This is a genomic window from Atopomonas hussainii (assembly GCF_900109735.1).
Lineage (GTDB): Bacteria > Pseudomonadota > Gammaproteobacteria > Pseudomonadales > Pseudomonadaceae > Atopomonas > Atopomonas hussainii.
This window is the reverse complement of the sequence record NZ_FOAS01000010.1, coordinates 1-115,343: the sequence shown is the minus strand read 5'-3', so window position 1 is coordinate 115,343 and position 115,343 is coordinate 1. Positions and strand designations below refer to the sequence as shown.

The 115,343-nt window shown below is 59.2% G+C and carries 102 protein-coding genes and 2 tRNA genes (1 of these 104 running past the window's edge); 37 read left to right on the top strand and 67 right to left on the bottom strand.

Translation table 11 applies throughout. From position 1 onward, the window contains the following. From BMX80_RS11285 to BMX80_RS11180, 22 genes are all read right to left on the bottom strand, one after another. Positions 1–583: the 5' portion of a glycosyltransferase family 4 protein gene (locus BMX80_RS11285; protein ID WP_074868484.1), read on the bottom strand. 614 nt of this gene lie to the left of the window's left edge; 583 of the gene's 1,197 nt are visible here — the first part of the coding sequence; it begins with the start codon at positions 581–583; the stop codon falls past the left edge of the window. A 48-nt stretch (positions 584–631) separates the two neighbouring features. Further along, the gene (locus tag BMX80_RS11280; RefSeq protein ID WP_074868481.1) at positions 632–1,753 is read right to left on the bottom strand and encodes an N-acetyl sugar amidotransferase; all 1,122 of its coding nucleotides are present in this window, start codon (positions 1,751–1,753) and stop codon (positions 632–634) included. Then, positions 1,743–2,516 (bottom strand): AglZ/HisF2 family acetamidino modification protein, encoded by a 774-nt coding sequence (locus BMX80_RS11275; RefSeq protein WP_074868478.1) that lies wholly within the window; start codon positions 2,514–2,516, stop codon positions 1,743–1,745. The genes BMX80_RS11280 and BMX80_RS11275 overlap by 11 nt, the downstream gene beginning before the upstream one ends. A 1-nt stretch (position 2,517) precedes the next feature. Further along, positions 2,518–3,138, bottom strand: a complete 621-nt coding sequence (hisH, locus tag BMX80_RS11270) for an imidazole glycerol phosphate synthase subunit HisH (protein ID WP_235821637.1) — start codon at positions 3,136–3,138, stop codon at positions 2,518–2,520. 111 nt (positions 3,139–3,249) lie between these two features. After that, positions 3,250–4,683 carry a hypothetical protein gene (locus BMX80_RS11265; RefSeq protein WP_074868475.1) on the bottom strand — a complete coding sequence of 478 codons (1,434 nt, stop codon included), beginning with the start codon at positions 4,681–4,683 and terminating at the stop codon, positions 3,250–3,252. After that, the gene (gene pseI, locus BMX80_RS11260) at positions 4,683–5,735 is read right to left on the bottom strand and encodes a pseudaminic acid synthase (RefSeq protein WP_074868472.1); all 1,053 of its coding nucleotides are present in this window, start codon (positions 5,733–5,735) and stop codon (positions 4,683–4,685) included. The genes BMX80_RS11265 and pseI overlap by 1 nt, the downstream gene beginning before the upstream one ends. After that, positions 5,732–7,246: a UDP-2,4-diacetamido-2,4,6-trideoxy-beta-L-altropyranose hydrolase gene (gene pseG, locus BMX80_RS11255; protein ID WP_074868469.1), complete on the bottom strand. Its 1,515-nt coding sequence runs from the start codon at positions 7,244–7,246 to the stop codon at positions 5,732–5,734. Before pseG ends, pseI begins: the two co-directional genes overlap by 4 nt. Next, positions 7,243–8,025 carry an imidazole glycerol phosphate synthase subunit HisF gene (gene hisF, locus BMX80_RS11250; RefSeq protein ID WP_074868466.1) on the bottom strand — a complete coding sequence of 261 codons (783 nt, stop codon included), beginning with the start codon at positions 8,023–8,025 and terminating at the stop codon, positions 7,243–7,245. The genes pseG and hisF overlap by 4 nt, the downstream gene beginning before the upstream one ends. Further along, positions 8,019–8,642, bottom strand: a complete 624-nt coding sequence (gene hisH, locus BMX80_RS11245) for an imidazole glycerol phosphate synthase subunit HisH (RefSeq protein ID WP_074868464.1) — start codon at positions 8,640–8,642, stop codon at positions 8,019–8,021. Before hisH (BMX80_RS11245) ends, hisF begins: the two co-directional genes overlap by 7 nt. After that, positions 8,639–9,787, bottom strand: coding sequence for an N-acetyl sugar amidotransferase (locus tag BMX80_RS11240; RefSeq protein ID WP_074868461.1), 1,149 nt, complete (start codon positions 9,785–9,787; stop codon positions 8,639–8,641). Before BMX80_RS11240 ends, hisH (BMX80_RS11245) begins: the two co-directional genes overlap by 4 nt. Before the next feature lies 1 nt (position 9,788). Then, positions 9,789–10,421 (bottom strand): pseudaminic acid biosynthesis-associated methylase, encoded by a 633-nt coding sequence (locus tag BMX80_RS11235; protein ID WP_074868458.1) that lies wholly within the window; start codon positions 10,419–10,421, stop codon positions 9,789–9,791. Next, complete coding sequence (gene pseF, locus BMX80_RS11230; protein ID WP_074868457.1) at positions 10,418–11,116, bottom strand: pseudaminic acid cytidylyltransferase; 699 nt, start codon at positions 11,114–11,116, stop codon at positions 10,418–10,420. The genes BMX80_RS11235 and pseF overlap by 4 nt, the downstream gene beginning before the upstream one ends. Continuing rightward, on the bottom strand, positions 11,113–12,252 hold the full coding sequence (gene pseC, locus BMX80_RS11225; RefSeq protein ID WP_074868454.1) for a UDP-4-amino-4,6-dideoxy-N-acetyl-beta-L-altrosamine transaminase: 1,140 nt from the start codon (positions 12,250–12,252) through the stop codon (positions 11,113–11,115). Before pseC ends, pseF begins: the two co-directional genes overlap by 4 nt. 34 nt (positions 12,253–12,286) lie before the next feature. Continuing rightward, the gene (locus BMX80_RS11220; RefSeq protein WP_083394310.1) at positions 12,287–12,802 is read right to left on the bottom strand and encodes an acyltransferase; all 516 of its coding nucleotides are present in this window, start codon (positions 12,800–12,802) and stop codon (positions 12,287–12,289) included. After that, positions 12,792–14,072, bottom strand: coding sequence for a lipopolysaccharide biosynthesis protein (locus BMX80_RS11215; RefSeq protein WP_074868452.1), 1,281 nt, complete (start codon positions 14,070–14,072; stop codon positions 12,792–12,794). The genes BMX80_RS11220 and BMX80_RS11215 overlap by 11 nt, the downstream gene beginning before the upstream one ends. Continuing rightward, positions 14,069–15,166 carry a DegT/DnrJ/EryC1/StrS family aminotransferase gene (locus tag BMX80_RS11210; protein WP_074868448.1) on the bottom strand — a complete coding sequence of 366 codons (1,098 nt, stop codon included), beginning with the start codon at positions 15,164–15,166 and terminating at the stop codon, positions 14,069–14,071. The genes BMX80_RS11215 and BMX80_RS11210 overlap by 4 nt, the downstream gene beginning before the upstream one ends. Beyond that, positions 15,163–15,747 (bottom strand): UDP-2-acetamido-3-amino-2,3-dideoxy-D-glucuronate N-acetyltransferase, encoded by a 585-nt coding sequence (gene wbpD, locus BMX80_RS11205; protein WP_074868445.1) that lies wholly within the window; start codon positions 15,745–15,747, stop codon positions 15,163–15,165. Before wbpD ends, BMX80_RS11210 begins: the two co-directional genes overlap by 4 nt. A 3-nt stretch (positions 15,748–15,750) precedes the next feature. Continuing rightward, on the bottom strand, positions 15,751–16,701 hold the full coding sequence (locus BMX80_RS11200; protein ID WP_074868442.1) for a Gfo/Idh/MocA family protein: 951 nt from the start codon (positions 16,699–16,701) through the stop codon (positions 15,751–15,753). A 57-nt stretch (positions 16,702–16,758) separates the two neighbouring features. After that, entirely contained in the window at positions 16,759–18,060 is a 1,302-nt protein-coding gene (gene wbpA, locus BMX80_RS11195) for a UDP-N-acetyl-D-glucosamine 6-dehydrogenase (protein WP_074868440.1), read from the bottom strand. 217 nt (positions 18,061–18,277) lie between these two features. Then, positions 18,278–18,353: transfer RNA gene (locus BMX80_RS11190), tRNA-Phe, on the bottom strand. 107 nt (positions 18,354–18,460) lie between these two features. Continuing rightward, complete coding sequence (locus BMX80_RS11185; RefSeq protein WP_175474906.1) at positions 18,461–19,213, bottom strand: substrate-binding periplasmic protein; 753 nt, start codon at positions 19,211–19,213, stop codon at positions 18,461–18,463. A gap of 100 nt (positions 19,214–19,313) precedes the next feature. Further along, positions 19,314–19,796, bottom strand: a complete 483-nt coding sequence (locus BMX80_RS11180) for a MarR family winged helix-turn-helix transcriptional regulator (protein ID WP_139214098.1) — start codon at positions 19,794–19,796, stop codon at positions 19,314–19,316. Positions 19,797–19,999: 203 nt separating this feature from the next. On the opposite strand from BMX80_RS11180, the gene BMX80_RS11175 reads away from it, so the two are divergent. Genes BMX80_RS11175 through BMX80_RS11165 form a run of 3 tightly spaced genes read left to right on the top strand, consistent with a single transcriptional unit; the run spans position 20,000 to position 24,713 of the window. Continuing rightward, a complete protein-coding gene (locus BMX80_RS11175; RefSeq protein WP_074868430.1) occupies positions 20,000–21,769 on the top strand; it encodes an N-acetylglutaminylglutamine amidotransferase in 1,770 nt (589 codons plus the stop codon). Positions 21,770–21,771: 2 nt separating this feature from the next. Next, positions 21,772–23,523 (top strand): N-acetylglutaminylglutamine synthetase, encoded by a 1,752-nt coding sequence (gene ngg, locus BMX80_RS11170; protein ID WP_074868426.1) that lies wholly within the window; start codon positions 21,772–21,774, stop codon positions 23,521–23,523. Positions 23,524–23,525: 2 nt separating this feature from the next. Continuing rightward, positions 23,526–24,713 (top strand): osmoprotectant NAGGN system M42 family peptidase, encoded by a 1,188-nt coding sequence (locus BMX80_RS11165; protein WP_074868423.1) that lies wholly within the window; start codon positions 23,526–23,528, stop codon positions 24,711–24,713. A 27-nt stretch (positions 24,714–24,740) separates the two neighbouring features. On the opposite strand, the gene BMX80_RS11160 is transcribed toward BMX80_RS11165, so the two are convergent. Continuing rightward, positions 24,741–26,291 (bottom strand): sigma-54-dependent transcriptional regulator, encoded by a 1,551-nt coding sequence (locus BMX80_RS11160; protein ID WP_074868420.1) that lies wholly within the window; start codon positions 26,289–26,291, stop codon positions 24,741–24,743. Positions 26,292–26,519: 228 nt separating this feature from the next. Here BMX80_RS11160 and phhA point away from each other — a divergent pair, with 228 nt between their 5' ends. Continuing rightward, positions 26,520–27,302, top strand: a complete 783-nt coding sequence (gene phhA / locus BMX80_RS11155; RefSeq protein WP_074868416.1) for a phenylalanine 4-monooxygenase — start codon at positions 26,520–26,522, stop codon at positions 27,300–27,302. Positions 27,303–27,349: 47 nt separating this feature from the next. Next, positions 27,350–27,688, top strand: a complete 339-nt coding sequence (locus BMX80_RS11150) for a 4a-hydroxytetrahydrobiopterin dehydratase (protein ID WP_074868413.1) — start codon at positions 27,350–27,352, stop codon at positions 27,686–27,688. A 19-nt stretch (positions 27,689–27,707) separates the two neighbouring features. On the opposite strand, the gene hppD is transcribed toward BMX80_RS11150, so the two are convergent. After that, positions 27,708–28,808 carry a 4-hydroxyphenylpyruvate dioxygenase gene (gene hppD, locus BMX80_RS11145; protein ID WP_074868410.1) on the bottom strand — a complete coding sequence of 367 codons (1,101 nt, stop codon included), beginning with the start codon at positions 28,806–28,808 and terminating at the stop codon, positions 27,708–27,710. A gap of 505 nt (positions 28,809–29,313) precedes the next feature. Between hppD and BMX80_RS11140 the strand changes: the two genes are divergently transcribed. The 5 genes from BMX80_RS11140 (at position 29,314) to BMX80_RS11120 (ending at position 33,568) form a co-directional block, all read left to right on the top strand. Beyond that, positions 29,314–30,081, top strand: coding sequence for an ABC transporter ATP-binding protein (locus BMX80_RS11140; protein ID WP_235821636.1), 768 nt, complete (start codon positions 29,314–29,316; stop codon positions 30,079–30,081). A gap of 13 nt (positions 30,082–30,094) precedes the next feature. Further along, entirely contained in the window at positions 30,095–30,850 is a 756-nt protein-coding gene (locus BMX80_RS11135; RefSeq protein ID WP_074868408.1) for an ABC transporter substrate-binding protein, read from the top strand. Between the two features lie 49 nt (positions 30,851–30,899). Beyond that, on the top strand, positions 30,900–31,592 hold the full coding sequence (locus BMX80_RS11130; RefSeq protein ID WP_074868405.1) for an ABC transporter permease: 693 nt from the start codon (positions 30,900–30,902) through the stop codon (positions 31,590–31,592). Beyond that, entirely contained in the window at positions 31,589–32,281 is a 693-nt protein-coding gene (locus tag BMX80_RS11125; RefSeq protein ID WP_074868401.1) for an ABC transporter permease, read from the top strand. The genes BMX80_RS11130 and BMX80_RS11125 overlap by 4 nt, the downstream gene beginning before the upstream one ends. A gap of 78 nt (positions 32,282–32,359) precedes the next feature. Further along, a complete protein-coding gene (locus BMX80_RS11120; protein ID WP_235821635.1) occupies positions 32,360–33,568 on the top strand; it encodes a methyltransferase in 1,209 nt (402 codons plus the stop codon). 52 nt (positions 33,569–33,620) lie between these two features. Here the strand turns inward: BMX80_RS11120 and BMX80_RS11115 are convergent, their stop codons facing one another. From BMX80_RS11115 to BMX80_RS11085, 6 genes are all read right to left on the bottom strand, one after another. Continuing rightward, entirely contained in the window at positions 33,621–36,806 is a 3,186-nt protein-coding gene (locus BMX80_RS11115; protein WP_074868396.1) for a type I restriction endonuclease subunit R, read from the bottom strand. After that, positions 36,807–38,144: a restriction endonuclease subunit S gene (locus BMX80_RS11110; protein WP_074868394.1), complete on the bottom strand. Its 1,338-nt coding sequence runs from the start codon at positions 38,142–38,144 to the stop codon at positions 36,807–36,809. It lies immediately after the preceding gene. Next, on the bottom strand, positions 38,141–39,121 hold the full coding sequence (locus BMX80_RS11105; RefSeq protein ID WP_074868392.1) for an Abi family protein: 981 nt from the start codon (positions 39,119–39,121) through the stop codon (positions 38,141–38,143). The genes BMX80_RS11110 and BMX80_RS11105 overlap by 4 nt, the downstream gene beginning before the upstream one ends. 199 nt (positions 39,122–39,320) lie before the next feature. Beyond that, the gene (locus tag BMX80_RS11095; RefSeq protein ID WP_074868387.1) at positions 39,321–41,312 is read right to left on the bottom strand and encodes a type I restriction-modification system subunit M; all 1,992 of its coding nucleotides are present in this window, start codon (positions 41,310–41,312) and stop codon (positions 39,321–39,323) included. 174 nt (positions 41,313–41,486) lie between these two features. Further along, positions 41,487–41,562 (bottom strand) — tRNA-Thr (locus tag BMX80_RS11090). A gap of 23 nt (positions 41,563–41,585) precedes the next feature. Next, positions 41,586–42,485 carry a LysR family transcriptional regulator gene (locus BMX80_RS11085; protein ID WP_074868384.1) on the bottom strand — a complete coding sequence of 300 codons (900 nt, stop codon included), beginning with the start codon at positions 42,483–42,485 and terminating at the stop codon, positions 41,586–41,588. 119 nt (positions 42,486–42,604) lie between these two features. Between BMX80_RS11085 and trpB the strand changes: the two genes are divergently transcribed. Next, positions 42,605–43,819 (top strand): tryptophan synthase subunit beta, encoded by a 1,215-nt coding sequence (gene trpB / locus BMX80_RS11080; protein WP_074868381.1) that lies wholly within the window; start codon positions 42,605–42,607, stop codon positions 43,817–43,819. Then, positions 43,819–44,628, top strand: a complete 810-nt coding sequence (gene trpA, locus BMX80_RS11075; RefSeq protein WP_074868377.1) for a tryptophan synthase subunit alpha — start codon at positions 43,819–43,821, stop codon at positions 44,626–44,628. Before trpB ends, trpA begins: the two co-directional genes overlap by 1 nt. A gap of 66 nt (positions 44,629–44,694) precedes the next feature. Here trpA and BMX80_RS11070 read toward each other — a convergent pair whose 3' ends face one another. The 5 genes from BMX80_RS11070 to ilvA form a co-directional block, all read right to left on the bottom strand. Beyond that, positions 44,695–46,680 (bottom strand): polysaccharide biosynthesis protein, encoded by a 1,986-nt coding sequence (locus BMX80_RS11070; RefSeq protein WP_074868374.1) that lies wholly within the window; start codon positions 46,678–46,680, stop codon positions 44,695–44,697. Next, positions 46,673–47,701: an MraY family glycosyltransferase gene (locus BMX80_RS11065; protein WP_074868372.1), complete on the bottom strand. Its 1,029-nt coding sequence runs from the start codon at positions 47,699–47,701 to the stop codon at positions 46,673–46,675. Before BMX80_RS11065 ends, BMX80_RS11070 begins: the two co-directional genes overlap by 8 nt. After that, on the bottom strand, positions 47,701–48,663 hold the full coding sequence (locus BMX80_RS11060; protein WP_074868369.1) for a UDP-glucose 4-epimerase family protein: 963 nt from the start codon (positions 48,661–48,663) through the stop codon (positions 47,701–47,703). The genes BMX80_RS11065 and BMX80_RS11060 overlap by 1 nt, the downstream gene beginning before the upstream one ends. A 140-nt stretch (positions 48,664–48,803) precedes the next feature. Then, the gene (locus BMX80_RS11055; protein WP_074868367.1) at positions 48,804–49,385 is read right to left on the bottom strand and encodes a GNAT family N-acetyltransferase; all 582 of its coding nucleotides are present in this window, start codon (positions 49,383–49,385) and stop codon (positions 48,804–48,806) included. 15 nt (positions 49,386–49,400) lie between these two features. Beyond that, positions 49,401–50,918: a threonine ammonia-lyase, biosynthetic gene (gene ilvA / locus BMX80_RS11050; protein ID WP_071871032.1), complete on the bottom strand. Its 1,518-nt coding sequence runs from the start codon at positions 50,916–50,918 to the stop codon at positions 49,401–49,403. Positions 50,919–51,038: 120 nt separating this feature from the next. On the opposite strand from ilvA, the gene rpiA reads away from it, so the two are divergent. The 4 genes from rpiA to BMX80_RS11030 all read left to right on the top strand — a co-directional run bounded on the left by rpiA (position 51,039) and on the right by BMX80_RS11030 (position 52,957). Further along, on the top strand, positions 51,039–51,710 hold the full coding sequence (rpiA, locus tag BMX80_RS11045) for a ribose-5-phosphate isomerase RpiA (protein WP_074868364.1): 672 nt from the start codon (positions 51,039–51,041) through the stop codon (positions 51,708–51,710). A gap of 126 nt (positions 51,711–51,836) precedes the next feature. Continuing rightward, entirely contained in the window at positions 51,837–52,169 is a 333-nt protein-coding gene (locus BMX80_RS11040) for a YegP family protein (RefSeq protein ID WP_071871034.1), read from the top strand. Positions 52,170–52,224: 55 nt separating this feature from the next. Beyond that, positions 52,225–52,590 (top strand): VOC family protein, encoded by a 366-nt coding sequence (locus BMX80_RS11035; protein WP_074868360.1) that lies wholly within the window; start codon positions 52,225–52,227, stop codon positions 52,588–52,590. Positions 52,591–52,624: 34 nt separating this feature from the next. Then, the gene (locus BMX80_RS11030) at positions 52,625–52,957 is read left to right on the top strand and encodes an isochorismate lyase (RefSeq protein ID WP_074868357.1); all 333 of its coding nucleotides are present in this window, start codon (positions 52,625–52,627) and stop codon (positions 52,955–52,957) included. Here the strand turns inward: BMX80_RS11030 and BMX80_RS11025 are convergent. After that, entirely contained in the window at positions 52,924–53,838 is a 915-nt protein-coding gene (locus BMX80_RS11025; protein WP_074868355.1) for an SdiA-regulated domain-containing protein, read from the bottom strand. The genes BMX80_RS11030 and BMX80_RS11025 overlap by 34 nt on opposite strands. Positions 53,839–53,878: 40 nt before the next feature. Beyond that, positions 53,879–54,154, bottom strand: a complete 276-nt coding sequence (locus tag BMX80_RS11020; protein ID WP_071871038.1) for a polyhydroxyalkanoic acid system family protein — start codon at positions 54,152–54,154, stop codon at positions 53,879–53,881. A gap of 155 nt (positions 54,155–54,309) precedes the next feature. Between BMX80_RS11020 and ubiE the strand changes: the two genes are divergently transcribed. From ubiE to BMX80_RS10975, 9 genes are read left to right on the top strand one after another with little or no spacing between them, the layout of a single operon-like run. Then, on the top strand, positions 54,310–55,083 hold the full coding sequence (gene ubiE, locus BMX80_RS11015) for a bifunctional demethylmenaquinone methyltransferase/2-methoxy-6-polyprenyl-1,4-benzoquinol methylase UbiE (RefSeq protein WP_071871039.1): 774 nt from the start codon (positions 54,310–54,312) through the stop codon (positions 55,081–55,083). Beyond that, positions 55,083–55,706 carry a ubiquinone biosynthesis accessory factor UbiJ gene (locus BMX80_RS11010; protein WP_074868353.1) on the top strand — a complete coding sequence of 208 codons (624 nt, stop codon included), beginning with the start codon at positions 55,083–55,085 and terminating at the stop codon, positions 55,704–55,706. The genes ubiE and BMX80_RS11010 overlap by 1 nt, the downstream gene beginning before the upstream one ends. Then, on the top strand, positions 55,703–57,292 hold the full coding sequence (gene ubiB / locus BMX80_RS11005) for a ubiquinone biosynthesis regulatory protein kinase UbiB (protein ID WP_074868350.1): 1,590 nt from the start codon (positions 55,703–55,705) through the stop codon (positions 57,290–57,292). The genes BMX80_RS11010 and ubiB overlap by 4 nt, the downstream gene beginning before the upstream one ends. A gap of 10 nt (positions 57,293–57,302) precedes the next feature. Then, the gene (gene hisI, locus BMX80_RS11000) at positions 57,303–57,701 is read left to right on the top strand and encodes a phosphoribosyl-AMP cyclohydrolase (RefSeq protein ID WP_074868347.1); all 399 of its coding nucleotides are present in this window, start codon (positions 57,303–57,305) and stop codon (positions 57,699–57,701) included. Continuing rightward, positions 57,694–58,023, top strand: coding sequence for a phosphoribosyl-ATP diphosphatase (locus BMX80_RS10995; RefSeq protein ID WP_074868346.1), 330 nt, complete (start codon positions 57,694–57,696; stop codon positions 58,021–58,023). Before hisI ends, BMX80_RS10995 begins: the two co-directional genes overlap by 8 nt. Positions 58,024–58,053: 30 nt before the next feature. Further along, positions 58,054–58,293 carry a twin-arginine translocase TatA/TatE family subunit gene (gene tatA / locus BMX80_RS10990; RefSeq protein ID WP_071871044.1) on the top strand — a complete coding sequence of 80 codons (240 nt, stop codon included), beginning with the start codon at positions 58,054–58,056 and terminating at the stop codon, positions 58,291–58,293. 12 nt (positions 58,294–58,305) lie between these two features. Continuing rightward, positions 58,306–58,674, top strand: a complete 369-nt coding sequence (tatB, locus tag BMX80_RS10985) for a Sec-independent protein translocase protein TatB (RefSeq protein ID WP_074868343.1) — start codon at positions 58,306–58,308, stop codon at positions 58,672–58,674. After that, positions 58,671–59,459, top strand: coding sequence for a twin-arginine translocase subunit TatC (gene tatC, locus BMX80_RS10980; RefSeq protein WP_074868340.1), 789 nt, complete (start codon positions 58,671–58,673; stop codon positions 59,457–59,459). Before tatB ends, tatC begins: the two co-directional genes overlap by 4 nt. Further along, positions 59,456–60,163, top strand: coding sequence for a 16S rRNA (uracil(1498)-N(3))-methyltransferase (locus BMX80_RS10975; RefSeq protein WP_074868337.1), 708 nt, complete (start codon positions 59,456–59,458; stop codon positions 60,161–60,163). The genes tatC and BMX80_RS10975 overlap by 4 nt, the downstream gene beginning before the upstream one ends. On the opposite strand, the gene BMX80_RS10970 is transcribed toward BMX80_RS10975, so the two are convergent. Beyond that, positions 60,143–61,075 carry a LysR family transcriptional regulator gene (locus tag BMX80_RS10970; RefSeq protein WP_074868335.1) on the bottom strand — a complete coding sequence of 311 codons (933 nt, stop codon included), beginning with the start codon at positions 61,073–61,075 and terminating at the stop codon, positions 60,143–60,145. The two genes, BMX80_RS10975 and BMX80_RS10970, sit on opposite strands and share 21 nt — an antisense overlap. A 146-nt stretch (positions 61,076–61,221) precedes the next feature. On the opposite strand from BMX80_RS10970, the gene BMX80_RS10965 reads away from it, so the two are divergent. Both BMX80_RS10965 and BMX80_RS10960 read left to right on the top strand, forming a co-directional pair. Next, the gene (locus BMX80_RS10965) at positions 61,222–62,424 is read left to right on the top strand and encodes a tetratricopeptide repeat protein (protein ID WP_074868333.1); all 1,203 of its coding nucleotides are present in this window, start codon (positions 61,222–61,224) and stop codon (positions 62,422–62,424) included. 16 nt (positions 62,425–62,440) lie between these two features. Then, positions 62,441–63,403, top strand: coding sequence for a DMT family transporter (locus tag BMX80_RS10960; RefSeq protein ID WP_074868330.1), 963 nt, complete (start codon positions 62,441–62,443; stop codon positions 63,401–63,403). 85 nt (positions 63,404–63,488) lie between these two features. Here BMX80_RS10960 and dctM read toward each other — a convergent pair whose 3' ends face one another. From dctM to BMX80_RS10935, 5 genes are all read right to left on the bottom strand, one after another. After that, the gene (dctM, locus tag BMX80_RS10955; protein WP_071871051.1) at positions 63,489–64,772 is read right to left on the bottom strand and encodes a C4-dicarboxylate TRAP transporter large permease protein DctM; all 1,284 of its coding nucleotides are present in this window, start codon (positions 64,770–64,772) and stop codon (positions 63,489–63,491) included. Continuing rightward, on the bottom strand, positions 64,769–65,398 hold the full coding sequence (locus tag BMX80_RS10950; RefSeq protein WP_074868328.1) for a TRAP transporter small permease: 630 nt from the start codon (positions 65,396–65,398) through the stop codon (positions 64,769–64,771). The genes dctM and BMX80_RS10950 overlap by 4 nt, the downstream gene beginning before the upstream one ends. Before the next feature lie 77 nt (positions 65,399–65,475). Next, positions 65,476–66,465: a C4-dicarboxylate TRAP substrate-binding protein DctP gene (gene dctP / locus BMX80_RS10945; protein WP_074868326.1), complete on the bottom strand. Its 990-nt coding sequence runs from the start codon at positions 66,463–66,465 to the stop codon at positions 65,476–65,478. Between the two features lie 261 nt (positions 66,466–66,726). After that, a complete protein-coding gene (locus tag BMX80_RS10940) occupies positions 66,727–68,076 on the bottom strand; it encodes a sigma-54-dependent transcriptional regulator (protein ID WP_074868322.1) in 1,350 nt (449 codons plus the stop codon). Then, positions 68,073–69,881 (bottom strand): ATP-binding protein, encoded by a 1,809-nt coding sequence (locus BMX80_RS10935; RefSeq protein ID WP_407922793.1) that lies wholly within the window; start codon positions 69,879–69,881, stop codon positions 68,073–68,075. Before BMX80_RS10935 ends, BMX80_RS10940 begins: the two co-directional genes overlap by 4 nt. A gap of 108 nt (positions 69,882–69,989) precedes the next feature. Between BMX80_RS10935 and BMX80_RS10930 the strand changes: the two genes are divergently transcribed. The 3 genes from BMX80_RS10930 (at position 69,990) to BMX80_RS17855 (ending at position 72,906) form a co-directional block, all read left to right on the top strand. Then, positions 69,990–70,703: an endonuclease gene (locus tag BMX80_RS10930; RefSeq protein WP_074868319.1), complete on the top strand. Its 714-nt coding sequence runs from the start codon at positions 69,990–69,992 to the stop codon at positions 70,701–70,703. 88 nt (positions 70,704–70,791) lie between these two features. Further along, positions 70,792–72,375 (top strand): DNA recombination protein RmuC, encoded by a 1,584-nt coding sequence (rmuC, locus tag BMX80_RS10925; RefSeq protein ID WP_074868316.1) that lies wholly within the window; start codon positions 70,792–70,794, stop codon positions 72,373–72,375. 3 nt (positions 72,376–72,378) lie between these two features. Beyond that, entirely contained in the window at positions 72,379–72,906 is a 528-nt protein-coding gene (locus tag BMX80_RS17855) for a hypothetical protein (RefSeq protein WP_074868313.1), read from the top strand. A 114-nt stretch (positions 72,907–73,020) separates the two neighbouring features. Here the strand turns inward: BMX80_RS17855 and BMX80_RS10915 are convergent, their stop codons facing one another. The 24 genes from BMX80_RS10915 to tssA form a co-directional block, all read right to left on the bottom strand. Next, positions 73,021–73,554, bottom strand: coding sequence for a hypothetical protein (locus BMX80_RS10915; protein ID WP_074868310.1), 534 nt, complete (start codon positions 73,552–73,554; stop codon positions 73,021–73,023). Further along, positions 73,536–76,856 carry a hypothetical protein gene (locus BMX80_RS10910; RefSeq protein ID WP_074868307.1) on the bottom strand — a complete coding sequence of 1,107 codons (3,321 nt, stop codon included), beginning with the start codon at positions 76,854–76,856 and terminating at the stop codon, positions 73,536–73,538. Before BMX80_RS10910 ends, BMX80_RS10915 begins: the two co-directional genes overlap by 19 nt. 3 nt (positions 76,857–76,859) lie before the next feature. Next, complete coding sequence (locus tag BMX80_RS10905) at positions 76,860–77,867, bottom strand: hypothetical protein (protein WP_074868304.1); 1,008 nt, start codon at positions 77,865–77,867, stop codon at positions 76,860–76,862. An 11-nt stretch (positions 77,868–77,878) separates the two neighbouring features. Continuing rightward, positions 77,879–79,975 (bottom strand): type VI secretion system Vgr family protein, encoded by a 2,097-nt coding sequence (gene tssI / locus BMX80_RS10900; protein ID WP_074868302.1) that lies wholly within the window; start codon positions 79,973–79,975, stop codon positions 77,879–77,881. A 39-nt stretch (positions 79,976–80,014) separates the two neighbouring features. Next, a complete protein-coding gene (locus BMX80_RS10895; RefSeq protein WP_074868299.1) occupies positions 80,015–81,019 on the bottom strand; it encodes a serine/threonine-protein kinase in 1,005 nt (334 codons plus the stop codon). Beyond that, on the bottom strand, positions 81,016–81,768 hold the full coding sequence (locus BMX80_RS10890) for a PP2C family protein-serine/threonine phosphatase (RefSeq protein ID WP_139214102.1): 753 nt from the start codon (positions 81,766–81,768) through the stop codon (positions 81,016–81,018). Before BMX80_RS10890 ends, BMX80_RS10895 begins: the two co-directional genes overlap by 4 nt. 5 nt (positions 81,769–81,773) lie before the next feature. Further along, entirely contained in the window at positions 81,774–85,286 is a 3,513-nt protein-coding gene (gene tssM, locus BMX80_RS10885; RefSeq protein WP_074868294.1) for a type VI secretion system membrane subunit TssM, read from the bottom strand. 15 nt (positions 85,287–85,301) lie between these two features. Continuing rightward, positions 85,302–86,168, bottom strand: coding sequence for a type IVB secretion system protein IcmH/DotU (gene icmH, locus BMX80_RS10880; RefSeq protein ID WP_074868292.1), 867 nt, complete (start codon positions 86,166–86,168; stop codon positions 85,302–85,304). A gap of 2 nt (positions 86,169–86,170) precedes the next feature. Beyond that, positions 86,171–87,502, bottom strand: coding sequence for a type VI secretion system baseplate subunit TssK (gene tssK / locus BMX80_RS10875; protein ID WP_071871067.1), 1,332 nt, complete (start codon positions 87,500–87,502; stop codon positions 86,171–86,173). A 10-nt stretch (positions 87,503–87,512) separates the two neighbouring features. After that, positions 87,513–87,995, bottom strand: a complete 483-nt coding sequence (gene tssJ / locus BMX80_RS10870) for a type VI secretion system lipoprotein TssJ (RefSeq protein WP_407922792.1) — start codon at positions 87,993–87,995, stop codon at positions 87,513–87,515. 19 nt (positions 87,996–88,014) lie between these two features. After that, on the bottom strand, positions 88,015–89,202 hold the full coding sequence (tagH, locus tag BMX80_RS10865; protein WP_074868287.1) for a type VI secretion system-associated FHA domain protein TagH: 1,188 nt from the start codon (positions 89,200–89,202) through the stop codon (positions 88,015–88,017). A gap of 14 nt (positions 89,203–89,216) precedes the next feature. After that, positions 89,217–89,351 (bottom strand): type VI secretion protein, encoded by a 135-nt coding sequence (locus tag BMX80_RS10860; protein WP_074868284.1) that lies wholly within the window; start codon positions 89,349–89,351, stop codon positions 89,217–89,219. A 98-nt stretch (positions 89,352–89,449) separates the two neighbouring features. After that, on the bottom strand, positions 89,450–90,091 hold the full coding sequence (locus tag BMX80_RS10855) for a DUF2931 family protein (RefSeq protein WP_074868283.1): 642 nt from the start codon (positions 90,089–90,091) through the stop codon (positions 89,450–89,452). A gap of 41 nt (positions 90,092–90,132) precedes the next feature. Beyond that, positions 90,133–90,765: a DUF2931 family protein gene (locus tag BMX80_RS10850; RefSeq protein WP_074868280.1), complete on the bottom strand. Its 633-nt coding sequence runs from the start codon at positions 90,763–90,765 to the stop codon at positions 90,133–90,135. A 42-nt stretch (positions 90,766–90,807) separates the two neighbouring features. Beyond that, on the bottom strand, positions 90,808–91,440 hold the full coding sequence (locus BMX80_RS10845) for a DUF2931 family protein (protein WP_074868277.1): 633 nt from the start codon (positions 91,438–91,440) through the stop codon (positions 90,808–90,810). Further along, positions 91,433–95,002, bottom strand: coding sequence for a type VI secretion system tip protein TssI/VgrG (gene tssI / locus BMX80_RS10840; protein WP_074868272.1), 3,570 nt, complete (start codon positions 95,000–95,002; stop codon positions 91,433–91,435). The genes BMX80_RS10845 and tssI (BMX80_RS10840) overlap by 8 nt, the downstream gene beginning before the upstream one ends. Positions 95,003–95,022: 20 nt before the next feature. Further along, positions 95,023–96,537, bottom strand: a complete 1,515-nt coding sequence (locus tag BMX80_RS10835) for a sigma 54-interacting transcriptional regulator (RefSeq protein WP_074868270.1) — start codon at positions 96,535–96,537, stop codon at positions 95,023–95,025. A gap of 10 nt (positions 96,538–96,547) precedes the next feature. Then, positions 96,548–99,178 carry a type VI secretion system ATPase TssH gene (gene tssH / locus BMX80_RS10830; RefSeq protein WP_074868267.1) on the bottom strand — a complete coding sequence of 877 codons (2,631 nt, stop codon included), beginning with the start codon at positions 99,176–99,178 and terminating at the stop codon, positions 96,548–96,550. A 26-nt stretch (positions 99,179–99,204) separates the two neighbouring features. Next, on the bottom strand, positions 99,205–100,227 hold the full coding sequence (gene tssG, locus BMX80_RS10825; RefSeq protein WP_074868264.1) for a type VI secretion system baseplate subunit TssG: 1,023 nt from the start codon (positions 100,225–100,227) through the stop codon (positions 99,205–99,207). Next, a complete protein-coding gene (gene tssF, locus BMX80_RS10820) occupies positions 100,191–101,960 on the bottom strand; it encodes a type VI secretion system baseplate subunit TssF (RefSeq protein ID WP_074868262.1) in 1,770 nt (589 codons plus the stop codon). Before tssF ends, tssG begins: the two co-directional genes overlap by 37 nt. Beyond that, positions 101,961–102,377, bottom strand: a complete 417-nt coding sequence (gene tssE, locus BMX80_RS10815; RefSeq protein ID WP_074868259.1) for a type VI secretion system baseplate subunit TssE — start codon at positions 102,375–102,377, stop codon at positions 101,961–101,963. It abuts the gene before it with no gap. A 3-nt stretch (positions 102,378–102,380) separates the two neighbouring features. Next, positions 102,381–103,856, bottom strand: a complete 1,476-nt coding sequence (gene tssC, locus BMX80_RS10810; RefSeq protein WP_074868255.1) for a type VI secretion system contractile sheath large subunit — start codon at positions 103,854–103,856, stop codon at positions 102,381–102,383. A 17-nt stretch (positions 103,857–103,873) separates the two neighbouring features. Next, positions 103,874–104,380: a type VI secretion system contractile sheath small subunit gene (tssB, locus tag BMX80_RS10805; protein WP_074868252.1), complete on the bottom strand. Its 507-nt coding sequence runs from the start codon at positions 104,378–104,380 to the stop codon at positions 103,874–103,876. A gap of 18 nt (positions 104,381–104,398) precedes the next feature. Then, the gene (gene tssA / locus BMX80_RS10800; protein ID WP_074868249.1) at positions 104,399–105,961 is read right to left on the bottom strand and encodes a type VI secretion system protein TssA; all 1,563 of its coding nucleotides are present in this window, start codon (positions 105,959–105,961) and stop codon (positions 104,399–104,401) included. A gap of 586 nt (positions 105,962–106,547) precedes the next feature. Here tssA and BMX80_RS10795 point away from each other — a divergent pair. The 7 genes from BMX80_RS10795 to BMX80_RS17895 form a co-directional block, all read left to right on the top strand. After that, positions 106,548–107,066, top strand: coding sequence for an Hcp family type VI secretion system effector (locus tag BMX80_RS10795; RefSeq protein ID WP_071871082.1), 519 nt, complete (start codon positions 106,548–106,550; stop codon positions 107,064–107,066). An 11-nt stretch (positions 107,067–107,077) separates the two neighbouring features. Then, on the top strand, positions 107,078–107,365 hold the full coding sequence (locus tag BMX80_RS10790; RefSeq protein ID WP_074868246.1) for a PAAR domain-containing protein: 288 nt from the start codon (positions 107,078–107,080) through the stop codon (positions 107,363–107,365). Between the two features lie 54 nt (positions 107,366–107,419). Then, on the top strand, positions 107,420–109,585 hold the full coding sequence (gene tssI / locus BMX80_RS10785; protein ID WP_074868245.1) for a type VI secretion system Vgr family protein: 2,166 nt from the start codon (positions 107,420–107,422) through the stop codon (positions 109,583–109,585). Next, positions 109,575–110,471 carry a DUF4123 domain-containing protein gene (locus BMX80_RS10780; RefSeq protein ID WP_074868242.1) on the top strand — a complete coding sequence of 299 codons (897 nt, stop codon included), beginning with the start codon at positions 109,575–109,577 and terminating at the stop codon, positions 110,469–110,471. The genes tssI (BMX80_RS10785) and BMX80_RS10780 overlap by 11 nt, the downstream gene beginning before the upstream one ends. Next, positions 110,461–113,886, top strand: coding sequence for a toxin VasX (locus BMX80_RS10775; RefSeq protein ID WP_074868239.1), 3,426 nt, complete (start codon positions 110,461–110,463; stop codon positions 113,884–113,886). Before BMX80_RS10780 ends, BMX80_RS10775 begins: the two co-directional genes overlap by 11 nt. A 361-nt stretch (positions 113,887–114,247) precedes the next feature. Continuing rightward, a complete protein-coding gene (locus BMX80_RS10770) occupies positions 114,248–114,937 on the top strand; it encodes a hypothetical protein (protein WP_074868615.1) in 690 nt (229 codons plus the stop codon). Positions 114,938–115,072: 135 nt separating this feature from the next. Further along, positions 115,073–115,343 (top strand): hypothetical protein (locus tag BMX80_RS17895; RefSeq protein WP_217641978.1); only part of this gene is annotated, 271 nt, incomplete at its 3' end.

Sequence of the window (115,343 nt, the reverse complement as noted above, 5' to 3'; positions counted from 1 at the left end):
CTCCGTCACCAGGGAGCTTCTCGACTGGCTGACTGGCTACCTCGAGGCCATTGTGGACGATGCTCAACGGAAGCTCCTGCTCCAGCGTGGCAGCGACAGTGTGATCTATCGCCACCACCGCATCGGCGTATCGACGCAGCAGCCCGTTAAGCCAACGGGTTCGCAGGCCGGAGCCCGGCTTACGCTGCAGCGAGCGAACATGCACCACCATCGGAACGCGCAGCAGCCATTTGGCGACGACACCCAACGGCAGCAGGGTGATCTCGTTGATATGGATCAGGTCGAAGGGTTCGCGCCGCAGCCGCCACAGCCCCGCCAGCGCAAACGGCAGCAGGAGTAACTCGCGTAACAAGATCAACCAGCGAACCTTGCGATAGTAGCCATAACGAGTATTGTCGAACTGACTAAGCCCCTTTACCGGATGAGTCCGCATGCCGGCTCTTTCGAAGGATTGGCAAACGGCTCCGGCAGGAGTGAGAACCGTCCCTCGGACCCCGCTGCCTTGTAACAGCCTGTAGAGCTCGATCAGGCTTTTGGATGCACCACCGAAAGCCGCAGCAGGATGCAGAAACAGAACATTCAAGTGAAAAACCCTTAACGGAAACGAGCTTGCAGGCCCTTGCGAACGGACTCAGGAAGCGCGCCGCATCTGATAGATCTTGCGAATGAAGTCCCAGGCGAAGCGCTCACTGGGATAAGCATCATGCGGCTTGCCTGGCCGCCGCAGATATTCCCCCAACTGGCCTTCAGACCAGCCCATCTTCTTGAGGAAATACTTGCGGTCCCTGTCGAGCTCCTCAGGCGAGGCGTAGGGAGAACCCTGGAGATGGGCGAGCGCCTGATCGCGAGTCATCTGGCCGCTCATAACCAGCGTCGAGAGATGCAACTTGCGCTTATCCACATCGAATTTTTCGGGGAGGATGTAGCCCTGATAGAAGCGCGTAAAGACCGATTCATAGTGCTTGTAGGGGTAGCGCTTGTAAGCGTACTTCTGCTCAAGCAGATCCAGCGCTGCTTCCTTCTGGTAGTCGTAGAGATCAAGAAATGACGCCCACTGAATTCCCTTCACGACGCGGTTATACACGTAACCGAGCGTGCCCATGATCGGGAAGGTGCGAATCCGCACCGAGTTGCGCCGGGCGATCGCCTTGATATTGCGCTTGTCCCACTTGCGCCAGTTCCAGCCCTCCGGCATCGGCATGCCTTCGGTCGCGGAGTTGCTTCCCGACAGTATGTATTTGATGCCGTAGCGCCGCGCCTGCTCGTAGTTCACCGCCAACATCGCGTTGTCGTAAAGCAGCTCCACGTCGATGACATCGGCGTCGAAGAATGCCTGCATCAGGCCCTTGTACTCAGGCCAGTCGATGACGTGAGTGTACAGATCGACGCCGAGACGGGTAACCAGATTCTTGATGTTGTTGACCGCGAGCTCGGAGTTCCAGTTGTTGTCCATGTGCACGGCGAGCGGCCGCAAACCCTCGCTGAGAGCGAGGTGCAGCACATAGGAGCTATCTACTCCTCCGGACAGACCGATGATGCAATCGTATGGCTTGCCCTTGCCCGCCTTTTTCACCTTCTCCACGAAAGCCCTGCGCTGCTCTGAGCGCTCTTGTTCGGGGGCAAATACCACACTGTTGACGCGCTGCTGGAAATAGGTGCAGTAATTGCAAACACCCGCGTCGTCGAAAGTGATTTTGGATGCGCTGTCGTCCATAACGCATCGCGAACAGATCCTGTGTTCTTTATGAAACATCCTTACCTCTGAAAAGCGACTCAAGCTCTGAATAGTTGGGATAGCTGATCAGTACCGCACGATGCGGCCCCTGCAGCACAAACAAACTGCCCGCTGCGACGGCGGAAGCGCCTGCCTCGATCGCCTCGACGAAATGCTCCAGCTTTGCTGCGCCACCCAAGGCTATCAACGGCACATCTACCGCATCAACGGCAGCCTTGATTAGACGCAGATCATATCCCTCCTGCATTCCGTCACGGTCCACGGAGTTAAGCAGTACCTCGCCAGCCCCGGCGGATACGATCGAACGGAGCGCTTGAAGCCAGTCCGCGGACAGGGTCCGACGGGAAGACGAGGACCATAGACGATAACGCCCCAGCCAGTCACGCTTGATATCAAGGGAAACAACCACGCTCTGGCTGCCGAAGCGCTGGGCGATCTCTGTGACCAGAGCCGGATTTTGCAGCGCCGACGTCTGCAGCACGACTTTCTCCACACCGGAAGAGAAGATTCGTCGCGCCTGCTCGATCGTGGATATCCCACCACCGTATCCCAGCGGCATGAAGCACTCGGCTGCAATGCTCTCGATCAGTGCATAGTCCGGCTCACGATCCTGCCGGCTGGCGTCGATGTCGAGCAGCACCAGTTCGTCCACTTCCTTCTCATTGAAGATGCGGATGGCATTGATCGGATCGCCGATGTACTTGTGCTTGCCGAACTTCTGGGTTTTTACCAAGCCGCCGTCGCGTAACAGCAGGGCCGGTATCACACGTTGCTTGAGCACCTCATACCTCCAGGAAGCGGCGGAAGAGTTCCATACCGAATCGATGGCTCTTCTCCGGATGAAACTGGAAGCCCCAAATATTGGCATGGCGAAAGGCAGCCACGAATGTTTCTCCGTATTCGCATTCCAGCAACACATCAGCAGGATCAGCGCATTCAACCCTGTAGGCATGCACGAAGTAGAAACGCCGCGGACTGGCCGAAGCCGGTAACAGCTCATCCGCGCGCACCTGCCGCACCTCGTTCCAGCCCATGTGCGGTACCTTCAGCCGCGGGCCGCTGGGACGAAAGCGCCTTGCCTGCGCGTCGATCCAGCCGAGCCCCGGCTCCTGGCCTTCTTCGCTGCCGCGAGTCAGCAACTGCATGCCCAGACAGATACCCATCAGCGGCACCTTGCGCTGATGCACGGCCTGCTCAAAAGGCGTGATCCAGCCCCCCTGACGCAAGCTGCCAATGCCGTGATCAAACGCGCCAACGCCCGGCAAAACGAGCTTGGTCGCACTGTCCAGCTCATCTGGCGTGCGGATGATGCGCGCCTCGCCACCCACGTGCTGGATCATATTGACGACCGAAGCCAGATTGCCGCAGCCATAGTCGATCACTGAAATTGTCTGTACGGCCAAGATTCACTACCGATCAAAGTGACTTCACGGATTTCCGGCCCACGGCCGGCCCGCATAATTTAAGGGCTCAAGGATACGTTGTTTGCACATCCTTGGCCGCCCGACGTTGCTTCAGCCAGTCGCTCCTAGGGCATGGGCCAGATACTTCCGATAATTGCCGGCCCAGTCAGGCGCCCAAATCTCCTCCGAGAGCGCCTCTGTTTGCCCAGCCTGAGGCGCCTGCAGCGACTCCACCAGCTCCCGGGCATCAACGAAGCCACAGAATGGATGCTGCGGATAACTGAAACGCGCCTTGGCAGTCTCCCAAAGCAGTACGCGGCCCGCTATTCCCTGCGCCTCGAACAGGCCCGTGGAAACCTCTCCGACCACCGCATGAGCCGTGGCAAACGAACTGTAGATATCCCGATTGGGATCGATCAGCACATCGCCAGCGCGTCCTTCGGGAAAACGCAACTGGACCTCGGCACGTTCCAACGGGTGCGGCCGCAGCACGATGCGGTAACGCCCGCGCAGCAACTGCGCCAGCTCCTGAGCCAAGGCCAGGTACAGCGAGAATTCGATGCCGTCACCCAACAGCAGGATGTCGGTTTGCTCCGTCTCGGCAAACGCCATGCTCCGACGCTGCTCACTATAGTGCGGGTTGCCGATCACCCACTTGTGCACCGGCACGTTGATCTGGCTGTTCCACCAGGCACCGTAACCCAGGAAGTCATGCGGCAGGCAGGCACGATACGCCTCGCTTTCGCGCAACACCGGTGCATAGCAATAGGCGTCGTGACCGCCGGAGACCATGCCGTGCTGGGGCTCCGCCACGCGGACACCCATCTCACGCGCGACCTGATTGAAGGGTGCAAAATCCCCGTAGCAGGCCTGCTCCAGTAGTACCAGGCGCGGCTGTACCCGTTCCAGCAGACGGCGATAGGCAAATTGCATCACGGGCAGGCGCGCCAGCTTGCGCGCCTGCATGCCGACCAGCATGTCCATGTTCGAATCGGCGATGGTCAGCCCCAGCAACTGCGAGGCCCGCTGCCTGGCGTATTCGAGCAGTTCTCGCGCGACTGCCAGATGGTGTTCACGCGTCAGCAGGCGACCCGCCACCGTGATTGCGCCCTGCCAGGGCAGCCAGTAGGCGACTCGCTGGTTCCAGCGCGGGTGCGGTAGGTGCCAGTCCACAACGCCTTCGACCATCACCGTGTCCGCGGGAGCCTCCTGCGCCAGATAATCGGTGATGCGGTTGAACCAGCGACCCTCGCGCTGAAAATGCCCGGCACCGGTGCCGACCACCAACACCTCACCGCGCATCCGACCCTGCTGCAGATTGTGACCCAGTACCCGGCCAAGTGCCCCCAATGCCTGTCGACGCGGCACTGCCGGCACGGCCTCGACCAGCGGCGCCTGCTGGTAGTAAAGGTCGGAGATCAGCTGACGCAGGAACTGATTACGCACCAGCGGCCAGAGCAGCACACCGCTGCGCGGGCAACGAAACTCAAGAAACGTCGGATCGTTTTCAATCTCGATCAGTTGGGCAAGACTGGGCCGCGGCACTAGATGAGATCCCAGCTGATGGGGGTGCCTCGCCTGATCGCCTGCGTGGCCCGTTTGCCGATGACCTGTTCGAAATATTTCGGCGGCAGGCCCAGGCCCGGGCGAATGATGCGGACATTGCAGGGTGACAGCAGCTCACCGGCGGCGATGTCTTCGCTGGCGTAGATCGAACGGCGGAACACCCGGCTCTTCTCCTCGGCAGCGGTAGCGCCATAGCTGACGCAGCCCAGCGACTGCCAGGCCCGCTCGGTCTCGACGACCAATTGCGCCATCTCCTGCGGTTCCATGGAAAAGGCGCTGTCGACCCCTCCCTCGGCACGGCTCAGCGTGAAGTGTTTTTCCACCACGCTTGCGCCCAACGCGACGGCCGCTACGGACACGCCGACGCCCATGGTGTGATCGGAAAGACCGGCTTCGCAGCCGAACAGCTCGCGCAGGTGTGGAATAGTCAGGATGTTGGTGTTCTCCGGCGACGCCGGGTAAGTGCTGGTGCACTTGAGCAGGATCAGGTCCTTGCAGCCCGCCTGCCGCGCGGCACGGACCGTCTCGTCCAACTCGGCGACCGTGGCCATGCCGGTGGAAATGATCATCGGCTTGCCGGTCGCAGCCACACGGCGGATCAACGGCAGGTCGGTGTTCTCGAAGGACGCGATCTTGTAGCAGGACACGTCTAGCGACTCGAGAAACTCCACGGCCTTGTCATCGAAGGGCGTGCTGAAGGCAATCATACCCAGCTCGCGCGCCCGGTCGAAGATCGGCTTGTGCCATTCCCAGGGGGTGAATGCCTCGCCATACAGCTTGTACAGGGAGGTGCCGGCCCAGAGGCTATTGGGATCACTGATATGGAACTCGCCTTCATCCAGATCCAGCGTCATCGAATCCGCCGTGTAGGTCTGGATCTTCAGCGCATGGGCACCCGTGCGGGCCGCTGCCTCCACGATCTGCAGTGCACGCTCCAGAGACTGATTGTGGTTGCCGGACATCTCGGCAATGACGAAAGGCGCGTGACCACGGCCAATGCAACGGTTTTCGATCTTGATTGATTCAGTCATAGCTCATGCAGCTTCTTTGAAAACAGCGTGTTGTCGACGTCATAGCCTGCGGCCATGAACAACCCTTTGGAGACCGTGTTGCCACCCAAGACCTGCGCATGCAGCTGCCGCACCTCGCGGCAATGCTCCATGAGCCAATCCTCGGCACTTTGCAACAGATCGCCCCCGCGACAGCGAACCGGTGCTTCGGGGACGAGATAGATAGAGACTTCGGCGCCTTCGCCTTCCACGTCGAAGCGCACGACCCCCACGGGGGCTTCGCCCTGATAGGCAATCAGCAGTTTGCGTCGAGGATCAGCGAGCACACCGGAGAGCCAACGGCAGTGGTCCTCCCAGGCGATCTCGTTCTGGTTGCGTGAAACGGCACGAATCCTAGGGTGATTGCGCCAACAGTACAGATGCTTGGAATCCTCCGCGCGCGCCTCGCGCAGGCTCAACCCGCTGCAGCCCATGCGCGTGGCCAGGCGCTGAGCACCCAGGCCATCCACGGCAGCCGTGCCTGAGCGTGAGATCAACTGCCGCAAGGCAGCGTTATGCAGCAACGCCGGCAAGTGCATGGCAAGGGTCGCCTGCATGTCCGCACCTAGCTCGGGTGCATAGACCAGACCCTCCGCAGCCGCATCGGCCAACTGCCGCGTCTGGTTATCCGCAGTGCTCAGCGCCAGGGTCGGCAATCCCAGACTGCAACGCTCCCAGGTCGCAGTACCGCCCGCCCCGATGGCGAGATCGGCACCCGCCATCAGTTCGGCCATCCGCGAAGTCTGCACATGGCAACGAAAACCCTCGGCCTGACACAACAACTCGATCGCCGCGCGCTGCGGGTGCTGCGCGCCAAGCACCACATCCACTTCGAAGTTGGCCGAACCAACGTCCGCCAGCGCCGTCAGTGCCTGCCCGGTGAAATTGCGAGCGTCGACACCGCCGAAGAACACCAGCACGCGCCTGACCTGAGCCCGCGGGCCGGCCAGGGTCTCACGCAATTGCCGGAACTCCTCGCGCAGCAAGGCGAACCTGGGGCCCAATAACAGACGGCAGGCTTGCGGGACCTTGTCGGCGTAGCGTGTCTGCATGTCCTGATACAGGTTCTGATCGAGCAGCAGGTCGCAATCATGCCGTCGATCGGCAAGGTCATCGATGACCAGGATTCGTCCGGCGACCTGGCGCAGCTGAGTTTCCCAGCGGGAATCCAGAGCATAGTGGTCGACGATCAGCCAGTCATGCAGCTGCCCTTGCAGTGCCGCCAGGCAGTCGGCAGCATCGCTGACCTGATCGGTACCCAGCCAGTCCGAATGCGCCAGATCACCCACGCAGGTGCCCGCCTCGTGGACAGGCAGATGCCGCAGGGTATGGCCCTGACGCTGCACCAATTGCTGCAGATGCGCAGGCAAGTCACGGCTGAGAAAAACGCATTGCGCGCCACGCTTGAGCAGAGTGTCGGCCAGCGTCAGGCAACGCATGAAGTGCCCAGTACCGATCCTCTCGCTGGCATCGACGCGCAGAACCACCTTCACGGATTGGCCTCACCGACGAAGTTGCGCCGCACCGGAATGCCCGCAGCCTGCATCGCCGCCTTGGCCCCGGCCGGCGTCAGCTCGGTGAAATGGAAGATGCTCGCGGCGGCAACCGCCGAGGCGCCTGCCTGCTGTACCACATCGATCATGTGCTGGTAGCTCCCCGCACCGCCGGAGGCGATCACCGGGATATCCACGGCACGCGCGACGCGCTCCACCAGCGCCAGGTCATAGCCGGTCATGCTGCCGTCGCGCTCGATGGAGGTCAGCAGTATCTCGCCGGCACCACGGTCAGCCAGCTCGCGCGCCCAGGCCAGCACTTCACGGCCGGTATCCTGGGTGCCGGCGTGACTGAAGCAGCGGTAGTCACCCTCATCCAGGCGGCGCACGTCGATGCTGGCCACCACGCATTGCGCGCCAAAGCGCGACGCGGCTGCATCGATCAACCCCGGCTCGGCATAGGCCGCACTGTTGACGGCGATCTTGTCGGCACCGCTGTGCAGCAGCGCCAGCACCTGTTCCAGACTGCTGATGCCACCGCCCACGGTCAGCGGCACCGCGCATTCCTCGGAGAAATCGTTTACCGAGTCATGATCCGGCAGCTCGCTTTCCAGGGTGGCGTTGATATCCACCAGGATCAACTCGTCGACATCACGCGCGTTGTAGACCTTGACCGCCGGCAGTACCGGCCCGACCCGACGCCAGCTATCGAAGCCGACACCTTTCACCAGGCCCAGCCCCTTCCAGAGTAGGGTCGGAATGACACGAACCTTCAGCATGGCGAATAACTCAGGAAGTTGCGCAACAGGCGACGCCCGGCCTTCGAGCTTTTTTCTGGGTGGAACTGACAGCCGAATACATGATCACGGCGCACCGCCGCTGTCAGGCCGACGCCATAAGGCACGCTCGCGAGCAAGTGCTCGCGTTGCTCGGGAACGAAGGCGTAGCTGTGTACGAAATAAAAATCTGCGGCGGACGGAATGCCCTCGAAGAGAACGTCTTGCTCCGCGTGACACACCTCGTTCCAACCCACATGCGGAATACGCAGCGCGCAGCCCAAGGTGTCAAGGCGACGTACCTGCCCGGGAATCAAGCCGAGACCAGGCGTGACACCACCTTCGTGCCCCTCCCCGGCTAGCATCTGCATACCCAGACAGATTCCCAGCAGAGGTTTGCCCTGCTCGCCCACCAGCTCGCGCAACGCATCGCTCCAGCCGCCCTGGTCCAGGTGCGCCATGCCCTCGGCAAAGGCACCTACGCCAGGCAGGACGATGCGATTGACGTCGTAAAGTGCAGACGGGTGATTGGCGATCAGCGGCTCGGCGCCCAGCTCCTCGAAGGCCCGGCGAACCGAGCCTAGGTTGCCCATCCCATAGTTAACGATGGCGATCTTCATGGATTGTCGTGATTCAGCTTCTCGAGGTTGCCATGCCGATCCTTCACCAACGTACCCGAGGCATCACGCTTGAAGATCTTCTTGTTGGTGAAGCGGTCACAGATCTTGATGAACTCGTCGGTGGTCATTTCCAGTGGCTCGAGAATTTCGGCCAGCGGCTTGCCCAGGTAGCTCCAGGGGAACTTGCCGTCGCGCGCCTTGACGATCTCGATGGCGTCCTGACGCGTGATACGACCCCGCCGCACGTGCAGGCAGGCGATGTCGGTCGCGCGGGAAAAGCCGAACTTCAGATACTTGAAGTAGTCGTGGATGCCGGTCTGGTGGTTGTCGAGGTTCTCGTAATTCACCATCGAGCCTTCGACAGGCTCGTCGTAAGTAACAAAGCCGTTGGCCTGGGCGATCAGTGCATTCGACAAGCCATCCCAGGGCAGGTAATGGCCGAGGAACAGGCCGGTCACGCCGACGCGCTGCAGCTCCTCGTCGGATGGGTACTGATACGGCAACAGATGGCGCTGCTCGATGCCGTAGGTCTCGGACAAATCTGACACGCGCAAGCCGAGCAGGCCGCCGAACTCTTCCAGCCAGCGCCGGGTCAAGGTGTTGTTCTCGGTCGCCGCCGCCGGGCCTCCGTACTCGTTCTGCGAGTTCTCACCCCAGACGATCAGAGGCACGTTGTACTGCACCGCTGCACGCACCGGAATGGTGAAGATGCCGACGTGCTCCGGCCAGGAGATATCACCCACCTCGGTCAGACCGATGCGATTGAGCTTGGCGCGCACCAGAGGATTGGGCGTGAAAGCCACATGGTCGACGCCCAGGCGTTGCAGGTTCTCGATATTGCGCCGGCCGATTTCGCTCAGGTCGCAGGTTGTCGAGGTCACGCACAGCGGATTGAGGCCCAGCTGCAACATGCGAATCACCTGGTAGGTGCTGTCCTTACCGCCGCTCACCGGAACGATGCAGTCCCAATTGCTGCCATGCTTGCGGTATTTCTCAAGCAGCGTCAGCAGCTCGCTCTTGCGCTGGTCCCAATCGACTTCCTTGCGCTTCTCGTACGAGCGGCAGGCGTTGCAGACGCCCTCTTCGTCAATATGCAGATCCGGCTTGGTGTGCGGCATCACGCAACGAACACAGTACTTGAGCATCTCAGGCCCCCTTTTCCATCAGGAACCAGGTGATGTCGTCCTGCGGGAACGCAGGATCGCGGCGATAGGCGAAGCCGTAATCGACCAGCTTCAGATCCAGATACTTGTCCATCATCTCGCCGGCAAAATCGCGCTTGAACAGCCGGTCGGCATGACCGCGGTAGGAGATCGCCACGGGCGACGGATTGTAGTACTCACATACCAGCACAAAGCGACGGGACGCGGTGTAGAGCTTCTCGTAGACCACCGGCAGCATGTCCGGATTAATGTGGATGAGCACACCCTTGATCAGCGAAAGGTCCACCTGCTGCTCAACCGGGTAGTTGAAAATCGAACCTTCGTAGACGTTGTCCTGGCCGATGTGCGAGCGCAGCTGGGCTGCCGCATCGGGGTTGATCTCCACGCCGTGCAGAGCCACATCCGGATAGAGCAACTGCAAGGCACGCAGGTTCATCCCGATGTTGGCGCCAAACTCGATTGCCGAGCCGACCCGACCCGCCTGCTTGAGCGCCTTGGTGAAGAAATTCAGGTTGGAAGCCAGCAGCTGCTGGCTGTCGTTACGGCCGATGTACTCGGAGCCGAACTCGCCCGCCCAGAAGCCTTCCTGCGGCGTCACATAATCCGATGCACTCATTGTGTCTTGTCACTCGTCATTTGTTTGAAGATCATTTCAGCGCGAATCCAATCGTCCATGTCATCGATGTCCTGCACTCTCCAGCGCGGAATGGCGACGGGCATCGAGTGGCGATCGAAAATTCTCAGCCCCTGCGTCCAGGCGTCGGGGCGGCCCCAATAGAACTGCGCGGCATCGTGCAGAGCCACGGGCAAATCCTGGGAACGTGTCGAGAAGTACCCTGAAAACAGCATGGCGAGTCCACCTTCGGGCAACGCCTGGAAGGCGCGATAGACCGACGGCGAGAACTCGGCAACCGAGAAAGCATATGCCCAATCGCCCGATTGCAAAACCTCAAGACCGCGTTTCAGGTCTTGTGCCTGTATCAGCGGCGCAGTGGCATAGATGCAGCAGACCGTAGCCACAACCGGGCCCTGGGCCTCGAGCCAGCGGGTGGCATGGGCAATCACCTCGGTGGTGCCGGCATAGTCGTCGGATAGCTCCGGCGGGCGGACGAACGGTGTTTCCGCGCCCCACTCCCGCGCCACCTCGGCGATCTCTTCATCGTCCGTGGAGACAATGATGCGTTCGAACAGGCCGCTTTGCTGCGCCGCCAGGATCGACCAGGCGATCATCGGCCGGCCGCAGAAGGTCTTGATGTTCTTGCGCGGAATGCGCTTGCTACCGCCTCGCGCCGGAATGACCGCTACGTTCAAGACAACGCCTCGCGCAGCAGATCGACGACGCACCGCTGCTCTGCATCGGTCAGGTCATAGAACAGCGGCAGGCTGAAGGCTTCGGCGAAATAACGCTCCGCCTCCGGGAAGTCACCCGGCTTGAAACCCAAATTGCGGTAATAGGGCTGGGTATGCACGGGGATGTAGTGCACCTGCACCCAGACGTCCGCGGCACGCAAACGGGAAAACACCTCAAGCCGACGTTCCGCCGGAACACGAATCGGGTACAGATGCCAGGCCGACTCTTCACTGGGTTGCGGCAAGACGATGGGCAGGTCGACCAGCAGTTCATGGTACTGGCGCACCAGTTCCCGCCGTCTGGCGATGAACTGCGGCAGACGGGCCAACTGGCTCTGCCCCAGCGCAGCCTGCAGATTGGTCATGCGGTAATTTAAGCCCAGCTCGATCTGCTGGTACTCCCAGGGGCCCTGAGGAACACTCACCAGCTCGTCGCTGCCCTGGGCGATGCCATGGGTACGCAGGCGCACCAGACGCTTCGCCAGCGCGGTGTCGTTGCTCAGCAGCATGCCGCCCTCACCCGTGGTGATGATCTTTACCGGATGAAAGCTGAACACGGTGACGTCGCTGTACTGACAGGCCCCCACCGGTACACCGTCATGGCTCGCCCCCACGGCATGCGAAGCATCTTCGATCACGCGAAAGCCATACTCCCGGGCCAACTGCCCGATGGCGCGCATATCGCAACTGCGCCCGGAAAAGTGCACCGGGATCACCACCTTCGGCAGGCGCCCGGCCAAACGCGCAGCTGCCAGCTTCTCGGCCAGGCGCTCCACGCTGATGTTGAGCGTTTGCGGATCGATGTCGACGAAGTCCACATCCGCGCCGCAGTAGCGCGCGCAATTGGCACTGGCAACGAAGGTGTTCGGACTGGTCCAGACCAGGTCCCCCGGGCCGACATCCAACGCCAGACAGGCAATGTGCAGAGCCGCAGTGGCGTTGCTTACCGCCACCGCGTGCTGCGCCTGACAGGCCGCGGCAACGGCCTGCTCGAAGCTGGCGATACCCGGACCCTGGGTCAGCCATTCAGAACGCAGGACATCCACCACTGCGGCGATATCGTCATCACTAATATTTTGTCGACCGTAAGGAATCATAAGTTCCACATCACATATTTAACCGAAATCACAACTATTCATGCAGTTGGAAGGATTTTTTTCTAATCAACTTCGCCGGAACACCGCCCCATATCTCATTGGGCGGAATATCCTTGACCACTACACTGTTCGCACCAACAACACTGTTCTCACCTATCCGAACGCCCGGATTTACAAGCACATTAGCGCCAATCCAACACGCATCACCAATCAGCACGTCCCCGCTCTTTGATGGAACTGGCTTTATGCGAAGATCACTGTCTGCACGCATTGACTCGGTAAATATCCGAACATTCGAGGAAATATGACAACCCCACCCAATTACGACACTGCAACCTAACGATGCCTGCACTGTCGAGTTACCCCCAATATAACTGCATTCGCCCAACACAATTCGCCCATCACCATAGAGCAGAATATTCTTTCCGTTAAAGCGAAAGCCAGGAGACACCTCATACCGCCTGCGAAAATCCAAATAAATGGCGCGCCAGTAGACAGCCGCCATCAGCAGTAAAAACCTTACAAAGTATCGATTAAGACTAACCAGCATTTAAATGCCCTCTCTTGCTAAACAGAGAGCCCCATGGAAGAGGAAAAACACGCTGCGCCAGGTACCAAGCACCTAGGAAAAACAGCAACTGAACCAAAACATACGCCAAAGCCGCCCCACTCACACCCATGCTGCCAACCAATGCATAGGTAAGAAAGATACTTATCACGCCAACAACCAATGTAAGTTTCGCCAGCAGCCTGGTCCGTTCAAAAAAGAACAGAAAACCCGCCACCACGTAATACATCCCCATGAAAGCATTACCGAAACCTATCAACTGCGCTATTGGCAAAGAAGCACCGTATTGCTCTCCAACAATAAGCGGATAGAGATATGGCAGTGATGCGACATAGCCGAGCGCCAGCACCATGAACCCCAGAAAAACGGCAGCGCACTGCCTCACGATGCGCACGCCTGAGGCAGGGTCTTGATTCTTGAGCTCAGAGAAAAGATGGGGACCGAAGGCTTTGACAAATGCATCAGCCAACAAACCGACCACCATACCCATCTGCACCCCCACCGCGTACGCACCTGTCACCCCAATCCCCAGCAGGTGAGTAATGATGAAACGGTCACTCATGGCGATCATCATGGCCCCCACGGCATGAGGGATCAACGGGACACCAAAGTTCAAGGCAGCCCGTATGTACTCGCGATCAATGCTCCAACGCACCAACGCCCGCCGCTGCAAACCATAGAGCGCCAGACCAGCGAACAGGAATACCGCAACGCAGATCCCCAGAACCCGCCCTTCCCAGCCCAGCCCAAGCAACAGAATCAACCCCAGTGACAGCCCGAGATTCAAGGCCGTCTGCAGAATCTGGAACAGGCCATAACTCCAAACCTCGTTCCTGACCTGCCAAACCACCAGACGTACCTGCACCACAGCTTGCGCAGCTGACGCCAAGACAGCCACAAGCAGCCATCCTTCTGGGATCTCGACCCAACGGGAAAGCGGTCCTGCCATCAACCACACACTCAGCAGAACCAGACTTGTGCTGACGGCTAAGAGCCCAAGACAGGTTCCTACGAAACGCGGATGATCCGTGTCTGCATCGAAATGCCGTACACTCACAGCGCCATGGATACTGAGACCGGTAAAGGCCGTCAGTACGCTTACGACAGTAGCGAACATGGTCACTACGCCGTATTCAGCGGGCGCCAGAACCCGAGTCAGTACTGGCAGCAACAGAAACGGGATCGCGCTGTTGATGACATTCGCCAGCGCGTAGGTAGCGGTGGAGTTCACCAGCCGTTTCAATACAGTCATGCGCTTCGCAGCAACGCTTTCTGTAGAGCGTCAATGACCGCAGCCTGCTGCGCCACGCCAAGATACGGATGCATCGGCAGGCTCATCACCCGCTCGGCAATGGCATCGCCCACCGGCAGGCGCGCAGCGTCGTCCTTCACTGCCGGCTGGCGGTTGAGCGGGACCGGGTAATGCACAGCGGTCGGAATGCCGGCGACCTTGAGGCGCTCCTGCACCCGGTCGCGGTCGCTGACCTGCACGGTGTACTGGGCCCAGGCACTGAAGTTGTGCGCTTCGACGAAGGGCGCAGCGATGCCGGCCTCGCCGAGCAGGCGGGCATAGCCCTGAGCAGCCTTCTCCCTAAGCTCAAGTTCGCGCGGAAATATCTCCAGCTTGAGCAGCAGGATCGCTGCCTGCAGGGTGTCCAGACGACTGTTCACACCAACGCGGATATGGTGATAGCGACGGTCCTGGCCGTGCCGGGCGATCTGCCGCAGCACCTTGGCCAGCTCGTCGTCACTGGTGAAGATCGCCCCGCCGTCGCCGTAGCAGCCCAGCGGCTTGCTGGGGAAGAAGCTGGTGCAGGCGATGGTCGTCAGGTTGCAGGAGCGCTGGCCTTCATAGGTGGCGCCGAAGCTCTGCGCAGCGTCCTCGATGACCGGGATGCCATGCTTTGCGGCAATGGCGTTGATGGCATCGAAATCAGCGCACTGGCCATACAGAGAGACCGGGATGATCGCCTTGGTACGCGGAGTGATGGCGGCTTCGAGCAACTGCGGATCGAGGTTGTAGGTGCGCGGGCAGACGTCCACGTATACCGGCTTGGCGCCTAGCAGTGCGACGGTCTCGGCCGTGGCGATATAGGTGAAACCCGGGGTGATGACCTCGTCGCCCGGACCTATGCCCAGCGCCATCTGGGCGATCTGCAGGGCATCGGTGCCATTGGCCACACTGATGCAGTATTTCGCGCCGACGAAAGCCGCGAGCTTTTCTTCCAGCTCGTTGACCTCCGGTCCAAGGATGTACTGGCCATGCGCGAGCACGCGCTGGATGCCAGCGTCGATTTTTTCCTTGATCAGCGCCTGCTGGGCCTTGAGGTCGATGAACTCAATCACGCCACGCTCTCCTTGCTCAATACACTGCCACGCAGAATATACCGCGCACTAGTGTGGATGCATGGCGCGCTGCCCTCACCTTCCAGCGGCAGTTCCAGCTGTTCACCAAACTCGCTCATCCAGCCAATCTGCCGTGCTGGCACGCCGACCATCAGGGCGTAGGCAGGCACATTTTTGTTGATCACAGCGCCGGCGCCAACGAAGGCAAACTCGCCGATGGTCACGCCACAGACGATGGTGCAGTTGGCACCAAGCGTGGCGCCCCGCCTGACCAAGGTGTCACGGTATTCACTCTTGCGCTCAATCAGCGAACGCGGGTTGTAGACATTGGTGAAGACCATGCTCGGCCCGCAGAACACGCCGTCCTCCAAAGTCACGCCGTCGTAAACCGAGACATTGTTCTGGATCTTACAGTGATCTCCGATGACTACTTGGTTACCGATGAAGACGTTCTGGCCGAGCGAGACGCCCTGACCAATGCGGGCCCCACCACAAACATGCACAAAGTGCCAGATACGCGACCCTTCGCCAATCTGCGCTCCATCGTCAACAATCGCGCTAGGATGCTGGTAATGACTCATGGCTCAACCCAGCAGGCGGACGAGGAACGGATGGCCTTCGTTGTCGCGGGCAGACACAGGCCTGAGGGTGCGAATGCGCTCGACCGTTTCCACGCAGTGGCGTGCGTCCTCGATGCCGTAGCCCTTGCCATCCAGGATGGCCTGGTAGCTGACGGTATGTAAGTCAGTGAAACCTTCGGAGAATTCGATTTCGCTACCGTCGCAGGTGATCGAGCGATAGGTCGGCTTCTTGCCCTTAACCGAATCTGGCAGATCGTTGGCATCTATAGAAAGAAACCAACGTACTCGCGCCCGCTCATACTCCAGATAACCAGCCGCCTTGTGCTCATTGGCGAAGTGCACGACATTGCGCTGCAACTTGCCGAAGATGAAGTGCAACATATCGAAGAAGTGCACGCCGATATTGGTAGCGACACCAAAGGACTTCCGCAGATCGCCCTTCCAGCTCTCCATGTACCACTTGCCGCGACTGGTGATGTAAGTCAGCTCGACCTCGTGCTTATGCTCTTGTCGCCCGGCCTCGACCCGCTGCTTCAGATCGATAATCGCCTGGTGATGACGTAACTGCAGGATGTTATACAAGCGCTTGCCGGTTTCACGTTCAACCAGAGCCAAATCGTCCAGAAGCGCACTATTCGGCACCAGCGGCTTTTCGCAGATGACGTCGCAACCCAGACGCAGCCCGGCAGTGATATGCGAGTGATGCAGGTAGTTGGGCGAGCAGACCGAGACGATATCCAGCGCAGTTGCGGGATCACGCTTCAGGCGCCAGGCGTAGTCGTAAAAACGTTCAAATTCGGTGAAGAATTCACTCTGCGGCGAGAGGCTGTCGATAATACCGACCGAGTCATTGATGTCGTAGGCGCAGGCCAGCTCGTTGCCGGTATCCTTGATGGCACGCATGTGGCGAGGGGCTATATAGCCGGCGGCGCCGATTAAAGCGAAGCGTTTCATTGTGCGAGTTCCGAAAGCGGTTGCAAGCAGCGAGGCCGACGATGTCGGCCCCAACGATCAGGCCTTGATAACGTTGGCAGCGGGCGCGCGGTATTTTCCGCGGCTATCCACAACCAGCCGCGCATGACGCAGAATCAGGTCGTAATCGAAGCGATCATGATCGGTGGCCAACACCACGGCATCAAAGGAAGCCAGATTCTCGGCAGTCAACACCTCACTGGACAGCTCGAAGTGATGCTCACGCATCTTCGGGAATACCGGGACATGCGGGTCGCTGTAGGCAACTTTTCCACCCTTAGCCTCGATTAGCTCCATGATTTCCACCGATGGTGATTCGCGCATGTCGTCTACATTTTTCTTGTAGGCGATACCTAGCACCAAAACGCGGCTCCCCTTGAGCGCCAACCCCTGATCGTTCAGGCCATCCATCAACTTGCCCAGCACATACTCAGGCATTGCCTTATTAACCTCACCGGAAAGCTCGATGAAGCGAGTATGCAGGCCATACTCGCGGGCCTTCCAAGTTAAATAGAAAGGGTCGATCGGGATGCAGTGACCGCCCAGGCCAGGCCCCGGGTAGTAAGGGGTAAAACCAAACGGCTTGGTCCCGGCGGCATCCACTACTTCGAAGATATCAATCCCCATACGGTCGGCGACAATCTTCATCTCATTCACCAGACCGATGTTGACCGCACGATGGATATTCTCCAGCAACTTGGTCATTTCCGCTGCTTTGGTTGAGCTTACCGGCACCACCTCATCAATAGCCTGCTCATACAGAGCAATCCCTACCTGCAAGCACTGCGGAGTGTGGCCACCGACCACCTTGGGAATGGAGCGCGTTTCAAAGTTAGGATTGCCTGGATCCTCACGCTCTGGGGAGTAGACGAGAAAGATATCCTCACCCACCTTGAGCCCGCCCTCCTGCACACGTGGCAGTAACTCTTCCTCAGTAGTACCTGGGTACGTTGTGCTTTCTAGTGAGACCACCTGTCCAGCGCGCAGGTGAGGCTTGATGGCATCTGTAGTGTTAATCACGAAGCTCATATCGGGCTCGCGATACTTATTGAGCGGCGTTGGCACGCAAAGGATCAGCGCATCACACTCCGCAACTCGGGAAAAATCCGTTGTTGCCTCAAAGCCATTGGCGCGCGCCTGAGCCACCTGCTCACTTGGAATGTGCTCAATATAAGTTCGCCCAGCGTTGAGCTTCTCTACCTTGCCACTATCAATATCCAGCCCCAAAACCCGATACCCAATGGCGCTGTAGCGCAGCATGAGTGGAAGGCCGACGTAGCCAAGGCCGACAATGCCAACACAGGCCTCTTTGGACTTAAGGCGAGAAATAATTTTATCCATCTAACCAAGAACTCCCAACACAACACAGCTCCCTTAACCATCCATTTAGGAGCACCACCCAAAACCCTCCATACCCTACCATTGCTAAGAGGGGAATGACCCAGCAAATTCTCGCACACCTAAGACATCAAGCCGCAAGCGCTTTAAGACAGGCCAACTTATTTGCGCACGAGAAACGAAAAACCCCGATGCCTTTAGACATCGGGGTTTTAAATTATGGTGCCCAGAGACGGAATCGAACCGCCGACACGGGGATTTTCAATCCCCTGCTCTACCGACTGAGCTATCTGGGCAACGGCGCGTATTAAACGTTCGCAGCGCTTTTGTGTCAACCCACGAATGCGAAAAAATTCAGCAATTACCGATATTTACGTGCCGAACCAGTCACGGCGCGGGTTTCTCAGGGGGTGCTGTTTGGGTTTTCTTCTTGGGCGCCGCGTGGCTCAGGGAGGTATTTGCCTTGGCGCAGGTCGTGGAAGTAGCGGTCGTAGCGGCCTGACTCGCGGTACATGGCCAAGCGCTTGTTGAAGCGCTTGAGCAGTTCATGGCTGTCGGGACGCGAGCGTGGCACCAGCAGGAAGCTCAGGTTATTCAGCAGCGGCTTGGGGTGGTGGGTGATGCGCGCCACGTCATCGGCAACAAAATGGGTGAGCAGCGCGGTGTAGCCGACGTTGACCTCTTGCGGGTACAGGTCGATGCGCCCGCGCAGCAGTTTGCTGAAGTTTTGCTCATCGGTGTGCACGCGCTCCATATACAGGCGGCCGGTGCTGAGATAGGCATCCATCTCCGGGCCGTAGCTGTACTCAAGCCCACCGCCGAGCTTTTTGCCGAGCAAGTCGGACAGCTTGCTCCAAGTGAACTTGTCTTGCTGCAGATGAAAGAAGACAAACTGCTCGTTAAGCACTGGGTCGCTGTAGAGAAAATCCGCTTCGCGCTCTTTCTTGCGCATCCACACGGCGGTGCCGGCGTACTTGCCTGCTGCCGCATCGGCGTAGGCGCGCGTCCAGGGCAGAAAGCGAAAGCGCACGTCGTAGCCTTCATCTTTGAGCACGTCGCTGATCAGGTGGGCCACCACGCCTTGGTGCTTGAAGTCTTTAGACAGGTACGGTGGCCAATCGCCCACCGACAACACCAAGGACTGGGCCGACGCCACGCCCGCGCCCCCCAATAGCCATATCAATGCAATGCATAGTCGCCGCATGCTCGCCCCTCACTCGCTTCAAACCAAGATTAGACCGTTCCCGGCTATGCGGCTATGGCGTGTCGCAAAACGCCGCCAAACGTAACAAAGCGGCGGTCACAGCGTGGCGCTCCCAGCTTGGCAGTGCGGCCAGCCCGGCGAGTAAACCCGGTGGCAACAGCGGCGGCGCATCGCTGAGCAGCGCCTGCCCTGCGGGGCTGATGCACAGCCAATGGCGGCGTTTGTCCAGCTCATCGCGCTCGCGGGTGAGCCAGCCTTGCTCGCTCATGCGCTCCAACATGCCCGACAGCGTTGCCGCACTTAAGCTGACCCGCTGGCTCAACTGACTGGCGGTCAGGCGCCCCTCCACATGGAGCATTTGCAGAATCATCTGCTTGGTCGGGGTTAAACCACCCGGCAGGCCACCGCGTTTGGCGTGCACCTCGCAGGCATGCTGCAACTTGCGCAAGGCGCCGAACAAGGTGGAGTCCAGCTCGCCAAGCTCACTGTCGGCAGCTGTCATATTTATTTCATCTCGAACTTTTAAATCATCCATATACCAACCAATAAAACGAGAAATTACTTTGACATGAAAGCAATTTTTTGTTTCGCTGTATAGGGCCCGTGGACGTAAGACGGCTAACAACAGCAATCGCAGACAGGCGCAATAAGCCCTGCTCAGCGCCCCACTGGCGCACCGCACGCTGTTAATTGCCGCCGTGACATGGGCTTTTTCGTTAGCTACCAGTCAAGGAATTTATGTGCGGATTAGCCGGAGAGTTTCGCTTTGATGGCCGCGCGGCCGACCTCGCCGCGGTTGAACGTATTACCCATCACCTCACCCCGCGTGGGCCCGACGCCCATGGCAGTTTCAGCCAGGGGCCTGTCGCGCTAGGTCACCGCCGTTTAAAGGTGATGGATTTGGCCGATGCCAGCGGCCAGCCGATGGTCGATAACCACCTGGGCCTGACCCTAGTGTTTAACGGCGCCATTTATAACTACCCAGAGCTGCGCGAAGAACTGCGCCAGCTGGGCTATCAGTTTTTCAGCGAGGGCGATACGGAAGTCCTGCTCAAGGCCTATCACGCTTGGGGCGAGGCCATGCTGCCCAAGCTCAACGGCATGTTCGCCCTGGCGATTTGGGAGCGCGACAGCAGGCGCCTGTTCATGGCCCGCGACCGCCTCGGCATCAAGCCGCTGTACTACAGCCACAACGCCCAGCGGTTGCGCTTTGCCTCTAGCCTGCCGGCGTTGCTGCAAGGCGGCGATATCGCCAAAACCATCGACCCCGTAGCGCTCAACCACTACATGAGCTTTCACGCTGTGGTGCCTGCGCCGCGCACCTTGCTCAGCGATGTGCGCAAGTTGCCTGCCGGGCACTGGCGCCGCATCGAGGCCAACGGTGAAGTGGAAGAAAAGCAGTGGTGGCAGCTGGACTTCGGCCCGCGCCGCGACGAAGTGCCGTTTGCGCTAGAAGACTGGCGCGATGCGCTGCTCGACACCCTGCGCAACTCCGTCAGCCTGCGCCACCGCGCCGCGCTGGATGTCGGCGTGCTGCTCTCCGGCGGGGTGGATTCCAGCTTGCTGGTCGGTCTGCTCAGTGAGGCCGGTGCCAAGCCCCTGTCGACCTTCTCGATTGGCTTTGAAGATGCCGGCGGCGAGCGCGGTGACGAGTTCCAATACTCCGACCTGATCGCCCAGCATTACGGCACCGAGCATCATCAGCTGCGCATTGGCGAGGCGGAGATTCTCGAACAGCTGCCCGGCGCCTTCGCGGCGATGAGCGAGCCTATGGTCAGCCACGACTGCATCGCTTTCTATTTGCTCTCGCGCGAAGTGTCCAAGCACTGCACCGTAGTGCAGAGCGGCCAAGGCGCCGACGAGCTGTTTGCCGGCTACCACTGGTACCCGAAGATCGACGGCGCCAGCGATGCCCTCGGCGCTTATCGCGAAGCCTTCTTCGACCGCGATCACAGCGAATACCTAAGCAGCGTGCAAAGTGCCTGGCATGGCGCGGATTGGGCTGGCGAGTTTGTTCGCGAGCATTTCCAAGCGCCCGGCGCCAGCAATGCGCTGGACAAGGCCCTGCGCTTAGACAGCACGGTGATGCTGGTCGATGACCCGGTCAAACGCGTCGACAACATGACCATGGCCTGGGGCCTGGAGGCGCGCACACCGTTTTTGGATCACCACGTTGCCGAACTCGCCGCTCGCATTCCCGGTCGTTTCAAGCTGCCGCAAGGCGGTAAGCACGTGCTGAAAGAAGCCTCGCGCTTGGTGATTCCGCACGCGGTGATCGACCGCCCGAAAGGCTACTTCCCGGTGCCGGGGCTGAAGCACATCGAAGGCGCGACGCTGGATTGGGTGCGCAACCTGCTGCTCGACCCCAGCCAAGATCGCGGCCTGTTCGAGATCGGCGCGCTGGATCGCCTGCTCGGCAACCCCAAGGCGCAACTCACCCCGCTGCGTGGCAACAAGCTCTGGCAGATGGCCGCGCTCAACCTTTGGCTCGACCAACACGGACTGTGATCATGAAAGCCCATCGTCTGGAACAGCGCCTGCGGCGCCATCACCCACCCAGCTACAAGCGCCTCAAGCAGCGCCTAGCGCGTGGCGCTCGCGGCAGCACGCCCAGCCCGCAAGCCATCCACTGTGGCTGGGGGCGCCTGCTCTTGGGCCAGACCTACCCGGACGCGCAAACCCTCGCCCAAGCACTGCTCGAAGAAGACCGCGGCGAGCGCGACATCGCCCTGTATGTGGCCGCGCCGCAGCAGGTGCTGGCCTACGCGCCGCAGCAGCTGTTTCTCGACCCCTCCGACACCTTGCGGGTCAACTTCAGCGATTACCGCCAAGCCAAGCGCGCGTTTCGTGGTTTTCGCATTCGCCGCGCCAGCAGCAGCGCCGACTGGCAGGGCCTAAATGCCCTCTACAGTCAGCACAAGATGCTCAGCGTCGACCCCGAGCGCCTCACCCCTGCCGAAGATGGCGGCCCCACCTACTGGCTAGCCGAAGACAGCCACAGCGGGGCGATCATTGGTGGTGTGATGGGCTTGGATCACCACAAAGCCTTCGCCGACCCCGAGCAAGGCTGCAGCCTGTGGTGCTTGGCGGTGGATGCCGACTGCCGCCGCCCCGGCGTGGGCGAAAGCCTGGTGCGGCACCTGATTGAGCATTACCAAAGCCGTGGCCGGCATCACTTGGATTTATCCGTGCTGCACACCAACAGCTTGGCCAAGCGCCTGTACGACAAGCTGGGCTTTCGTGAGCTGCCGACCTTTGCCCTAAAACGCAAAAACGGCTTTAACGAACCGCTGTTTGTTGGCCCCGGCGATTACGACGCGCTCAACCCCTATGCGCGCATCATCGTCGACGAAGCGCTGCGCCGCGGGATTGCCGTGGATGTCGCCGATGCGCAAAGCGGCTTGTTCACCCTCACCCACGGTGGCCGGCAGGTGCGCTGCCGCGAGTCGTTAAGCGACTTAACCAGCGCGGTGAGCATGACCTTGTGCCAAGACAAAACCCTCACCCACCGCTGCCTAGCGCGGGCCGGGCTCAAGCAACCGGCGCAACGTTTAGCCAGCGACACGGTGCGCAACCACACCTTTTTAGCCGAGCACGGCGCCGTGGTGGTTAAGCCGGCCAACGGCGAGCAAGGCCAAGGCGTGGCGGTGGACATCCGCACCACGGCCGCCTTGCAGCAGGCCATCGACAACGCCCGTCAGTTCGACAGCAACGTGGTGCTGGAGAGCTACCACGCCGGCTACGACTTGCGCGTTTTGGTGATTGGCTACGAAGTGGTCGCCGCCGCCGTACGCCACCCGGCGCAGATCATTGGCGATGGCCAGCACAGCATCGAAGCGCTGATCGAAACCCAGAGCCGCCGCCGTCAAGCGGCGACCGGTGGCGAGAGCCGTATTCCGCTGGATGATGAAACCGAGCGCACCCTAGGCGCCGCTGGCTATCGGTTGGACAGCATTCTGCCCGCCGGCCAGCACCTCACGGTGCGCAAAACCGCCAACCTGCACACCGGCGGCCACCTAGAAGACGTCACCGCCAGCTTGCACCCAGCGCTCGCCGAGGCCGCCGTGCAAGCCGCCCGCGCCTTGCAGATTCCGATGGTCGGCATCGACCTGCTGGTGCCCGACGCGCAAGGCCCCGACTACGTGATCATCGAGGCCAACGAACGCGCCGGGCTGGCCAACCACGCCCCGCAACCCACCGCCGAACGGTTTATCGACTTGTTATTCCCGCACTCGGCCGACACCCTGCCCAGCAAGGAGTAAACATGCCTGCGCAGCCCATGCCTGCTGTCGATCTCGATTACCTGCAACGCGTGCTGCTGGAGACGCTCGCCATCCCCAGCCCCACCGGCTTTACCGACACCTTAGTGCGCTACGTGGCCGAGCGTTTAGACGAACTCGGCGTGCCCTACGAACTGACCCGCCGTGGCACCCTGCGCGCCACCCTCAAGGGCCGCCAAGCCAGCCCTGACCGGGCGATTGCCGTGCACCTCGACACCATCGGCGCCTGCGTGCGCGAGATCAAAGCCAACGGCCGTCTGAGCCTAGCGCCGGTGGGCTGCTGGTCGAGCCGCTTTGCCGAAGGCAGCCGGGTGAGCCTGTTCACCGATCACACCGTGCTGCGCGGCAGTGTGCTGCCGCTGTTGGCCTCCGGCCATGCGTTCAACACCCAAGTGGATGAACTGCCGGTGAGCTGGGATAACGTCGAATTGCGTCTGGATGCCAACATCGACAACGCCGCCGATGCCGCCGCGCTGGGCATTGCCGTGGGCGATGTGGTGGCCTTCGACCCGCTGCCCGAATTCAGCGACAGCGGCCATATCAGCTCGCGCCATTTGGACGACAAAGCCGGCGTAGCGGCACTGCTGGCGGCGATCAAGATGCATCAGGAAAGCGGCTTGGCGCTGCCGATTGACTGCCACCCGCTGTTCACCGTCACCGAAGAAATCGGCTCCGGCGCCGCCGGCGCGCTGCCGTGGGATGTCAGCGAGTTTGTTGGCATCGACATCGCCCCGGTGGCCGAAGGGCAGAACTCGGCCGAGCGGCAGGTGAGCATCGCCATGCAAGACTCCGGCGGCCCTTACGACTATCACCTCTCGCGCCACCTGCTGCGCTTGGCCGAACGCAGCGGCCTTAATGTACGCCGCGATGTGTTCCGCTATTACCACAGCGACGCGCAATCGGCGGTGACCGCCGGGCACGACATCCGCACCGCGCTACTGGCCTTTGGCTGCGACGCCACGCATGGCTACGAGCGCACGCATATCGACAGCCTGCGTGACTTAAGCCAGCTGCTGTTTGCCTACTTACACAGCGACCCGGTGTTCGCCAGCGATGCCGCGCCCGCCGAGGCGAGCCTGGCGACCTTCGCCCAGCAGCTAGAGGGCGACGCGCAAATGGCCAACGACACGCAAGTGCCGCCACTCACCGAAGTGCTCGGCAAGCAGCGCTGATGAATTGCCTGGCAAAATCCAGCCAGCTCACTCGTTGCGCGGCAAACCGTGCGCGCGCAGCTTGTTGGCAATAGTGGTGTGCGACACGCCCAGCCGCTGGCCTAGCTGGCGGCTGCTGGGGTGCTCTCTATACAGACGCTCCAGCACCACTTTCTCGAAGCGGCCGACGATCTCGTCCAGCGTGCCGTCTAAGGTGAAGTCGCCCAGCGCATGCCCGGCACCGTAGTCCGGCAGACGAATGTGCTGCGCGCAGATCTGCCCGCCCTCGCACAGCGACACCGCCTGATACAGCACGTTTTCCAGCTGCCGCACATTGCCCGGCCAGTGATAGCTGCGCAGGCTGGCGAGCGCCGCTTCGCCGAGGGTGGGCAGCGCGCAACCGATTTGCCGACTGGCTTGATCAAGAAAGTGCGCAGCCAGCGGCGCTAAGCCGTCGAGGCATTCGCGCAGCGGGGGAATATGCAGGCTCAGCACATTTAAGCGGTGATACAGGTCTTGGCGAAACGCGCCGCGCGCGCACAGCTCGGACAAATCGCGCTGACTGGCGCAGATCACCCGCACATCGAGGCGAATCTCCTCATCGCTGCCCACCCGGCGAAAGCTGCCGTCTTGCAGAAAGCGCAGCAGCTTAGCCTGCAAGCGCGGGCTCATCTCCGCCACACTGTCTAAAAATAAAGTGCCGCCAGCGGTGAGTTCTAACAGGCCGAGCTTGCCCTCTTCACGCGCACCGGCAAAAGCACCGGGGGCGTAACCGAATAGCTCGGTCTCGGCCATCGACTCCGGTAGCGCCGCGCAGTTCAGCGCCATAAACGCTGCTTGCCCGCGCGGACTGGCTAAGTGACAAGCACGCGCCAGCAGCTCTTTGCCGGTGCCGGTTTCGCCTTCAATCAATAGCGGCGCATCCAACGGCGCCATGCGCCGCGCCTCACGCACCACGGCCGCCATGGCCTTAGAGCTTTGAAAGATACTGTCGAAGCCACGCAGCTCTTGTTTGCGCAGCTGATAAATGCGCTCGCCCAATTGCGCCGGGCGATGCAGCGACAACACCGCGCCAGCCAACGCCTCGCCGGCGTGCTCGGGGGTGAGTGGAGCGATATCGGCGAGCAGCTCTTGCTCGGCAATGCGCACCCGCAAGCCATTGATACGCGCTTGATTGCCACGCACCAAAGCCGGCACATCCAGCGCGCAGTAATGCGCCAAGGCCAAACCCGGCACCTCATCCACGCGCACGCCCAGCAGCTGCGCGGCGGCACGATTGGCGGCGACAATCGCGCCGTGCATATCCACCGACAGCACGGGAAACTCCAGCGCGCCGAGCAGCGCGTTAAGCTCCAGATGCTGCCGCTCGCTGGGCATCAGGCTCACCCGGCGCACCTCAAACACCCCGGGGATGGCGGTTAAGCGCGGCTCCAGCGCTTGCAGCTGCAACTTCATCAGGTTGGGGCAGTGCAGATAGATGGCATTGCCGCGCTCGCCACCCACTTCGCCGCGCTGGATATTCACCCCGTAGGCGACCAGCTCGTCGAGGATGTCGCGCAGAATGCCGAGACGGTTCTGACAGTGCAGGCGTAAGCGCATAGAGGCCCTCGCTAGATAGAAACCTGTGCCGCAGCACAATTCCCCGTAAAGATTATGTGACGATCCAGCCCCTCGCCACTCAGCAACGCCGTACATTCATGCGCCTCGTAAAGATTGCTTTACGCCAAGCACCACGGTTGAAGCGTCGCCGCGCAGCGCGTCATTCACCACCGCGCGCCGAGCCGCCTAAGCTCAAGGCATGTCTGTGCGATTGCAGGAGCGCCGTGCATGTCGACCCGCTACGTGGCCCGCGAACCCGATGCCGCTGGCGTCATCCACTACCCCGAGGATGACCACGCCGTGTGGCACACGCTGATCGAGCGCCAGCTAAAACTGGTGCAAGGACGCGCTTGCCAAGCCTACCTAGACGGCATCGAGCGCCTGCAACTGCCGCACGAGCACATCCCGCAGCTGGCGGACATCAACCGCGTGCTGCACGCCAGCACCGGCTGGCAAGTGGCGGCCGTGCCGGCACTGATTCCCTTCGATACCTTCTTCCGTCTGCTGGCCGACAAGCGCTTTCCGGTGGCTACCTTTATTCGCCACCGCGACGAGCTGGATTACCTGCAAGAGCCGGACATCTTCCACGAGATTTTTGGCCACTGCCCCATGCTGACCCAGCCGTGGTTTGCCGAGTTCACCCACACCTACGGCAAGCTGGGCCTAACCGCGACGAAAGAGCAGCGCGTGTATCTGGCTCGGCTCTATTGGCTGACGGTGGAATTTGGCTTGCTCGATACGCCCGAGGGCCTGCGCATTTACGGCGGCGGCATCTTGTCGTCGCCCAAGGAAACCTTGCACTGCTTATCGGATGTGCCCGAGCGTCAGCCCTTCGACCCCGTGGAGGCCATGCGCACGCCGTACCGCATCGACATTCTGCAGCCGCTATATTTTGTCTTGAACGACCTAGAGCGCCTGCGCCAATTAGCCCGCGAAGACATCATGGCCTTGCAACAACAGGCCCAAGCTTTGGGGCTGCATGCGCCTAAATTTCCACCCAAAGCCGCTTAGCCAGCGCTGACCCAGTCGCTACCCAACGTCATAAAAAGGAGACCCGCATGAGCGCTTTGCACCAGAAAACCTGCACCGCCTGCGACGGTTCAGCCCCCGCCATGCGCGCCCAAGAAGCCGACGAACTGATCCGCGAGGTGCCGGACTGGACCATCGCCGAACGCAACGGCGTATTGCAGTTAGAGCGCGTGTTTCGCTTTAAAAACTTCCGCCACGCGCTAGCCTTTACCCAGCAAGTGGGCGAGTTGGCCGAGGAAGCCAATCACCACCCGGCGATTCTCACCGAGTGGGGACAAGTGACCGTCACTTGGTGGACGCACAGCATCTGCGGCCTGCACCGCAACGACTTCATCATGGCGGCGAAGACCAGCAAGTTGGCGTCTTAACGTCTGAACAGGCGCTGATTCAATCGGCGCCTTTAATGACGCCCCGGCGCAGCTGATCCTCTTCAATCGACTCAAACAGGGCTTGGAAATTACCCTCGCCAAAGCCCTGATTACCCTTGCGCTGGATGATCTCGAAGAAGATCGGGCCAATCACGGTTTGGGTAAAAATCTGCAGCAAGATGCCGTCATCTTGCGGCGCGCCGTCGATCAAGATGCTCAAGTCGTGCAGCCGCGCCAGCGGCTCGCCGTGACCGGGAATGCGGCTATCGACCTTCTCGTAATAGGTATCCGGCGTGCTCATAAACTGCACGCCGTTGGCGCGCAGCGCCTCGACGGTGGCGTAGATATCCTCGGTCGACAGGGCAATGTGCTGAATACCTTCGCCGTGGTAATCGCGAATAAATTCTTCAATCTGCGACTGCTCATCGCGCGACTCGTTAATCGGGATGCGAATTTTGCCGCACGGCGCGGTCATCGCCCGCGACACCAATCCGGTGAGCTTGCCTTCGATATCGAAATAGCGAATCTCGCGAAAGCCGGCGATGCGCGCATAGAAGTCGGCCCATACATCCATCTGCCCACGGCGCACGTTGTGGGTGAGATGGTCGATGCTTTTAAGCCCCACGCTGCGGGCGTTTTTATCCGCGCCCGGCAGCGGCACAAAGTCCACGTCGTAGATGCTTTGCTCGCCGTGCCTGTCCACTAAATACAGCAACGAGCCGCCGATGCCGTGCACACAAGGGATATTCAGCTCGCCAAAGTTGGCGTGACTGCCCTCCAGCGTGGCGCCTTGCGCTTGCACATAAGCCGCCGCTTGCTGCGCATTTTGCACGCGAAAGGCCATGGCACAGGCGCTGGGGCCGTGCTCGCGGCCAAAGTCCTGCACCGCGCCTTGCGGGTTACCGTTGAGCACAAAGTTGATATCGCCCTGCTGAAACAACCACACGTCTTTGGAGCGATGCCGCGCGGTTTCGCTAAAGCCCATGGCCGTAAACAAGCCGCGCAGCTGTTCTAGCCCTTCGGCAGTCGGTGCGGTGAACTCGACAAACTCAAAGCCATCCGTGCCCAGCGGGTTGTGCGGGCTGATCGGGGCTATCTTGGCGGCAGGTGCGGCGGGCATAGGGGCTCCGTGATTTTTATAATCCTGCCTTCATCACAGCCAGCGCTTCGGCAACACGCAAGTTGTGTCCATCGCTTAGCGCGCATCAACTCCAGCGCTAGTGGCAACTATTCTTTACAGGCCAATAAAAGCCCCACCAAACAGACTGCAAAGCATCCTTCTCGGCGGTTATTCGGCAAGAAATCGTTACAGGCGATCGCCCTGCGCAGCGCGCTAAAACAACCCTGCGACTTCCCAGTCATAGCCTACGCAGGCACACTTAGGCCCAGTCACAGCGCTAACAAGGCCTTGCAAAACAGGCAGTTAGCTCAAACGTGCGTTTTATCGAATGCAAGCCCTGCACATCGCCATTTATTCACCCCTGGCGAAACAAACGTGCAACAGCGCGACAGTCACGCGCCTCGCTGCGCTGCCTGCTTGGCGCTCAAAAAGGGCTATGCTAGCTTGAGGCCTCGCCAGGATGGCCCAAGCCCCTATAAACAGAACAACAGGAGTACGGAGCCTCGTGACCCAACCCGCTCTGGAAATCCGCAATCTGCACAAAAGCTACGGCGACCTCGAAGTGCTCAAGGGCATCTCCCTGACTGCACGCGACGGCGACGTTATCTCGATTCTCGGCTCGTCGGGCTCCGGCAAGTCGACCTTTCTGCGTTGCCTCAACCTGCTGGAAAACCCCAACGACGGGGAAATCCACTTTGCCGGCGAGCAACTTAAGCTCAAGCGCGGCAAAGGTGGCGCTTTAGTCGCTGCCGATAGCAAGCAGATCAATCGCTTCCGCAGCGAAATGGGCTTCGTGTTCCAAAACTTTAATCTTTGGCCGCACATGAGCGTGCTCGATAACATCATCGAAGCACCGCGCCGCGTACTCGGCCAAAGCAAGGCAGAAGCCACCGAAGTGGCCGAAGCGCTGCTGGCTAAAGTAGGCATTGCCGATAAGCGCCATGCGTTTCCTAATCAGCTGTCCGGCGGTCAGCAGCAGCGCGCGGCCATTGCCCGCACGCTGGCCATGCAGCCGAAAGTCATCCTGTTCGACGAGCCCACCTCTGCCCTCGACCCCGAGATGGTGCAAGAGGTGCTCAACGTGATTCGCGCCCTCGCCGACGAGGGACGAACTATGCTGCTTGTGACCCACGAAATGAGTTTTGCACGCCAGGTTTCCTCGGAGATTGTTTTCCTCCATCAGGGCCGGGTCGAAGAACAAGGGACACCGGATCAAGTCTTTGACAATCCCACGTCCGAACGTTGCAAGCAGTTCATGTCCAGCCACCGTTAAGGAGCGACACCCCATGCGTCACTATAAGAAGATCCTGTTGGCCGCTGCGGCCACACTCGCATTTGGTACTCAGGCCATCGCCGCCGACAAAATCAAGCTGGGCACCGAAGGCGCCTACCCTCCCTTCAACCTGATCGACGCCAGCGGCGCTGTGGTCGGTTTCGACCTTGAGATCGGCCAAGCCCTGTGCGCCAAGATGGGCAGCGAGTGCGAAGTGGTCACCTCCGACTGGGACGGCATCATTCCAGCCCTGAACGCCAAGAAGTTCGACATGATCATTGCTTCTATGTCGATTACCGACGAGCGCAAGCAAGCGGTGGACTTCACCGAGCCCTACTACACCAACAAGCTGCAGTTCATCGCGCCGAAGTCTTCTGATTTCGACACCGAAGAAGCCAGCCTGAAAGGCAAGATCATCGGTGCCCAGCGCGCCACCATCGCCGGCCAGTGGCTGGAAGACAATCTGGCCGACACCGTGACCATCAAACTGTATGACACCCAAGAAAACGCCTATCTGGACCTGTCCAGCGGCCGTCTGGATGGCGTACTGGGCGACAAGTTCGTTAACTGGGAATGGCTGAAGAGCGAAGCCGGTAAAGACTTCGAATTCAAAGGCGACCCTGTGTTTGAAAACGACAAGATCGGCATCGCCGTGCGTAAAGGCGAAGACGACCTGCGCAACAAGCTGAACCAAGCCATCAAAGACATCGTCGCTGACGGCACCTACAAGAAGATCAACGACAAGTACTTCCCGTTCAGCATCTATTGATGCGCTTAGCGGCGCCGCCTCGTGCGGCGCCCGCTGCTAGGTTCTCTGCATGATTGACTTACAAGGTTTCGGTCCGTCCCTGCTGGCGGGGACGTGGATGACCGTCAAGCTGTCGCTGGCCTCCGTGGCCTTAGGCCTGCTGTTTGGCCTGTTAGGCGCCGCCGGCAAGACTTCCAGCAATGCATTCGCGCGCTTTTTAGGTGGCAGTTACACCACCATAGTGCGTGGCGTACCGGAAACCCTGTGGGTGTTGATGGCCTACTACAGTACGGTTACCGCGCTGAATTACCTTGGCAGTTTCTTTGGCAATCCTGAGCTGGCTTTAAACCCATTCGCGGCGGGCACGCTGGCTTTAGCGCTGTGTTTTGGGGCCTATTCCAGCGAGGTCTTTCGCGGCGCGCTACTGTCTATCCCCAAAGGCCATCGCGAAGCGGGTTTAGCCGTGGGGCTTTCTAGCCTGCGGATCTTCTGGCGCATCACCCTACCCCAAGTGTGGCGCATCGCCTTACCGGGCTTGGGCAATCTGTATCTGATTCTGCTCAAAGACACCGCCCTAGTGTCACTTATCTCGCTTACCGAAATCATGCGTGCAGCAGAAATCGCGAAGAACGGCACAAAGCTCCCATTCACCTTCTACCTCATAGCAGCTCTGATTTACCTAAGCCTTACCATACTTGTGATGATTGCGATGCATTTCTTTGAAAAACGAGCGGCCCAAGGTTTTACGAGGAATGAAGTATGAATTGGGAAACATTCTTCGATAAATGGCTACCGAAGATGCTAGATGGTGCCGGCCTTACATTGGAGCTGGTCACTATCGCAGTCATTGCGGGCCTAATTCTGGCCATCCCAATGGGCATCGCGCGCGCATCGAGCAAGCCGTGGGTGCGGTCTATTCCCTACGCCTACATCTTCTTCTTCCGTGGCACGCCGCTGCTACTGCAATTGTTTATGGTCTATTACGGCCTGTCACAGTTTGAAGCAGTCCGTCAGAGCTGGGCGTGGACCTACCTTCGCGACCCATATTGGTGTGCTCTTCTAACGATGACACTGCATACCACTGCCTACATTGCCGAAATTCTTCGTGGCGCTATTCAGTCCGTGCCTAGCGGCGAAGTAGAAGCTGCCCGCGCACTGGGCATGTCACGCGTGCAATCCATGCTGTACATCGTGCTGCCTCGTGCCGCGCGCATTGGCCTCCCGGCCTATAGCAACGAGGTGATCCTCATGCTCAAAGCCAGCGCCGTGGTCTATACAGTCACTCTCTTGGACATCATGGGACAGGCAAAAACTATCAGTGCTCGGACCTATGAGAATGAATTCTTCTATATCGTGGCCGCACTACTTTACCTAGCCATCACCATTGGCCTTACGCGTATTTTCCGCTTCATCGAGCACAAACTACGCGTCGATATGCTGCAAGGCCGCTAGTCCTCTAGCCATGCAGAATCACCACGGCGCCGCTACAATCGGCGCCGTTTTTCTTTGTAGAACATTCCTGAGCCTACTGTGCTAACCGGCCCCGCCCTGCGCGAACGCTTCGCCGCCCTCGACCACTGGCTCTGCCAGCATCGCCCGCTGTGGCAAGAAGCGCCGTTTACCCATGCGCAACTGAGTTGGGAAAGCGCTTACCCCGAGCTTGCTCAGTGGCTACGCGAACAAACCCTCGAGCATGCCGAGCGCTATCAAGGCCAGCCGCATTTACTGCGCAGCGCCCCCACGCCATTTAGCGCCTTGGCCGCCGAATCTGTGCAACTCGGCCAGCTCGACGCCCTGCCGACGCACAGCCAAAACACTGTAGCGGCGCGCTACGCGGTGGATATTCCCGGACGCAAATGGCAACAAATCGACGCCTTCGCCAGCATCTTGCCGCAAGCGAGCAACAACACCCACTGGTTGGACTGGTGCAGCGGCAAAAGCCACCTTGGCCGCCATCTGCTGCACCGCCTAGGCGGCGAGCTGACCAGCTTGGAATGGGACGCCGCGCTAGTTGATGAAGCGCGTCGTTTAACCAACGAACACAACCTCTGCGCCAGCCATCATGTGCAAGACGTACTCGCCGCCGACTGCGCCGCGCAACTACAAGCCGAGCACAGCCCCGTGGCCCTGCACGCTTGCGGCGAGCTGCACCTGCAGCTGCTGCGCTTAGCCAGTCAAGCGAACTGCACCCAGCTGGCTGTCGCGCCCTGCTGCTACAACCGCATCGACGGGCCCGATTACCAGCCGCTGTCCCACGCTGCGCAACAGGCGCAGCTGCAGCTCAGCCGTGCCGACTTACGTTTAACCCTGCGTGAAAGCGTCAATGCGGGACAGCGCGCGCGCCGCCTGCGCGACCAATCCATGGCCCGCCGCCTAGCCTTCGGCCAACTCTGCCAGCAACGCTTAGGCACCAGCGCGCAACAAGCCACCCCGTCAATCGCCAGCAAATGGCTGGGCTTGCCGTTTCATCAGTGGGCAGAAAAAGTCGCCGAGTATCGTGAGCTAGAACTGCCGCTCAGCCCCAGCGACGACGCGCTGGAGGCCCAAGGCTGGGCGCGCTTAGCGCAAATCCGCAATCTTGAGCTGCTCGGCAACCTGTTCCGCCGCCCGCTGGAGCTGTGGCTACTGCTCGACCGCGCGCTGTTTCTTGAGGAACAAGGCTACCGCGTGCAACTGGGCACCTTTTGCCCCAGCAGCCTGACGCCGCGTAATGCTTTGCTGCTGGCCTGCAAACGCTAACCTACTTACGCTCTCCCGATGACAGTGCTGGCCTGACTCAATGGCAGCCTATTCACTCAATGAGAGTATTGCTGCGCTCCAACTTTTCCGCCCCCATCAGCATCTTCAAAATCACCAGCGCAAAAGCGCGGCTCTTGGTTTCGTTATCCAGCACTTCCAGCGAGAGTTTCTCGTGGTCGGTCATGGCGTCCAGCACTGTGTCCAGTACGCGCTTGGGAAACAGCCCATGCATCACCTGTTCAACGGAGTGGTTGTTCACCTGAGCCATCACATCGTCTTGGCGGCTGATGCGATTGGCGATGCCGGTGAGAAACTGCAACTGGTCTTCATCGCTCACTTCCGCACCGAAGATATCGTTTAGCGCCTCGATGATTTCAGAGAGCCGCTTTTTCTCTGGATCATGCGCCTTGCCGCTGCCCACTGCTGTGGCAGGGTCTAAGCCATATTCTCCGTGCTCATCGTTTAAGCGCAGTTGATGCTCAGCACGTTTGCTTAGGCGGTAATGCGTCAAGTGCAGTTCGCCTAAATCCACATCTTCCTGATCTAAGCGGTCTAGGCGTAGCAGAGGGTATAGATGCTTGGCATACACGCACAGCTGCTCTAACTCGACATCCTCATACGGGATGATCTGCGCCAAAAACTCATAGAGGCGAACAAAGCTCTGTAAGTTCTTTCTGAACAAATCGAGTTGATCCACATGCTCGCCAGCCTCTTTTAATGCGGCCTCGGCGTGCTTTAAGCCGACGGCGTTACCGTCTCTTTCTGCTGTGCGCTTAAAGTCCAGCGCCTGCTGACGTGACTCCTGAGCCAACTTGTAGCGTTTGGCAAAGCGCTCCTTGGCCGGCGCGCAGTAGTAGCTGAGCTTGCTGGCAGCAGCCTTGAGGTCGAAGAAGGCCAGCGCAAACGCCGTCACCTCTTCCCAATGGTAGATACCTTCCGCATCGAGTTTCTTTTGCAGGTCATAGATGATCTGCGGGTCAGTGACGTTAGTCAGCTCGGCCTTGGTGTAGTAAGGCAGGAAGGCATCGAGAATGTCCTGAGCATCGTTAAAGAAGTCGATAACAAAAGTTGGTTTGCTGTCGCCAAAGGTGCGGTTCAGGCGCGACAAGGTTTGTACGCAGTCCACGCCTTGCAGTTTTTTGTCCACATACATGGCGCACAGCTTGGGCTGATCGAAGCCTGTCTGGTACTTGTTGGCGGCGATCATCACGTTGAAGTCCTGGGTGTCGAAGGCTTCAGCAAGGTCACGGCCATTTAAGCCAGGGTTAAGCAGCTTGCTGCTTTCGGTAACTTCCTCAGGGATAACGTCATCCGGCAGCACACTGCCAGAGAAGGCCACCAGAGGGTGCACATCGCCGTAGCCCATCTGCTTTACATACGTTTGCACCGCCAACTGGTAGCGCACCGCCTCCTGGCGGCTGCTGGTGACCACCATGGCCTTGGCCTGACCGCCCAGCAGGTGGCGGATGTTGGCGCGGAAGTGCTCGACGATCACCTCCACCTTCTGGCTGATGTTGTACGGATGCAGGCGCACCCAGCGCGCTAGCTTCATGCGCGCTTTCTTCGAGTCCACTTCCTCGTCGTCGCCGTCCGGATGGGCGATTTTCCAAGCGGTGCTGTAGGTGGTGTAGTTCTGCAATACATCGAGGATGAAACCCTCCTCGATGGCCTGGCGCATGGAGTAAAGGTGGAACGCCTCGGGCTTGTTGTTGGCGCTGGGCGGCAAGCTCGGGTCGGGTACGCGACCGAACAGCTCTAGGGTCTTGGCCTTGGGCGTGGCGGTGAAGGCGTAATAGCTGATTCGCTCGTTGGGCGCGCGTGCGGCCACGGCGGCATCCAGCAGCTCTTCCGCGCTGATTTCCTCAGTCTCCGGCGCATCGCTGCCAAGAATCTGCTTGAGCTTGCTAGCCGACGAGCCGGTCTGTGAGGAATGCGCCTCGTCGGCGATCACCGCATAGCGCCCACTGGCCAGCTTGGGGTACTTGTCCAAAGCATCGAACAACGCCGGGAAGGTCTGGATGGTGACGATGATGATGCGCGTCTGCTCAGCCAGCGCCTCGGCCAGCTGCTCGGACTTGCTCTGATTGCCGATATCACGGGTGATGCACTTGACCACGCCCTGGGCGTGCTCGAACTGGTAGATGGTGTCCTGCAGCTGCTTGTCCAGCACGGTGCGGTCGGTAATCACGATCACCGAGTTGAACAGGCGCTGGCCCTCGGCATCGTAGAGCGAGGCCAGCTGATGCGCCGTCCAGGCAATCGAGTTGGACTTGCCGGAACCGGCGCTATGCTGGATCAGGTAACGCTTGCCCGGCCCTTCGGTGCGGGTGGTTTCGATCAACGTGTTGACCACTTCCCACTGGTGGTAACGCGGGAAGATCAGGGTTTCTTTGCTGATGCGTTGGCCTTCGGGGCTTTCTTTGACGGTTTTTTGCAGGTGCAAAAAGCGGCCCAGCACCTTGAGCCAGGCATCCGGCTGGAACAGGCGCTGCCATAGGTAGCCGGTGGCGTACTGGCTGTCGTCCGGCGCGGGCGGATTGCCGGCACCGCCGTCGAGGCTGCCGAGGTTGAACGGCAGGAAGAAGGTGTCCTTGCCGGCCAGTTTGGTGGTCATCGCCACTTCATCCTGGCTCACGGCAAAGTGCACCAGCGCGCCGCGTTTAAAAGTCAGCAGCGGCTCGGGTTTGCGCGTCAGCGGGTCTTTTACTGGGCGGTCGTAGCGGTACTGGCGCTTGGCGTTCTCGACGCTCTGTTTGAACTCGCTTTTCAACTCCAGTGTGGCGACGGGGATGCCGTTGACGAACAGCACCAGATCCAGGCGTGGGTTGTATTCCCCTTCCCTGAAGTGTGGCGAATAGGACACCTCCGGCACCACGCGCAGGCGGTTGCACTGGTAGCGCGTGAGGGTGTCCGGGTTCATGCCGTGGTCGGGCTTGAAGCTGCACACCTCGATCTTCACCCCCGGTAGCTTGAAGCCGTGGCGCAGCACATCCAGGGTGCCGTCCTGCTCCAGCTCGCGTACCAGTTTTTGTACCAGCACGGCTTCCGGGTTGTTCGGGTTGGCCTTAGCGAACTTGTCCCAACGCTCTGACCAGGCCTCTTTGAAGTAGCCGAGAAAGTCCTCGGTATACAGCGCCGTGCGACGGTCGTAGCCACTGGCAGGGCCGGTCAGCCAGCCCTGGGCGACCATGGCACTGATGATGTCCTGCTGGAACTGGGCTTCCTTGCTGTCCGCCATTTATACGGCCTCTGCTACTTCAAATTTTGGGGCTTGAGTACTGACCGGGGGCTGCCAGTCGCGTACATCGATCTTGCCGGTGACGGCGGCGGAGATAAGGGCGGAGCGACGCTCTTGGAGTAGTCCCATGGCATCCGTTGACTCGTTGATCAAGCTATCCAAATCTCGGAGCGTCTTGTTCAAATAGTTGGAAATGCGAGTCTGCTCCTCCTTCGGAGGAATCATCATTTGATAATTGATAATGGTTGAGATATTCACATGAGGTGATGTGGCTCCAACCGTATCGACTTCGCCCTGCCTATAAACGGCAATAGAGTTGAGCTGAAACATGAAGTACTCAGGGCAAACATGGGCGCTCACTCTAAACTGCATCATCCTCTGCCCGAGTGCATATAGATCAGACTCTGGAATCAAGGCGGCATGCCCCCATCTTTCGCCTTCTCGTCCATAAACGATGTCACTCTTCTCTAAAGACGCTCGGCGAGTGCGATGCACATACTCATTCCGATCTAAACGATACATTTGCTCGGGCTTCAGAGTTCCTTGATCAATATCCGCCGTCCGAATAACAAGGTAATTCCCATCCGGATCGTAATTCGGAGTTTCATGAGGACAGTCAACAACGCGATCCGTCATGAACTTCAACTTTGATACCACCCAATGCGCCGGCACTTCGCCCAGCCACTCCACACCGGAGTCTTTCATCGACACCGTCGGGTCGAGGCCTTTGGTGACGGCGTGGGAGATCACGGCCTGGCGCTTTTCCTTGAGCAGCTCGATCAGGCGCTGCTGCTCTTCGATCAGCGCGTCGATGCGGGCGGTTTCGTGGTCGAGGAAGCGGGCGATTTGGGTTTGTTCCGCCTCAGAAGGAACGCCCAGCACAATATTCTTCATGTCAGAAAAATTCGTGCTCCAAAGGTCAGCAACTATCCCCTTACCCCAACGGTAATATTCCTCTTGAAACAGCTCGCTTCTGAATAAGTGATGGATGTATGGGCCGTGTAATCCAGTCGGGATTAATACGGTACATATCAACGAAACCGAGCCATCGAGTGGTGATAGCCCGGATGAGCCCTTTCGATCAGAGCGGCTATTGATAACAAAATCGCCCGCCAGCACCTTCTTCCGATTGTCGCCGTCCTGTGTTTTTGCTGCGCTTTCAAGCCGGGGAACAATTCCATGCTTGGTGACTGACAAAGGCTCGAACTCAGTATCACTGGCCCTTTCGCGGCGCTCATCGAAGAAATGGCCAAGGCGCTTAAGTGCCCAATGCTCCGGCACCTCCCCCAGCCACTGAACCCCTGAATCCTTGTACACCGGATACTTCGGAAAACTCATGCTTTTATTCCTTCTCGCGCACTGTTCACTGCCGCCTGCCAAAACGGCTCGGTAGCCCAGCGCCCCGGAAAGCCCATGTGAGGGAGAGACACTTGTGGGTATTGATCCAGCAGGGCCACGAGGCGCTCGGCCCATTGACTGGCGGGTGACACGACCCGCATCAGGGTTTCGATCACGACCAGTTGCAAGTAGAGCCGGCGACGGGGGTCAAGGCGTTGCCCGGGATGCGCCTGCGCGCCGGTTTCGATGCCCTCGGGTATGTTCGGCCAGCCTGCCGGGGCTTTGCGGGGTAGTTCCGGGCGGCTGCCAAATTCACGGTTCCAGACCCGGCCATGATGGGCGCAAACATTGCGCAGGTCTGACAGGCTGCGGAACCAAGAGCGCAACACCGGCATCTTCACGCCGAAGTGACGCTCTATCCGTTGGGTATCCGTCGGCAGGCGCAGGTTGGCGAGCAGGGTAGATACTTCCTTGAAGGTCAGCAGCTCCAGAGCCATCCAGATCGGCGGCTGGCTAGGGGCATTGGTGTATTTACGCCGGTAGTGCGTCAGAAACGACTCGACCTCACGGCCTTTGGCTGCCTGCTCCAGTTTGCCTAGCAGCCAAGCATGGTTGTAGCGCGTATCGAAAATATCCGCGTTGAGATAACCATGCGGTTGGTGGTGTTCGGCCAGGGTATTGCCCAGTTGGGCACGCAGGGCAATTTCAAGCCGTTCGATGGCATCCAGCAGCAGTAGCCGCAGTTCCCGGTCAAACACATACAGGCGCAGCACGTCTGCAAAGTGGGTGTTGTGCAGAAACTGGTGCTCTGCTGAACCCGGCTGATAGAGCGGCCGTGTGTAGGCCGACAGGCGGAAATAACTGATGTTGGCGAGGTAGTGACGGGTGCTGGCTTCGTCATCAATGACTAGGCCGCGGCTGCGCAGCGTGGCGATCTGCTCGTCGATGCTGTGGGCTGGCTTGTGGAAGCGGCTCATGCTCGCGCCCCAGAAACAAAAAACCCGCCAAAGTGTGCTTCCGAGAGAGGCATGGCGGGTGTGTTGGGTGCAAGTATACCCAGCGATGCCTGATAGGCAAGTTGCAAATTTGTTCCCGCACTTGTACTCGGGCAATCCATGCCCTCGCCCTTCGGGCCAACGGCTATGCCGTTGTTCAAATTTGTTCCCGACAAATTTGTCATGCCGAGAGGCCCTCGATCATTTGTTTGATGCGGTCGGTGCAGGCTTTCAGGTCGCGGTCGATTTCTTCGAGCGGGCGCGGCGGCTGGAACACGTAGAAGTGCCGGTTAAAGGGAATCTCGAAGCCGACCACGCCGACTTCGCCGTCTTGCGCATCCGTTTTGCTCTCGTCGATCCAGGCATCCGGCACATGAGGTTTCACTTCGCGCTCGAAATAGTCGTACACCGACTCGCCCAGAGGCACGTTCTCGTAGTCGCGCAGGCCGGTGTCGGGTTCAGGCTGGCCTTTGCTGCGGCAAATCTCGGCTTCGGGGTCACGTGCGCCGAAGGCGTTTAGCAAGGCTTTAAGCTCTGGCGTGCTGGGGAAGAAGTCATGGTTGCCGAGGGTCTTTTTCAACAGTTTGCTGAACGCATCGCGGCTTAGGTGCACGGCGCTGGCATCCATGCTGTTAAGAGCATTGAGCAAGCGCTGAAGGGCGGCGGGTTCGAGCTTTTGAATGGCTTTTTCTTCTTGCACCTTGGCGATGCGTTCGGCGGTGACCTGAAAGCTCAGGCGCAGCGGACGCTCGACGGTGATGCGCCGGTAGCCGAAAGCCTCGACGGGGAAGATTTTGCTCTGCGCGGTTTGCTCGAAACGGCCATACAGGCGCACCAGCTCGTCGATTTGCTCGTCGGTGATGTACTGGCGTTTGCTGCCGAGCGACTTGCGCATCTTGGCGAAGTGCTGGCTGCCATCGATCAACTGCACCTTGCCCTGGCGCGCGGCGGCTTTGTGGTTGCTCAGCACCCACACATAGGTGGCGATGCCGGTGTTGTAAAACATGTCGGTGGGCAGGGCGATGATGGCCTCGACCAGATCGTTCTGCAGCAGGTAGCGGCGAATCTCCGACTCGCCCGAACCGGCGCCACCGGTAAACAGCGGCGAGCCGTTGAGGATGATGCCGATGCGCGAGCCACCCTTGTTGCTACCGTCGGCACGCGGATCACGCATCTTGCTGACCAGGTGCAAGAGGAACAGCAGCGAGCCATCGGACACGCGCGGCAGGCCCGGCCCGAAGCGGCCGTTAAAGCCCTTCTCGCTGTGCTCATCAAGGATCTGCTTTTGTACCTTCTTCCACTCCACGCCGAACGGTGGATTGCTGAGCATGAAGTCGAAGTGGTTACCTGCCAGCTGATCGTCCGACAAGGTGTTGCCCAGCTTGATGTTGGAGACGTCCTGCCCCTTGATCAGCATGTCGGCCTTACAAATAGCGAAAGACTCGGGGTTGAGCTCCTGCCCATGCAGCGACACGGTGACTTGCTGGCTGATGGACTGGATGTACTCGTCGCCCTCGGAGAGAAAGCCGCCGGTGCCGGCAGTCGGGTCGTAGATGGTGACGATGCTGTTGGGCTTGAGCTTGTCGTCCTGCCCGGTGATCACCAGCGAGGTGGTCAGATGCACGATATCGCGCGGGGTGAAGTGCTCCCCGGCGGTTTCGTTGGAGCTTTCCGCGAACTTGCGGATCAGCTCTTCGAAGATGATGCCCATGCCAAAGTTGCTGATGCGCTCAGGGCTGAGGTCGGTGGCGGCAAAGCGCTGCACCACCTGATAGAGCAGGTTGGCGGCGGCGAGCTGCTGTACGAAGTCTTCGAAGTGGAAGTGCTCGAAGATCTCGCGGGCGTCCTTGCTGAAGGACTGCACATAGCTCATCAGGTCGGCGGCGGTCTGGGTGTCGGACAGCGTGCCGAGGCTCAGCTTGGAGGCATTGAAAAACTGCTGCCCAGCCGCACGGAGCAACAGCCGCTCGCGCACCAGATCAGGCCGCCCAACTTGCGCATAGGATTCGCTAATAACGGCGTCTTTCGTAGGGGCGAGCACACACTCCATTCGACGCAGCAAAGTAAACGGCAGGATGATTCGACCGTACTGCGACTGCTTAAAGTCGCCGCGCAACAGGTCGGCAATCGACCAGAGAAACGCGGCGGTTTGGGAGTGATTTTCCGTGTTCACGCTACTGCTCCTTGAAAGGCGTGCAAAGGCAGCAGTCTAACTGAAAAGCCCGCACCACCAAGCGCCTTACCCGCCGCCAATGGCAGCAGGTAAGCCAGCAACCACGGCCGACCAAGACCTGCTAAAGGCGCATCGCGCCTATGAAAGAGCATGTCTGCACGCCGCTTGAATAACTGGTGCCGTTGAAGTGAATCGAACACTCGACCTACTGATTACGAATCAGTTGCTCTACCAACTGAGCTACAACGGCGCTCTTTAAACCTAGCAGGCGCGTTAACTGGCCGCCGTTTCGCTCAGCTCGCTTTTCAACCACTGCGCGAGGCGCTGGGCGCGGTTGTCGGCGTTGCTTTTCGGCACCCAAAGGGCCAGCTGAGCTTGGGTTTGCACAAAGCCCCACGGTGCTAATAAGCGACCGGCGCGTACATCCTCGGCTACTAACAGCTGCGGCGCGATGGCCACCCCTAAGCCCGCAGCGGCAGCCTCCAGCAGGTAATACAAGTGCTCAAAGCCTTGGCCCAACTGCAGCTGCTCGGCCTTTAACCCCTGCGCCGCTGCCCAGTCACCCCACGCTTGCCGGCGCGAAGTGGTGTGCAATAACGGTTGCGCCAGCAGTGCGCTAAGGTCTGCCGTTTGCAAACGGGCCGCCTGCGCACAACGCGGGCTAAATACCGGACCTATCCATTCACTGTGCAGGGGGTAGACCTGCATATCCGCAGGCCACGGCGGCGCGGCAAAGCATAAGGTGGCGGTGACGCCTTCGCGACGCGGGTTAAGCTCGCCTTCGCTGGCCGATAGCTGCAGGTGCAAATCCGGCAGTTCGCGCTGTAAGCGGTCTAAGCGCGGGATAAACCAACGCGCCAGCAGACTGCCGGGGCAAGCCAATACAAAGGGCGCATCGCGCCGCGCTTGTGTTAGTTCTGCACACACATCACGCAAGCGCGTGAACGCCTCGCCGCTGGCATCGCGCAAACGCATGCCGGCATTGGTCAGCTTTACGCCGCGCCCGTCTTTACTGAACAGCGCGAGGCCAAGGGCGTCCTCGAGTTGCTTGATCTGTCGGCTTACCGCCCCGTGGGTCACGTGCAGCTCAGCGGCAGCGCCGGTGATGCTCTCTAAGCGCGCGGCGGCCTCGAAGGCACGCAGCGCATTAAGCGGCGGAAGACCATGCTGCATTGGTGAGTTTTCCTAACGTATTTGCGCCATCTTATCGCTTTTCATCACAGCACCACAGCGCTAAGGTGTCGCCATTCGCTGCCGCCGTCGCGGTAGCCCGGTTAAACGGGAGATACCCCATGAACACTTCTTTGCGCGCAGGCCCCGACGCACGCGGCTTGTTTGGCAGCTTCGGCGGTCAGTATGTGGCCGAAACCCTGATGCCGCTGATTCACGACTTGGCCGCCGAATATGAAAAAGCCAAAGACGACCCGGCGTTTATCGAAGAGCTGGCCTACTTCCAACGCGACTACGTGGGCCGCCCCAGCCCGTTGTACTTTGCCGAGCGCCTGACCGAGCAGTGTGGCGGCGCGAAGATTTACTTCAAGCGCGAAGAGCTGAACCACACCGGCGCGCACAAGATTAACAACTGCATCGGGCAGATTCTGCTCGCCAAGCGCATGGGCAAGAAGCGCATCATCGCCGAAACCGGCGCTGGCATGCACGGCGTGGCCACCGCCACCGTGGCGGCGCGTTTTGGTATGGAGTGCGTGGTGTACATGGGCACCACCGACATCGACCGCCAGCAAGCCAACGTGTTCCGCATGAAACTACTCGGCGCTACGGTGATTCCGGTGACCGCCGGCACCGGCACATTGAAGGACGCGATGAACGAAGCCCTGCGCGACTGGGTAACCAACGTCGAAACCACCTTCTACCTGATCGGCACCGTCGCAGGCCCGCACCCGTACCCCGCCATGGTGCGCGACTTCCAAGCCGTGATCGGCAAAGAAACCCGCGCGCAGCTGCATGAGAAAGAAGGCCGCTTGCCCGATTCGCTGGTCGCCTGCATCGGCGGCGGCTCCAACGCGATGGGCCTGTTCCATCCGTTTTTGGATGACCAGAGCGTGCAGATCATCGGCGTCGAAGCGGCCGGTTATGGCATCGAGACCGGCAAGCACGCTGCCAGCCTGAACGGCGGGATTCCCGGCGTGTTGCACGGCAATCGCACCTTTTTACTGCAAGATGACGACGGCCAGATCATCGACGCGCACTCGATTTCTGCCGGCCTAGATTACCCCGGCATCGGCCCCGAGCACGCGTGGCTGCACGACATCGGCCGCGTGCAATACACCTCAATCACCGACCACGAGGCGCTGGAAGCCTTCCACACTTGCTGCCGCCTTGAGGGCATCATTCCTGCGCTGGAGAGCTCGCACGCACTGGCCGAAGCCTTTAAGCGCGCGCCCACTCTGCCGAAAGATCACCTGATGGTGATCAACCTGTCGGGCCGTGGCGATAAAGACATGCAAACCGTGATGCACCACATGCAACAGACTGCGGAGAAGCACTGATGAGCCGCCTGCAACAACGCTTCAGCGCCCTAAAACAAGCCAACCGCGCCGCACTGGTGACCTTCGTCACCGGCGGCGACCCAGACTACGCCACCTCGCTGGCCATCTTGAAAGGCCTGCCGGAAGCCGGTGCCGATGTGATCGAACTGGGCATGCCGTTCACCGACCCAATGGCCGACGGCCCGGCGATTCAGCTGGCCAATATCCGCGCGCTGAACAACAAGCAAACCCTGGCGAAAACCCTGCAAATGGTGCGCGAGTTCCGCGAGGGCAATACGGACACCCCGCTGGTGCTGATGGGTTACTTCAACCCCATCCACCACTACGGCGTCGATAAATTCATTAGCGAAGCTAAAGCTGCTGGCGTAGACGGCCTGATCGTCGTCGACCTACCACCGGAGCATAACGACGATCTGTGCGCACCCGCACAAGCCGCCGGCATCGACTTTATTCGCCTGACCACGCCGACCACCGACGACAAGCGCCTGCCGACCGTACTGAACGGTAGCTCCGGGTTTGTCTATTACGTCTCGGTCGCCGGGGTGACCGGTGCCGGTGCCGCCACGCTGGAACATGTCGAAGAAGCCCACGCGCGTCTGCGCCGCCACACCGACCTGCCGGTGTGCATCGGCTTCGGCATCCGCACCCCAGAACACGCCGCACAAATCGCCAAACGCGCCGAAGGTGTGGTGGTGGGTTCAGCGCTGGTCGACCAAATCGCCAATGCCGAGAGCCCCACGCAAGCCATCGACGGCGTGCTGGGCCTGTGCCAGCAACTGGCGGAAGGTGTGCGCAACGCGCGCCTGTAAACACAGCCAAGAAAAAACGCCGAGCAACATGCTCGGCGTTTTTTTATCGCGCGCTCATCCGCAGGGCTAATCCTTGCTTTGCACGCCGTGCTGGTAGAGCCAATCGACGATGGCGCTTTCCGGCTGATAGCCCTTCACGCCCTGACGTAACAACTGCCGCACATGCGGGATATCCTGCTGCTGCAAGGCGTTATTTAGCTCATCCAGCAAATGCCGCAGTGCCGGCCAAGGCATGAGCTCTTCTTCGGCGCGCATGATTTTCGGGTGTTCGGTGGGCGCCACATTGTCGCCAATCAGCAACTCTTCATAGAGCTTCTCGCCGGGGCGCAAACCGGTGAACTCGATGGCGATATCGCCGTCGGGCTGCTCGTCATCACGCACCGTCAGGCCACTGAGCATGATCATGCGCTTGGCCAAGTCGACAATTTCTACCGGCTCACCCATGTCGAGCACGAACACATCGCCGCCTTGTCCCATGGAGCCGGCTTGAATCACCAACTGCGCGGCCTCAGGGATGGTCATGAAATAACGGGTGATTTTCGGGTGCGTCACCGTGACTGGGCCGCCTTTGCGGATCTGCTCGCGGAACAGCGGAATCACCGAGCCGGAGGAGCCCAACACATTACCGAAACGCACCATGGTAAAGCGGGTGCGATTGAGTACCGTGAGCTTGTTATCGAGCAGCGAGGCAACCCGCGATTCACGGCTCAGCGCTTGCAGCACCATCTCGGCCAGGCGCTTGGTGCTGCCCATCACATTGGTCGGGCGCACAGCTTTGTCGGTGCTGATCAAGACAAAATTCGCCACGCCGGCCTCAATGGCAGCGCAGGCCACATTCAAAGTGCCGGTGACATTGTTCAGCACGCCTTCGGCGACGTTGTGCTCGACCATCGGCACGTGCTTATAGGCGGCCGCGTGATACACAGTATTCACCTGCCAGCTTTTCAGCACCTTAAGCACATGCTGCACATCGCGCACTGAGCCCAAGATAGGAACCAGCGCCACCGTGAGCCCTTGGCGGCTGATCTGCGCCTGCAATTCGGCGTGAATGGCATACAGGTTAAATTCACTGTGTTCAAACAGAATCAGGGTACGTGGGCCAACAGCCAAAATCTGCCGGCATAATTCAGAGCCAATCGAGCCGCCTGCCCCGGTGACCATCACCGCCTGCTGCTCAATGCAGCGATGCAGCAAGGTGTGCTCTGCCGCCACGGCGTCGCGCCCCAGCAAGTCAACGATATCCACCTCTTGCAGGTCGGCGACATCCACGCGGCCCGAGGCAATATCGACAATGCCTGGCACGGTGCGCACGTGCACGGGTAAGTCTTCTAGCGACTCGATCACCTCTCTGCGCCGCGCGCGGCTGGCCGAGGGCATGGCGAGCAGAATCTCTTGCACGCCGAGCTCGGCAAACATTTTGATGGCTTGCTGACGCGAGTACACCCGCAGCCCGGCGATGACCCGCTTATGCAGGGTTGGGTCGTCATCAATAAACGCCACCGGCAACAGAGACTTTTGCTGGCGCAGCGCAGCCAATAACTGATTGCCCGAAGAGCCGGCGCCATAAATAGCCACGCGCGGCAAACTGCCGGGGGCTTTGTGGGTAGTCTGGGAGAAAAACCAATCGCCCAAAAAGAACTGCCGCAGCAAGAGTCGGATGCCGCCCAAAAACACCAGGCACAGCCACCAGTAGCTAAAAATCACCGAGCGGGGAATAAGAAACTGCTGACTGTACGCAAACAGCACCAACGCAAAGGCCAGCACACCTAAACTGATCGCCTTGAACATGGCGCTTAAGGCTTCATTACCGATATAACGTAGCACCGCGCGGTACAGGCCAAAGCGAATCAAAAACGGCACAGCGGTGAGTGGGGCAAAAACGAACAGCCACAAGAAGCCGCTATCCCAGGCGGGCAAATCATCCCAGCCTAAACGCAGCAAAAAAGCCATCAGCAAGGCGAGCCAGAGCAATACCACATCGGCCAGCACTTGCAGCACGCGCTTTTGCCTGCGCGAGAGCTTCAACAGCGTTACACGTACCACCTCAAGCATTTCCCTGCTCCTCTAACGCCCCGGCGCGAAAATACACGGCCAGCGCCACCAATGGCAGATACGCCAATAACACACCCAGCACGCCATCCAGCCCGCCAGCCGCCACCCACCACGCCAGCGGCCACAACCACACAAGATTGATCACCCATACTGCCAGCGTGACTGGTAAATGCCGACCGAACTGACGAGTAGCGTATTGATAGGCATGACTGCGGTGCGCTTGATACACCTTGTCACCGCGCGCCAAACGGCGCAGCAGGGTGAGCGTGGCGTCGACAATAAACACGCCGAGCAAAATCAACCAACACCACAGCAGCTGCGGCGCCAGCCAGGCCGCCTGCAGCGATAAAGTGCCCAGTGCGATGCCTAAAAAGCCACTGCCGGCATCGCCCATAAAGATTTTTGCCGGGGGAAAGTTCCAGCATAAAAAGCCCGCCACCGCCGCCGCCAACAGCAACGGCAGCAGCGCATACACCGGCTGCTCAAGGTAGACGTACAGCAAGGCCCCGCCCACGCACACCGACAGTGCCTCAACACTGGCGATGCCGTCGATACCGTCCATAAAGTTATAAAGATTCAGCACCCACACTAGGTACACGCTGGCCAGAGCAGTGCCAAGCCAGCCCAACTCTAGCGTCCAGCCCAGCAGGGAGAGCGGCGGCAAACCACCGAGCCAATACAGCACCCACGCTGCCGCAGCAAAATGGCCGAGCAAGCGCCAGCGCGCGGCAATATGCCCGTGATCATCGAGAAAACCCAGCACAGCAATGGCCAGACCAGCGCCCAGCAGAGCGAGAAAAACCGGCAGCGTCACGCCCCAATCCAAGCCATACAGCACACACAAGCCGGCCACAAAACTGATCACAATGGCCACACCGCCGCCGCGCGGCGTAGGGGCCACATGCGAGCTGCGCGCATTGGGCACATCCAACAAGCTACGCGCCAGCGCATAACGACGCAGCAGAGCGGTCAGCCCATAGGCCAACACGACAATCACTAGCAACAACAAGGTTTTCATCATCACGACTGTAAAAAATCTTCTGCGGTACGGGCCAAGGCTTGCTCTGTGCTCAGCGGTGGCGACCACTGCAGACGTTGGCGGGTTTTCTCAATATCGACCTGCAAGGAGCCGCATAACCGCTGGGCAATCGACGCCGCGCCCAACAGTGCGGCCACGGCTGCCAGCCAACGGCTGGGCACCGGCACTAAACGCGACGGCGCACCCAAGCTATGCGCCAGCTTGCGCAGTAACTCAGCGGTAGAAAGATCGGCACCGTCAGACACCATAAAGCGCTGATTCGCCGCTTGCGGATGCTGTAGGCAATGCACCAGCAGATCGGCCAAGTTGGCCACAGCCACTAAGCTGCGCCGGTTATTGATCGCCCCTAACGGCAACGGCACACCACGGCGCAGCCAGCGCATCATGCTGAGAAAATTCGCCTTCACGCCCGGCCCGTACACCAAAGGGGGGCGCACGATCACCACTTCCAGACCCGTCTGCTGCGCTAGCGCTAAGAGCGCTTGTTCGGCTTCAAGCTTGGAGATGCCATAAGGGTCGCTCGGTTGTGGCGAGTCATCGGCGCTAAACGCCTGGCCCGGCGCTGTTTGCTCGCCATTGACCTTCACCGAGCTGACAAACACAAAGCGCTTCACCCCGGCCTGCGCGGCTTGTTGGGCCAACCGCAACGTGCCCTGTACATTCACGCGGCGAAATTCTGCCAAGGGGTCGGCCGCTTGCTCGTGCATCACATGCACACGCGCCGCGCAATGGATCACACCGTCTACCCCAGCCAACAAGGGCTGCCAGTCGGCATCGGCCGACAAATCCGGGCACTGCTGTGCTTCTATATCGGCATCGGCTGGCCAGCCCACCGCCGGCAACTGCCGCAGCGCACAGCGCACCTGATACTGCGCATCCGTCTGCAAACGCGCCAGCACCGCTCGCCCTACAAAACCGCTCGCCCCGGTGAGCAAAATCCGCATGTCGTGTTCCTGTAATTTCTAACGCACCAAATGGGGCTGTCAGCACCGCAAAACAAAGGGCGCAGGATACCACCTTGCTGGTTGGTCGATGCCAGCCAAACGCCGCAAACGAACGTCCATCGACAACACCACCATTTCACCTAACCCCTCAAGAACCCTACCTGAGTCACTTCCGCCGTTTTGCAGCTCGCCCACGACACAAACCCCTGCCGCTGATAAAACGCTGCCGCTCGAGGATTACCAGTCATCAGCTGCAGGCCATTCGGTGTGTTCTGTTGCACGACCTTGAGCAGCTGCTGCCCCAGCCCCTGACCTTGCGCAGCTGGGCTGACGGCAATGAACTCCAAACAGCTGTAGTCATTCGCATGCGGCGCTTGCTCAGCAAAGGCAAACAGCTGCGCCAAGCGCGGCAATACATCGCCACCGCAGCGCTCGGCAATCTCTGCACCAAGGGCTTGCCATGCCTGCGGCTCTGGCTGATAACCAGCTGGCGTGACCCAAGCAGCGGCGAGTAAGTCTTCGCCAGAGAACAACGCTAAGGTCGGCAGGCCAGCGCTTTGGTGATACGTCAGATAGGCGTGCAGATAAGCGTTTAAGCGCTGCGCGTAGCCGGGCCGCTCGGCCTGCAACAGCCAACGGTGCGTAGGGTCGGCGGCGAAGGCGCTCGCAAGTAACGCCTTCGCCGCTGGCAGATTAGCTGGGGTTAAGGGGCGAAGATCCATTTCGCGAGTGTCGGATTAGTTGCCTAAGAACAACTGATACGCCGGATTATCGCCCTCGAACCAATAGGGGTAGCCGATCCCTTCGAGCACTTCAGCCACTTGGTCGCGTTCGGCCGGCGGCACTTGCAGGCCGACCATCACGCGGCCGTAGGCGGCGCCGTGGTTGCGATAATGGAACATGCTGATGTTCCAGCGTGCGCCGAGTTTATTGAGGAAGTTGAGCAGCGCACCAGGACGCTCGGGGAACTCGAAGCGGTACACCACCTCATCGGTGGCTTGTGCGCTGTGGCCGCCGACCATATGGCGAATATGCAGCTTGGCCAGTTCGTTGTCGGTTAAATCCACCACCGGCAGTTTTTTGCTGTGCAGCTGTTTGAGCAGCGCATCGCGCGGATCGGTTTCTGGGTGGGTTTGCACACCGACGAAAATCTGCGCCTGCTGCGCGTCGTGATAGCGGTAGTTGAACTCGGTGATCGCCCGCTTACCCAGCGCCTGACAGAAGGCTTTGAAGCTGCCGGGGCGTTCGGGGATGGTTACGGCGATCAGCGCTTCGCGTTTTTCACCCAATTCGGCACGCTCGGCCACGTGGCGCAGGCGGTCGAAGTTGATGTTGGCGCCAGAATCGATCGCCACCAAGGTTTTGCCGCTCACGCCTTCGCGCTCAACATACTTTTTGATCCCCGCCACGCCCAGCGCACCGGCGGGCTCGGTGATCGAGCGGGTATCGTCGTAAATGTCTTTGATCGCCGCGCAGATTTCGTCGGTGCTCACGGTAATCACTTCATCCACATAACGGCGCGCCACTTCAAAGGTGTGCTCGCCGATTTGCGTTACCGCCACGCCATCGGCAAACAGCCCTACGCTGGGCAGCACCACGCGTTCGCCAGCGGCCATGGCCGCTTGCAGGCAGTTGGAGTCTTCCGGCTCGACGCCGATCACCTTGATCTCCGGCTTTAGGTACTTCACGTACGCAGCAATGCCCGCCACTAAGCCGCCGCCACCGACCGGCACGAAGATGGCGTCGATGCTGCCCTTGTGCTGACGGAGGATTTCCATCGCCACGGTGCCTTGCCCGGCGATGGTGTCCGGGTCGTCGTAGGGGTGGATGTAGGTGAAGCCTTTTTCTTCGACCAATTTCTGCGAATAGGCCAGCGCCTCGGGGAAGGCATCGCCGTGCAGCACCACTTTGGCGCCCCAGGCTTTCACCGCGCGGACTTTAATTTCTGGCGTGGTTTTCGGCATCACGATGGTGGCTTTGACACCCATCTCGCGTGAGGCCAAGGCCAAGCCTTGGGCATGGTTGCCGGCCGAGGCCGCCACCACGCCGCACGCGCGCTCGGCATCGGTGAGCTGGGCCAGCTTGTTGTAGGCGCCACGAATCTTGAAGGAGAACACCGGCTGCAGGTCTTCACGCTTGAGCAAAATCTGGTTGCCCAGCCGCTCGGTTAAAAAGCGTGCGTGTTGCAGGGGGGTTTCCACCGCCACGTCGTACACCGGCGCGGTGAGAATCTTCTTCATGTACTGTTCGAGCATGGCGACAATTCGTTACGTTTTTTACCCAAAGAGCGGCGAGTCTACCGCAGCCACTGCCGCCTGCGCAGCGCGAGATGGCTATAATGCGCGGCAATTTTCCCGCGTTTTCACGGAGTTGCCATGAATCAGGCGCAAATGAAACAAGCCGTTGGCCAAGCGGCTGTCGAGCTGATCCGCCCACAGTTGGACAGCGACAGCATCGTCGGCGTCGGCACTGGCTCCACGGCGAACTGTTTTATCGACGCGTTAGCGCAGATCAAAACCGAGTTCGACGGCGCCGTGGCTAGCTCCGAGGCCACCGCCGCGCGGCTGAAAAGCCACGGCATTCCGGTCTACGACTTAAACACCGTGAGCAACCTCGACGTGTATGTGGATGGTGCCGATGAGAGCGACCATCACCTGCACCTGATCAAAGGCGGCGGCGCGGCACTAACGCGCGAGAAGATTGTCGCCGCCGTGGCGAAAACCTTCGTCTGCATTGCCGACCAGAGCAAGCTGGTGGATGTGCTCGGCGCCTTCCCGCTGCCGGTGGAGGTGATCCCCATGGCGCGCAGCCACGTGGCCCGCGAACTGGTCAAACTCGGCGGTGACCCGGTGTACCGCGAAGGCTGCGTGACCGACAACGGCAATATCATTCTCGACGTGCACAACCTGAGCATCGTCGACCCTGCTCAGCTTGAGCGCGACATCAACGCCATCGTCGGCGTAGTGACCAACGGCCTGTTTGCCGCCCGCCCAGCCGATGTGCTGCTTCTGGGCACGCCCGACGGAGTTAAGACGCTCAAGCCCTAATAAATAGCCGCACCGCGCCATCGCAGCGTGCACAGCGCTGTGATGGCCCCCCCTGCTTTAGTTCACCTTTCTCACCGCTCAATCTGGTCTATGGTTAAACCTCCATCGATTAGGAGTGCTTAAACCATGTCCGGCAAATTTCGCCTGAAAAAAGCCAAAGACGGCCAGTTTCACTTCAACCTAGAAGCCAGCAACGGCCAAGTGATCGCCACCAGCGAGCTGTATAAAGCCAAAGACTCGGCGTTAAACGGCATTGAGTCGGTGCGTAAAAACAGCCAGCGCGCAGGCGCCTTTGAAAGCCGCGAGGCGAGTAACGGCAAGCCGTACTTCGTACTTAAAGCCACCAACGGACAGATCGTCGCGCAAAGCCAGCAATACAGCAGCAAAGCCAGCTGTGAAGCAGGTGTTGCTTCGGTGCAGAACCATGCGCCAGAAGCCACACTGGTCGATGAAAGCTAAGCCATTCGCCTAGGGCAGCCCCGTGCTGCCCTGATTGCCACGCAAGGACTGCCGCATGCCCCAGCATCATCAAATCAATTACGTCGAACTGCCCTGCCGTGACTTAGCCGCCAACAAGGCCTTCTTCAGCGCCGTATTTGGCTGGCAATTCATCGACTACGGCCCCGACTACTGCGCCTTTGCCGATGCCGGGCTGGATGGCGGCTTTTATCGCGCCGAGCAAACCAGCGACGCCAGCCAAGGCGCCGCCTTAGTGGTGCTGTATAGCCACGACTTAGAGGCCAGCTTGCAGGCCGTGCAGCAACACGGCGGGCAGATCAACAAAGCCATTTTCAGCTTTCCCGGCGGGCGGCGTTTTCACTTTACCGACCCATGCGGTAATGAGTGGGCGGTGTGGTCGGCGGTGGCTGAAGCCGAGTAAGCTGCACGCTGATTCCCCCGCACGGACGCACAGCATGACTACCCTCTTAGCCCCAGAAGCCTGCCAATCGATGGCGGATATTCGTCACGCCATCGACAGCCTCGACGAACAGATCATCACCCTACTCGGTCAGCGTTATCGCTATGTGCTGGCCGCGGCACCGCTTAAGACCTCAGTGCAGAGCGTGCGTGCCGAAGAGCGCCTACGCCAAGTGCTCGCGCAACGGCGCGAATGGGCCCAAACGCACGGGCTTAACCCCGACGCCATCGAGCGCCTGTATAGCGATTTGATTGAGCACTTTATTGCCGAGGAACTACGCCACTGGCAGGCCGCTCAGTCCTCCGCGCCCTGCGGCACAAAGCGATAAAACAAGTTCGGCTCGCTGACCAAATACAGCACGCCTTGCTCATCCATGGTCATGCCTTCGGCCTGCGGCACGCCGCGCTTGAGGCCGTGCTGGCCGGGCAGTAGCGACAGACTGCCGAGCAGCGTGCCGTCGAGGTCGATCTCCAGCACCAGCCGCGACTCATCCGACACGGCCAGCAAGTGCTGAGTGCGGCTATCAAAGTGCAGGCTGGATAGATCGCGCACCACCAGCGCCTGATTCAGCTCGGTCATCTCGCGAATGCTTAACTGCGCCACGCCACTGTCGGGCGGCGGAAAACCCTGCACGGCATACACGCGCATCGGGTCGCGCTCTTTGGCGACAAACAATTTCTGCCGCGCGGGGTCGTAGGCCAGCCCTTCAAAGCCCTTATTGCCATTTAAGCCAATGCCGAGAGCTAAACGAGGCGCATCGCGCACATCCAGCGCTTGCGTGCTGGCATCAATGCGCACTTTCACCAGTGTTTGGCTGCGCTCGTCAGAAATAATAAAGCGCCCGGGGCTTAGGTATTCGATGGCTTCGGGGTCGCTAATGCCGGTCAGCGGAATCTGCCGCAATAAGGCGCCATAACGCGATAGCTCCAGCACCGCCGCCGGCTTGTTGGTGACGGCGAGCAGAATGCGCCGTTCGGCATCCCAGGTTAGCGCCGAGACATCGGCCACGCCTTCGATTGGCCGCGCCTGTTGCACGACGCGATAGCCCGGCAGCCATAAGCTGTCTTGCTGGCGCGCCTCGGCGTGCTGCCAAGCGGCCCAGTGCAAGCCAAGACGGGTAAACAGCTGGAAATACCAAACCGCCGCCAGCAGCACGAGCACACTGGTGGCAGCGAGTAGATAAACGGTGGGTTTGATTAAACGGCGCATGGAATGCTCAGAAAGCAGCCAGCGCCGAAGGTTCCGCGCGTTACTCTTCTAGCCACTGATCGAGGGTCTTCTCGATCTCGCCACGAATGGTGCCGGCCAAGGGCGCCAGCATCAGACCAAGGCTCATAAACAGCGCGATGCGGTGCTCGGCCACGTCGATCTTGCCGTCCACCCCAGAGCGCTTAAATTGCAGGGTGTTGCCTTCCCAGCGGTAGCGCACATCAAATTTCTGCGCCAACTTGGCGGCCAGCTGTTCGGCACGGTTGCGCGCCTCATCCAGCCCTAAGGCGTGGTCACGTTCAATGCGGATTGCCATGGTTAAACTCCAACAGGCATTACCCAGCTGCACCGGCGTGCAGCACCTCTGCGCCAACTATAGCAGCCACGCCAAGGCCGCCGCGAACTGCCTTGCGTCAAGACAAAGCGGCTTTGGCTGGCTAGAATGAGCGCTCATTTTTTCAGGGTGCAACCATGAGCGATTCGCGCAAACCCTCCGACGGTGGCCAAACCACCACGCACTTCGGCTACCAAACCGTAGCGGAGCACGAAAAAGCGCAAAAAGTGGCCGAGGTATTTCACTCGGTCGCCGCCAAATATGACCTGATGAACGACGTGCTGTCCGGCGGCATGCATCGCCTGTGGAAGCGCTTTACTATCGAGCTTTCCGGCGTGCGTCCCGGTAATCGCGTGTTGGATATCGCCGGCGGCACCGGCGACCTCACCCGCCAGTTCTCGCGCTTAGTCGGACAAAGCGGCGAAGTGGTGCTGGCCGACATCAACGATTCGATGCTCAAAGTCGGCCGCGACCGTCTGCTGGATAAAGGCGTGACCGGCAATGTGCGCTTTGTGCAAGCCGATGCCGAGAAGCTGCCCTTCCCCGATAACCATTTCGACGTGGTCACCATCGCCTTTGGCCTGCGTAACGTCACCCATAAAGAAGACGCCCTGCGCAGCATGTTGCGCGTGCTCAAGCCCGGTGGTCGCTTGCTGGTGCTGGAGTTCTCTAAGCCGGCCAACCCGCTGCTGGCCAAGGCCTACGACACCTACTCGTTCAACTTTATGCCGCTGGCCGGCAAGCTGATCACCAACGATGCCGACAGCTACCGCTATCTGGCCGAGTCGATCCGCATGCACCCCGATCAAGAAACCCTCAAGGGCATGATGGCCGACGCCGGTTTCGAGCGCGTGACCTACCACAACATGACCGGCGGCATCGTCGCCCTGCATCGGGGAATCAAGCCCTAATGCTCACTATGGCGCTGTTGGCGGCGGCGGAAACCGGCATCAACCAAGTGCTGCGCTTAGACAGCGTGGCCTTGCCGCGTTTAGCGCAGCTCACCGGTCGCGTGCTGCACGTGAAGGTCGTCAGCCCGGCGCTGGATGTCTACGTGCTGCCCGCTGGCGACGGCCTGCATTTGGCCAGTCAGTACGAAGGCCCGGTGGATTGCAGCCTCAGCGCCCCGCTGCCGCGCCTTGCTGAGCTCGCCAGCAGCAACGACAAAAGCCGCGTGCTGCACGCCGACGATGTGGAACTCAGCGGTGACTCCGCGCCGTTACTCACGCTGGCGGAAATCCTCGCTGACCTACAGCTGGACTGGGAAGACCGTTTAAGCGACTGGTTTGGCCCGCTCGCGGCTGGACTGATCGGCCAAGGCGTGCGGCAATCGGTGCGCTGGAGCAGCCAAACCCTGCACAGCCTGGAACAGAATGTCGCCGACTACCTCACCGAGGAAGCGCGCAGCTTAGTGGGCCGCCGCGAGGCCGAAGCGCGCTTTAGCGAACTCGACCGCCTGCGCCTGCAGCTGGACCGCCTCGACGCCCGCCTGCAACGCGTGGCCCGCCACACCGCGGCTAAGGACACCCCATGAAGCTGCTGGCTGCCCGCCGCCTGTTCACCATTGTGCGGGTGATTGCCCGTTACCGGCTCGACGACCAACTGCTTGCTCTGCCATTGCCGTGGTGGGTGCGTTTGTTGATAGCCCTGCTGCCGTGGCGCTGGCTGCCGCGCGGTAAAAACCCGCACAGCCGGGGCGCGGCGCTGCGTTTAGCGCTGGAAGACTTAGGGCCGATCTTTATCAAGTTCGGCCAGCTGCTCTCCACCCGCCGCGACCTATTACCGCCGGACATGGCCGACGAGTTAGCCAAGCTGCAAGACCAAGTGCCGCCCTTCCCCGCCGCCGAAGCCCGCGCACGCATTGAGCGCTTTTTAGGCGCGCCGGTGAGTGAAATCTTCGCTGCCTTTGAGGCCGAGCCCATGGCCTCGGCGTCTATCGCGCAAGTGCATGCGGCCAAGTTGCACAGCGGTGAAGATGTGGTGGTGAAGGTGATTCGCCCCGGCCTGCGCCCAGTGATTCGGCAAGACTTAGCCTGGTTGTTCTTGCTCGCCGGGCTACTGGAGCGCGCCAGCCGCGAAGCGCGCCGCCTGCGCCCGCGCGAAGTGGTCAGCGACTACCAGCAAACCATCTTCGATGAGCTGGATTTAATGCGCGAAGCGGCCAACGCCAGCCAACTACGCCGCAACTTCGACGGCTCGCCGCTGATCTACGTGCCGCAAATCCATTGGGATTACTGCCGCGAAAAAGTGTTGGTGATGGAACGCATCTACGGCATTCCGGTCACCGATTTAAAAGCGCTGGCCGATCAAGGCACGGATATGAAGAAGCTCGCCGAACGTGGCGTGGAGATCTTCTTCACCCAAGTGTTCCGCGACAGTTTCTTCCACGCCGACATGCATCCGGGCAACATTTTCGTTAGCCGCGAAGCGCCGTGGAACCCGCAGTACATCGCCATCGACTGCGGCATTATCGGCAGCCTAACGCCGGAAGATCAGGACTATCTCGCCCGCAACCTGTTGGCCTTCTTCAAGCGCGACTACCGCAAAGTGGCCCAGCTGCACATTGATTCCGGCTGGGTGCCGCCGCACACGCGGGTCAATGAGTTCGAGGCGGCGATTCGCAGCGTCTGCGAGCCAATTTTCGAAAAGCCGCTGAAAGACATCTCCTTCGGCCAACTGCTGCTGCGCTTGTTCCAAACCGCGCGGCGCTTCGATATGCAGGTGCAGCCGCAGCTGGTGCTGCTGCAAAAAACCTTGCTGAATATCGAAGGCTTAGGCCGTCAGCTGTACCCCGATCTCGACCTGTGGAACACCGCGCAGCCATTCTTAGAGCGCTGGATGCGCGAGCGCGTCAGCCCCGTACAGCTGCTGCGCAACCTGCAGGCGCAGGCCGAACAAGTCCCGCATCTATCGCACATGGCGCGCGAAACGCTGGAGCGCCTAAGCCAGCACAACAACGCCGTCGCCCCCGCGCAACCGGCCAGCAGCTGGCCTGCCAAGCTGCTCGGCGTGGGCCTAGTAGTCGGCGCCAGCCAACATGGCTTGCTGCTGGTGCCTGCCGCGTGGCCGGCATGGTTAATGCTCGCCGCCGGCGCGTTTCTAGTCTTGCGCCGCCAATAACGAGGTTTGTATGAGCAACTGGCTTGATGAGATTCACTGGACCGCCGACGGCTTGCTACCCGCCATCGCGCAGGACCATCGCACCGGCCGCGTGCTGATGATGGCGTGGATGAACCGCGAATCGCTGCAGCTATCAGTAGCCGAAGGCCGCGCCATCTATTGGTCACGTTCGCGTGGCAAACTGTGGCGCAAGGGCGAGGAGTCCGGCCATGTGCAGAAGCTGCACGAGATTCGTCTGGACTGCGACGCCGATGTGCTCATTCTGCAAGTCGAGCAGCTGGGCGGCATTGCCTGCCACACCGGCCGCGAAAGTTGCTTCTACCGCGTGCTCAAAGACGGCCAGTGGCATACTGTGGATGCGGTGATTAAAGACCCCAACGCGATTTACGAGGGCCACAGCCATGAGTGACACCCTGAGCCAATTGGCGGAAGTGCTGGAAGCGCGCAAAAACGCCGCACCGGACTCGTCCTACGTGGCCAGCCTGTATCACAAGGGCCTGAACAAGATTCTGGAAAAGGTCGGTGAAGAAGCGGTGGAAACCATCCTCGCCGCCAAAGATGCCGCCGTTAGCGGCAAGCACGACGAACTGATCTACGAAACCGCCGATTTGTGGTTTCACTCGCTGGTGATGCTGGCCGCCCTCGGCCAACACCCGCAAGCCGTTTTAGACGAACTTGAGCGCCGCTTTGGCCTATCCGGCCACGACGAAAAAGCCGCGCGTAGCAAATAACACAGCCGAAAGGCCGATAAGGAGATAACCATGGGTATTGGCGGTATTAGCGTTTGGCAGCTTCTGATCATCCTGTTGATCGTGGTCATGCTGTTTGGCACCAAGCGCCTGAAAAACTTGGGCGGTGACTTGGGCGATGCCATCAAAGGTTTCCGTAAGTCGATGAACAACGAAGAAAACGCCGAAGCCGACAAGCCGAAAGTGCCCGACCAAGGGCAGACCATTCAAGGCGAAGCGCGCAAGGTTGAAGAGCCGAGCAAGAAAGACTAACGAGACACCGCCATGTTTGACGTTGGCTTTAGCGAGCTGGTGCTGATTGCCGTGCTCGCTTTGATTGTGCTCGGCCCTGAGCGCCTGCCGGTGGCAGCGCGCATGCTGGGCTTATGGGTGGGCCGCCTGAAGCGCAGCTTTAACTCGGTGAAAGCCGAGGTGGAGCGCGAAATTGGCGCCGATGAAATCCGCCGCCAACTGCATAACGAGCGCATCCTCGATATGGAGCGCGAGCTCAAAGCCAAGATGGGCTTGGAAGACAAACCGGCCTCTAGCGAAGCACCGCCAGCGGCGAGCACTGAGGCACCCGCCAGTGCCGAGCCATCTGCCAGCGCCAGCCCTACGAACAGCAGCGAACCTGCCAATAAGCCAAGCCCATGAGCCAGTCTTCTACCGACAGCGAAATGCCGCTGATCGCGCACCTAACCGAGCTGCGCAACCGCTTGCTGCACATTGTGGTGGCCGTGCTGCTGATCTTTGGCGGGCTGTTCTACTTCTCGCAAGACATCTACGCGCTGGCCTCAGCGCCGCTAAGGGCGATTCTGCCCGAGCACGCCAGCATGATCGCCACCGGAGTGATCTCGCCGTTCCTCACCCCGTTCAAGCTGACCTTAGTGCTGTCGCTGTTTTTGGCCATGCCCTATGTGCTGTACCAAATCTGGAGCTTTATCGCCCCCGGCTTGTATCAGCACGAAAAGCGCATCGCCATTCCGCTACTGATCTCCAGCGTGCTGCTGTTCTACGGCGGCATGGCGTTCGCCTACTTTGTGGTGTTCCCGCTGGTGTTTGGCTTTATTGCCGGCATCACCCCCGAGGGCGTTACTCAAGCCACCGATATCAGCCAGTATCTGGATTTTATCCTCACCATGTTTTTCGCCTTTGGCGTGGCGTTTGAGGTGCCGGTAGCCACTGTACTGCTGATCTGGATCGGCATTGTTGAGGTAGACACCCTGCGCAAAAGCCGCCCCTACGTGGTGGTCGGCTGCTTTGTGATTGGCATGTTCCTCACCCCGCCGGACATCATCTCGCAAACCCTGCTGGCGGTGCCCATGTGGCTGTTGTTTGAAGCGGGGCTGTTCTTCGGCGGCATGATTACCCCACGCGAGCCGCAAGAGCCGGAGCTGCCGGAAGACACCACACCGGACTACCCGCGCGAGTCGCGATGAACCTGCTACTGCTCGAACCCGATGACCTGATCAGTGAAGACCGCGCCGTGTTGCGCGGTCGTCGTTTACGCCACCTGCACGAAGTGCACCGCGCCGAAGACGGCGACACCCTGCGCGTCGGCCTGCTCGGCGGCGGCATGGGCCAAGGCCAGCTGCTTAGTTTGGACGAGCAACAAGCCGAGCTGAGCTTTAGCCTCACCAGTGCCCCGCCGGCCAAGTTGCCGCTGACCCTGATCCTCGCCCTGCCACGGCCGAAAATGCTTCGCCGTGTGCTGCAAACCGTAGCCGCCATGGGCGTGCCGCGCATTGTGCTGGTCAACAGCGTGCGGGTGGAAAAAAGCTTCTGGCAGACGCCGTTTCTTACCCCCGAAGCGATCCGCGAACAGCTGATCTTAGGCCTCGAGCAAGCCCGCGATACCGTACTGCCGGACGTCAGCCTAGAAAAACGCTTTAAACCCTTCGTGGAAGATCGCCTGCCGGCCATGGCCGCTGGCACCTTAGGCCTCACCGGCCACCCCGGCGACTACCCCGCATGCCCCCGCGCACTCAGCGAGCCCGTCACGCTGGCCATCGGCCCCGAAGGCGGCTGGATTCCCTACGAAGTAGAAAAACTCGCCGAAGCAGGCCTAAATCCCGTGCAACTGGGCGAGCGTATTTTGCGGGTGGAAGTGGCCGTGGCGGCGCTATTGGCGCGACTTTTCTAAGCCAACTTGCAGGCCATCAGGCAACTCATCACGCAGCCCGCCACGTTCGCGCAATTGCTTCGCCACCCGCACAAACGCCAATGCCGCCGGCGAGGCTTGCCGTTCATCCAGCATGGCCAACGCTACATCACGTGTTACTGGGGGCAGCAAGGGCTTAGCCACATAATCGCCGGTTGGCACAGCAGGCAGCGCTAACTCAGCCACTAACGACACGCCATCGCCACGCGCCACAGCAGCCAAGGTGCTCATCAGCTGCGCACAGCGATAACGCACCACTGGGGTTTGCTGCGCGCCGACGAATAAGCGCTGCACCAACTCGGCAGAGCCTGCTTCGGTGAGCACAAAGGGGTCGTGGCACAACTCGGCCAAACGCACCGCCTCGGCCTGCGCCAAGGGGTGGCTGGCGGGTAGCAGTGCGACCATCTGATCACGCAGCAGCAGATAGGTATCGAAGCGCTCCTGCGGCAGCACCACAAAACCGATGTCGATGCGCTGGCTCTCTAGCCAATGCAGCACATCGCGGTCGGGGCCTTCGTCGATGTGGATATCGATATCCGGGTACTCCGCGCGATAGGCGGCCAAAATCTTCGGTAGCAAGCGCATCGAGGCCGTGGGGCCAAACGAGCCAATGCGCAGCGTGCCGCGCTTCATGCCGCGTGCGGCGGCGGCCTCTTGGCGCATGGTTTCTTCCAGCGCCAGCAAAGTGCGCGCGCGTAGCAGCAGCGTTTGGCCAATATCCGTAGGCACGCTAACGCCACCGCTGCGGCGCAGTAGCTCGACGCCAAGCTCAGACTCCAACGCTTTCAGCGCATGCGAAACGGCCGACTGGCTTATCCCTATGCGGCTGGCCACAGCGGTGAAGCTGCCTAGCTCGGCAATCAAGGAAAAAATCTGCAACTGGCTGAAGGTCATCCGCTCACAGGCCCCGGCATGAGTTTTTGCTCATTTTACTATTAGCACACATGAGCCCAAGAATGCCCTCGCTTGGCGTTGCCGACAAGCTCCCCCCGGGGCGCGCAACGACAGCCTCGTATGGACCCTTAAACAAGGACGTTGCCATGAACTTGATCTCTTTCTCTGCAGACTATGGTTTAAGCGCCGTGTGTCCGCAGTTGACCGAGTGCTTTCTTGCCATGCAGCCGCTACCGGCGCAGCACCAGCTCGGTAGCTATGAGGTTCGCCAATACCACGCCGCGCTGAGCGCTGTGGAGTTGCTCACGCTAAACGAATACAAAAGCAATCTGGCCGCCCTACGCGAGTTAGATAGCGTGTTCAGCAGCGCCCAAGCACCCGGCCTATATCGCTGGGTGTTACCGGCACTCAAGCACTGGTGCAAACTGGATTTAGCCCAAGCGTGCCGCCTGTTTACCGAACACCTGAGTGAATACCCCGCCGACACTGCCGTGCTGTTTATGCTGCACCAGTGCCAGTTCTTCGCCGGACGTACCCACGAGTTGCCTAAGAGCATCACGCCGGCGTGTAACCAACCTCCTACAACCTCACCGTTTTTAAGTCACCACTTGGCGATTCAGGCCTTTGCTTGGGTAGAGGCGCGCCGCTATATCGATGCCCGTGAGTTGGCCGAAAATGCCTTGGCCATTGACCCGCGCAATGTCTACGCCATCCATGCCATGGCGCATGCTCTGCACGAACAAGGCGCGTTTAGCCAAGTGCGTGACTTTCTGCAAGACTGCAAAGCCATCTGGCAAGACCACGCCGCCATGGGCATGCATGTGGGCTGGCACTTGGCGATGGCCTATTACGAGTGCCAGCAAGAGCAACAAGCCTATGTCGCCTTCCAAGATTTTTACGCCATGAAGCCGAGCTTCTTCGCTAAACAAGACTTAGATGCCGTGGGTTTTCTGTGGCGCGCGCGCCTGCAACACCCGAAGCTGCACACCTGCTTAGCGCCACTTTGGGATGACCTGGCCATCAGCTGGCTGGGCAGTATTGGCGCCAGCACCTCGTACCTGCATCGCATACACGCGGCGCTGGCCTTTACCGCCACCGAACAACCTAAATTGATCGAAAAATTACTCAGCGAATGCGATGAAATGGGCTTCGACACCCTCACCCATCGCACTGGCATTTTGGTCCTCAAAGGCCTGCTGGAATTTGCCTTGGATAACCCTGTGGCCTGTCAGCGCGCCCTGCGCAGCAGTCGGCCATACTGGGATTTACTCGGTGGTAGCCACGCCCAGCGCGAGCTACTCGATATCACTCTGAATGCTTGTGACACCCATTTGGCCGCCACGGCCTGACGTATTGGTGACGCCTATGCCCGTTTTACCCGGCGACTTTAAAACCTACCTGCAACTGACTTTGGTGGCCTGCCTGTGGGGCGGCACCTTTGTCGCCGGGCGCTTTTTGGGGCCAGAGTTACCCGCCATGGCCGCCGCAGCGCTGCGTTTTATGCTGGCCAGCCTAACCTTGCTGGGGTTCTTACTGTTGGTGCACCGCCAACCTTGGCCGCGCCTGAATTGGCGGCAAACGGCGCAAGTCTGCGCTTTGGGGCTGGTGGGCATCTTCGCCTATAACCTGTGTTTCTTTTACGGCTTAAGCCAAATCAGCGCCTCGCGCGCTTCGCTGATTGTCGCCCTCAACCCCGCCGGCATCGCCTTACTGGCATGGCTGCTGTACCGCGAGCAACTCAGCCCGCTCAAGCTCAGCGGCATTGCCGCCTGCATTGTCGGCGCCATGCTGGTGATCATCAGCCGCGACCCCAACGCGCTCGGCTCCACCTGGGGGGCCGGGCAAGGCGAGTTGCTGATTTTAGGCTGCGTAGCCAGTTGGACGATTTACACCGTGTGCGCCCGGCCGATGACCGCCAGCATTGGCCCGCTGTTTACCGTGAGTTTTTCCATCTTCGCCGGTAGCGCCATGCTGCTGGCCTGCGCGTGGTGGCAAGGCGAATTAACCGTCAGCCTGCTTGGCCAGATCAGCGCGGCGCAGTGGCTCAGCTTGGCCTATTTGGGCGTGCTCGGCTCGGCGCTGGCATATATCTGGTATTACGCCGCCATTGCGCGCATTGGCGCGATGCGCAGCGGCGCGTTTATCGCCTTAAACCCGTTAAGTGCGGTGCTGCTCAGCGTGCTGCTGCTCGGTGAGCAGATCAACCTGCTGATTGCCATCGGCGGCGCGATTGCCATTGCTGGCATCTACCTATGCAACCGCCCGGCAGGCTTTAGTTGGCCGCGCAAACGCAAAGCGCTGATTCACCCGGCAGCCGCGCCAGAATAAAAAAAACCGGGCTTACGCCCGGGGAGAGAAGTGTGGTCTTGCGACCCACGAGAGAAACGGCTCAGGAGGCAATCAATCACCCGCCTTACGGCATACCCAACGCATTGGGCAGCCACAGCGACACCGCCGGCACATAAGTCACCACCACCAAGAAGCCCAGCAGCAGCACCAGCCACGGCGCAGCGGCGCGAATAGTGGCCGGCAGGCTCATGCCGGTGACGGCGCTAGTGACAAACAGGTTGAGCCCAACCGGCGGGGTGAGCATGCCGATTTCCATGTTCACCACCATGATCACGCCGAGGTGAATCGGGTCGATGCCCAGCTCCATGGCAATCGGGAACAGAATCGGCGCCAGAATCAAGATGATCGCCGAGGGCTCCATAAAGTTGCCGGCAATCAACAGCAGCACGTTCACCAGCAGCAGAAACATCCACGGCGACAGGCCCATTTCCACCACGCTGGCGGCGATGGTCTGGGGAATTTGCTCGGTGGTCAGCACATGAGCAAACAGCATGGCGTTGGCGATGATAAACATCAGCATGATGGTCAGCTTGCCGGCATCCAGCAGCACCTTAGGGCATTCGCGCACGCGCATGTCTTTGTAGACAAACAGCGCGATGATCGCCGCATACACTGCCGACACCGCCGCCGCTTCGGTGGGGGTGAACATGCCGGAATAAATGCCGCCCAAGATGATCACCATCAGCAGCAAGCCCCACAGCGCACGGCGGCCGCTGGATAGCCACTGGCGCAAGCTGGCACGTGGCAACGCGGGCAGGTTCTTCTTCCGCGCGATCACATAGATCGCCACCATCAGCATCAAGCCCAGCAACAGACCCGGCACCACGCCAGCCATAAACAGCTTACCGACAGAGCTTTCTGTGGCGGCGGCGTACACCACCATGACAATCGACGGCGGAATCAAAATCCCCAGCGTGCCGGCGGTACTGACAATGCCGGCGCCAAACGCCTGCGGGTACCCCGAGCGCACCATGCCGGCAATCGCAATCGAGCCCACCGCCGCTACGGTGGCGGGGCTGGAGCCAGATAGCGCGGCAAACAGCATGCAGGCCATCACCGCAGCAATCGCCAAGCCGCCGCGAATATGCCCCACGCTGGCGTTGGCGAAGTCGATCAAACGCCGCGCCACGCCGCCGGTGGTCATAAAGGCGCCAGCCAAGAGGAAGAACGGAATGGCCAGCAAGGTGTAGTGCTCGCTGGTTTCGAACAGCTTGATGGCCAGCGAACGCACGGAGTCTTCACTGAACAGCAAGATGGTCGCCGCGCCGGATAAGCCCAACGAGATGGCAATCGGCACGCCGATCAGCATCAAGGTAAACAGGCAGATAAACAGGAAGGCGATGGTCATGGTTTGGCCTCCTCGTCCATGTGCTTAAGCGCGTCGGCGGCTTCATCGGCAAGGCCCAGGCCGGTCTGTTCGTTACGCACAATACGCAGGAGGATTTCGCCAAAACGCAGCGCCATCAGGCCAAAGCCAAACGGCACGATCAGCGCGATATGGCCTTGCAGAATGCCAAAGTGGTCGAGGTCTTCAGCGCCAATGCCGGCCTTAAACAGCACGCTGACCCAGGCATAGCTGCCACTGGCCATCAGCAGGCTGTAAGCGATACAGGCGCACACGGCGATTAAACCGAGCACTTTTTGCAGGCCACGCGGGGCCAGCTTGACCAGCGCATCCACGCCGATATGCCCAGCGGTGCGCACTCCATAGGCCATGCCCAAAAAGATCAGCCAGCCAAACAACGCTTTGGTCAGCGCCGGGCTCCAGGTCATCGCTTGAGCATAACCGATGATGAAATCGCCGATGGCGAACATCAGCTCGCTAGCGCCTTCCCAGCGATCAGCCAGCCAATAAAACACGGTGTAGAGGTTGTTGAGTAACACGTAGGTGCAGGTCACCAGCGTCATGGCACCGAGCAAGAAAGCAATCGCCGCTTCTTCGAAATGGTTCCAGACGCGCATCAGGGCGCTCATGGCAGGCTCCGCAAAGTGATTTTTATCGTTATGCCGAGTGCCCACAAACAGGCACTCGGTTAGTCACAGATAACGGCTTATTGGTTGGCCGCTTGGGCTGCCTTGATCAGATCGGCGCCGATCTCGCCTTCAAACTTGCCCCACACTGGGCGCATGGCTTCACGCCACTGGGCACGTTGTTCAGGGGTCAGACTGATGACTTCGCTGGTGCCAGCTTCGCTGATGCGCTGCTTGTCACCTTGGTTCAGCGCTTCGGCTTGCTCGTTCACCTTGGCGGTGACTTCCACCACGATCTTGTCCAGCTCGCTGCGCACATCTGCCGGCAGGCCGTTCCAGAACTCGGTATTGGTGACCAGCATATAGTCGAGCACGCCGTGGTCGGTTTCGGTGATGAACTTCTGCACTTCAAAGAACTTCTGGCTGTAGATGTTCGACCACGGGTTTTCGGCGCCATTCACCACGCCAGTCTGCAAGCCTTGATACACCTCGGCGAAGGCCATTTTGCGCGGGTTGGCACGCAGTGCTTTGAACTGCTCTTCCAGCACCTTAGAGGCCTGTACGCGGAACTTCTGCCCACGCGCATCTTTCGGTTCGCGCAGCGCCTTATTGCCCGACAGCTGCTTCATGCCGTTGTGCCAATAAGCCAGGCCGGTGATGTTCTTGTCTTCCATGCTTTTCAGCAGGGCAACGCCCTCGGCGCTTTGCTGGAAGCGGTCCACCGCTTGGATGTTGTCGAACAGGAACGGCAGATCAAACACCTGCAGCTTCTTGGTGTACTGCTCGAACTTGGCCAATGAGGGAGCAATCATGTGCACATCGCCCAGCAGCAGGGCTTCCATTTCTTTGCCATCGCCGTACAGCGACGAGTTGGGATACACCTCAACCTTTACCTTGCCCGGCAGGCGCTCTTCGGCCAGCTGCTTAAACAGCAAGGCGCCTTGGCCTTTGGGGGTGGAGTCCGCCACGACGTGGGAGAACTTGATGACCACAGGCTCGGCCTGAGCAAAACCCGCCACAGCGGTTAGCGACAGCGCGCACGCCAACGCACGCAAAGAAAACTTCAACATGGCACACCTCATTGTTGTGATTGTCAGTGCGGTTGCTCCACCGGCAGGGGAGCAAAGCCGTGCTCTGACATAGCAGCAGGCGTGCCAGCCTTATTAATCCACCCAACCCATTGAATTAATTAGGATTTCATAGAAAACCTTGAACAGGCATGGCGAAAGCTCGCCAAAGCGATGCGCGCAGCGTGGCGGAAAACCGCCAACGCTATTCAGCGTTCAGCAGGGTAAGCGACAAGCTGCACGCAGAGCGGTGCAGCGCGTTGGCTAATCCTCGTCGGCAAACTGCAAGCCGTGCTTGCGCAGTTTGTCGTGCAGGGTTTTACGCGGAATATTCAGCGCCTCGGCCATGGCCTTCAGGCTGTTATGGCCGCGCAGCAGCTCCGTTTCGATCAGGGCTTTTTCAAACGCTTCAACCCGTGCGGCCAAGCCTTGGCCATCGGCTGTCGGTAGCTCCGGCGCGCTGTGACTGCCGATCACTAAGCCCAGCCCCAAGGCAAAGCGCTCGGCGCAGTTTTGCAGCTCGCGCACGTTACCCGGCCAGTCGTGGCCCAGTAGCGCGGCGCGCTCGGCAGCGTTGAGCTCTGGCAAGGCCAGCTGATAACGCTCGGCGGCGCGTTGGCCGAAGTGCTTAAACAACAGCAGGATGTCATCGCCGCGCTGCTTAAGCGGTGGAATCGCCAGTGCGGCAACATTCAGGCGGTAATACAAGTCGGCGCGAAAGCGACCTTCATCGGCGGCTTGGCGCAGGTCTTCTTTGCTTGCGGCGATAATGCGGATATCCAGCGCAATCAGCTGATTGCCGCCGACCCGTTCGACGGCACGCTCTTGCAGCAGGCGCAGCAGTTTGACCTGCACCTCGAGCGTCATGCTTTCGATTTCATCCAAGAACACCGTGCCGCCGTTGGCGAACTCAAACTTGCCGATGCGGCGTTTATTGGCGCCGGTGAAAGCGCCCGGCTCGTGGCCGAATAGCTCGCTTTCCACCACCGACTCCGCCAAAGCGCCGGCATTAATCGCCACAAACGGCGCCGCGCGGCGCGGCGACAAGTCGTGCAGCGCACGCGCCACCACCTCTTTGCCGGTACCGGTTTCGCCCAGAATCAGCACATCGGCATGGGTGGCCGCCAAGGCGCCGAGCTGCTGACGCAAGCGCTGCATGCCTGCCGACTGGCCAATCAAACGTGCGCCCAAACCGCTCTGCTCGGCCAGCTGTAAGCGCAGCTGGCGGTTTTCCAGCACCAAAGCACGCTGCTCTAGCGCACGCTTCACTCGGTCGACCAATTGCTCGCTGGCGAAGGGTTTTTCGAGAAAATCGAATGCGCCGTTTTTCATCGCCTCAACCGCCAAGGCGATGTCGCCATGGCCGGTGATCAAAATCACCGGCAAGGCAGGGTCGCGTTGCTGCAAGGCGCCCAAGAGTTGCATGCCATCCATCCCCGACATGCGAATGTCGCTGACAATCACGCCCAAATCCATGTGATCGAGCTGCGCCAACAGCCCTTCGGCGCTGCCCCGGCTTTCTACGCTAAAGCCGGCCAATTCGAGGGTTTGGGTTAGCGCGCGGCGCAGGTCAGGGTCGTCGTCGATCAGTAATACGCGGTCTATCGGCGTCATGCCTCAGGCTCTCTTACGGGGGCAGTACACAATTGCAATTGCAGGGTAACGAGGGCGCCGCCCTCGGGATGATTGGCCAGTTGAAGTTCGCCAGCCACGGCGCGGATCAGGGTATCGCAAATCGCCAAGCCCAGACCAAGGCCTTCGGCGCGCGCTTTGGTGGTAAAGAACGCCTCGCGGGCGCGCTGCAAAGCTTCGTCGGAAAACCCTGGGCCACTGTCGCGCAAAATCAGCCGCAGGCGTTCGCCTTGCTGCTGAATGCGTACAAAAAGGCGCCGCTCGCCGCGTTGCTCGCCCAGCGCATCCACCGCGTTGCTGAGCAAGTTGCCTAAGATCTGCCGCAGCCGCGTGTCGCCGGCCAGCACCCACAGCGGGGTATCGGGGATGTCGCGCTGCACGGTGATGCCGAGCTTTTTCAGCCGCCGCTCGAGCAGCACCAGCGAATCATCCAGCGCGCTGCACAGCTCTACCGGCTCGGGCTTTGGCGCCTCGTGACGGGCATAGGCTTTTAGGTGAGCGATGATGCGCGCCATGCGCTGGGTGAGCTGGCTGATTTGCTGCAGGTTGTCGCTGACCGCCTCGGTGCGCCCTTGTTGCAAAAGCAGCCCCGCGTTATCGGCATAACTGCGGATGGCGCCCAACGGTTGGTTAAGTTCGTGGCTGATGCTGGCACTCATGGTGCCCAGCGCCGACAGTTTGCCCGCCTGCACGAGGTCATCCTGTGCTTGCACTAAGGCTTGCTGGGTTTGCTCGCGCTCGTGCACTTCGGCGCGCAAACGGGTGTTGAGGCTTTCCAGCGCGGCGGTGCGCTCCAGCACGCGGATTTCCAGCTCGCGGCGCGCGCGCGCATCTTGCGCTTGGTGCTCGAGATAATGCCGGCGGCGCTGGATCAACACCGCCAGCACCAGCAGCAACACCAGCAGCACGGCCGCCGCGGTCAACAGCGCCTCTCGCACCGGCGTGCTGAGCAAGCGTTGCGGGGCCAGAATACTGACCGTCCAGCCGACCTCTTTTAAGAAGCGTTCTTGGGTGAGCCACTGGCTGTGGTCTAACTGCAGCGGCGCTGGCGACGGCGTGCCGTAGGGGCGATGAGCGGCGATCAGCTCTTGCTCCACACGCGACAGGCTGCGCGTGGCGTGAAAGCGCCAATCATCGCGCGAGGATAAAATCACCACGCCCAGCTCATCGGTGACCAAAAAGTGCTCTGGGCCTTTGCCCCACAACACCTCGGTGGCATCCAGATTGACCTTCACCGCCAACACGCCGAGGGTTTGCGGTGTGCCGGCGGCATCGCTCAATAACGGCGCGGCAAAGAAATACCCTCGCCGCCCCGACGTCACCCCCAAGCCAAAAAAGCGCCCTGGCTGCCCCTGCATGGCTTGGCGAAAATACGGCCGAAAACCGAAGTTACGCCCCACAAAAGAGTCAGCCTCTTGCCAGTTGGAACTCGCCAGCGTGGTGCCGCGCGCATCCATCAAATACACCGCTTCGGCCTGACTTTGCGCGGCGAACTGCGCCAACAACTGATTAACCTGCCGCTGCGTGGGCGCTGCCTGCGGGGCCATTAACAGCGCGCGCAGCTCAGGCATCCGCACCAGCGCCTGCGGCAACACCTCGAAGCGGTGCAAGGTGCCCAACAAGTTGGCCACGTACAAATCCAGCGTTTGCCGGTGCTGCTCCATCAACCGCTCAAGGTAGTAGCGCTCGGCAAAATATTTCAGCGGCCACAGCAAGGTGGTCATCAACAGCGCCAGCAAAAACAGCGAGCGCCAACGAATATGGCGGGGGATAACGGTGCTCAACAGGCAAACAACCGAAAAGGCCGAAGGGAATAAAAGCTTAGCAGGCTCACTTGCCGGACAACGCATTGGCTGCTAAAAAGCCGCGCTTTTGCTTACGCCAAGGCCTTTGCCATGTTGTTTGGCTCCCGTTGTGGATTACTCCTGTGCGCATTGCTGGCCCTGCCTGCCTATGCCGAACCGAGCAGTTTTTATGCCGCCAAAAAGCTGCTGCCAAGCTTGGCGCTGGCGTTAGGGCAACGCAGCTTTTATTGCGCCTGCACGATTAAACACAACGGCAAACAACTGCGTGCCGACTGGGCAAGTTGTGGTTATACGCCGCGCAAAAACGCCCAACGCGCGGCACGCATCGAGTGGGAGCACGTAGTGCCGGCGTGGGCCTTTGGCCATCAACTGCAATGCTGGCAACACGGCGGACGCAAAGCCTGCAGTAAAGATGCCCGCTTCCGGCAGATGGAAGCCGACCTGCACAATCTGGTGCCGGCGATTGGCGAGGTGAATGGCGACCGCAGCAACTACAGCTTTGCCATGCTGCCCAGCACGCCCGCGCAGCACGGCGCCTGCCCGATTCGCATCGACTTTAAAGCCCGCCGCTTTCAACCTCCGGCCAATAAACGCGGCGACATCGCGCGCATCTACTTTTACATGCGCGATCGCTATGGGCTGCAGATTAGCCGCCAGCAAAGCCAACTGTTTAACGCCTGGGCCAAGCAAGACCCAGTAGACCACGCCGAGCGCCAGCGCGATGCGCGGATTGCCGCCACTATCGGCCGACATAACCCGCACGTCGCCGCGCCGTTAAACGAGCAAATCGCGCAGCAACGTTAACCGTTGCCGATTGCCCTCTCGGGTGCGCGACACGCGCTGTCGCGCTGCATGTTAGGCTTGCCGCAGAACCACCAAGAGTACCCCCGCCATGCCCCTGCAATTGCCCCTCGAAGCCCTGTTTGCCCTCTGCGCCTTTGCCGGCGCGTTGCTCGGCACGCTCGGCATGGCCTTGTATGCCCGCCAACAACAGCAACAACGCGCCGCCCAACATGCCGAGCAACTCAGCGCCGCGCAGCAATTGGCCGACAGCCTTAATCAGCGCCTGCACCAGCAAGATCTCACGCTGCGCGAAGCACAGCTCAGCGCGAGCAGCGAGGCCAAGCAGCACGCCCAAGCACGGCAGCAACTGGAACACAGCCAACGTCAGCTGGAGCAACTACAACAGCGCCTGCTCAGCGTGAGCGAACAGGCCGAACGCCACAAAGCGGCCCTCGAAGCCGCCCAGCAGCACAGCCAAGAGCAGCGCGAGCAGCTCAGCCAACAGGCGGCGCAACTGGCTAACAACCAACAACAACTGGCCCAGCTGCGCGAAGAACACGCCACCCTGAACACCACCCTTGAGCAACGCCAGCAGCACTTTACCGAGCAGCAGCAACTGCTTAAAGAAAGCCGCGAGCAGCTCAAGCTGGAGTTCAACCAACTGGCCAACCAAATCTTCGAGGCCAAAGGCCAAGCCTTCTCGCAGCACAGCCAGCAATCGCTAGACGCCTTGCTCAAACCCTTCCGCGAGCAGATCACCGGCTTTCGCCAGAAGGTCGAAGACATCCACCACAAAGACACCCAGCAGCAAGCCGCGCTACAAGCCGAGCTGCAAGGCCTTAAGGCGCTCAACCAGCAGATCACCGAAGAAGCCCACCAACTGGCCACCGCGCTGCGCGGGCAAAAGAAAATGCAGGGTAACTGGGGTGAACTGATTCTGGAAAACGTGCTGGAACGCTCTGGCCTGCGTGCCGGCATCGACTACCAACGCGAGTTCAGCGTGAGCCACAGCGAAGGCCGCAGCCGCCCCGATGCCGTGGTGTTCTTGCCCAAAGACAAGCACCTGATCATCGACGCCAAGGTGTCGCTCAACGCCTACACCCGCTATGTGAACAGCGAGGACGACAACGAGCGCGCACTGGCCCTCAGCGAGCATGTGAAGGCCATCAGCGAGCGCATTCGCGAACTGTCCGAGCGCCACTATTACGATTTGCCGGGGCTTAACTCGCCAGAGATGGTGTTTATGTTTATCCCCATCGAATCGGCCTTCGTCGAAGCGCTGCGCGCCGACGAGCAACTGTTCCAAAAGGCCTTGCAACAAAATGTGCTGGTCGCTACGCCAACCACCTTGCTTACCAGCCTCAACATCGTGCGTCAGCTATGGCGCTTTGAAGAACAGAACAAACACACCGCCGAGCTAGCCGACAAAGCCGCCAAGGTGTACGACAAGCTGCGCACCTTCTTAACCAGCATGGACACCGTGGGCAAAAGCCTCGAAAAAGCCCAAGACGCCTACCAGAAAGCCTGCGGCCAGCTGGTCAATGGCCCCGGCAACTTGGTCAAACAAGTCAGCGAATTCCGCGAACTGGGCGTGTCGGTGAAAGCCGAGCTTAGCGAAGAATGGGTGGAAAAAGGCCAGCTAGAACTGACCCGCAGCGAACGTGAAGCGCTACTGGAAAGCGCCGACGATTAACCCATGCAGGCCAACACCCAAGAAGCAAACCAGCACTGGCAAGGCGTCTCTGGCAGGGCGCTGATCGGGCTGGCGTTGGCCGTGCTGTATGTAGCGTGGCAACACTTCGCCACCCGCGAGCAATGGGTATTCCTACTCGACCACGCCAACCTCGCCCTGCATGAAGCCGGGCACCCGCTGTTCGGCCTACTGCACAGCGGCCTGATGGTGTATGGCGGCACCTTAATGCAACTGCTGTTCCCCAGCGTCTTTGCTGTGCACTTCTATCGCCAAAGACACAGCTTAGGGTTTGCCATCAGCGGCGTATGGCTGGGCGAAAACCTGCTCAACATTGGCCGCTACATGGCCGACGCCCGCGCCCAACAACTCCCCCTAGTGGGCGGCGGCGACCACGACTGGACGTTTATCTTCAGCCAGTGGGGCATGCTAGCCGCCGACACCCGCATCGCCGGCTTTACCCGGCTAATGGGCGTCTGCCTAATGCTCGGCACCGTGTATTGGTTATGGCGCCGCTGGCGCGCTCAGGGTTGAGGTCGACTTAGTAAAGCGGGGCAGTGTCAGGTGAATACTGTATCTGTACACGTTTTTTGACTCGACCTTGCGAGCATTTTGTTAATCTGACCCCTTGCCGCATATATTGCTCGGTTAATTCATATATGCGGTGGGGTGACCAATAAATTTACCATCTTGAAAATAAAAACAGAAATTCCCTGTTGTTATTGCTCGATACACCAATATGTCACCATCTATACAGACTTCGTTACTGTCTAAACCAAATGAAATCTTTCCATCCTTACCCTCAGGGTCCGTATCGCTCGGGGTTCCTGAGTATGCGTCTATGGGGATTGGATAGAAAAAACCGGTTGAAGGATCTATCGCGACAACTGACTTTTGATGGTATTCAGGGCGCTCTGAAATTGTTAGTAAAATGTAGTTATTGTTAAAATTTGGCATGCTCTCTGCGATAGCAGTGCTTACTGCGTTGATATGTTTTTCATCGCAAAAATTTACTGGGCTATACGAGAACGAGCAGCCATCCTGATTGGAGTACTCAATTCTTACCTTGGCAGATGGATATGTTGTTTCGGTTTCTGGCACTGCTTGTTGAGATGCACAGCCCACCGATGACACACATAGTGCTAGTGCGACTAAGTAAAAATTTATTGATCCCATTGGCATTGGTTAGCCTCTCTTAGTGCGTCTCGAAGTAGAGTGGTAGATTTCATGTTAGCTGTATTTGCTCTTGATTCGTGATATGAGAGTGTGCCGTCGGATGTCCTGCCATCTTTAATTTTCATGCCTGCTGGTGCGGCAATTGAAGCCCACTCCTTTGCAGCTGCGTATTGCGCGTCGTCGATAGAGCCTTCTCCATTTTTTACGAAGCGGGATAAGCTTCCGCCGCCAGCTTTATCGATTAGGTATTCTCTGAAGACGCGTTCTTGCATCTCTCCGTCATAGAGTTCCTCACCAGTTAAATGCATTTTGCGTTTTGCTGAGTTCAAGGTTGATATTATCGTCTGGTATTTTCCAGTTGCAAACATTCTACCTCTATCAGTTCCAGCTAAATTTTCCGTGGATATAATTGAATTTATTGTTTTTCCTGTAACAGTCCCGGCGGGCGGATTTATAAATGAGAAGCCAACTTTCCCACCGGGCACATTTTTAGTGCCGGTGTTGTATGATTCATAATTCCCTTCGCCATGAGAAATAATATCCCCGATCTTTCTGATAATACTATCTAGCTCTGTTTTTTGTAGGGTCAGAGATCCAATAAATTCGATTGGATGTAAGTGATGCACCTGCTTCGGCAACGACACTTGCATCGCCCCGGCCAGTTCATCCCAAAATACTAAATTGTCGATACGCTCCTGTTCATGCCGGAGCACGTCTGGGGAGTACTTGAGTAGTTCAGTCAATGGCTGCCACTTCGCCTCACTCGACTTTGCTTGCCATTCAGTAGGATGGTAGCCAATCAGCTTCGACCAGCGGTCGCGCAGTTTTGGGGTTTTCAGAGCACTCGCGATCTCATCAGGCGTGACCTTACCGTCCTTGTTACCTAACGCATCGACTTTTTTATAGAGCGCCTGGTAGAAGTCCGGGGTGGCCTCGGGATCAAGGAAGCCGTCGGCGTTTCCGTTGTTTTCCTTAACGATCTGAAAGCCTAATTTTTCTCTGTCGTGCTGACAGATCATTTCAGCATCTTGCTTGGCAATGTAACCATCTACGGTTGCGCCTGCCGAGGTGACCTTGATGTGGTACCACTCTTTTTTGTCCGGCGCCTTGAGTAGCTTCGCTTGGTTCGGGTTGATGACATAGTTTTCATTCACAACTTGACCGCTGGGGGTAAAAGCGGGTGCAGCGTCGGTGCCGCTCTTGTTGTAGATAACTTTACCCTTTGCAACCCGTAGGTACTGTTTGCCATCCTTCAATCCTGCCGGATTCTTCAAAAAAGTCTCTAAGCCGGGGTCGGTTGAGAAGAGTTCTATATGTACCTGATGTTTGCTCTTGACGCCGCCCTTGGGGCTAGCGAGGGTTTCATAGAGCCCCATATAGCCGATGGGATCGCCTGCCTTGATCGGAATGGCGCAGGTGACAACTGAATCGAAATCGCACGGATCATCAGGTATTAGCTCTGTCGAGTTGGCGTCCAACGCTACCCAAATCGGGCCTGCGGGGCAGATAGGCGTATCCCAGAACCCGCCACTGACTAGGGTGCAAGGCGCCATTAGCTGCTGACGACCGTCACGCTGAACGCGTTTGACGGCGTCCGATGCGTACTCCAGCACACTGCTCTCGGCGAGTTGCCCCATTCTTTTATCGGTTGACGCTTCAGGTGTACTGAAAGCGGGTACGCGTTTCTTCAGCCGGGCCTTGACCTTGCCTTTCCAGTAAGAGGGGCGAACGCGTTGTTGTTGCGGAATTTCTTCGACGTATCGCTCCGTTTCATTGTTGGCTTCGCTTTTGCTGATGGCCATCCACACCAGATCGCCGACCTTGGCGGTCTGCACGCCAGCCTTCCTAACGCCTTTGCTGAGAATTTTGATCTGTGCCAATTCGTAGGTCGTGGTGTCGCCGGGCTTCATTGGGTGATTCGGTGTAATGGAGATCACTTCGACCTCCGCGCCCAAGTCGATCTGCCCAAGCGGTGTTGCGGTTAAGTTGGCTTCTTTACGTACATTGCGGTTTTTAGCTTTGATGCGCAGGCGTGTGTGGTACTCACCCGCCTGCAACGGGTATTGCTCGAAAGGCAGCAGGTGCATATACAAGCTGAAGAATGACAGCTTGTTGGTTTCCGGTTTTGCAGGCTCTTGCTTGCCCGCAGCCTGGGGTGCGAGAGGGACCTCTTTGAATATGTCTTTTTTGTCTTTGCCTTTAAGAACGGAGCCTCTCTTATCCAAGGCCGCGAACCATATCTCGCTGGTCGCTGCGCGCGTGACCGGGTTCCCTGATCTATCACGACCGGGCAGTGCAGCCTTGATCTTGGCAAGGGCGAAGCGCATGTCTTTTGTGTCGTGGGTCTTGATGATCTGCAATTCTGTACCGACTGGCATCAGTGCTTCAAAATCACCCGTGGAGCCCAGCGTTGTATTCGCAACGTCGCGCCCATTGCGAGAGGTTGTAAGTTGCACGGTTTTGCCAACCCATTCGGTCGTGGCCGCGGGCTTCTTTTCAGACGGTCGCTTTGCCGACTCGTAGGTATGGCGCACTAAACAGAAGGAGGTGGAGTAACGCAGATTGCTGCACTCTGTTTCGCCTTCAAAGGTAGAGGTGAGGTACTCCTTGTTCAGTCGATAGGCGACTACTTCGCCATCGGCCATGCAACGAATGGCTTGCTTAAGTGTGCATTGTGGTGCACTGAGTTCGCTGAAGTGAATGCCGCCATGCCAGAAGCCGTGGTTGCCCAACAGGTAGTGACCGGAGCTTTCTTTCTCCAAGGCCTTATAGAATTCTTCCAGTTGATAGTGATTGCCATCGGCTTTGCGAATTGGGAGCTGGTAGGGTCTACCATTATCTATTTGTTCAGGTGTTGCTCTTGGCTGTAAAGGCGCCGCTCCCCCAGTTTTGTACTGCAACTTGGGTCTTAGAAATTTGGTTGGTATCGGCCAGTAACCACTTCCGAACTTGGCAGAGGCTGGGCCGGTTGAGGTTTGTGAGCCATAGAAAGTACCTTTACCAGTGGCAGGGAAAAAACTCTCCACTACACCTGTGTGTTTGTGATTCTCGGTGCGCCACAGCGCTATGTCTCCTCCTAGAACATCCTCCTCGGCAATTTCTTCAAAGTAGATAGAGCTGTTCAGTTGAGCGGTGGTTTGGTATGGAATGTTGTAACCAGCCCCGTGCAGCATTTTGTGCAGTAAATGGGAGCAGTCGATCTCCTTGCGATTGTCCTTGTCTACATCATTGCTTCCGCCGCTACCGTATCCGTACTCATAGTTCGCTGCGGTATAATTAGCGCGTTGCTCAAGTAAACCTGTGCTCATAGGTTAGCGTCCTGCCTCTATGCATTTGACTTGTTTGGTGGGTTCTATTCCCTTTCCAATCAAGCGCTTTATATTCTTGGCTGCTCGTTCATGGCCCATTGCCGCAGCTGTGTTGTAGCAAGCCAATGCGTGGTGAATGTTCTGCTCAACAAGGGTGCCTGCCTCATAGGCATATCCCAATTGATTCAATGCCTCCGCTGACCCCATCGCTGCGCTGGCTATCAAAGCCTGTGCGGCTTTATCGGGGTTTGCGCAAGGACGTTCGCTGGAGTAGTTGCCCTCATCACAATAGAAGTCAGATAGGGGAAGTCCTGCTTCTGGCAATTGCTTTGCTGCTGCTGTGTAGAGCTCTTCTATCTGTTTGTTTTCTAGCCGCGGGGCTTGTCCGGACAGACTGAGGGAGGCAGCCGAGTAACTTGCTTCTGCCGAGCCATCTGCCGCCGCACATAGGTAACTATCGAGGGCAGCAATAAATAGTTGTTGCGTCGAGGGAGTAATCTCGACATTAGCTACATGCTCATAAGCCTTGCCGCGTGATAAGCAGTGGGCTGCGTCATTTCGGCTTGTAGTAATGGTTTGGGAACCACCCAGTGTCCAGTCCTCCACACGGCTTAGCATCCAACATGAGCGACGCTTGAAAACGAAGGTGCGCATGTACTCCCCTCGCTGTCCGCGCAACACTGCGGCGGAAGGAGGGAGCCATTCTAAAGTCAGGCCTAGTTCGGTCCATTGTTCTAGCGTGGGGATTAATGCTGATAGACGCTGTGTCTCGTCCAATTTTTCCAGTTTGATTTTAGGTAATGGATCTTTGCTCAATGTTTGTAGAGTCAAAGGCGTGGCGATAGATGCTTGCTGCAACGCCGAGTCTGAAGCGAATTGCTGGAAAAAAGCTCTGAAGTCACCAGTGCCGCAAGTTGTTTCGCTTTGGGTCTCACTGGCCTGTCCGGATAGGGTACAAAGCAGCAGGGCGCCAATACTGAATATCGAGTGAGATTTGAAGTGGGTGGGCATGGTTTGGCTCGTTATTCAGAGAACAGGAAAAATGCTTGCGGCTGGTTTTCAGTCTTTTGCCTCGAGTTGAGCAGCGCCTCGTCGAGCAGGTTGCCCGCCTGATCGCTGTCCGCCGCCCCCGGCAGTACCGGCGGCTTGATAGCTATACCGCTGCCTTTGCCGGGGCTGCCGCCTTCGTTGAGGCGGGCGAGTGGGCCGACTAGGGTGATGCCGCCGGGGTCGAGTTTGATAAAGCTGCCGCCGGCGCTGATGGTCAGTTCGGTGCCGGCCTCGATGACCATTTTTTGCCCAGCTTTAAGGTGGATTTCGCGGCCTGCTTTGGTGAGCTGGGCGGTGCCGAGCTGGATGTGTTGTTCTTGCGCGACGGTCAAGTGGTCGTCGGGTTTGACTTCCACTTTGCGGTCTTTAACTACCGTGTGGTGCTCTTCGAGGCGCAGTTCGGTGTGGCTGTTGGCCTCCACCGTGTCATGCCGTTCGTTGCCGATGCGGATGCGCTGGTCGTGCTCGATGTTTTCGTCCCAGTCGCGCTGGGCGTGCAGGTAGATCTGTTCTTGGCCTTTTTTGTCTTCGATACGCAGTTCGTTATAACCCCCGCCGCCGGGACTCGAAAGGGTTTTGAACACGCTACGGGTTTTGTTCGCCGGCAGGTCGTAGGGCACCAGATGTTCTTTATGGAACAGGCAGCCAGTCACCAGCGGTTGGTCAGGGTCGCCTTCTAAAAAGGTGACCAGCACTTCCATGCCGATACGCGGGATGGCGATGCCGCCGTAGCGGTCGCCGGCCCAATTACTCGCCACGCGCAGCCAGCAGCTGGTGTGTTCGTTGGCTTGGCCTTCGCGGTCCCAGTGGAATTGCACCTTGATGCGGCCGTATTCGTCGCAGTGGATTTCCTCACCCTGCGGGCCAGTGACCACGGCGGTTTGGCTGCCGAGCACTTGCGGCTTGCGGTGCACAAACGGCGGGCGGTACGGCACTTGCCACGGGGTGACGAGGAAGTGGTTGCGGTAGCCTTGCTCGAAGGCTTCAGCGCTTTCTAGGCCCTCACCGCTTTTTTTACCCTCACCCCTAACCCCTCTCCCCTTTGGAAAGGGGTAATTTAGGATGTCGGCGTTTTCTTCCAGCACTTGCGGTTGTTTGCCGTGATGCAGCACTTCGGTGAGTAGCCAGAGGTCGTTCCACTCTTTACGCGGGTGGTCGCTGATTTCCAGCAGGTGGCCGGTGACTAAGCGCGGTTGGTCGCTATCGCCTTGGCCTTGTTGGTAGTCGGCGCGGTGGCGTTCTTGAATGCGTTGGCTTAGGTGCTTACCGCGCGGGCGTTCGGTGAAGGCGCCGGGGTAGTCGTAGTCTTCTAGATCCGGTTCGCGGCGTTCATCGTTTGGCGTAAAGGCCGCTTCCATCAGCAGACGCGGCTTTTCGAAGTCGTAATCGCGACGGGTCACGCGGCGGGTGCGGCTGGCTACGCGCACGGCGAAGTGCTTGATCACCGGCTCGTCGGCGGTCATGCCGCTGTCGGGTAAATACACCGTGGGCTGGCCGAGTTTGCGGAAGCTGGTTTGGTCGTCGCCAAACACCAGCACATGACCGGCTGTGCTGTGCTCGAAGTGGTAATGAATGCCCTCTTCTTCGCACAGGCGCTGGATAAAGTGCAGGTCGCTTTCGTCGTACTGCACGCAGTAAGTGCGCTCGGGGTACAGGCTGCCGAGTTGGAAGCGGGAGTCGGTGCTGGTGATGCCGTGTTCTTCCAGCACAGTGGCGATGATGTCGGCCACGCTTAAGTGCTGAAAAATCCGCTGGTTATGGCGTAGCGCCAAGTAGCTTAGCTGCGGCTGCAGGGTGACGTGATAGCGGGTTAACCGATGGCCAGACTCGCCCTGCTCGACCCGTTGCAGCATGCCGTGCACACCCTCGCCTTGCGGGGTGAAGGCGAGAAACGCGCGGCGGTGCAGCAGCGATTCTAAGTCCAGATCAGGCTGTTCGCTGACTAGGGTGATGTCGAAGCGGTACGGCTGATTGAGCGCTTCGCGACCTTCGAAGGCGAGCACTTGCAGGTCGTGCTCCAGCCCGTCGATGGCGAGGGTGAAATGCGCGGTGTTGGCCGGGTTAAACATGGGGTTGCTTCCTTGCGCCAGTTCCTAAGTAGTGATTCCTTACGCGCGCCGGCCAAACCAGCGCGTGCGCCAGCCGCTGTTAGCGGCGGGGCTCTCGCGCAAGCTTTGTAGCAGCTCGGCGAGGGTGATTCGTTTAAGCGGGTCAAACTCCAGCGCTTGCGCCAGCATCGGCCAGCTGGTTTCTGGCCACTGCACCGCAGGCTCAAGCGTTAGCCCGGTCTGCACGGCTTGCTTGGCACTTAAGCGGCGGAACGGGTGTTGCCCGCTGGCCAGCTCATAGAGCACGCAGCCCAGCGCATACACATCGGCAGCGGCAGTCAGTTCACCGCCGTCCAGCAGTTCGGGGGCGGCGTAGCGTGGCGTCCACGCGGCAAAACGGTTGCGCGCCAAACGCGGTAAACCGGGCAGGCGTTTTTCTTCCGCTTGGCCTAAGCCAAAGTCGAACAGAGTGATGCCGTCGTCGCCGAGCATTAAGTTGCTGGGCTTGATATCACCGTGCAGCACGCCTTGTTCGTGGGCATAGCTTAGGGCTTGGCACAGCTGCTGGCCGATCTCCTGCACTTGCACCCACGGCAGGCCTTGCTGGCTGGATAGCAGCTGGTCGAGAGTGATGCCTTTGAGCAGGTCGAGGACGATAAACGCGCGACCGCTGTGGTTATCCACCTCAAAGCCGTGCAGGCGCACGATATGCGCATGGCGCAAACGCGCGGTGAGGGCGAACTCGCTGTACAGCAGCGCATTGGCGTCGGGGTACTCGCAAAAGTCTTCGCTGAGCACCTTCACCGCCACCACAGGCTCCGGGTCGCCAAATTGCTCGCGCAGCAAGTCACGGCAGCGGTACACCGCGCCCATGCCGCCCACGCCGAGCAGGCGCTCCAGCTTATAGCGCCCGCACAACACCTCGGGCAAAGCATTACCGGCTAGATGCTTCTGTTGCGCCTGCAGCGAACCCGAGCGCGCGCTGGCGGCAAACTCGGCAAAGGCATCTTCGCCCTGTTCGGGGGCGGGTTCGCTGACACGTAACGCTTCTAGCGCATCGTTCATGCGCGGCCTCCGTAATGCAGCACCACGGCGCTTAAGTTGTCGCGCGCCGGACCGCTGAGCACCTGGGCAAACAGGCGCTCCAGCGCTTGTTCGGGGCTGGGTGAGGCCAGCGCCCCGCAGAGCTGCGCGGGGGTTAAGTACTGATACAGGCCATCACTACACAGCAAGTACACATCGCCGGGCAGCGCTTCGAGCTCGAGCATTTCTAGCTTTAACTCGCTAGCCGCGCCGATCGCTTGGGTGAGCGCTTGTGCTTGCGGATGCTTGGCGGCGGTTTGTGCATCTACTTGCTGTTGCTCGACCAGCTCACGCGCTAAGCAGTGATCGCGACTGAGCTGATACAGCTGGCGATTGCGCAGTAGATAGCAGCGGCTATCGCCGGCCCACAGGCAGCTGAGCTGCTGCCCTTCGGCCAATAGGGCGACCACTGTGCTGCCCATTACGGGGTCGAGATTACGGTCGGCGAGCAGGGTTAGTTCGTCGCTAAAGCGGCGGTTTAACCAGTGCAAACATTGCTGCGCATGCCGGGTGCGCTCAGAAAGGCTCAGCGCCTCGAAGGGCAGCTCGCTTAAGCTTTCGGCAATTAAGCGGCTGGCCAGCGCACCGTCGCGGTGGCCGCCCATACCGTCGGCCACCAGCCACAGGCCGCGCTCGGCCAGATTCACGAAGCTGTCTTCGTTACGCGCCCGCACTTTGCCGATGTCGCTGCGCGCGGCACTACGCCAGCGCGCGGCGACAGGTTGCAGCATACCCATCAGAGCTGCGCCGGCAGTTGGAATTGACGCAGCTGCGCCAAGTCAAACGGGTTCGGCGAGCGCTGGCTATGCAGCAGGTAGTTAGCCCGCAAGCCGCCCAAATCAGCTTTCACCATCAGCACATCGCGGCCGCTGAAGTGGTCGACATTCAGCGTGTCGAGCAAGCGGAACAGCGACCACACGCCGTTGTTTTGCTCTTGCGCCACGCGGCGACCGCTCAAGTCTTCCAGCGTTAGGCTGACGCGCGCTTCACCGGCTTGCGCAGGCCAGCGGAAGGCGTGCTGCACAATCGGCCCGTGGCGGTATTCCATCTGCTGATCGGCCATACGGAAGTCGGCGCGGCCCACGGTGGGGTCGAGCGAATACGGCTCAAGCTTGAACAGAATCTGCGGCTCGGTGGGGTTCTCGGCAAAGAAGCTGCGTTGAATCACCTGCGTGCGATTCAGCTGGGCGAGGAAATCACGCGACACCGGCAGCACCATGTCATCCACGCGGCGCAGCTTGTAGCGGCCGTGGTCGAGGCTAACGAAGGCTTTCAGGTAGTCCTCATAGAAGCGCTGGGCTACGCCCTGCTCTTTGAAGAACTCGCGGAAATCCGCCAGTGCCACTTCGCTGTCGCTGTGCGCGGCAAACGGATAGCGCTTATCCAAGGCGCTGGCGTAGAAGCTGTACAGCTCGTCTTGGTAACGGCGGTTGAGGTAGCCGTAGGACTGCTTAAGCAGCAGATTCCAGCTCTCCCGCGCGGTGAGGCTAAACCAGTTGCCCACCGGCTGCGGCAAGCGCCCCGCGTTATAGCGCAGCTGACCGATGGCACCGCTCTGCCCGCGCATGCGCGCTTTGGCCAGATCGAAGGCGGTTTGCCCCGGATTGCTGGCGTGCGCCACGCTAAACAACAGCTGTTGCAGGCTGTTCAGCGATTGCATGGCCTGCGCCAGATCGGCAGTGGGGCCGGCGTTTTCATCCAACAACTGATGCAGCGGCGCGAAGCGCTGCTCGACACTCTGGCGCGCCGTGGCCGGCAAATCGGCCAGCGACTTTTGAGCTTTCTTCGCTGCTTGCGCGGCCAGTTTGCCGAGCTTTTTGTTTTTCGCCAGTTGCCCGGCGGCGTCTAAGTCGGCCTCACCGGCGGCATCGGTTAAGCCTTTGAACTGGGTGTGCTCACGCACTAGCTTAAGCGCAGCCAGAATTGGCGAGTCGGCAGCAGTCAGCTGCGACAGCAAGGTCGCGCCCTGCTCGGCTTCAAGCACGGGCAACAGTTCGAGGCGATTCACCGCGTCGCTCCAATGGCTGGCGTAATCGCGGAAGTACAGCGCCTCGACCTCGGCCATCAAGCGGCGCATGTCCATCACGCTGAGTTCTTTGTCATCACCCAGCACCCAGTTGTCGCGCAGAATATCGCGCAGCAGCTGGCCGCCTTGGCTAATAAACACCTGCTTGTAACCGCGTTGGGTGTACAGGCCCGGGATACGGTAATCGCCCCCACGGAAGCCGGTGGCCACTTGATCGAAGCTCAGTGGCGCCATCTCTTTCGAGCGCGCGCGCAGCTCGCGGTACACCACGTTAGCCAGCGACTCGCTGCGCAAAATGGCGCGGGCCTCGGCCACTAGGGCGTTATCCAACGGATACGGGGCGAACGATTCACTCAACAAACGCTCGAAGTGGCCGTTCAAACCGCTCTGCACGGCGTTATCGCCGGGATAGCGCTGCGACCAATCGGCGGCCAGCCATTCTTTGAGGAAGTCGGCATCCAGACGCTCGTGCATGTTGAGCATCAGGTAAGCGCGCAGGCTGTTGAGTAGGGTTTCGCGGTCTTGGCGATTGGCGCGCACTTGGCCTTCCAACTGCGCAGCCACTTGCGGCAACAGTTGGCTGGCGAGCACCTGACGGTAGTGCTGGTGTAGCTCAGGGTTAACCTGCTCGCCCTGATACAGACCGGCGCGGCGCCACAGCGCTTCATCGCTGCTCGGCGGAAACTCCAAGCTCGCCGCGTAGGCTTTATCCAACACCGGCAGACGCGCTTCGGCGTCTTCTAAACCCTGCTGAGCGCCGAGCAGGTCGCGCAGCTCCAGCCAATACGCCTCAAGATTTTGCAGGCGATTGTGGTTCTGGTTAAAGCCCAGCGCCCACAGCGCGGCCATGGCGCTCACGCCAACAATCGCCGCCGCATACAGGGCACGCTGTCCCCAGCTGATGCGATTCACCTCGCGCTTATCCAACGTGGCCAAGTCAGCCTCGGGGAAGATCACTTCGGTAAGCAGCTGCTTAATAAAGCGCGCGCGGCCACTTTGATAGGTAGGCAGCAAGCCACGGTCGAGGCCCAAGTTGCGGCCGATGCTGGCGGTTTGTGCGTCCATGCCGCTGGCCACGCTCGGCGCGCTGGTGAGGTAAAAACCACGCAGCTTGCTGGCCCGCTGATAACGGTTGCCAGAGAACGCCAATTCAGTGAACAAACACAGCGGCTCGCCCAATTGGCCGAGCTGATGCGGGAAGTCGAGAATGCGCCCACGGCGCTGCTGATCACGCTCTTGATGCACGCGCATGATCACTTGGCTGTTTAGGCGGCGCAGCAGCTCTTCAAACTCTTGGCGCACGGTTTGTGCATCGGCGGCGTTTTGCTCGATGCGGAAGCTCGCGCCCAGCACTTGATCGCTCTCTTCACGCGACAGCTGATCGAAAAACTCATCGAAGCCGCTAATTTGGTCGCCCTTACTCAGCACCAGATACACCGGCACATCGGCGCCCAAGCGCTCGTGCACTTCGTGCAGGCGCTGACGGGTTTGGCGGGCGAGGTTTTCCAGTGCCAGCTCGCTTTGACTCAGCAGGCTATCCACCGGCAGCACCACCAGTACACCGTTTAACGGCCGTGCACGACGCTTACGCAGCAGGCCCAGCAGGCTCTGCCAGGCGGATTTATCCACCGCGCTTTCATCGTGCGACAGATAACGGCCAGCGGTGTCGATCAGCACGCCGTGATCGGCGAAGTACCAATCGCAGTAGCGCGTGCCGCCAATATCGCGGGTCAGTTTTTGCTGCTCGCGATTGAGCGGAAAGTCCACGCCGGAGAAATCCAGCAGCGAGGTTTTACCCGCGCCTTGCGGGCCGATCAGCAAGTACCACGGCAGGTCATTGCGCCAGCGCTCACTACGGCCGCGATACAGGCTAGAGCGGCGAATGGTGCGCAGTGCGTCTTTAAAACGGCGCTGCAGCTCGCTTTGCTCTTCGTCGATCACCTCTTGCTGCAGCTGTTGTTGCTGCACGGCTTCGTCGCTGGCCTCGGCCTGCTTACGGCGATTGGCGCGCCAGTTGCTGAACACCAGCCCCAAGCCCCAGCAGAGCATCAGCACGCTGATGGTTACTAAGCGGCTCACGGCGGGCTCCCAGAACTTCACCTCGGCCACGGCAAAATACGGCCCGGCGAACCACACCAACAGGCTCAGTACCAATACCAGGCACAGGCTCCACACCCAGGTTTTGGCGAAAAAACTCGCCAACTTCGCGAAAAAATCCTTCATGACAGTCGTCCCTGTTTACTTCACCGGCGCTTCAGGCGCCGCTTCCAGCGTTTGATATTGCTCGAGTACCGCCGTGCGTTCTTGGCTTAACACCCACGAGAAGCCGCCATAAATGGCCGCCATACTCGCGGCGCTGAGCAGCAGCACCAACCACCACGGCACGATACGCAGCAGACGGCGGCGCACATCACGCAGGCCCTGCCAATGCGGCGACAGCTCGCGCGGGGTATCGCCGCGCAGCATGCGAATCTGCCGATACAGGCTGTCGCGGATGCCTTCCAGCTCAAGCATGCCGCGACTGAGCACGCGGTATTTGCCCTCAAAGCCCAAGCTCAGGCACAGGTACATCAGCTCCAGCATCGGTAGGTGCTTCACCGGGTTGCGGCTTAGCCGCTCGAGCAACTGAAAGAACTTCTCGCCGCCGAAGGTTTCGTTATGGAAGTGGCTGAGCAGGCTCATCTGCGACCACTCGCTCTCGTTGCCCCACGCGGTGGTGACGACCGCTTCATCGAGCACAGTGCAGAGCACATAGCGCGCGGCCATCACCTGGCTATTTTCCACGCCATCGTGCAGGGCGCGGTGCTCGAACAGTTTCATCTCGCCGGCAAGCTGCTCTTGCAGGGCGCGCAGTTGCTCGGGCTCGTCGCTGTGCTTTAAGCGCACCACTTCCGAGAGCAAGCGCGCGGCGGCGGCCACCAGCGGGTTAATGCTGAGATTGAAGCTCTCCGCCGGGCGCAAACGGGCGGCGTAGATCATCCGCTCTTCGAGCTGCTCGAACTTGGGCGCGCTGTTGAAGTCGGTCAGGGGGCTTTCTTTACCAGCCTCGGCCTGACGATTGAGGATGACGGTTTTGTCATCCGCGTAGTCCATTTCCTTGAACATGCTCAGTTCCTAATCGCCCAGAATTTCAGTTCAAGCCCAGGGAAATCCCCAGACACATGGAAGGCAAAGCCGCCGCTGCGCTCCAGCTGCGCCAGCTCTTGCGAGCTGATTTCCAGCGCGAAGTAGGTTTTGCCGGAGTGGAAGGGAATCTGCCGTGGCGCCACCGGCATCGGCTTGATCTTGAAGCCCGGCAAATGCAGGTTGACCAGCTGGCGGATGCGCTCCACCGGGCCGACCTTGAGCTGCGCGGGCAGGCGATTGCGCAGGGTTTCTGGGTCGCAATCGGCGCTGGCGGCAAGCACAAACGACGAGGTGCCGAGCAACTTGTGGTCGTGCAGCGGCGATACCTGAATGCCGTACTGGCGCTGCTGCAACAGCAGCTCGATGGCGTGTTGCTCAAGCACCATCGACAGCACTTGGCGAATGGCGTCCATCAGCTTGCGGAAGCTCACCCCTTGGTCGCTGTGCACATAGCTGCTTTCTAGGCGCGGGCGTTTGCTCTCGCTGGCGAAGGTAGCCAGCTCGCCCAGCAAGCCGAGCAGCTCGCGGTAGATTTTCTCCGGGTGCAGTTGCGGCAGGCTAAGGTAGTGACGCAGCACCGGCTCGCTGCGGTTGATCAGCTGCAGCATCATAAAATCGCCCACTTCGGCGCCGCCGACTTTGCCGGTTGAGCGGATACGCTCGGCCAGAATGTCGCCACGGTGGGCGAGCATGCTGATCACTTCTTTCAGGCACGACAGCAAGTAGGTGGACTGCTGAAAGTGCACGAAGGTGGGGATAAATTCGTTGTCGAGGGTGATCACCCCATCCGGCGAGGTATCCAGCACATCGCACAGCGCCAGCTTGACGTAGGCCTCGTCGTTTTGTTGCTCGCCGAGCAGCAACTTGAACTCGGGGCGCGCGCAGCTGACTTGGCTGCTGGTGTTTTCGCCGGCGTTGGAATCCACCACATCGGCGGCAATCGCCAAGTAGCGCGCCAGCACATCTTGCTGCTCGCCACGGCGGCTTTCGATATGGTTGCCGGTGACTAACGGCAAGCCCAAATACACCCGCGTGCTGCCACTGTTAGGCGCGATATCCAGCGCCAGCGGCTCGCGCTCGCTACCCAGCTCAAACAAGGTGCCATCGGGCATGATGCCGCTGGCCTTGCTGACCACCAGCTTGCCCATGTTTAAAAACTGGCGGTCGATCTCCAGCTCAAAAAAGCCCCAGCCGTACACTTCTAAACGCTGGGTGCGGGTTTTCAGTTGGTAGTCGTAATAACGGTCGTTCTGCTGGAAGTGCTGCGGGCGCAGCAACATGCCTTCTTGCCAGACCACTTTATGCATCAACATGGCTGGCTCCTCAGTCGTCTTGTGCGGCGTCATCGGCCGGGTTGTGTAGGCCCAAGTCGCCCACGTGCAGGGTGACGCGGTTGATCTCTTCCGGCTCCAGCGCAATCACGTAATGCCAGCGGCTTTCCGGCAGATCGCGGTAGGCGGCCAGCACGCCGACATAGCGGCTGTCGGGCTTCACCGACAGTTGCAGCTGTTGCTGCTCGCCGGGGCGCAGGGAGAGTTCTTCTTCGGCCACCCAGTCTTGTGCCAGCACGTCTTTGCTGCGCTGGTAGAGGGCGAAGAAGTCACTGTTTTCAAAGGCCACGGGGCGCTTGAGCTCGTACAAACGCACCACAATCGGCGATGGGCGACCGTTAAGGTCGGGGTTTAGGCGGTCGCTGCCTTGCAGCTCCAGCGCCAGCTTAGTGGTGCTGGAGTACGGCGACAGGCTGGAACAGGCAGCCAACAGCGTGCAGAGCAGCAGCAAAGCCGCCGCGCGCAGGCGAGAAATCACAGACATGGAATGCTCCTTACACTTCCGTTTGTAGGGTGGCGATGAGCCGGGCTTGTTCTTCGTAGGCGCAGGCAAACTCGCGGGCAAATTGCTGCTCGCCCCAGCTGCCATCATCTTTTTGCCGGCTATGCCAGCGCTGATAGGCGCGCCAGCGGCTACCCGCCGTGGCTAACAGCGGCTTGCGCTCACGCTCGAAGCGCAGCGCCAGTTGCTCGGGGGCGAATTGCTCGTGCATGGCGGTGACCGCGGCGCGGCTACCGGCGAGCATGGCCACCTGATGCGCTTGTAAATCGCGGAAGGCGCGACTGATCGCCTGCCCCGCAGGCATCTGGCCTTGCTTGCCAGCCAATAACGCCGCCACGGCTTCTTCGGTGGTGTGCTGGTTTTTCAGCGGGTTATTGCCGCTGCTGGCCACGGTGGTTTGCGCCAAGCGCAGCTCGTTTTTCAGCTCGGCGCGGGTGCGCAGGCTTTGCTGCAAGCCGCCCACACACTGCTTAAGCAGCTGCGCCGCACGCAGCGCCAATGCCTCGCGCTGTTCGGCGGGCAGGCTGGCCAGTTCCACGCCCAGCTCTGCAGCCAAGCGCTGCCAAAAACCTTCGCTCACCGGCGCCACTTCCGGCACGGGTGCAGGCTTGGGCTGCGGCGCTGGAGCTTCAGGCACCAGCTCGGGCACGGCGAGGCTTTCCATATCAATACGCGCATAGTCGCCGCGCTGATCGTCGCTAATCGGCGCGTCTAAATCGCTTAGGTAATCGCTCTCGGCATACAGCTGCTCTTGCTGATCCAACGCGCTGAGCGGGTCGAGACCGAGAAACGCGTCATCGGGGATGATCTGCCCCGCGGGCTGCGGACGCCCGACTTGGCCTTCAAACTGCGCGGGGTCTTGCACCAAGCGCGCACGAATCTCGAACTCGCCCAAGCAAAATACACTGCCGTGCTCAATGCGGTGCGCATCGCCTTTACGTAAGCGCGCACCGGTGTCTTTTAGCGTGACGCCGTTGGTGCTGGTATCGGTGAGGTAAAAGCTACCGTCGCGGTAGCTCACCTGCGCATGATGCCCAGACAAATGCCGCTTGCGGTCGGGGATTACCCAGTCGCAGTCATCATTACGACCGATCAGGCCACCGGCCTGCTTAAAGGTACGACTGGTCAACAAACCCGGCACAAACTGCTGCGCGCTGACCATCTCAAAAACCAGTTCCATGGCGCTATAACTCCTTAAACACCGCGATTAACGGCGGTGGGTTCACCCAAAGGGCGGTATTCGTCGTCGCTGTATTTGTAGTTGCCGGTGCAACCACTCATAGCCAGCACCGCGATTAACAAACTGAAGATATAAAAAGGGCGTCGCATGGAATTCCTCCCTGAATAATAAAATGCAAGCCTGCCATCACAGACTTACCAACACTGCGCGCTGTTACCTGCTCGGCGCAGCGCGATTAATAATTTATTTAGCGCCAGCTTTCGTAAGGAATGCCGTGCTTCTCGATATATTCCTTAGCCGCAGGTGAAAGCGATCGGTATTTTGATGACTTACCGCGCCAAGGGCCTTCTCCGACTACTTCAGCCTGTACACGTATAACCTCAACAACGTTCAAGCACCCGCCACCCTGAACTACTCGGACCATCCCACCAGGGGCCAAATGCAGCCCAAGATTATTTGCCACTGGCTTAGAGTCAGAGTGACCACATAAAGCCTCAACCGGCTTGTGCATCGACTCTCTAATCTCATCCGTCACATTGACAACTATCTGATATGTTTGCGGCTCGACTAATGAATGCCACCGCACATAAATTCGCTCAGGCAAATCGTAGCCAAACATATAGCGGCCACTACCAATACCCACAAGCTTTCCCCAGCCCCGCGGATCACCACTATTACCGGGCGGGCTCGCAACTGAAACCAGCCCTCCACCAGCGCGGTGGTTTACGCCACCATTAATATCTTTAAACTGCACATCTTCCAACCAAACCTCCATATAAGCGGGGGCACCAAAGCCTAGATACCAGCTCTTTTGCAAATCTCTACCAGTGGGTGATGCACACCCAGAAAGCAGCAGCACAAAAATAAAGACCAGCCTAAAAAAACTCACTCAAACACTCTCAAATCAAACAGCCGCTCAAAAAACACATTTCATTTCCAACTATCGTAGGGAATACCGTACTTCTCGATATACTCTTTTGCCGCCGGCGAGAGCGAGTGATATTTTGATGATTTGCCGAGCCAAGGACCCTCTTCAACGACCTCAGCTTGCAAGCGCATGACTTCAGTTGCTCTAATACAAGTGCCGCCCTGAACAACCCGAACAATACCGCCTGGCGCCAGATGCAGGCCTAATTTATTACGAACAGGCTTATAACGGCATTCAACATCAAGAGGCTTACGCATCGCCTCTCTCATTTCATCGGTCACATTTACAGCTACCTTATAGGCCTGAGGCTCAGCCATGGACTGCCAGCGAACAAAAATCCTGTCCGGAAGGTCATAGCCGAACATATATCGGCCGCTACCAATCCCAACAAGTTTATTCCAACCATGTGGCTCACCCGCGTTTCCTAACGGGCTCACCATTGAAACAACCCCACCACCCGCACGAAAGTTCACATCCCCTTGAACATCCTTAAACTGCACATCCTCCAACCAAACTTCCATGTAATCCGGAGCACCGAACCCAAGAAACCAAGTCTCGTCTGGGTCACGCGCTGAAGAAGAAGCGCAACCAGAAAGCAGCAGCACAGAAATAAAGGCCAGTCTAAAAAAGCTCACACAAGCACTCTCAAATCAAACCACCCATCAAAAGCACACACTTTATTTCCAGCTATCGTAGGGAATACCGTACTTCTCGATATATTCCTTCGCCGCAGGTGAAAGCGATCGGTATTTTGATGACTTACCGCGCCAAGGGCCTTCTTCAACCACTTCGGCCTGCAAACGCATAACCTCAGTTGCTCTAATGCAAGTACCACCCTGAACAACCCGAACAATACCGCCCGGCGCCAAGTGCAACCCTATTCTGTTACGTATAGGCTTAAACTGACACTCAACATCAAGTGGTTTCCGCATAGCCGCTCTCATTTCATCGGTTACCTTAACGATTGCCTTATAAACCTGCGGTTCAGCTATCGATTGCCAGCGCACAAAAATTTGATCCGGCAAGTCATACCCAAACATGTAACGGCCACTGCCCGTACCGACGACCCGTTTCCATCCGTATGGGTCCCCTGTATTGCCTGCTGGGCTAGCCATGGAAACCACACCGCCGCCAGCACGAAAATTCACATTACCTTGAACGTCTTTGAACTGTACATCCTCCAACCAAGCCTCCATATAAGCAGGCGCAGCAAATCCCAAATACCAAGTTTCATCCGGATCACGTGCTGAAGAAGAAGTGCAACCAGAAAGAAAAAATACCAATAAAAAAACATGCCAAACATTATTCATTAGGATGCACCACACGCTTACCTTGCTGAGCAGGCCTATTAACAAAAACAATATCCAAGTCACTACCATTGAAGCCTTTTGCCGCATTCCAATGTGCCGAATTATGGATATAGCGCCTGCGCAGCAAGGCTTCTTCTGAAGCGCTCAACGCAGGCCCCGTGCCGCCTTTCAGCACATAGCCATAAAGCTTTTCATGAATGCTTTGCAGCTCTTGTGGCAGCGCCAAATCTTGATCGGCCTCATCAATGGGTGAAAACGGTACGCTATGCGCTTCCGCCAAGTCGCGCATAATCCGCAAATACACCAATGACAGACTGCCTTTCACTTGGCGCTCGACGCCCACCGCCGCATAAATATGCTCTTGCGGGGTAGCATCACGCTCTTGTTGAACTTCATATGGCTTCCGCCAAGTCACCACCCGCAACGCCTGCTGATCGCTGCTCGACACAATGCCCTTGTTCTGCCAATCAGCTAATTTTTCAACAGCCTCTTGATAAGCAGCAACATGGTCAAACGATGAGTTTTTTGATAACAAGTTAGACATTGGCCGCGACAAAAACAGTTTTTCCGTCGCACTCGGCAAATAGCCGCCACCGACATCAGAATGCACGCCCGGCACGACAACATCTATTCCGGCACTATTCAGTGCAAAATTCTCACGAACTTCATCACGCGCCACTAAGTGAACTATTTTTTTGGCACAGCCATCACGCAAGAAAACATCTACACCAACATTATCTGAATTTGCACCACTAAAATCACCGTATAGCGGATTAGCAATCGCCGCCACCGTATCAAATAATCCCAAAAAAATTACATTACAGTCGCTATTAAGCTGCCACGAAAAGCCATCAACCGCACGCACCGATGACTTAATAGTAGTAACCAGTTCGCTTTCTGTGCCTTTTGCCAATTCATTAACAAAACTTCTCGCAGCTGCAGCACCACGACTAAAACCAAACACATCGAAGCAAACAGACTCTACTAAAACCTCAGGGCTTTCCGTCAAAAGCTCGCTAATATTCTGCGCAATCAACTTCCCACACTCTTCAACACGAGCCGCAACACCAGTCTCGCCCAAGCCAGTTGCTTGTGAGAATAAAACATCTTCCGCACCGCTTAGCGTGCCTATACCATCAACATAAACCTTTACCGACTTAAAACCTCTTTCACCTCCACCGTATGCCACATCATCCAAGTACAAGTCATACAGCCGCGCCACATTACTTAAATCATTACCATAACTATTATCCGGCGAACTACCTTCGCCGTCGTAGCCGTACTTAGCGCAATGCTCCCGAACTGCCTCTGCCACATCGGTCATATCTAAGTCGGGGGAAAAACACTGGCGTACTGTTTCGGTATTGTTTTTGTTGTTACCTGTGCCATCAAAGAACACACCGATACGCAGGGTAATGGCCTGCTGAGTGAGCTCTTCGATTTCGACTTCTTCTTCCTCTTCTTCCAGCGGTACATCAGCCAGCTCTTCGGCGGTAAACAGCTCGGGCTTGGTCAGGCTGTTCGCCTGTGGCAGATCGAGCAGTTCGCCGGCTAAGGCCTTGGCGGCCATGGCTGGGGTGAGCGGCGTCAACAACTGCAAGCCGCTGCCCTTGCCGGGGCTGCCGCCGGAGTTGAGTTTGATTTGTGCGCCGCTGAGGGTGATGCCGCTGGGGTCTAGTTTGAGGAAGCTGCCGCCGGCGCTGGCGGTGAGTTCCATGCCGGCGTCGACCACCAGCTTGTTGCCGGCGTAGTAGTGGATTTCGTTGCCGGCTTCGACGAACTGGCCGCTGCCGAGTTTGACGTGCTGGGTGTCGGCCACTTTCAGGTGATCGCTGAGCTTGACCTCGGTTTTGCGGTCTTTGAGGATTAGGCGGTGTTCTTCGCCACGGATCTCGGTGTGGCTGTTGGCCTCGACTGTGTCATGCCGCTCGTTGCCGATGCGGAGGCGTTGGTCGTGCTCAATGTTTTCGTCCCAGTCACGCTGGGCGTGCAAGTAGATCTGCTCTTGGCCTTTTTTGTCTTCGATGCGCAGTTCGTTGTAGCCCCCGCCGCCGGGGCTGGAGAGGGTTTTGAACACGCTGCGGGTTTTGTTCGCCGGCAGGTCGTAGGGCACCAGATGCTCTTTATGGAACAGGCAGCCGGTGACTAAAGGCTGATCTGGGTCACCTTCTAAGAAGGTGACTAACACTTCCATGCCGATACGCGGGATGGCGATGCCGCCGTAGCGGTCGCCGGCCCAATTGCTCGCCACGCGCAGCCAGCAGCTGGTGTGCTCGTTGGCTTGGCCTTCGCGGTCCCAGTGGAATTGCACTTTGATGCGGCCGTATTCGTCGCAATGGATTTCTTCACCCTGCGGGCCGGTGACCACGGCGGTTTGGCTGCCGAGCACGTGTGGTTTGCGGTGCACAAACGGCGGGCGGTACGGCACTTGCCACGGGGTGACGAGGAAGTGGTTGCGGTAGCCTTGTTCAAAACTCTCAGTGCTTTCTAGGCCCTCACTGCTTTTTAGGCCCTCACCCCTAGCCCCTCTCCCCAGGGGAGAGGGGAAGTTAAGGATGTCGGCGTTTTCTTCCAGCACTTGCGGTTGTTTGCCGTGATGCAGCACTTCGGTGAGCAGCCAGAGGTCGTTCCACTCTTTGCGCGGGTGGTCGCTGATTTCCAGCAGGTGGCCGGTGACCAAGCGCGGTTGGTCGCTGTCGCCTTGGCCTTGTTGGTAGTCGGCGCGGTGGCGTTCTTGAATGCGTTGGCTTAAGTGTTTACCGCGCGGGCGCTCGCTGAAGGCGCCGGGGTAGTCGTAGTCTTCCAGAACCGGTTCGCGGCGTTCATCGTTTGGCGTAAAGGCTGCTTCCATGAGCAGACGCGGTTTTTCGAAGTCGTAGTCACGCCGAGTCACACGGCGGGTTCGGCTGGCGACGCGCACGGCGAAGTGTTTGATCACCGGCTCGTCGGCGGTCATGCCGCTGTCGGGTAAATACACCGTGGGCTGGCCGAGTTTGCGGAAGCTGGTTTGGTCGTCGCCAAACACCAGCACATGGCCCGCCTCGCTGTGCTCGAAATGGTAGTGAATGCCCTCTTCTTCGCACAGGCGCTGGATAAAGTGCAGATCGCTTTCGTCGTACTGCACGCAGTAGGTGCGCTCGGGGTACAGGCTGCCGAGCTGGAAGCGGTAATCGGTGCTGGTGATGCCGTGTTCTTCCAGCACAGTGGCGATGATGTCGGCCACGGTTAGGTGCTGAAAAATCCGCTGGTTATGGCGCAGTGCCAAGTAGCTCAGCTGCGGCTGCAAGGTGACGTGATAGCGGGTTAACCGGTGGCCAGACTCGCCCTGCTCAACCCGTTGCAACAGGCCGTGCACACCTTCGCCTTGCGGGGTGAAGGCAAGAAACGCGCGGCGGTGCAGCAGCGACTCTAAATCCAGATCGGGCTGTTCGCTGACTAAGGTGATGTCGAAGCGATACGGCTGATTGAGCGCTTCGCGGCCCTCGAAGGCGAGCACTTGCAGGTCGTGCTCTAGCCCGTCGATGGCGAGGGTGAAATGCGCGGTGTTGGCCGGGTTAAACATGGCTATCGTCCTTGATCGTTTTACACATCCGCCGAGCTAATGCGCAGCCGTTCCATGCGGTACAGCAAGGTGCGGCGCGGTAAGCCCAGTTCCTTGGCGGTGTGGGTCTGGTTTCCGTTATTGCGGCGCAGCGATTGCAGCAGTAGCTGGCGTTCGACTTGCTCCATGCACTCACGAAAACTGAGTGCGCCATTATCTGCCAGCAGTGGTGGCAAGGTCGTGGCACTGGTTCCCAAATTAAAGTGCTCGGGCAGCAGCTCGCCGCCTTCACACAGCAGCACGGCGCGCTCGACTAAGCCTTTCAGCTCGCGCACGTTGCCGGGGAAGGCATAGCCACGCAGACACTTGAGTGCCTCGGGCGACCAGCGCAGCAGGTCGCGTTGCAGATAAGCGCAGGCCTTGTCGGCAAAAGAACGCGCCAGCATGAGGATGTCGTCGCCGCGCTCACGCAGCGCCGGCAGACCAATCGGGAAGTTAGCTAAGCGGTAGTACAAGTCTTCGCGGAACTGCCCCAAGCGCGCCATGCCAAGCAGATCACGATGGGTGGCGGCAATGATGCGCACATCCACCTTGTGGGTTTGCGTGGAGCCCAACGGACGCACTTCGCCTTCTTGCAGCACGCGCAGCAGCTTGGCTTGCAGGGTCAGCGGCATGTCGCCGATTTCATCTAAAAACAGCGTGCCGCCGTTAGCAGCATCGAGCAGGCCTTCGCGGTCGCGGTCGGCGCCGCTAAAGGCGCCTTTGCGATAACCAAACAGCTCGCTCTCCAGCAGGCTCTCCGGCAGGCTGGCGCAGTTTTGCACCACAAACGGCTTGTTGCGGCGCACGCCGTGATCGTGAATGGCGCGGGCGACCAGCTCTTTGCCGGTGCCGGTTTCGCCGGTGAGCAACACGCTGACGGGGTTATCCAGCACTTTGCCGATCAGCTGATAGACGCTGCGCATCGCTGGGCTGTCGCCGGTTAAACCGTAATCGGCGCTGCGCAAGCGGCTGCTATCGACTTGGCCGCCGCGCAGGCGCGAGATCAGCTGATGTTGGGTGAGTGCAAAGCTGCCGAGTGATTGCAGCGAGTCGGCGAAGTGCTCCAGCGAACCGCTACGCCGCCCAGCACAGAGCAGCACGCCTTGGGTGCGCCCTCGGCTGTCTTGCCACGGCAGGCATAACAGGCTGCGCCACACTGGCGAGCGCTCGGGTAAAAAACTGGTGTCGAAGGGGCTGCTGAGCAGGTCTTCAATCGCCAGCACCCGGTTCTGGCACAGGCTGTACTGCAGCAGTTGCTGGTCGGCGTAGTCGGCACTCAGGCTGCAATCGGCCTCGGCCACGCGGCGGCCATCCAGCCACTGCGCGGCCAGTTGCAGGCGCGTGTGGGTGTCGTCGAGCAAATACACTTGGCTCAGCTGGCAGTCGGTTAGGCGCACCAGCGCGGCGGCCAGTTCGCTAAACAGGCTGGCGGCATCTTGGCTTTTGCCCAGCAGGGTGTAGTGCGCCAGCAAACGCTCGGCATACAACAAGGGCTGGCTGATGTGTTGGAACACGGGCGTCTCCTTACGCAAATTCACAGATCACCGCCTGTTCACCGTCCACGGTGGCGTGTACCTGTTTGAGCACTTCGCCGCTGGTCATGCCGTCGAGCAGACGGTCGACCACCTGCGGCAACAGCAGTTGTTCCAGCAGCTGGTCGATCAGGCGCGCGCCGCTCTCGCTGTGCGTGCAACGCGCCACCAGCTCGCTGACCAGCGCGGGGCTGAAGCTGAATGCCAACTGGCGACGCGCCAAGCGCTCGCCGAAGCGCTGCAGTTTGAGCTCGACCAACTCGCTGAGCAGTTCGCCATTGACCGGGTAATACGGCACCACGCGCATACGACCCAGCAGCGCCGGCTTAAAGTGACGGCTCAGCGCTGGGCGGATGTGCTCCAGCAGGTGCTCAGCTTCAGGCCGTTGACCATCGGCGCACAGCGCGCTGATTTGCTCGCTGGCCAGATTCGAGGTGAGCAGAATCAGCGTGTTGCGAAAATCAATTTCGCGGCCTTCGCCATCGTTGGCCACGCCCTTATCGAAGATTTGGTAGAACAGGTTGAGCACGTCGGGGTCGGCTTTTTCTACCTCATCGAGGAGGATTACCGAGTAGGGCTTCTGGCGTACTGCTTCGGTGAGCATGCCGCCCTCGCCGTAGCCCACGTAGCCGGGCGGCGAGCCGATCAGGCGCGAGACTGTGTGCTTCTCCTGAAACTCCGACATGTTGATCACGGTTAAAAAGCGTTCGCCGCCGTAGAGCAAATCGGCCAGCGCCAGCGCGGTTTCGGTTTTGCCCACGCCGCTAGGGCCAACCAAGAGGAACACGCCGGTCGGTGCCAACGGGTTATTCAGCCCCGCCGCCGCCGCGCGCATACTGCGATCCAGTGCCTGCACGGCTTGTTCCTGACCGCGCACGCGGCTGCGCAAATCGCCGGCAAAACTGGCCACTTTCAGATTGTGCTCGCGCGCTAACTGGCTAAGCGGCACGCCGGTCCACTGGCTGATCACTTCGGCCACCAAGCGCGGGCAAACCTCGTAACTGACCAAGCGCTGCTCGCTTTGCAGTTCGCTAAGCTGTGCCTGCAGGCGCACTAAGCGCTCGGCGGGGGTTTCTTGAAGCTCATCAGCCGCCAGCTCGCTAGCCGCTTGATCTACGCCCTCTTCAACCTGCTCTGCTGCAACCAGCGTCGGTTGGGCCAGCTGTTGGCGCAGGCTAAGCAGTTCGCTGGCCAGTTCGCGCTGGGCTTGCCATGCGTTGGCCAGTGCGGCCTCTTGTTCGCGCAGCTGTGGCAGGCGCTCGACCAGCTCATCCAGCACACTGCGCTCGGCTAATACGCCGGTGGCGTGGTCACGCTCTAACGCGGCTTGCTGGCGTTCGCCTTCGGCCAGTTCGTTACGCAGGCGTTCTAACGCGGCCGGCGGCGCGGCAAGGCTGATGCGCACGCGGGCGCAGGCGGTGTCCAGCACGTCCACGGCTTTATCCGGCAGTTGGCGACCGGCCAAGTAGCGGGCAGACAGCTCGGCGGCGGCCTGCACGGCGTCATCGCGCAGATACACACCGTGGCTTTGCTGATACACGGGTGCGAGGCCACGCAGAATGGTCACCGCCTCGCTGACGGTGGGCTCCAGCAGCTTGACCGGCTGGAAGCGCCGCGCCAGTGCGGGGTCTTTCTCAAAGTATTTTTTGTACTCGCTCCACGTAGTAGCGGCGATGGTGCGCAGCTCGCCACGCGCCAGCGCAGGCTTGAGCAGGTTAGCGGCATCCGAACCACCGGCTTGTGCGCCCGCGCCGATCAGGGTGTGCGCTTCGTCGATAAACAGAATGATCGGTTTAGCCGAGGTTTTTACCTCGTCGATCACGCCTTGTAAGCGGCGCTCGAACTCACCTTTCACACTCGCCCCGGCTTGCAGCAGGCCCATGTCCAACGCCAGCAGCTCAACGCCATGCAGCGCCTGTGGCACGTCACCTTGGGCGATGCGCAGCGCTAAGCCTTCAACCACGGCGGTTTTACCCACGCCGGCCTCACCCACCACGATGGGGTTGTTTTTCCGCCGCCGCGCGAGGATGTCGATCATCTGGCTGATCGCCTCGTCGCGACACAGCACCGGGTCTAAGCGGCCTTCGCGGGCTTGCTGGGTGTAGTTGTGGGTAAAACGCGCCAGCGCCGATTCGCCCGGCGCGGCGTTACGTGGCGCACTGTCTTGCTCACCTTGGCTATCGATAAAGGCGCGCAAGCGCGGCAGGTTGATGCTTTGCAACACGTTGGCCGCGCGACCGCCGATATAGCGCAGTGGGTTAGCCAACAAGGTCAGCAGCAGCGCCGGTTCATCCACGTGGCCGCGCTTGAGTTCTAGGTTCGCCAGTAGCAGCGCATCTTGCAGCCACTGCACCAGCTCGACGGCAAATACTGGGCTGCGGCTTTCGCCCAGCTCACCACGCGGTTGCAGCAAGGTGACCAGCTCGGCACTGTCGGCACCAGCGTCGTTTAACGCACGCTGCAGCAGGCTGTCGGCTTCGCCATCGAGCAACACCAAGAGCAAATCTTCGGGAAGGATCTTGCTGCCCGCGCGGCCAATGCAGCGCTCGGCGGCGGCCTCCAGCTGACCGCGACCGCGGCTGTCGAGGGCTTGCACCAGTTGTTGCAGGTTTACATCAATCATTGTTTCGTCCTTAAAGCAGGCGGCCTTTACAGGCCCGTCCTTGATTGCGGTCGGCAGTTGAGAGTGACCACACCCTCGGCGTTTTCGAGACCTAGCCAACTGGTCCAGCCCAAACGACAGGCGTTGTCTTGCCCGAGGCTCAGCTCGCGCATGGCGTCGCGGCGAATTTGCAGGCGCAGGTCGTAATCCAGCGGATCGCGCAGGGTGAAACGCACTAGCTCGTAGAGCGGCACATGGCCTTCGCCAATCGGTAAAAATTCGTGAAAGCGCTGCCAATCCAGCTCGCGGATATGAATGCGGAACTTGCCGCCGCGATCACGCACGCGCTCACCGAGCACTAGGCTGTCGCCCAGCGCGCTGTTGGCCAGGCCCAAGCCATTGCGCTGCTCGGGGAGGATTTCCACTTGCCGCTCAAGGCATTGCTCGATGCGCAGGTCGGCATGCTTGAAGTAGTAACGCAGCACCGCTTCCACCAACGCCGCCGAGTGGGCGCGCAGGCTGAGCAGGCCGAGATAAGGCAACAGGCGTTTCCAGTTCAACTCCGAACTCTGGCGCAGTTCGTGGCCGCCCAAGCCGATCAGGGCGAACAAGCGCTCGGAGAAACGATCGCGCGCACCGGCCTGATAGCTGGCGCGGTAGCGGTACTTGCGCCAGATCGGCAGCAGCAGGCGCTGTAAGCGATGGTGGAACAGGTCGAGAAAATCGCGCGTCGGGTTGCCGTCTTGGCTATCGCCCAACGCTTGCTCGCTGTAGAAGGCCGGCAGCGGCGAGTTGGCGCCGCACAGGCCAATCACGTTCAAGCGCATGCGCGCGCGCAGCACGCCGTGCTCCTCGAAAAACTCCACGCGATCAACGTCGCTGCCGGGGAAGCCCAAGCTCGGGTTGGCTTGTAGCTCTAGGCAGTCGTCCAGCTGTTCGTCATCTAACTGCGGGTTGGCCTCGGCCAGCTGGGCGCGCACCTGCTCCATGGCTTGGAACAGGTGGTAGAGGCGAATTTCGCGACTCAGGCGCGTTATAGGATGGGCTGCATGCCCATACGCGGCGTCCATGCGTACTCCTCTCCCTGTTCACTGTGCACGCGCAGTTCGTGGTACGAGTTCAAGCTGGCGTACAAAGCAAAAAACTCGTTAAGCACTGAGGCGAACAAAAACAGATCGCCCTCGCCGATAAAGCACTCCTGATCCATCTGCAGTTCGGTACGCACCCCGCGCACCGGCAAGCCTTTGAGCAGGCGATCGACATGCTTGTGCTGAATGCCTTTCAGGCCGCTTAACTGGCGGCGGCTGATGCGCTCGGCGTGCTGGTCGTAATAGCGCGGGAAGTCGTAGGTTTGCAGAATCACCCGCAGCGCCTCGACATCGGCCAGCGACAGGTAATTCAGCGACATGTTGGAAATCAGCTTCCACAAAAAATCCCGATTAAGCGGCGGCGCATAGTGCGCAGTAGCGGGAATAATGTTGCGAAAACGCAAGAACTCGGGGGTATCTTCGCTCGGCAGGCAGATATCGCCCACCGCCAGCTGACGCGGCAAATTCTGATTGGTGCAAGTCAGCTCAATGGAAATCGTCTCGTGCTGCTCGCCGGGGCGCTGGCTGAAACTGAGGTAAGTATCCAAGCTGCTATCCAGCAGCGAGGGGCGCTGGCGCACGCTGTAATACGGCCGACTGCGCTGTGCGCCGCTGGCCGGATCGTGCTCGAAGGATTCAAACGGCACGTACTCTTCATAACCCAAGCCACCCGGGCGCCAGCCGGTGACGCGCTCCACGGCAAACACGCCGCAGTGTTCGCTTTTGTGTTCGGCGGGCAGCAGCAAGTATTCGTCCTGCTTGCCGTCCATGCGAATCGGCAACGCATCGTGGGCAAACAAGTTAACCACCGGCGTGCAGTACAAGCGCACGTTATCCAGCGTCGGGCGAATGCGGTAGGCGGTGGCTTTGCAGATATCGAAGGTCAGCTCGAAACCACGCGCGGCTTTCTGCACCGCCTCAGGCCACTGGTTAAGGCGCTCTAGGCCCTCGACATCGACAAACAGGAACTTGTCCTGAAAGGCGTAGTACTCCTGCAGCAGGCGATAGCCGCGGAAGGTATTCAGCGGGTACGGCATCAAGGCGTCGTCTTCATCGAAGCCCACCGGCAGCACTTGCTCTGGGCGCAGGCGGAACTGCGCATCCAGCGGTTTGCCTTCGCCATCCAGCAACTGCACATTGATGCCGCTTAGGTTGCGCAGCAGCGCCAAGTAGAGCATCTGGCTGATAAAGCGCTCACCGGCAAAGTGCAGGCGCAGGTTAGACAGGCCAATGTCGCTTAACTGGCCATCGGCGCTCATCATTAAGCGCAGGCGCATCAGCGCCCCATCGCCCTGCACGGCATAATCCAGCTGAGTGGCCGCCAACGCATGCACCTGGGTTTGGTAGCAGGTGCGAAACTGACAGCGCACGCCGCTGTGCGGCTTAGCTTCCACCATCGTATGGCGGGTCACCGGCACACTGTTGGCGCTGTGCTTAAGCGGCTCAAACTGCAACATGCTGAACGCCGGCAGCGGGCGCATGTAGTTGGGCCACAGCAGCTGCATCAGCGAGTGGGTCAGCTCGGGCAGCTCATCATCCAGCTTCTGGCGCAGGCGCCCGGTTAAAAACGCAAAACCTTCGAGCAGGCGCTCGACATCCGGGTCGTGGCTGCCTTGGCCCAGGAAGGGCGCCAACGCTGGGCTGCGCTCTGAGAAGCGCTTGCCCAGTTGGCGCAGGGCGCTGATTTCGCTTTGGTAATAGCTGTTGAATGCCACTTAACTCACCTTGACCTGCCCGCTACCGTCCAGCTGCGCGCTAAAGCGCACCGGGCGCGGGCCGCCTTCCATGTGCAGGTTTGCTTCGATCGCAAAGGCCAAGCGCAGCGGGTCGTGCTCGCGCGGCAAAGGCACCACGCGCACGCGCGATAGGCGCGGCTCGTAGGCCTCGATAAAGCGTTCGATCGACAGGCGCGCTTGCTGCAAGGCATCGTGCAGGCTCAGGCGCATGTCGTTGAGATCTGGCAGCCCGTAGTCCGGCAGCGTTTGCACACTGCCGGCACGGGTGCTGAGCATTTTGCCCAAGTGCATGGCCACCGAGCCCATGAGCTGCGCCTCGGCCTCGCCGTCGGCTTTGCCGCGACGCACCGGGGCTTGACCAGCCAAGCGCTCGAACAGACTGACTTGGGCGTGCATGCCTTACTCCTTGTCCAACTTGCCGACCAGCGACAAGGTGAAGTCGGCGCCCATGTACTTGAAGTGCGGGCGTACCGACAGGCTCACGCGGTACCAACCCGGCTCGCCTTCGACATCAGCCACTTTGACTTGCGCGGCGCGCAGCGGACGGCGGCTACGTACTTCGGAGCTGGGGTTTTCTTGGTCGGCAACGAACTGACGAATCCACTTGTTCAGCTCCAGCTCAAGGTCGGTGCGCTCTTTCCACGCGCCGATTTGCTCGCGCTGCAGCACTTTCAGGTAGTGCGCCAGACGGTTAACGATGAACAGGTACGGCAGCTGGGTGCCCAGCTTGTAGTTCAGTTCCGCGGTGCGGCCTTCTTCGCTGGTGCCAAAGAACTTGGCCTTCTGCGCCGAGTTAGCGGAGAAGAACGCCGCGTTATCGCTGCCCTTACGCATGGTCAGGGCGATAAAGCCTTCTTCGGCCAGCTCGTATTCGCGACGGTCTGAAACCAGAACCTCGGTAGGAATCTTGGTCTCAATTTCGCCCATGCTCTCGAAGTGGTGCAGCGGCAGATCTTCTACCGCGCCACCGCTCTGCGGGCCGATGATGTTCGGGCACCAGCGGAACTTGGCGAAGCTATCGGTCAGACGCGAGGCGAAGGTGTAAGCGGTGTTGCCCCACAGGTAATGCTCGTGGCTGGCGGCGACGCTTTCTTTGTAGACAAACGACTTGACCGGATTTTCTTCTGGGTCGTACGGATGACGCAGCAAGAAGCGCGGCAGGGTCAGACCCACGTAGCGAGCATCTTCTTGCTCGCGGAAGCTCTGCCATTTGGTGAACTGCGGGCCTTCGAAGTGGTCCTTGAGGTCTTTCAAATCTGGCAGGCCAGTGAAGCTTTCCAGACCAAAGAATTTCGGGCCGGCGGCGGCAATAAACGGCGCGTGCGACATGCTCGCAACGCTGGCCACGTACTGCATGGTTTTGATGTCCGGCGCGCTGGGGTCGAAGAAGTAGTTGGCGATGATGCCGCCCACCGGCTGACCACCAAACTGGCCATATTCGGCGGTGTAGATGTGCTTATACAGGCCGGACTGCACGATCTCCGGCGAGTCTTCAAAGTCATCCAGCAGGTCTTGCTTGGAAACATTAAGCAGCTCGAGCTTGATGTTCTCGCGGAAGTTGGTGCGATCAACCAGCAGCTTCAGGCCACGCCACGAAGACTCCAGTGCTTGGAAGTCCTTGTGGTGGAGAATTTCGTCCATCTGCTGGCTCAGCTTGGCATCGATCTCGGCGATCATGCGATCGACCAACGCCTTCTTTACCGGCTCGTTGTTGTTCTGCGGCTTAAGCAGCTCTTCAATAAACGCCGACACGCCGCGCTTGGCGATGCCATAGGCTTCGTCTTCGGGGGTCAGTTTGGTTTCGGCAATAATCTTGTCGAGAATGCCCAGTTCGGCGGCGCCTTCGCCGCGCTCCATGACTGCACTTGTGCTCATGTTGACGGTCCTTGTCCTTATGCGTCTTGTTCAGCAGTGGCGTCTAGGCCCAGCTCGGCCAGTACGCGGTTGCGCGATTCGCCGTCGGCGAGCACGCCTTCGATAGCCTTGCGGAAGGCTGGGGCATTACCCAGCGGGCCTTTCAGGGCCATCAGCGCGTCGCGTAGTTCCATCAGCTTTTGCAGCTCGGGCACTTGCTCAACAATGCGCTCGGGGGTGAAATCTTTGAGGCTGTTGATCGGCATTTGAATCGCCAGATCTTCGTCCTCAGCGCCTTCTTGCAGGCGGTTCGGCACTTGCAGCGTCAGGTTCAGGCCTTGCTTGCCAAGCACTTCATCGAAGTTGTTTTTGTCGATGCTGATCGGCTTGCGGTCTTCCACCTTGCGCTCGTCGGCTTGTTGGGTGAAATCACCCAGCACCATGAGCTTTAAGGGCAGTTCGATTTCTTCCTGCGCATTGCCGGTGGCCGGCTTAAACGTGACGTTAACGCGTTCCTTGGGTGCTACTGAGCCTTCTTTGGCCATAGCGGTTCTCCTTGTGGGTTAGTCCAGTACCACTTCTAAATCGAGGTGGCACAGCCTGCGGTAAACCTCATCCCTGCGTTCGCGTACCGCATGGTTTTGCGGCAACAACTCGCAGCAACTGTGCAACAGACGCAGCACTTGTAGCGCTAGCTCCGGCTCCCACGCCGCAAGCCCGCTGCTATCGAGCGTCTGATCTAGGTTTTCTAATTGGGTTTTGGCCAGGTCGTATTTTTTCGCCTGCATGCACAGGCGCGCCATCGCGAGCTGCCAATGAAAGCGCTGGCGACCGCCTTGCGCTTGCTGCATGCCTTGCTTGAGTAGCTGCACGCAGACTTTCAAGCCTTCTTTACGCAAGCGCTGTTGTGCGTCTTGCAGGACCAGCTCCCACACGGGTTGCTCGCTGGCTTCAGCGTCGCCACGCGCCGTACTCGGCGCTTCGGCTTGGCCATGTGGCAGAACGTGGGCAGCAATCCAAGCGGCGGTTTCGGCATCAGCAAAGGGCTGGCCATCGTGAAAGCTCAAACTGGGCAAATCGGGGAAGCGCTTGAGCAGCAGTGACAACTGCACTTCTACTTCATGCGCGGCCAGCTCGTTATCCAACGCGGTGAGGCACTCCCAGACCAAGCGCTGGCCATCAAGCCAGAACGGCGAGCGCGCGACGCTGGCCTCTAAGTCCACCAGCAAGTCGGCATAGGCTTCTTGCTGCAGGCGCTCGCGGTAGTTGGCCAGTTTGTCGGCGGGCAAACCACGCAGACTGGTCACGCCATCGGCGTTGCGCTCGGGCAAGCTGTCGATACCCAGCCACAGCAAGCTGCGAGTCAAGCGCAACGGGCGCACATCACTGGCCTTTTGCTTTAACCAGTAGGCGCACAGGCTGCGGCTGCCGTCCTGCAGGGCGCGCAGCGATTTTTGCGCATCGCGCTCGTTATCAATCGGTGTGCTGGGGTTAATCAGCTGGCTGGCCGCTTGCTTGACCTGCGCCAGCACGGCACTGGCGGCACCGGGCTCAGGCTGGTTCTGCTCGGCACGCTTAAGCATCTCGGCCAGCTTGCGGTGCAGCGGCAACAGCAGCGGCGCTTGGTCGCCTAAGCGCTCGGCAAAAAAGTCATCCAGTGCCGTTAAGTGCTCATGCAGCTGGCGGAATAGCGCTTGTTGATCACGCAGGGGAATCGAGTCAGTGAGCAAGCCTTCCACGCGACCAAACAACCACGCCAGCGGCGCGCTACGGGTACGTTCTTTACGCGGATGCAGTTCGGCCCAATGCTGAGTACACAAGTGATGCAGTAAGGCGATGCCGCCCTGCAGGCCGGCGAACGACTCACGCTGATACAGGCCCCAGATATACCAAGCGGCGACGCGTAAGTCCTTGGATTGCTCACGCAGCAGCAGCTCGGCACCATCGACCACACTTTCCCAATCGATACTGCCAGCGCCCTGCAACGAGCCTGCTTTGGCCAGTTCGGTTTCAAGCTTTTCAAACTCGGGGCTATAGCGAACATCATCACCGGCGAACTGCGCCGCAGTGACTGGGTGTTTAGCAATATCGAGGCAGCGATTTAAACAAGCCGAGACGAATGTCATTCCGTGACAATTCTCACATTTATATCCGTATAAACAATGCAGATATGTTTGTCGAACAATTCCGCAATTAACGCTCAACAGCGGCAATTAACTGCGCAAAACGAAAGTGGCACAAGGCTAGACCTGACTTTGGTATAAAACAACCCCAAGCGATATTTCTGAAGCTTATTCAGAAACCATCAAAAACTCGCCAAGCAGACAGTAAAAGCCCTTACTTTTCAGCATGATAGGATAATTTACGCACAACACGAGCCCTGCTTAACACGCAAAAACAAACACAAATATGCGACCCAGCGCACAATTAGACCTGCGCAACTAATCGCCACAATTATCCAACCTCAACGCGACACAGTTCGCATTAAAATTTATTTGACGACAATATATCGACGCACACCTTATGCGCGGTAAAACTTACACAGCAACTGCGCAGCTTTCTGCGCATACCGTAATAGCTGCACACCTAATAAACTCAAACAAACCCACCATGAGCGCTTAATTAAAGGCCCGCATGAAGTTGGCACAGCTTTCGCTAATACTCGGCCACCTGGGCAATCACGCCCATTCATCCAAGGCAAGGAGATAGCCAATGCCAACACCCGCGTACATGACCATCGAAGGCGAAAAGCAAGGTCTGCTCACTTCCGGCACCTTCACTGAAGGCTCTGTCGGCAACATCTTCCAAGAAGGCCACGAAGACCAGATTCTGGTGCAAGCCTTCAATCACCAAGTGATCATTCCGCGCGACCCGCAGTCTGGCCAGCCGACCGGCCAGCGCGTGCACAAGCCGCTGATGATCACTAAGGTGTTCGACAAGAGCTCGCCGCTGATTTTCAACGCCCTGACCTCTGGTGAGCGCATGAAGAAGTGCCGCATCGAGTGGTACCGCACCTCTTCTACCGGCACCCAAGAGCACTACTACACCATCGAACTGGAAGACGCGATCATCGTTGACGTGCAGTCGCGCATGCCGAACTGCCAAGACCCAGGCCAAGCACACTTCACCCACCTGGAAGACGTGTACCTGACCTACCGCAAGATCGTTTGGACCCACGAAGTGTCTGGCACTTCAGGCTCCGACGACTGGCGTACGCCGATCTCCGCCTAAGGTGATCGCGCATGCCTAAGGCAGGACGCCTCGGCGACCAAGACACCGGCCATGACGCTTGCGGCCCAACCGCCGTCATTGCCGGTAGTCCTAACGTGTTGATCAACAACCTGCCCGCACTGCGCCTCGGCGATCCGCTGGCCGTGCATGGCTGTCCGGCGCACGCGCCGCATGGTCGCGCATTGGCCGTCGGTAGCGGCACGGTGCTGATCAACAACCTCCCCGCCGGGCGCGTCGGCGACGCCGTCAACTGTGGCGGCGTCATAGTGCAGGGCTCACCCAACGTACTGATTGGTTGAGTCCACAGGGCCAGGCTTGCCTGGCCCTACTCTTTTTTAAGCAAGGAACATAGGATGTTCGATCCCGCCAACCACACGCATTTTTCCCTGCAGATTGCTGGGCAAACCCACGGTTTCCAGGTGTTGTCGTTCAGTGGCGAAGAATCCCTGAACACGCCCTATCGGTTCGATATCGAACTGGTCAGCGAAAACCCCGCGTGGGATCTGGAAAAACTCCTCCATCAAAGCGCCTTCCTTGCGTTTAACCCCCAAGGCCACGGCATTCATGGCCAAGTTCACAGTGCGCTACAAGGCGACTCCGGCCAACGCTTAACGCGTTATCGCCTGCGCATCGAGCCCAAGCTCAGCTATTTAGCACTGCGCAATAACTTGCGCATCTTTCAGCAGCTCAGCGCGCAGCAGATCATTAGCCAAGTGCTCGAAGAGCACGGCATCTTAGGCGCCGATGTGCTGTGGCAGCTCAATGCCAGCTATGAGCCGCGTGTGTATTGCGTGCAGTACCACGAATCTGACCTGCACTTTGTGCAGCGCCTGTGTGAGGAAGAAGGCATTCACTACCACTTCCGCCACAGCGCCGCAGGCCACACGCTGGTGTTTGGCGATGACCAAAGCGGCTTCCTTGATCTACCCGTGCAGCAATACTTACAAGACTCCAGCCTGGTTGCGGATGACCCGGTAATCCGCCGCTTTGCCCTGCGTGTAGCCAGCCGCACGCGCCGCGTAACCCGCCGCGATTACGACTTTGAAAAGCCACGCCTGCTGATGGAAGCGGCGTTTCAACCCAACGACGCCCGCCGCGAGCCAGACCTTGAAGACTATGACTACCCCGCGCGCTTTACCGAACGCCCCCGCGGCAAGCAGCTCAGCCAACTAGCCCAAGAGCGCCACCGCGCCGATTACCAGCAAGCCAGCGGCCAGAGCAATCAACCCCTTTTAATCAGCGGCCACCTGCTGCCGCTCACCGAGCACCCACGCGCCGACCTTAATCAGCGCTGGCTACTGACCGGCATTCGCCACGAAGGCAAACAACCGCAGGTGCTCGAAGAAAACGCCGACATCCTTAATTTCCCCTCTCCCTCTGGACAAATCGGCAGGACAGCCGATTTGGGCAGCGCCAGCTGGCCGCAGGCCGAGCTACAGGGAACTAGCGAGTCCAGAGGGGCTAGGGGTGAGGGCCTAAAAAGCGGTGAAGATTTTGAACAAGGCTACCGCAACCACTTTATCGCCACCCCGTGGGACGTACCCTTCCGCCCCGCACTCAAGCACCCCAAGCCTCGCATCCTGGGCAGTCAAAGCGCCGTGGTCAGCGGCCCGCAAGGTGAAGAAATTCACTGCGACGCATACGGCCGCATCAAGGTGCAATTCCACTGGGACCGCGAAGGCCAAACAGACGAGCACACCAGCTGCTGGTTGCGCTTAGCCACCGGCTGGGCGGGCGACGGCTACGGCGCCCTCACCCTGCCGCGCATCGGCATGGAAGTGCTGGTGACCTTTCTAGAAGGCGACCCCGACCAACCGCTGATCACCGGCTGCCTGTTCCACAAAGAACACGTGGTGCCGTACGACCTACCAGCGAACAAAACCCGCAGCGTGTTCAAAACACTGTCCAGCCCGGGCGGTGCGGGCTACAACGAGTTGCGCATCGAAGACAAAAAGGGCCACGAGCAGATCTACCTACACGCCCAGCGCGACTGGGACGAAAACATCGAGCACGACCAAAAAATCCGCATCGGCCACGAACGCCACGACACCGTGGAGGCCAACTGCCACACCGAGATCCGCGGCGAAGAACACCGCACCACCGTGCAACCGCGCAAAACCCAGGTTAAAGCTAGCGACCACCTCACCGTGGGCAAAAACCAGCACATCAAGATCGGTGGCGGCCAATTCATCAAGGCAGGGCAAGAAATCCACCTCTCCAGCGGCCACAAGGTGGTGCTCGAAGCCGGCAGCGAACTCACCTTCAAAGCCGCCGGCAGCTTTATCAAACTCGACGCCAGCGGCATCACCTTGGTCGGCCCACTGATCAAAATCAACTCCGGCGGCAGCCCCGGCAAAGGCTCGGGGGCTAAGCCGCTGCTGCCCGGCAAGGTGCAGGCTGCGGATACGGATAAGGCCGGAGAGCTACTCATCCAAGCGCAGAAGCAGGCGCTGCAACGCAAGCAGCCGCTGTGCGCCATTTGCGAAGCCAGCAAACAGGGCGCGGAAAATGCCGAATAACACGCTCGCTCAGCTCCCAGTCAACCTACCTTGGAATAGCTCAGCCTACTTGCTGCTGGATGGCATTAGTGTCGACACGCTCGCTCAGCGTTTATATCAGTGGTCTGCTGCGCCTGACTTTGACGTGCTTTACCTCGATACCCTGTGGGCAAATCTCTCTGATGTATCGCCCTGCCTCATTCACCTTAGCGGTGCCCATGACTCCATTCTCGGCGCTTTTCTTGAAAACAGCGCTCACGAATGGGGCTACCTGCTCTTCAGTAACGCCAGCCGGGCAGCGCTGCTTAACCATTTACGCTGGCTAGCTTGTGTGCAGCATCCACTTGGCGCAGACATGTTATTGCGCCTAGCCGATCCTGCCGTTATCCACGCCCTGCTCCAACAGGCAGAGCAAGACAACGACAACACGCTCTTCGGCCCAATCGATCTAGCCGTCACGCCGGATAACATTCAAGACTGCTGGCATCAACACCATCGAGCCAGGCCTGCGCAAACCACAACGCCTAGGACCCGCTACCGACTAACTGAGCACCAGCTAGAGCGGTTAGGTGATGTCAGTTTTCGTAGCCTGATCATCCGTCTAGACGCCCACCTACATGACTATTTTCCCGACTATCAACCAACACTGAGTTCAACTGAGCGCTGGCAGCATCTTCAAGCCTTAGCCGATCAAGCCTATGCCCAAGGCTTTCATAGCGAGCATGAGATCACCCTCTACAGCAATATCTTCGCCCTGCTGGGCCCTACAGCGCTCGTCACTCATCACGACATTGCCGCACTGGTTAGCCAGCCCTCCTCGCTAAGCCCTAGCCAGCGCATCGAACAAGCGGCAGATATCGCCTACGCTCGGGCCTCGTCAGCGGAAAGGACGCCACATGACTCGTAACCCCAACCAAACCGACAAAAACAAGACTGACGCCAAAAGCCCCGTCGGTGCCTGCCCACTGATGAAGCACAAAGTGCAACTGCTGCCTTTGCGTTATGGCCTCGTCGAGCGGCTTGACCCTGCGGCCGAGCTAAATCTGCCCTACAAGCTTAAGTCACGCCCACTAGGCATCCGCCTCATTCGCGATGGTTGGCTCTACGTCATCGACAACAGCACTGGCTATTTACATGAATACCGTGTTGAACGCGGTTGCGTGACCAAGTTTGTTTGGCAAGGCAACGAAGCCGCACAGGATCAGCGCCAAGGCCAGTCCACAGAGAACTGCCTGATCTTTAAGCGCGGCAGCACATTGCATATTGCTTATTCACCAGTGCAGTGGACCGCCTTCAAGTGCTCGCAAATGCTCAAAAACTTCAAAGAGCGCGATCACTTCATGCAGCGTGTCGATCTTGCCAAAGTCAGCTGCGATAAAGGCGGGCAACACCTGCTCACCAGCCAACAAGCCCAGCAATGGCTGGCTGAGATAGCCGAGCCGCCAGCAACTACCCCAGCCATTGCAAACGCCAACCCGCAGGAAAGCCAAGACTACGCGTGGGAAGACACCTCACTTTTCCGCAAAACCACCCTAGGCGCCGTTAAAAAGCAGCTCTTGCCCAGCTATGAAAGTGATCACCTGTACCTAGTCTTTAAAGACAGCCTCGGGGTCATGCAAGACCTTGCCGAGGAGCAAGACATGGTTGTTAGTTGGATTGAAAGCTGGGTCCAACAAGGCCGCAACGACCTGAAATACGTCATCGGCAGCTATATCGAAACCCTCATGGTGGTTAATGAGAAAACCGCGCAAGGTGCCGGCACCAGCAAGGCCCTCTTTGAAAAAACCACCCCAGCCCAACGGCAAAGCATTTACGACTACATCAACGCTCGCAATGAGCTAGACGGCCTACCCAATTACAGCGCCGGTCGATCGCACTACCCCGGCTACCGTATCGACCCAAGAAAAAAAGCCGCCCGTGACAATGTCACCCACAAGAAGCAAACCATGCACACCGCGCTGGGCGACGCGCTGTATGAAGAGCTTGAAGACGACATTGAGGCTATCGAAGACCATAGCCATGCAGCCCTAGAGGGCAAAGGCTGGGGCGCTCGCGGCATTCATGACTTAGTACGCCACCGCGAGATGCGCCAATACTTAGAGGCCGAGCGCGCACACCTCAAACGCTGGACAGCCCGCCTCGACCGTATCACCGCAGATCGTGTTGGCCTGTTCACCCAAACCGAATACCACCGCAGCGCTTGGCATTTCGACACCAACGTGGCCGATCAGCTCATGGCCGCCTTAGTCAGCGAGCAAAACTGCGTACGCGACCTATGCCGCACAGAAGAAAGCCTCAAAGCTGTCAGCGAGTATTTTCACAAGTACCCGTATTACATCTTGCCAGCCTTCGCCAGCCGCCTAGATTTGAACTTTTTGCTCAGCAAATCCGGCGATCTTATTAAATGGCTTGATGATGCACGCAACCTTAACAGCGGCCTGCAAGAGGCACAGCTTCGCCTGCATGAAGTGGGCGTGCTGCTGGGCAATCACTGGTCTAACAGCCTTAACCTCAACCCCGATGCCCACACCGTTAGCCAAGCCGTTAATGCCGCCTACTCACCCGCCATTGCCTTGGGCCTTCAAGAGTGGCTGGCAACACTGCAAAGCAAACTGAACAGCCCCGATCTAAAGACTCATTTAGACAAACTAGGCGCCTCTAATAACCGCGCCCTGCGCTTAAGCAACCTTGCCGCACTGCAGCAAGGCGGTGCCACCCTTAACGTAGCTACCGAGCAAGACGTAACCCTATTCAAGTCACGCCTAGCCACGCTAAACAACCTACTGCACCGCGAAAATCAACTACGTATTGAGCGCGACAAAGCCAAAAAAGACAGTAAGCGCCGCAGCCTAAGCGAAGCCCAACGACAAAACGCCAAAGCCCAAAAGCAGCAGCTTAACGGGCAGCTAACCAGCATCCGCCAACAGCGCGCCAGCGTAATGAGTCAACTGCAAGACGGCCTCATCACCACCAGCGCCGTTCAAACCGGCTTTATCGGCGTTCAGCTTAAAGTCGCGCCCGCGCAACAAAGTTTGCTCAATGAAGAAATTCGCCGCCTACAACTCGGTGTGCGTGGCGCCTATGGCGAAACGGGCGCCCACTCTGCGGCCCTGAAAAGTGCGGCCTTTCCGCTGCTGGCGCTCTTTCTTCAAGCACAAAACTTAGGCACTGCAATTAATGAATGGCGTACATCGCGACTTGCTGGCCGAACAACAATAAAACAAGACATTATTTTCCTTGGTGCACTCTTAGCGCCAGCTGCATCCGCGCTTTCTGTCTATCAAAATGCCCATATCACCCTTGTCGATAAAGCCTTTAAGAGCATCGCCACTAGCGCGGGCGGTAAGGCCGGTATGCAATTTGCCGTCAAGCTGGGCAAGCTGGGTTTAGGCCTAGGTGTGGTTATCTCCCCACTGGCCTTACTCGGCTCCATAGGCACCTCACTCAGTAACGGGAACAAATGGCTTGATGCCATGCGCACCGGCACCGCCAGTGAGCAAGCCGGCGCGCTGTTAGCGCTAGCAGGGGACACCAGCAGCAGCGCCGTCAACGCCGTCATTACCGCCAAAGCTTTTGCCGAATTCGGCGGTCTAATGATGGACGTCGCGCGCGCGCCTACCGGCCAACGCACACTGGTCGCCAGCGCCGCTTGGGCTACCCGCGGTGTGCGCTACCTAAGCTTTGCCGCTCGCCTAAGCCCCTGGGGGCTAGTCGCTGCAGCTCTGCAACTAGGTGGCGAAGCGCTGTACAACTACAGCAATCTAGATGAGCAACAGCGCTGGCTACTTAGCTGCTGCTGGGGCTTAGACAACCAAGCGTGGGACTGGCCACGGCACGCCCAAACATTGGCCGAAGCCACGCTCCGCCCTGTGATTACAGACCAAGGCTTAAGCACCGACGTGGATACCGGCAACGCTTCACGATGCTTCATCCTGAGCCTACCTGGGGTAAGCTTGGCCAGCTTACGGCAAACACCACTGCGCCTAACCGCCGAATGGCAATATCAACGCTGGCCCGCGCAAGACGTTGGCAACATAGTGCGCGATGCCTTAAGCATCATTAGCGATAACCCATTACGCTTAAAGCTCGAGCTACCACCCAACTGGGCAGATAAACAGTCCACACTGCGCCTGCGCATTGCTGTACAACCCGAACTGGCCAACCAACCGCTCAAGCGCAACGACAGTCACCTGTACTATGTCGTACCGTTACACGTAGAAGCCCTAACACAACCCATCCAAGGGGTCTCGGCAGCAGGCCCAACCCTTATCGCCCCAAAGTGGATCGACATCAGCGCAGAACACGTATATGTCTCAGAATAAATACGATCGTTTACCCCATACCGGCGACTTCGAACAGGAAAACGGCACTGAGGTGTTTTACCTCTCACCCAAACCGGTCCCTACTGGCATGCCCCTATTAAGCAGCCAGCAATTGCATCAAGAGGCTAACTCTGTATATCTGGATGTTGGCGCAGGGCAAGGCAGTGTCGAGTTTGCTGTGCGTGCCTATATTGGTTCTGTGATGAATCTTTTAATCTTTTTCATCATAGCCACAGGCGGCATGGCCTCAGTCTCCCTTGAACTGGGAGACAGGCCTTTTTGGAGCGACTGGGGTAATTACCTTCTTAACCCCTATATGTGGGGCATTATTGGTTTTCTCGTATCTTTAATCGCTTACAACATGTTCCGTATCATCCGAGGTATTAGCACACGCTCGCCGGTTCGCTTTAACCGCCAGCGCCGTGAAGTGGCGTTGATCTATCGCGGCGATCCGCCGGTCATTGTCCCTTGGGAAGAGGTGATCGCCTGCGTTTCCGCCAGCAAAATAGTCACTCAATACGCCGTCATGCCCAGCTTTGCTTTGATGATCGGCTTGCGTAATGCCGAGAGCGGCGACGTCTACTGGGTCACCATTCCTAGCGGCACCCTCAGCCATGCCGTTGGTGAATGGGAAGCCATTCGGCAATACATGGAAGAAGGCCCCGAAGCTTTGCCCACACCTGTGCTCAGTGATGAGCAGTTTCAAGAAGGCACCGTGGCGTACTTCCATTTTTGCCGTCGCGGCTACCGTAGCCGACACTGGTGGCCGCGCTATGTATGGGGCTTTTTAGTGATTCAGTTCTGTAGCGGTTGGACCATCCCCTGCCACATCGCCCAGTGGATCAACCGCCGCCCGAAAGCCTTGTTCCCGAAAAGCGTACTCGACTGGTCCAAACCGCTGCCCAGCGCGCAGCACGCCCATCCCAGCGAAGCCCTGCTTAAAGAAAGCGCCGAAGTCCGCAAGGCCTACGCCAAAGGCCAAACCATGCTCGACTACTACAAAATCAAATTCACCGAACAACCGCCCGAGGCCGTTGTCGCCGCTGAGTAACGCAAAGAGCGTGCATGCCGCAGAATAAATACGACCGTTCGCTCCGCACCGGCCACTTCGAACAAAAAACAGCACCGAGGCCTTGGCGGCTATGCCAACTAAATGGCATAGCCAATCAAAGATGTTGGCCGCATCGTGCGCGATGCCTTAAGCATCATTAGCGATAACCCATTGCGCTTAAAGCTCGCGCTACCACCCGAGTGGGCAGATAAACAGCCCACGCTGCGTCTGCGCATTGTTGTACAACCCGAACTTGCCAACCAGCCGCTCAAGCACAACGACAGTCACCTGTACTATGTCGTACCGTTACGCGTAGAAGCCCTAACACAACCCATCCAAGGGGTCTCGGCAGCAGGCCCAACCCTTATCGCCCCAAAGTGGATCGACATCAGCGCAGAACACGTAT

Coding starts and splice junctions, on each gene's coding strand:
- BMX80_RS11125 (WP_074868401.1), top strand. CDS start 31,589: ATGAATTGGGAAACATTCTTCGATAAATGGCTACCGAAGATGCTAGAT.
- BMX80_RS10930 (WP_074868319.1), top strand. CDS start 69,990: ATGTTGTTTGGCTCCCGTTGTGGATTACTCCTGTGCGCATTGCTGGCC.
- BMX80_RS10775 (WP_074868239.1), top strand. CDS start 110,461: ATGACTCGTAACCCCAACCAAACCGACAAAAACAAGACTGACGCCAAA.
- BMX80_RS10795 (WP_071871082.1), top strand. CDS start 106,548: ATGCCAACACCCGCGTACATGACCATCGAAGGCGAAAAGCAAGGTCTG.
- tssE (WP_074868259.1), bottom strand. CDS start 102,377: ATGCACGCCCAAGTCAGTCTGTTCGAGCGCTTGGCTGGTCAAGCCCCG.
- BMX80_RS11025 (WP_074868355.1), bottom strand. CDS start 53,838: ATGCGCCGTTTAATCAAACCCACCGTTTATCTACTCGCTGCCACCAGT.
- BMX80_RS11110 (WP_074868394.1), bottom strand. CDS start 38,144: ATGAGTTTTCCGAAGTATCCGGTGTACAAGGATTCAGGGGTTCAGTGG.
- trpA (WP_074868377.1), top strand. CDS start 43,819: ATGAGCCGCCTGCAACAACGCTTCAGCGCCCTAAAACAAGCCAACCGC.
- tssM (WP_074868294.1), bottom strand. CDS start 85,286: ATGAAGGATTTTTTCGCGAAGTTGGCGAGTTTTTTCGCCAAAACCTGG.
- dctM (WP_071871051.1), bottom strand. CDS start 64,772: ATGACCATCGCCTTCCTGTTTATCTGCCTGTTTACCTTGATGCTGATC.
- BMX80_RS11240 (WP_074868461.1), bottom strand. CDS start 9,787: ATGCTCAAGTACTGTGTTCGTTGCGTGATGCCGCACACCAAGCCGGAT.
- BMX80_RS10790 (WP_074868246.1), top strand. CDS start 107,078: ATGCCTAAGGCAGGACGCCTCGGCGACCAAGACACCGGCCATGACGCT.
- BMX80_RS11010 (WP_074868353.1), top strand. CDS start 55,083: ATGCTCACTATGGCGCTGTTGGCGGCGGCGGAAACCGGCATCAACCAA.
- BMX80_RS11200 (WP_074868442.1), bottom strand. CDS start 16,701: ATGAAACGCTTCGCTTTAATCGGCGCCGCCGGCTATATAGCCCCTCGC.
- BMX80_RS11220 (WP_083394310.1), bottom strand. CDS start 12,802: ATGCTGGTTAGTCTTAATCGATACTTTGTAAGGTTTTTACTGCTGATG.
- ilvA (WP_071871032.1), bottom strand. CDS start 50,918: ATGCTCGAACAGTACATGAAGAAGATTCTCACCGCGCCGGTGTACGAC.
- icmH (WP_074868292.1), bottom strand. CDS start 86,168: ATGTTCAAGGAAATGGACTACGCGGATGACAAAACCGTCATCCTCAAT.
- BMX80_RS11105 (WP_074868392.1), bottom strand. CDS start 39,121: ATGAGCCGCTTCCACAAGCCAGCCCACAGCATCGACGAGCAGATCGCC.
- BMX80_RS11215 (WP_074868452.1), bottom strand. CDS start 14,072: ATGACTGTATTGAAACGGCTGGTGAACTCCACCGCTACCTACGCGCTG.
- hppD (WP_074868410.1), bottom strand. CDS start 28,808: ATGCCCGCCGCACCTGCCGCCAAGATAGCCCCGATCAGCCCGCACAAC.
- BMX80_RS17855 (WP_074868313.1), top strand. CDS start 72,379: ATGCAGGCCAACACCCAAGAAGCAAACCAGCACTGGCAAGGCGTCTCT.
- tssG (WP_074868264.1), bottom strand. CDS start 100,227: ATGGACGCCGCGTATGGGCATGCAGCCCATCCTATAACGCGCCTGAGT.
- BMX80_RS10860 (WP_074868284.1), bottom strand. CDS start 89,351: ATGCGACGCCCTTTTTATATCTTCAGTTTGTTAATCGCGGTGCTGGCT.
- tagH (WP_074868287.1), bottom strand. CDS start 89,202: ATGGAACTGGTTTTTGAGATGGTCAGCGCGCAGCAGTTTGTGCCGGGT.
- BMX80_RS11235 (WP_074868458.1), bottom strand. CDS start 10,421: ATGAGTGCATCGGATTATGTGACGCCGCAGGAAGGCTTCTGGGCGGGC.
- wbpD (WP_074868445.1), bottom strand. CDS start 15,747: ATGAGTCATTACCAGCATCCTAGCGCGATTGTTGACGATGGAGCGCAG.
- tssC (WP_074868255.1), bottom strand. CDS start 103,856: ATGAGCACAAGTGCAGTCATGGAGCGCGGCGAAGGCGCCGCCGAACTG.
- ubiE (WP_071871039.1), top strand. CDS start 54,310: ATGAGCGATTCGCGCAAACCCTCCGACGGTGGCCAAACCACCACGCAC.
- BMX80_RS11030 (WP_074868357.1), top strand. CDS start 52,625: ATGACTACCCTCTTAGCCCCAGAAGCCTGCCAATCGATGGCGGATATT.
- BMX80_RS10895 (WP_074868299.1), bottom strand. CDS start 81,019: ATGAACGATGCGCTAGAAGCGTTACGTGTCAGCGAACCCGCCCCCGAA.
- BMX80_RS10915 (WP_074868310.1), bottom strand. CDS start 73,554: ATGCCAATGGGATCAATAAATTTTTACTTAGTCGCACTAGCACTATGT.
- BMX80_RS10780 (WP_074868242.1), top strand. CDS start 109,575: ATGCCGAATAACACGCTCGCTCAGCTCCCAGTCAACCTACCTTGGAAT.
- tssK (WP_071871067.1), bottom strand. CDS start 87,502: ATGTTGATGCATAAAGTGGTCTGGCAAGAAGGCATGTTGCTGCGCCCG.
- BMX80_RS10970 (WP_074868335.1), bottom strand. CDS start 61,075: ATGACCTTCAGCCAGTTGCAGATTTTTTCCTTGATTGCCGAGCTAGGC.
- BMX80_RS11180 (WP_139214098.1), bottom strand. CDS start 19,796: ATGGATGATTTAAAAGTTCGAGATGAAATAAATATGACAGCTGCCGAC.
- BMX80_RS11175 (WP_074868430.1), top strand. CDS start 20,000: ATGTGCGGATTAGCCGGAGAGTTTCGCTTTGATGGCCGCGCGGCCGAC.
- tssI (WP_074868245.1), top strand. CDS start 107,420: ATGTTCGATCCCGCCAACCACACGCATTTTTCCCTGCAGATTGCTGGG.
- trpB (WP_074868381.1), top strand. CDS start 42,605: ATGAACACTTCTTTGCGCGCAGGCCCCGACGCACGCGGCTTGTTTGGC.
- BMX80_RS11055 (WP_074868367.1), bottom strand. CDS start 49,385: ATGGATCTTCGCCCCTTAACCCCAGCTAATCTGCCAGCGGCGAAGGCG.
- BMX80_RS10845 (WP_074868277.1), bottom strand. CDS start 91,440: ATGAATAATGTTTGGCATGTTTTTTTATTGGTATTTTTTCTTTCTGGT.
- BMX80_RS11135 (WP_074868408.1), top strand. CDS start 30,095: ATGCGTCACTATAAGAAGATCCTGTTGGCCGCTGCGGCCACACTCGCA.
- BMX80_RS11280 (WP_074868481.1), bottom strand. CDS start 1,753: ATGTTTCATAAAGAACACAGGATCTGTTCGCGATGCGTTATGGACGAC.
- BMX80_RS11165 (WP_074868423.1), top strand. CDS start 23,526: ATGCCTGCGCAGCCCATGCCTGCTGTCGATCTCGATTACCTGCAACGC.
- BMX80_RS11115 (WP_074868396.1), bottom strand. CDS start 36,806: ATGGCGGACAGCAAGGAAGCCCAGTTCCAGCAGGACATCATCAGTGCC.
- BMX80_RS10995 (WP_074868346.1), top strand. CDS start 57,694: ATGAGTGACACCCTGAGCCAATTGGCGGAAGTGCTGGAAGCGCGCAAA.
- BMX80_RS10770 (WP_074868615.1), top strand. CDS start 114,248: ATGTTCCGTATCATCCGAGGTATTAGCACACGCTCGCCGGTTCGCTTT.
- phhA (WP_074868416.1), top strand. CDS start 26,520: ATGTCGACCCGCTACGTGGCCCGCGAACCCGATGCCGCTGGCGTCATC.
- tssB (WP_074868252.1), bottom strand. CDS start 104,380: ATGGCCAAAGAAGGCTCAGTAGCACCCAAGGAACGCGTTAACGTCACG.
- tssI (WP_074868302.1), bottom strand. CDS start 79,975: ATGTTTAACCCGGCCAACACCGCGCATTTCACCCTCGCCATCGACGGG.
- BMX80_RS11035 (WP_074868360.1), top strand. CDS start 52,225: ATGCCCCAGCATCATCAAATCAATTACGTCGAACTGCCCTGCCGTGAC.
- pseC (WP_074868454.1), bottom strand. CDS start 12,252: ATGATTCCTTACGGTCGACAAAATATTAGTGATGACGATATCGCCGCA.
- BMX80_RS10950 (WP_074868328.1), bottom strand. CDS start 65,398: ATGAGCGCCCTGATGCGCGTCTGGAACCATTTCGAAGAAGCGGCGATT.
- pseI (WP_074868472.1), bottom strand. CDS start 5,735: ATGACTGAATCAATCAAGATCGAAAACCGTTGCATTGGCCGTGGTCAC.
- rpiA (WP_074868364.1), top strand. CDS start 51,039: ATGAATCAGGCGCAAATGAAACAAGCCGTTGGCCAAGCGGCTGTCGAG.
- tssH (WP_074868267.1), bottom strand. CDS start 99,178: ATGATTGATGTAAACCTGCAACAACTGGTGCAAGCCCTCGACAGCCGC.
- BMX80_RS10960 (WP_074868330.1), top strand. CDS start 62,441: ATGCCCGTTTTACCCGGCGACTTTAAAACCTACCTGCAACTGACTTTG.
- BMX80_RS11040 (WP_071871034.1), top strand. CDS start 51,837: ATGTCCGGCAAATTTCGCCTGAAAAAAGCCAAAGACGGCCAGTTTCAC.
- BMX80_RS11070 (WP_074868374.1), bottom strand. CDS start 46,680: ATGCTTGAGGTGGTACGTGTAACGCTGTTGAAGCTCTCGCGCAGGCAA.
- BMX80_RS11020 (WP_071871038.1), bottom strand. CDS start 54,154: ATGGCAATCCGCATTGAACGTGACCACGCCTTAGGGCTGGATGAGGCG.
- tssA (WP_074868249.1), bottom strand. CDS start 105,961: ATGACATTCGTCTCGGCTTGTTTAAATCGCTGCCTCGATATTGCTAAA.
- tatB (WP_074868343.1), top strand. CDS start 58,306: ATGTTTGACGTTGGCTTTAGCGAGCTGGTGCTGATTGCCGTGCTCGCT.
- BMX80_RS11150 (WP_074868413.1), top strand. CDS start 27,350: ATGAGCGCTTTGCACCAGAAAACCTGCACCGCCTGCGACGGTTCAGCC.
- dctP (WP_074868326.1), bottom strand. CDS start 66,465: ATGTTGAAGTTTTCTTTGCGTGCGTTGGCGTGCGCGCTGTCGCTAACC.
- BMX80_RS10910 (WP_074868307.1), bottom strand. CDS start 76,856: ATGAGCACAGGTTTACTTGAGCAACGCGCTAATTATACCGCAGCGAAC.
- rmuC (WP_074868316.1), top strand. CDS start 70,792: ATGCCCCTGCAATTGCCCCTCGAAGCCCTGTTTGCCCTCTGCGCCTTT.
- ubiB (WP_074868350.1), top strand. CDS start 55,703: ATGAAGCTGCTGGCTGCCCGCCGCCTGTTCACCATTGTGCGGGTGATT.
- BMX80_RS11160 (WP_074868420.1), bottom strand. CDS start 26,291: ATGCGCTTACGCCTGCACTGTCAGAACCGTCTCGGCATTCTGCGCGAC.
- tatA (WP_071871044.1), top strand. CDS start 58,054: ATGGGTATTGGCGGTATTAGCGTTTGGCAGCTTCTGATCATCCTGTTG.
- hisH (WP_074868464.1), bottom strand. CDS start 8,642: ATGAAGATCGCCATCGTTAACTATGGGATGGGCAACCTAGGCTCGGTT.
- hisF (WP_074868466.1), bottom strand. CDS start 8,025: ATGCTGAAGGTTCGTGTCATTCCGACCCTACTCTGGAAGGGGCTGGGC.
- hisI (WP_074868347.1), top strand. CDS start 57,303: ATGAGCAACTGGCTTGATGAGATTCACTGGACCGCCGACGGCTTGCTA.
- ngg (WP_074868426.1), top strand. CDS start 21,772: ATGAAAGCCCATCGTCTGGAACAGCGCCTGCGGCGCCATCACCCACCC.
- BMX80_RS10965 (WP_074868333.1), top strand. CDS start 61,222: ATGAACTTGATCTCTTTCTCTGCAGACTATGGTTTAAGCGCCGTGTGT.
- wbpA (WP_074868440.1), bottom strand. CDS start 18,060: ATGGATAAAATTATTTCTCGCCTTAAGTCCAAAGAGGCCTGTGTTGGC.
- BMX80_RS10975 (WP_074868337.1), top strand. CDS start 59,456: ATGAACCTGCTACTGCTCGAACCCGATGACCTGATCAGTGAAGACCGC.
- BMX80_RS10940 (WP_074868322.1), bottom strand. CDS start 68,076: ATGACGCCGATAGACCGCGTATTACTGATCGACGACGACCCTGACCTG.
- BMX80_RS11130 (WP_074868405.1), top strand. CDS start 30,900: ATGATTGACTTACAAGGTTTCGGTCCGTCCCTGCTGGCGGGGACGTGG.
- BMX80_RS10905 (WP_074868304.1), bottom strand. CDS start 77,867: ATGCCCACCCACTTCAAATCTCACTCGATATTCAGTATTGGCGCCCTG.
- BMX80_RS10890 (WP_139214102.1), bottom strand. CDS start 81,768: ATGCTGCAACCTGTCGCCGCGCGCTGGCGTAGTGCCGCGCGCAGCGAC.
- tatC (WP_074868340.1), top strand. CDS start 58,671: ATGAGCCAGTCTTCTACCGACAGCGAAATGCCGCTGATCGCGCACCTA.
- BMX80_RS11065 (WP_074868372.1), bottom strand. CDS start 47,701: ATGATGAAAACCTTGTTGTTGCTAGTGATTGTCGTGTTGGCCTATGGG.
- BMX80_RS11085 (WP_074868384.1), bottom strand. CDS start 42,485: ATGCAGCATGGTCTTCCGCCGCTTAATGCGCTGCGTGCCTTCGAGGCC.
- tssI (WP_074868272.1), bottom strand. CDS start 95,002: ATGTTTAACCCGGCCAACACCGCGCATTTCACCCTCGCCATCGACGGG.
- BMX80_RS11060 (WP_074868369.1), bottom strand. CDS start 48,663: ATGCGGATTTTGCTCACCGGGGCGAGCGGTTTTGTAGGGCGAGCGGTG.